The organism is Sorangiineae bacterium MSr11367 (assembly GCA_037157805.1).
Classification (GTDB): domain Bacteria; phylum Myxococcota_A; class Polyangia; order Polyangiales; family Polyangiaceae; genus Pendulispora; species Pendulispora rubella.
This window is the reverse complement of sequence record CP089983.1, coordinates 4,323,320-4,438,662: the sequence shown is the minus strand read 5'-3', so window position 1 is coordinate 4,438,662 and position 115,343 is coordinate 4,323,320. Positions and strand designations below refer to the sequence as shown.

The window sequence follows — 115,343 nt, the reverse complement described above, 5'->3', positions numbered from 1 at the left end:
CGACGTTGCTCGCCGCCGAGCACCCGGCCGCGCTGGGCGAAGCCTTCATCGTGGGCGATGGCGAATCCATCTCCTTCCGCGACTACTTCAACGCGGTGGCCGCGATCGCCGGACGCGGGCCCGTGCGGCGGTCCATTCCGCTTCCCGTGGCGCGCACGATGGCCTCGTCGTTCGAGGCGATGGCGCGCTTTCGTCGCACCGCGACGCGCCCGCTCCTCACGCACACGGCGATCGACATGGTGACCACGCAGAGCGAAATGTCGATCCGCAAGATCCGTGAGCAGCTCGGCTGGACGCCGCGCTACTCCTTTTCCAGCGCCATGGAGGAGCTGTCCGCGCTCACCCGAAGTCGAAGACCACTTTGATCGACGGCGAAGCCCCCTTCGATCGCGCGGTCAAGAACGCGTCCTTGTAGTCCGCCAACGGAAAGCGGTGCGTGACGACCATGTCCAGAGCGAGCTCGCCTCGCTCGAGAAGGCCGAAAAAATGCTCGAAGGCGTGGGCCCGCCGCCCTGCGAAGTCTTCGAGCCCGTAGCCGCTCGAACCCATGACCTGGAGCTCTTTGAAATAGAGCGGTGTCCATTCGAAACGCGCCGGGGTGGCGACGCCGACGAGCACCAGGCTTCCGAGCGGCTTCATCATGCGCACCGCCGTCTCGAGCGTGGCCGCCGAGCCCACCGTGTCGTAGACGCGATCCACGCCCTTGTGCAGCCATGGGAGCGCAAATTGCGGGCGGCGCACGCGGGCGTCCGTTGCCTGGGCCATGGCTTCGATGAGCTCCGCACCGCGGGCGGAGAACGTCGAGGCGGCACCGAGCTGCTCGGCCAGCGCACGCGCATGCGGGCGCGGATCGACGGCGAAGACGCGCGCCCGGGGAAAAAGCCGCGCGAGGATATGGATCACCAGTACGCCGAGCCCTCCGCATCCGTAGACGAGCACCGTCTCGCCGGGCTCCGGCGGCGACTTGAGCACGGCGTGGAGTGCCACGGCGAAAGGATCCGCGAGAACCGCGGTGGAAAAGGGGACACCGTCGGGGATCTTGAAGCACGCCGACTCGTGCACCGGCACGAGCGGGGCGAAGCCGCCGGAGATGTCGCGGCAGGTGCCTGCGTGCATTCCCGGTGCGAAGGTCCCCTCGGTGAAGCTTTCGCAGAGCGCGATGTGCCCGCGCTGGCAGGCGTCGCATTCGGGCAGGCCGCGCACCGCGCAACTGAACCAGGGAGAGCACGCCACGCGATCGCCGCGCTTCACGCGCGTGACGGCACGGCCAGCATCGACGACGGTGCCCACGTGCTCGTGCCCCATGACGTGGGGAAAGGAGATGACGGCGGTGAGCGGGTTGTCGACGGCCGCGTCCATGAAGACTTGCTTGACGTCGCTGCCGCAGATGCCACATGCCTTCGTCTCCACGACGACCCAATGATCACCGAGCACGCGTGCGTCGGGCACCTCGGCGAGGCGCACCGGACCGAGCCCATTCAGGTAACCTTGCGCGGCGATCGAGCCGAGCGCACGCGCCCACGCGAGCCGCGGCAGGTGCAAGTCGAAGGTGAGCGCCTTCACGGTTTGCAGACCGGCGCAGGCACGCAGGTGCGCCGCACCTCACGTCCGGCGAGCGAGATGCTCGAGATCTGACTCGGTGAAGAGTTCTGCGACGCGACCGACGGATTCATGGTGAACGTCTGGAAATCCGCCGCGTAGACGAACGGCTTGAACTGGGCCGCATGCGGAGGCACGTGCATGTCGCTGCGACCCGATGGCGGGGCCCCGAACTTGCCGCAGAGTCCCCCTTGGCAAATGATGCTGCCATCGCTGCGCATTCCGCGCCACGTGCCCCAGCGGAGGGTGCGCCCGTCCAAGGTGCCCTCTGCCGAGCTGCCGCATTTGTCTGGCGTGGTGCGGCTGATCGTGTCGGCGGTCACGCGGGCTTCCCACATGAGGGCGTGGCTCACGACGGTGAAGTTGTCCTTCATCTCGTAGCCGATCAACTTGACGTTCCCACCAGGCTGCCCGCCGCGGTTGTCGAAGCGAAGCACCACCTTGCCCGGGCCATTCGGGTACTTGCCATCGCCCGCGCCCATGGGGGTGTCGCTGATGATGACGGTCGCGTTCACCACGTATTCGATCTGCCACGCCTCACAGGCTGCGGCGTCAGGCTTGTCGTCGGCTACTGCCGGCGCCGGCGAAGATGCGATGCCCAAGACGCCGACGAAGAGGCCCGCAAGCGTCCCGATGACGCCACGGCGTATGTCCATTCCTGCAACCCTAGGCCCCTCGGCGCCCGACGACAAGCGTCAAAAAAGACCTCCCGAAGCCCCTCGTCGCCCTATAAGCAGAGTTTCAGTCCGACATCGAATGATCACTTCGCCGTTGACGCCCCGTCGCACTCCGCTTGCCCGCGTTACCTGGAAACCCCTGCTCGCGGGGCTGAAATCGCTTGCCTGTTTTTTCGTCCTTTTCGCAAACGCTGCGGAGGCTCATGCCGAGGAGGAGAAGAGCGGGAAGGCTGCGAAGGACTGGGAAGCCTCGAAGGAGGATCCCCGCCGCTGGGAGTTTCTCCCGGTGCCGAACATCGGAGGAAATAGCGACGTCGGCCTGGAGCTCGGTGTTGCCTTCGGGATCGTACGGTTTTACGACGACGCGAAGCCCTACAAATGGCTCCTCGGCGGCGTGTTCATCACGAGCTTCAAAGACGAGGACGGCCACTTCCGGACGGTCCAACAGTTCCACGCCCTTCGCCTCGACGTTCCCGGGCTCTTCGGCGGGCGCGTCCGCATCAACACCATCGTGAACTTCGGGCGCAACGTCATCGCCCGATGGAACGGACTCGGCAACGCCAGCACGCTGGAAGGCCTTCCTCCGGGGCCGGACCGCGCACGACAGGGCCAGTTCACCTCCGAGCAAGTTCGCCTGCGCTCGGTCGTCCGTGTGAAGACGGGTACGCCGTTCGACGCCGCCTTTTCAACGAACCTTCGGTACGAGTTTCCCTCGATCTACGAGGGCTCGAAGATTCAGTACGACGCGGCGCACGCCGGGATCCCAGGAACGGAGCCCGCGTTTCTGACCACCCTCGCCACCGGCTTCATCGTCGATACGCGCGACAACGAATTCGCGCCCCATCGAGGCGTTTATTACCAAGCCGGTATCGGCGGTACGGTGGGCAGCGCGGAGCGGGTGGCCTATGGCGAGACCTTCGCGTCGCTCTCGTCGTTCATCCCACTTGGGAACAAGCTGACGTTTTTCAACCGGGTGGTGGCAAGCTACCAATTCGGCCGGGTGCCCTTTTACGATCTGGCGCAAGGCAACGCGTTTCTTCCGCAGGCCATGGTCGGAGGCGATCGCGGCGTCCGTGGCGTTCCCGGTGCGCGGTATGCCGGCCACGTCAAAATGATGGCCAATTACGAGCTACGCAGCACGCTGATACCGCGCTTTCGCGTTCTACGATGGAAGCTCCAAGTCGGAAACACGGCCTTCCTCGACCTGGGCCGGGTCTGGAACGACATCAACTCGTCCGCATCCGATGGCAAAACGCCGGGCATCCACTACGGCGTGGGCGGGGGATTCTTCTTTCAATGGGATCGTACGAGCGTCTTTCGCGTCGAGATGGCGTACTCACCCAGCGACCATCCGCGTAACGGGTTTCCTCTCTCCTATTACATCGCCAACGGGCTCACGTTCTAATTGCTTTCCGAATGCCGGCCTTCCTTTCCTCGAGATATCCCCTTCTGAAATGGCTTGCCGGCCTCGCCGTGCTCGTGAGTCCAGGCGCCGCCGGTGCGGACACCCTCGCCCCGTCGGAGTCGCAGGACAAACTGGCCGCGCGCCGTTACGAGTTTCTCCCTGTGCCCGACATCGGCGGCAACAGCGATGTCGGCGTCGAATTCGGCGTGGTCTTCACACTGGCACGCTTTTACGATGACGCGCGTCCGTACAAATGGCTTTTTGGCGGAACGCTGGGCACGAGCTTCAAGAACGACGCGAACGGTTTTCGCCTCGTCCAGCACTACCACGCGTTTCGCTTGGATGTGCCCAATCTCTTTGGCGGGCGCGTTCGCCTCGACACGCGCGCCCACTTCCTGCGCAACATCATCGCGCGCTGGGAGGGGACCGGCAATGCGAGCACCGCGGAGGACGCACCCGGCGACGCGGATCCTCTCCGCAACGACGAGTACATCGCCCAGGAGGTTCGCCTCCGCTCCGTCGCGCGCGTGAAGACCGGCACGCCCTTCGACGCCGCGTTCACGACGAGCCTGCGCTACGTGTTTCCATCGGTCTACCAAAACTCCAAGCTCGCCCACGATATCGCGAACTCGAACCTGCCCGGCACGGAGAACGCGTTTCTCGGAAGCCTCGGTGCGGGCATCTTCCTCGATACGCGCGACGACGAGTTCGTGCCGCACGAGGGCGTGTTCTACCAGGTCGGTGTGCTCGGGACGGCAGGCACCGCGGAGCGCGTGGGCTTCGGCGAGGCCTCCGCCGTGCTGCAGTCGTACATCCCGCTCGGGCCCAAGATGACCTTCGGGTCGCGGCTCATGGCCAGCTTTCTCTTCGGCCGCGTCCCATTTTACGAGCTTCAGAGCGGTAGCGTGTTCAACCCGACGCACATGGTCGGTGGCGAACGCGGGCTCCGTGGGATCCCCGAGGCGCGGTACGCCGGTCACATCAAGGTGCTGGCGAATTACGAACTGCGCACGGACTTCATCCCCCGCTTTCGCGTTCTGTCGTGGCAACTCCAGATTGGGACGACGACCTTTTTCGATGTCGGCCGCGTCTGGAACGACTGGGATTCGTCGGTGTCCGATGGCTCCACGCCGGGCATCAAATACAGCGTGGGCGGGGGCTTTTACTTTCAGTGGGATCGCTCCAGTGTCTTCCGCGTGGAGGTTGCCCATTCGCCCACGGATCATGCTCCCGACGAATTTCCACTTGCCTATTACCTCGCCAACGGGCTCATTTTTTGACGTGCGCGGATGACTTCCCTCCCCCTTCGTTCCATTTTTTGCTGTCTCGCACTCGCCTTCGCGATTGCGCCGGCGACCGCGCATGCGGACACAGCGGAACCGGGTCGCGCCGCGCCACGTGGACGGCCTTGCTGCGCGCTCTCCCCGGATATGCCGATCCACCTGGGGGCCACGCACGTTCCGGTGGTCATTGCAGGGGTCATCTCGACCAGCGGCGTAGGACGTCATTCGTATGCGGTAGACGGGGAACTGACGGAAAATAATGGCTTCCTCTACACGCGCCGGGGTGGATTCGTCGATCTCGGGCACACGCGGGATTACGCGGACATCGCCGCCTACCTTGCAACGCGCCTGCGCCCGCTCCTCGCGCGCGGGGCGGGAACCATCGATCTCGGACCCAAGGGCGCCGAGCGAATCGTTCGCGTCCTGCGTGCCGTGCCGGCGGAGGACGTGGCCCGGACGAGCGATCTCATCGCCATCCGTGTCACGTTCCATCTCTCGGTTTGGGCCGAGCTCGTTCAATATTATGGGCTTACGAAGTTTCGGGCGGCGGAGGAGATCTATTCTTCGTTTACCCCAGACGATCTGTATTCGAATCTTCTCGGCGCCCACCTCGGTGTCGCCGCGCTCGAAAGCGCACTCCCTTACGACCATGCGATGGACCTCGCGCTCTCGACCACGTTCGAGCGCCTTGGCGCGGTTTCGCAAGCGGAAACGCGCAGGACACTCGACCAGCTGGCCGGCCGCTGGTGGAGCCCGAAGCATGCGTGGCCCTCGTATCAAATCGCCATTCGGCGCAGTTACGTCATGGGGCCCAAGGTACCGCCGACGTTGGCGCCCGCCGACGTGATCGCGACGGAAGGCGATCCCGTGGTGCTGACCGTGCCGCAAACGGACGATCAAGGGATCCCGCTCCCCGAGTATTACGCACTTGCGATCGAGCCCCACGCGCACGAATTGATCCGATTTCCACGCGAAGAGATGGGAAAGCCCCTCGGCGAGCCCGATCTTCCTCGCCTCACCGACGAGGTGCGGCGCGCGATCGAGGCAGGGATACCGAATCCTCCGCCGGAAAGGTTGGAGGCCGGCATCCACGGCTCGGTCGCGCATTACGTGACGGGGATACGCCTTCTCGAGCTGTCGGGTCTCGGGGGCGTGCAGGGATCCGGCGAGGGCAACGTGCGGGGCATGGGCGGCGGGGGGCTCGAGCTCGTTCGCGGCGATACGCGCGGGGGCGACTTCGGCGTTCTGAAGATCGATGTGATGCACGCGCCCGAGCGCGGGCTCATGGCGGGGTTTACGTTCTTTCAGTCCGACGCACTCTGGTTCTGTCACGATCCGGAAACGCGGGAGCTGCGCCCGCCGCTCGTCTCCCTCTTGGGTCCATGCGCGCCCGGCGAGTGGTTCGGGCTCGGTGGTGCGATTGGCGAAGCGATTCTCGACGGAGGAACCGGAAGAGCCGCGTTGCGGCCCATCCGCCTCGCGGGCGTGCTCAATCCTCTGGGCAACGGTCAATCGGCGAGCTACGACGCCGTGCGCTTGCTCCTTCATTTGGGGGGCGCGCTCGAGCACATCTGGAGCGAGGATCGCGAGGGGCGCACGATCCCACGCACGGGCGGGAGTCTCTCCTTCCTCGTGCGCTCGCCTTCACGGCAGGTGGAGCTGCGCGGCGCCACAGGCTACCGACTCGATCCGGCGAAACCACGCGACGGCGTGTTCGAGTCCGATGTTCGCCTGTCGTACAACTTCGTCGTGGGCCGCTCGCAGGTCGCCGGCCGCCCCGGCGAACTCGTTCCTTTCGGCCTCGGCTCCGTGGGCCTCCGCGGAAGCTACTCCTACTGGGCGCGCCCGCAAAACGCCTTCCCCGAGCTCGCCGCCCCCTTCGTCTCCGTCGACCAGCCGGGCACATGGCAACTTCTGCTCACGGCAACCTTGGGGCTGCAGAAGCTGACCTTTTAGAAAAGCCCCATTCGTCGGCCCCAACCTGGGAAGCGGGGAGGAAGTCCTCCAGTTTTTTTGGACCCGAGGACTTCCGCCTGCCCCTCAATCCGGTCGTTTCACTCCCAAGGCTCAGTTCGTGAACCTGCCCGCGCACCACTGGGTGCTGCGCATCCATCCGCCTAGGTTCTCCCAATTCGTTCGCTCGACGAACGCAGATCGGTTCGATTTGCGCACGGTTACGACATTGTTTCCATTGTTCCAGACGGTTGCGAGGTCCCAATCTCCGTCGCCATCGAAATCGCCGGTCGTCCAATCATGCTCGTCCGACCATCCTCCGCCGGAGGTGTCCCACGGCGTTCGCGCCGAGAAGCCCGTACCTGTCGAAAGGTGGACATCGACTTGCGCAGCCCCATTGCTGTTGAACGCTGCAGCAAGATCCGTGTCTCCGTCGCCGTTGAAATCGCCGGCCAGCCACTTCGTAGAATTCCGCCACGGGTCGGCCGTGGTGACCGATTGCTGGAGTTCGAACGAGAACCCCGTCGATCGCCGGACGGCAATCGCATTCTGTCCGCCGTTGTTCCAGACCGTCGCAAGATCCGCGTATCCATCATGATTGAAGTCACCGACGACCCATCGGTCGCTGTCGTCCCAGCCTCCCATGCGCGACGCCCAACCTTGGTAGCTTGAAAAGCTCGTCCCGGTCGAGAGGAATACCCCCACGGACGTCGACCCATGATCGTTCCATGCGATGGCCAGATCGTCGAAGCCATCGTGGTTGAAGTCACCCGGGAGCCATTGGGCTGCATCCAGGAATGAGGCCGGTCGATCACGCCATGACTTGAGGGTAAAGCCCGTTCCAGTGGATTGTCGAACCGCGATCGAGCTCCACCCAAAATCGTTCCAAGCCGTCGCGATATCTGTAAATCCATCTCCGTTGAAATCGCCCGCAGCGTATTTGGAACGACCGTCCCAGCCTCCCCCCGTGAGACCATCGTACCAACCGGTGAATGCACCTCCCGTCGACGGATAGACGCCGACGGACGTCTTATTTCCGTTCGGCCACGGAGCTGCAAGGTCGCTCTTGACCTTTCGCGATGTCGCGGTGGGCGCCGAACGACAAACACTCTTGATGGAAGCCGTGGGGGGGAGGCCATAAATGGACTGCACGGCCACGATATCTCCCGGGCTGAGAATGCCCTGCCCGTTCCCCGTATCGTTGCAGTAGTTCATGATCGAGTTGGCATCGTACGGCCCCACTTGGCGAACGTTCGTCGCGACCGCACCCGTTTGATTCGCGCAATGAACCGGCCTGCCGTTGACGTAGTTGTCAGGGCTGTCTTGTTCGTGTTTGAAGCCTAAAACGTGTCCGAACTCGTGCACGCCGAGGTATTCTACGCGGCCGCGATTGGCCGAATGATCGGGGGCGAGCCAAAAACCAACGGAGGCCCCTTCCCCCGGCGAACGCAGGATTCCCATACCGTAACCAACGGCTTGCCCGTCCCCTCCGCCGTTCGAATACGTTCCGTCGGGTTCCTTCGGTTTGTCCGCGATATCTATTTTGATGAATCGTGCGCTCCCGGTGGTCGGACAGTCCCCCCATCCCGTGAACTGCAGGTTCGCGACCGCGCCCCATGTTGCAACGACGGCGTTTCGAACCAAGGCTTTTTCGCCGTTGTAACCAGTCCGCATCCAGCAGACCGGCACGACGTTGGCATTGTTGGTCCAGAGCGTGGCCCCGAGATCGAGCAGCAACTTGTCCGACGTGGTCCCTGTCACCTCGGACGGTGCATCCGAGGATACCGCAGAACATGCCGCTGTGGTGATCAGGGCCAATGTTGCGGCAACATCACGAGACTTTCGAGCGAATCGGTGGCGAGGCATGAGTTTTTCTCTCCTGCACCTAGTTCGGCCGATGCGTCGTGCCCGTTTCCTCGTTTGTGAGGGTTAGACGAGAAACGGGGCGAGGGTGGCGAAGCCTTCGCGGAGTTTTTTCGTCCAGGTTCGGCCTTCGACGAGGAGGCGCGCGACGCCGCGCGGATCGGTGAGGGCCGAGCCGATGCCGCGGGCAAGGAGTGCGGTGCGTGCGCGGGCGTCGCTGCCGGCCATGGCCGCCGTGAAGGGAGAGAGGAACTCGGGCAATGGATGCTCGGGCGTATCGCTCACCAGGCGCACGACGGAGAGCGCGATACCGCGGGCGCTGGCCTCGGCCGCGAGGGCGGCGGACTCCATGTCGGCGACCAGGGGGCGCGCCGAAGGACGGGGCGCGCGGCGAAGGGGCGAATTTCGGCCCACGAGATGATCCACGGAGACGACGTCGCACGGCATGCAGGAGGCCACGGCGATGGGCTGCGCCATCGGCACGAGCGAGCCATTTTGCCATTCGGACAGCGTTTCCGCCGTGATCCACGCACCGAGCGAAACGCCCTCCCCCAGCGCCCCCGCGAAACCGCAGGACAGGATGCGGCTTGGGGCGGGGCCACGGGCAAGTCGCTCGCGCAGGCTGCGCGCGGCGTGCCGGGGACCGACGCCCACCTGCAACACCTCGAACGAGCCCGCAAGGTCCGCGTCGCGGATCCCGGCCAGGCAGGCATCGTACTCGGTCCCCGTGGCGGCGCAGACCAAGAGCACGTGGTTACGCACTCCCTTCACGCGAGGAAAGCTGCGCCAGCGCCCGCCGCGTCCGAAGTCCCACGGCCATCGCGCCCAAGGTGCCGGCCGTCACCACCGCGCTCGCTGCTGCCAATCGGTAATCGCCGATGATCAGCGTCATGGTCAGATTGAACAGAAAGATCCCCGCATAAACGCCATATGCGCCGAGCACGAACCGCCGAGGTACCGGCCGCAGCGATCCTCGCAGCACCAGGAGAAAAAACGCCTGCGTCACGAACCCGACGAAGAACCAACCGCCGAAATTCGCGGCCGTTACCCCGAAATAGAAACCCTGGTACGGATAATCGTAAATTCTCCCCAGAAACCACTTATCTCCCTGCAGCGCCACGGGGTCGATGACCACGTCGAGCAGCATCATCAACACGCCCCCGAGCCACGGAATGGCGCGCGACACCGGCCGGGAGACGTCGCCGACGAGCGCGGAGGCGAGCACGAAGCTGAAATACGAGAGAAAGACGAAGGACAGCGAATCGAAAAACGGGACGTTGGAAATCCAGAGTTCCCGGGTGCGCGTATCATCGAAATAGCGGTAGTACCCGAAGGGAAATCCGTTGCGCGTGGAGCTGTACTCACACGCGTAGGCGATGACCCACGTCGGGAGCATGAAGAGCAGCATCCGCCAAACGCCGAGGTGGCGCAGCGCGAATACCAGAAAGCACGCGAGAAAGGCGTAGACGTAGGGGCGGTGCACGACACTGCCCCAGAGCAAGCCCCACGGACTCACGGTCTCAAGAAGCGCGCAGCGCCCGCACGTAACGACCGAGCGCCATGAGCGGGAAATAGTGCCGGTACATGTGGTAGCGCAGATAGAAGTACTTTGGGAACCCCGTCCCGGTGAACTCCTTTTCGTTCCAGGTCCCCTCGTCGGTCTGGCGCGAAACCAGCCATGCGATGCCGCGCTGCACGGACGGATCCTCCGGCGGCAAGAACGCCAGGAGCCCCATCAGCCCCCATGCCGTTTGCGAAGCCGTCGACGTGCCCCGCCCCATGAGGTTGCGGTCCGCATACGAATTGACGTGCTCTCCCCATCCGCCGTCGGCATTCTGAACCGACTTGAGCCAACCCAGGGCGCGCCCGATCATCGGATCGGACGCCCGGAACCCGTGGTGCATCAGCCCGCAGAGAACATTGGACGTCCCGTACACGTAATTGACACCCCATCGCCCGAACCACGAGCCTTCGGGCTCCTGATTCTTGCGCAAGTAGGCAATTCCGCGTGCGCACGCCGCCTCGTAACGACGGTCGCCCAAGATACCGAGCGCCTCGAGAATGCGCCCGACGATATCCGGAGTGCTGGGATCGCAAAGCGAATCCATATCGGAGAACGGGATATCGTTGAGAAAGAGCTTGTCGTTCTTTCGATCGAATGCCGCCCAGCCCCCATCCTCGTTCTGCATGCTGACGATCCACTCGATGGCACGCCGCACGACGTCGCTCTTGGCCGACGATGGGTCCTGCTTCAGGAGAGCCATGACCACGGCGGCGGTATCGTCCACGTCCGGGTACCAGGTATTGGCATATTCGAACGACCAGCCACCGGGCCGGCCCTTCGTGTTGTAAACCTTCCAGTCGCCGTGATCGTCCAAGATCTGCAACTTGGTCATCCACTGGCGTGGCGCCGAAAGCCGCGCGTCTCCCGCCTCGCAATCGAGCAGACCGATCATGGTCAGGCAGGTGTCCCAGACCGGCGATTGGCACGCTTCCACGCGCACTCCGTCCGCGTCCGTCATGGTGAAGCGCTCGATGGCTTCGAGCCCGCGGCGCATGGGATCCGAATCGAGCGCGTACCCGTGCGCATGCAGCGCCAAGACGCCGTTGACCATCGGCGGGAAGATGCCCGCCCAATCGCCACTTGGCTCCTGATGCTCGAGCACCCAATCGACACACGCTTGCACGGCGCGCTTGCGCACGGGCGAAAAGAGGCCGCCCGTCAACGTTTCGTAGCCCAGCACGGCTTTGTAGCCGAGCGAGATGACCGACTTGGCCGACACCTTGTGCTCGCGCAAAATGCCGCCGAGCGGAGGCGCATAGGGCACGTGCTTGTCGTGCGGGTTTCGCCACAGATGGTCGAGCCAGTCGTTCTCGGCGTGCTTGCCATTCGGCAGCGCGTAGAGCGGCTTGTGGTGGAACAGGACGAGCAATGGAACGATGGTGCCGCGCGCCCAGCTTGCGAACGCGTAAATGTTCACCGGGCTCGAGGCGGGAAGCAGAATGAGCTCCGGGGGGAGCACCGGCACCGAGTCCCACGGAAAGAGCCCGAACAGTGCGAAGAAGATGCGCGTAAACACGCGCATTTTCTCCAGCCCGCCGTGGGTCAGGATGAACGAAGCGGCGCGTTCGAGGCCCGCGTCGGCCGTCGCGATTCCCAGGATGCGCAGCGCGAGGTAACACTCGGCCGTCGTCGACACGTCGCCGTCGACATCGTGGGCAATGCCCCAGCTCCCATCGTCGTTCTGGTGCTCGAAGAGGTACTGCACGAGCCCCTCACGCTTCGACGCGAGGTCCACCCCGAGCGCCTGACACATCAGCACGTATTCGCTGGTGATGGTGCAGTTCGACTCGAGCTCCGCGCACCAGTGCCCGTCGGCCCTCTGCTTTCCGTAGGAATAGTCCACCGCCCTCCGGACGGCTTTCGACGCCGCATGGACATCGGAGGACGAGGACGACGGCTGCGGGACGACGATCGTTGAGTTGGTCATACGTGGAATCTCACTGGAAGGCGGCGGAGATCGAGCGGAAGATGTTCTTCGGGCTCGCCATGCTGTCTTCCACGGCGGTCGGCTCGTACCCGCAGTGCACCATGCAATCGCGGCACTTTCGGTGTCCGCTCTTGGTGCCGAATTTGTCCCAATCCGTCGTCTCCATCAACTCTTTGAAGGTCTCCGCGTACCCGCCTTCGTTGAAGAGATAGCAGGGGCGCTGCCAGCCGAAGATCGTGTAATTGGGATTGCCCCACGGCGTGCACTCGTACTCCCGCTCACCCTTCAAGAAATCCAGATAGAACGGCGAATGGTTGAATGCCCATTTGCGCTGCGCGGCGGGCTCGAGCACCTTGCGAAAGAGTTCCTTCGTCTGGTTGCGCTTGAGGAATTTGTCCTGCACCGGCGCCCGCTCGTAACTGTAGCCCGGCGAGATCATCATCCCGTCGACGCCGAGCGCGGTCATGTCGTCGAAGAAGCGGTGCAGATCTTCGGCCGGGTGGTCCATGAAGATCGTCGTGTTGGTCGTCACGCGAAAGCCACGCTTCTTGGCCTCTTTGATGGCAGCCACCGCGGTTTCGTACACGCCTTCGCGCTGCACGCAGTGGTCATGGTGCTTCTGGACGCCGTCCAGGTGAATGCTCATGGTGAGGTAGTCGCTCGGCGTGAACATGTCGAGCTTGCGCCGCAGCAAGAGGGCATTCGTGCACAGGTAAATGAACTTCTTTCGATCGACGAGCCCCTCGATGATCTCGCGGATCTGCGGATGGATGAGCGGTTCGCCCCCCGCCACCGTCACGACGGGGGCGCCGCATTCCTCGACGGCGGCAAAGCATTTCTCCGGCGCCAGCGACTGTTTGAGGATCTCTTCGGGGTACTGGATCTTCCCGCAACCGATGCACTCCAAGTTGCAACGAAAGAGCGGTTCGAGCATGGTGACCAGCGGGTAACGCTTCCGCCTCTTGAGCTTCTGCGTCATGATGTATTTGCCGACCGCTGCCGCCTGCATCATCGGAATCGCCATGGGAATTCTCCAGAAGTTATCTTTTGGGGTTACGGGGCGGCAGAGCCCCCCGCAATGAAGTAGTGGTGATGTGAGAACCAGTCCAGTGCGTCGGCGAATGCGCGCTCGACGGGGGTCTGCGGAAGCCCCAACTCGGAGATGGCCTTTGCTGAGCTGAAAAACATATACCGCTTCGCCATCTTGACCGATTCCAGGGGAATCGCCGGCGTGCGGTGGGTGACGAGGTCCGAGAGCGTGGTGCTCAACCAGCCCGCGGCGTAGGCAACACCGTAGGGAATGCGCACCGTCGGCGCGCGTTTCCCCGTGAGACGGGCCAGGGTTTCGAGGATCCGAGCAAGGCTCATGTTCTCGTTCCCCAGAATGTAGCGTTCTCCGACCCGTCCCTTCTCGGCGGCCAGCACGTGCCCCTCGGCCACGTCGCGCACGTGGACGATGTTCAGGCCCGTGTCGACGAAGGCCGGCATTTTTCCAAGCATGAAGTCGACGAGGATCTGGCCGGTCGGTGTGGGCTTGCGATCCCAAGGCCCGACCGGCGCACTCGGATTCACGACGACAACGGGGAGGCCGCGCGCGGCATAATCGAGCACGACCTTTTCTGCATCGAACTTGGAGCGCTTGTAGTGCCCAGAGAGTTGGCCCTCCGCAAGCGGCGTGCGCTCGTCGCGGGCTCCCATTTCGTCGCCGCCGACCGGTGCGAGCCCGATGGTCCCCACCGTCGATGTATAAACGACGCGTCCCACGCCAGCGCGAAGGCAGGCATCCATGACATGGGTCGTGCCATCGACGTTGCTTCGGTGGATGGACGCGGGATCGTTCGACCAGAAGGTGTACTCGGCGGCCACGTGGTACACTTCGTCGCATCCACGGACCGCGCGCGTGACGGCCTCGGCGTCGCGAAGGTCGCCCTCGACGATTTCAGCGTCTAAACCCTGCAAATTGCGTCGATCCGAGGTTGCCCGCACCAAGACGCGAACGGCCCGTCCCCGCTCCGCGAGCACGCGCGCAACGTTTGCGCCAACGAAACCACTCGCCCCCGTCACCAAGGCCTTCGACACGATAGAGCACCCTACTCCCGTTCAACGCGGTTAGGGTTGTTTCGTTCGGGTGTTTAGGGTGTCACACGCTTGTGATGAAAAAAAGCGCGTCGGTTCTTGTTCCTTGTCGAGGCAGGTAATCTGCTAAGAGGGATTTCGCGCACTCCACGAAAAGCAGAAGGCGCCGAGGGATGGCGGCGCGGGAGTTCTGCACCTCGACGGCTGGGACGTTGACCCCATACCTCTTCAATATGCTTCGACTAACAACGGAATCGCGCCCCACACCTGCTGCCCCCGCCGTCGTACGCGACCTTCTCGTACGAACGAGCCGCACGTTTGCCCTGGCCATTCCGCTTCTGCCGGAGCCGACGCAGAACGCATTGGCGGTGGCTTACCTCCTTTTCAGGGTCGCGGACACGCTCGAAGACGCCGCACATTGGTCGCGCGACGAGCGGGTGGCCGCGCTGGACGAGCTCGTTCCCATCCTGCGCCGCGGAGACGCTGCACGGGCGCGGGCGGCCAGTCGCGACTGGGTCGTGCGCAATGCCACCGTCGACAAGGGGTGCCTGGATCTCCTCATCGCCTTTCCGGCGCTTCTCGACGAGCTCTCCACGTGGCCTTCGGCGCGGGCCCACATCGTGCTCGAGCACGCGGCGCGCACCACCGAGGGCATGGCCCAAACGCTGCGCGAGGCCGACGCGGCGGGGCACGTGCAGCTCGCGGATGTCGCCGCGTTGCGCGCCTATTGCTACGTGGTCGCCGGCATCGTCGGCGAATTGGTGACGGCGCTGTTCGTGCACGACGCCCCCCAGCTCGCCGACGTGAAGCCGGCACTCGTCCGCCACGAGCGAGCGTTCGGTGAAGGACTCCAACTGGTCAACATCCTGAAGGACGAGCACTCCGATGCCCGCGACGGGCGGGCGTACCTGCCCGTCGGCGTGCCCCGCGAAGAGATCCTCTCCCTCGCACGGGCCGATCTCGTGGAGGCGCGCGCCTACATCGCGGCCTTGGAAGAGAAGCGCTCGCCCGCCGGCTTCGTCGCCTTCACCACCCTCACCGTGGAACTCGCGGAGCGATCACTCACCGCACTCGAAGCGCGGGGCGCGGGCGCGAAGGTTTCCCGCAACGAGGTGCTCGGGCTGGTGGCCCGGCTCCAAGACAAGATACGCCACGCCAAATGGCGTTGAGTGCGCCAAGCTGTGGAGGAAAATGCTCAAGTTGTGGATAACCTGCGAGCATTTGTGACGAATCCGTTTCGAATCGGATTCACCTTGGTTTCTTCGTACTGTCCCCGTGCGCGTAGAAGCGATCCAAGGTCATGACGGACAACTCCTCGATGGCCTTCCGACGAAGGGAGAGCAGGATCGATCCGCTCTTGTGCTCTTCGTCGATGAGGCCCGCTTCGCGCAGAACGACGAGGTGATGCGAGATGGTCGGACGCGACACCTTGAGCAACGTTGCGAGCTCGGCGGAACTGCGCGGCGACTTGGCAATGATGGTCGCGATGGTGAACCGCGTGCTATCGCCTAGGGCTTTGAAGATGAAGGCGGGATCGGCGAGCCGTTCGTAGGGCGCGGCGGGAGAGACCGATGCGACGGGCGCGGAGGTGCTCGTCGCTTCGAGGGTGAGTGCCGGGTCGAAGTACGGCAGGTAGAGGAAGGAGCCGCCCTCCCCTTCGTCGTACACCGACCAAAAGCGATGCTCGTTGAAGGCCGACGGGAGCACGTGCACTTCGCGGATCTGCGCGTACGGTAGGCGGTAGCCTCCGCGCAGGGAGCGAAAGCCTTGGCGCTCTTCGACTTCGATCTTCAGCAAGGCCAGTCGCACGAATTCTTCCATGGAGCACGTTTGAAACAGGCGCTCCTTCTCGGCGACCGAGCGCCGGAACTGCGGAAGCAGGTCCTCCCACGTGCGGGCGAAGATGCGCTCCCAGAAGAGCGTGAGCACGGAGATGATGCGCTCGCGAAACTCGGCTGGTGAGGTGCACAGCAAGGTGAGCGAACGCACCCCGGAGCTCTCGAGGCTCGGAGGATAGAGCTCCACGTATTCGAGCCATTCGCGCTTCCACGCGGGAAGCTTCGAGGTGGCCTGCACGACGTCGATTTTCCCCGCGATGAGACGCTCCACGATCTTCGTGCCGTGCAAGCAGCCGATGAGCAGACGCCACTGGAAGTCCTTCAGCGGCATGTCGCGCATGCGGGCCATCATGTCCTCGAAACGTGAGGGCATGGCCTCGCCCCGGAACACATCGGGGATCATGGACCACAGCTGCGGCCACGCACCCAAGGCCGCGTACGACTCGTGAAAGGCCGGTGGCAGCTTGGCCAGGGCCTGGGCCCGCCAAGCGGGGTGAACACGGCTGGCGGGATCCGTGAGGATCTGCGCGGCGTGGCATAGCTCGAAGCGAAGGTGAACCTCGAAGGAGAAGCGGCTTCTCAGGGAGTCTTCGTCCGAACGGGGCTTGGCCATGGCAGATACAGCAAGTTCGGTACCAGTCTAACGAGTTCAGGTCAAATCGAACCGGTTCGATATTTATCGAATAGTTAGTCTTGTCACGAACGAGTTAGATGCCCATATAACAGGGCATGACACGCACAGTCCTCCCCTGGTTGCTGCTCGACGCCGTCTTGTTGGCGGTCATTCTGCTGGCGATCCGTTCGAATCACCCGGCGGCCAAGCCGGCGTTGCAGCCGGTCGCCTTCCAACCCGAGTCACGACATTACGTCCCCTGATTGCGGACGTGGGTCTTCGCCTTCTTCGGTGTTCGGCGCATCGAAACGCGCGCGTTGGGCGCGACGGCGGCATCGAGCATGAGCGCCCACTGCCGGAGGACCCTCTGGCTCCGCATCGGATGCGGGCGCAGCAGATTGGCCAACATGAGCCCGCGCACCAAGTCCAACGTGGCCTCGATCGATTCGTGCACGCCCGGTTGATTCTCGTCCACGCCCAGAAGCTCCGCGGTCAAGCGATGCACTTCGCGCCCTACCCTCGATTCCAATGGAATGAGTTGGGCGCGCAGACGCTCGTCCGATGCGCCCGCAACCCACAATTGCAGCGCGGCCATGAAGAGCGAATTTTCCGACGAGCGCACGAGCAGATCGAGCACCGCTTCGGAGCGTGACCTTCGTGGAATGGCGCCAATGGATGCTTCGCGACGGATCTCCTCGAGCCTCGCGCGGGTCCCATACTCGATGGCCGCGGTGACCAGCTCGTCGCGTGTGTGGAAATGGTGCTGCGATGCACCGCGCGAGACGCCCGCGCGATCGGCGATGATGCCCATGGTCGTACCGGCCCACCCCAACTCCGCGAGGCATTGAATCGCCGCACGCAGCAAGCGTTCGCGCGTGACGCGGCTGCGATGCTGCTTGGGGACGACGACCGAAATGGGCGTACTTGCCATTTGCCTCGCAAAGGTGACGGTTCCGCCCAAAAGATCAAGGGCCAGGAAAAAAGCAGGCGCGATTGTTTTTTTCGGACGCGGAGCTAGCCTTGCCGGAATGAACACGAGCACGGGGGTGCGAACGCTCTGCGAGGCCTTCCAGCTGACTGTCCAGCGCCAGCCGGATGCGGTCGCGCTGCGAACACCGGGCGACATGGATCGCATCACGTGGCGCGAGTATGCGCGACGCGTGCGGTGCATCGCGGCGGGGCTCTTCACCTTGGGCGTGCGACGCGGGGATACGGTCGCGATCATGCTGACCAATCGCCCCGAGTTTCACCTCGTGGATACCGCGGCCATTCACCTCGGGGCGACGCCATTTTCCGTTTACAACACATCGTCCGTGCCGCAGCTGCTGGAGATTCTCGGCAATGCCAACAGCCATGTCATGATCACCGAGCGGGCGTTCCTCGACCGCGCCAAAACGGCCTGCGCGAAGGTTGCGCTCGAACACATCGTGTGCCTCGACGACGATGCGCCGGACGGCGCCATGAGCCTCGATGATTTGGAAATTGCGGGGGACGAGGCGGACTTCGACTTCGATACGGCGTGGCATGCCGTGCAGCCGAACGACGTGCTCACGCTCATCTACACGTCGGGCACGACGGGTGCGCCCAAGGGCGTGGAATTGACGCATGCGAATCTGCTCGCGGAGCTGGCCGGCGTCTCCGCCGTGTATTCGATTCGCCACGACGAGAGCGTGGTGTCGTATTTGCCATCGGCGCACATCGCCGATCGGATGGTGAACCACTACGTATCCCTGGTGTTTGGGGCGCGCGTTACCAGCGTCGCGGACATGCGCGCGCTGAGTGCGGCGCTGGTGGAGGCGCGACCCTCGATTTGGGGAGCGGTGCCGCGCGTTTGGGAGAAGATGAAGGCCGGCCTGGAGGCGCGGCTCGCGACCACGGCCGAGGAATCGGTGAAACAGGCCACCGAGTGGGCCATCGGCGTGGGGTTCCGCAAGATGCGCGCCGAACAGGACGCGATCCATGGACGAGGCCCCGGGCCCGACGAAGCGCTGCTCGCCGAGTACGCGCGGGCGGACGAACAGGTGCTGCGGCCCGTGCGCGCCATGATGGGGCTCGATCGGGCGCGCTGGCACCTCTCGGGCGCGGCCCCCATTGCGGAGAACGTGCTCGAGTTCTTCGCGGCCATCGGGGTCCCCATCTGCGAAGTGTGGGGGCTTTCGGAATCGTCGTGCGTGGCGACGCTCAATCCGGCGGAGGCGATCCGCATCGGCACCGTGGGGCCGCCGATTCCGGGCGTGGAATTGCACCTGGCCGAGGATGGCGAGGTGCTCGTGCGCGGGCGCATCGTCATGAAGGGCTACCGCGGCCAAGCGAAGGAAACGCGGGAGGCCATCGACGGCGATGGCTGGCTCCGCACCGGCGACATCGGCACCATCGACGATGCGGGGTATTTGCGCATCATCGACCGGAAGAAGGAATTGATCATCAATTCGGCGGGCAAGAACATGTCGCCGGCGAACATCGAGGGCACGCTGAAGAGCGCGAGCCCGCTCATCGGCCAGGCGGTCTGCATCGGCGATCGCCGTCCGTACAACGTGGCCCTGCTCGTGCTCGAGGCGGAGGCCGTGGCCTCGTGGGCAAAGCAGCGCGGCCTCGCGGACCTGTCGCTCGCCGCACTCGCTGCGTGCAGGCCGCTCGGTGATGCCATTGCGGCGGCGGTGGGGCGCGCCAACGAGCGGCTCTCACGGGTGGAGCAGATCAAGCGCTACAAGCTTTTGCACGCACCGTGGGAACCGGGTGGCGACGAGCTCACGCCGACGATGAAGCTCAAACGCCGCCCGATTCACGCGAAATACGCCGCGGAGATCGACGCCCTTTATGCAGGCGACGATCCCGCGGATTCCTAAACGGGCATCACGGATGCGTCAGGGGGACGGACAGCACCGTGGACGGTGCGGAGAGATCGAGAACGACGAGCTGGGCGCCGCGCTCGGCATCGGTTGCATTCCAATCTCCCACGAGCACGGCGGTGTACCAGCGGGCGCCCAATTGCGTCCCCGAGCTCGCGCGGTTGGTGCCCGCGTTCCCGGTTCCCTGCGCGCCGTACCACGACTGCACGTCCCAGGTGACCGGGAATTTGACGCCCTCGAGCGCGCTCGCTCCACCGTAGGGGATGTTCGTGAGCGGCGACGTAAAGGTGCTGCCCTTGCCACCACCGGCGTTGACGGACCAGTAGCCCACGTCGACGGCCGATGCCGTGGGCGATGCCTGCACGAAGGCCACGACCGGGCCGCTGTAGGGATCACTGGGGGTTCCGAGAATGCCAAAGGCAGGCCGCGGTCGAAGCTTCCACGATTTGAACCGAAGCTGCTGCTCGCCCGTTCCATTGGCGAGCCCCATGAGGCTGGTGAAGTAGATGCCGCCCGGATCCAGCGCCCCCGTAGGCTGGGTGTCGAGAACCGTACGCGGCGCCCCGGCGTCCGAGGAAGACGCAGGCTGGATGAACTGCAACGTGGCACCGCCCGGACGCAAATCGGCATACGTCGGCGATGCTGCGTATTTGAGACCGATGGCGAGGCGTGCTCCACCCGAGTGGACTTCGAGCTCCGACGGCGTGCTCGGTGGCGAGGCGTGAAAGAAGAACATGAGCGGATCGCGCTTGATGAATCGGGCCGGCGTTTCGTCCCCCACGGGAATGACCAGCAAGCCATGGGTCCGCTCGTCGTCCGAGAATCGATAGGTCTCCCCCACACTCGCGACGAAATAGCTTCGTCCGGCGGCCAATACGCCGGAAGGAATCGAGAACGGAGCCTGTCCCGTGGGGCCGAAATACGCCGGGGTGCTCGCGGTGACGCTCATAGCCCCCGTGGCGAGTGGCGCGACGACGCCCGTTTCGGCCCCGGCCGCGAGCTTCGGCACGTCCGCCGCCGCTGTCGTGCTGGATCCGAGCATGAAGGAATCGGTGAGGGTCGCATCGTCCGCGTTCAAAAACCGCAGACCGACCTGTGAACAGGTCGGAGCCGACAGCTTCGATTCATCGAGGATCAGAAGCTTGGCGCGCGTCGCGGTCGGCCCCGTCACCCGAGGCTTGCCCACGGCAACGATGGTGATTCTCGCTCCAGGAGCAAAGGTTTGCACCGTCGCCGCGACCTTGAACCCCGCCCCGCCGTCCGGACCCGCGGCATTTTCCTGCGCGGCAAATGTGATATCGCCCGCGGGGATCTTGGCATACGGCGTGACCGACACGGGGCCCGTTCCGGCCGGGACGACGGGGAAATTCGACACCACCGTGCTGTTGGCATAACTGGCATTGAGACGGAGTGCGTAGCCTGGGGCTTGGTCCACGGCCGCGCCGCTGTTGACGGGCATCAAGAGGTTGACGAAGCGGACCTTGACGGCCGTATCGGGATCCGGCGCGACGCCGCACGTTCCCGGGCCAGTGTCCCGTCCCACGTCGGTGCCGGCGTCTTTGACGTCGGCACCGGTATCGTTCACGGAGCCGTCGGGTACGAATTGATCCGGCGGACCGCTGTCCCCGCCGCCGCCGGGGGACGCGGGGTCGTCGTCACTGCACGCGCTGGCCACGGCGGCCGAGACGCACAACGTACCTACGAGCGTAAGCCATCTTCCTGTCGAAGTTCTCATTGCCGTCACTCCGTTGGATATTTGAGGTCGCACGCATTGCGCGCGATGGCGACGGAGCCTTTGCTCAATTCGTCGCGCATGAAGAAGTAGACCATCGTTCCCGCGTTGAAGACCGCCTTGTCCTGCCATGCACGGACTTCTGGAGACAACGCATCGGCGGTTCGAAGCGCGTCGGTGAGCGGATTGTCCAAGGTGCAGACGTCACGCCACATCGGCACGCCGAACACCGCCGGATCGGCGCCGCGCAGCCCTTCCCAATTTTTGGCGGCAACGAAGCCATCGTAGGTCCGGAGGTAGCCGTCGGCGTCGGTGCGAACGCTTTCGCAGGTGACGCGCGCCACCTCGAGCATATTGGCTTTGGATTTCGTGAATGCCGTATCGGCCGTCTTCAAGGCAATGGGCAGCGGCACGCTGGTGAGCGCTCGGCGCGTGACGAAGGCATTGAAGAATGTCTTCTCCTCGTCGGGCGTTCGACCGAAACTGACGTTCGTACCTCCATTGCCCATCCATACGAGGTACTTGGCCGCGCCGTTCGCACCCAAACCACCATTGCAGCCGGTCGTTCCCGACCCATGGTCGAAGCAATCGACATTGGCCGCCGGGTTGTCGCGAGGGCCCACCATTCCGTCGAGAAAGTCGGCCACGCGCGCGCCCGACGTGCTCCGCAGCGCGCGTGCAGCACCCGTTTGCGCGTCGCCACGCACACCATGGCAGTTCGCACAAACCCCGGCATAGATATGCTCACCGGGATTGGTCACGTAGAGTTGCGCCCACGGCCGCACCGGCCCGCCGTCGCCCGACGGCTTGACCATCCAGTCCTCGACCCGCGCCGGCGGCGGTGCATTCGGCGGGAAGTTGCAGTTGTCGTACCGGGTATCGAAATAACCTTGGTAGTACGTCCTCTTCGCAAGTGCCTCGTGCTGGGCGGTGATGGCCCGATCGCGAATCCAGCCGTCCAACTTCGTCGGCCAGTCGATATTGCGCGGCAAGTACGGTTTGCGCTCCGTCGTGTCCTCGAGCACCCACTCGAGGCCCGACGGCGGCCGACAATCGAGTTTGGCACGCGCCTCGGCGGCATCTGCGGCGGCGAGACCGTCCGCGACGGCCTTGGGGTCGTCAGGAGCCTCGACGCCGGGATTGCCATAATCGCGCGGCACCGATGCCCACCAGCGGGCCATGAGAACGCTCAAGCGGCAGTCGACGCCCGGTACGTTGAGCGGCATATGAAAGTTGAAGAAGGCCGTCAATCCATTGGGATCTTTCGGCAGCCCAAAAGCGTCCGCGTCGAAGGCCCCCGTCGGAAGCACGGTCCGTGCGTACGTCTTGCTCCGAACCAGCGCCGACACGACGCTCGCGGGCGATGGGTCGCTCGGATCGAAGGTAAAATACGAGAGTCCGTCCGCGCCGATGGATTTGAAGTCGAAGCCGAACACCACTCCGCCCGGTGAGAGGTCGAATCGGCCCAGCGAAGGATTGCTCCGCACCGCGTAGCCATTCTCATTGTGGCAATGCGTGCAGTTGCCCACTGCGTAGCCTTGCATGCGCAGCTCGTCTTGGTTGCGCGGCCGGCGAGGCAACGCCGACTCTTCGAGTTTCGGCAGGTCGTTCGCGGCAATCCCCGACACCACGCCATACGCCATCAAACGGGCTGCCATATCGAGCTCGCTGGCTCCCACCTCCTCGGCCAGGTTCCCACCCTCGCCTTTCGGGCGCCGGTGGATCTGCGTCGGCGTGAACCCGAGGATGAAGTTCTGCCCTTCCGAACCGGTATGGCACGCAATGCACCGTTCGCTCCCCGGAACGGCATAACTGCGGTTCCCCTGGGTGATCTCGCTGGTCCGGTAAGGGCGCACGTAATCCGGGAAGGGCTTCCCACTGAGGTACGTCTCCCGTTGGTCCGGAGCGTCGGGGTTGAGCCCCGTACCGAGAAGCTTCGCGCTCGTCTCGTCGCTGTTCCACACGTAGGAGCCAAACACGGCATCCTCCGTCTTCTCGCGGGTCAGGATGATGCGGGTCTCCATCTTGCGATAGCGCTTCACACCGTCCAGCTCGACGACCGCCTTGAAGAACGTCTTGTAGAAACGCGTGTTCGGCGGAATCACGAAGTGCTTGGTCGCCGAATCGTAGGTGATCGACTTGCCCGCGGGTACGTGGACCAATCGGAGTTTTTGCGCGTCGTCCGACCAGAGTGGGTACTCCGGCGCGTAGGCAAACGTCCCCTTTCGGGCGAGCACCTCGGCATCGAGCGACGTGACGTCGGTCTCCGCGAGCTTCACTGGAAGATCGCCGAACGACTTCACGGCTGCAAAACGTGCATCGGCCGCCTCGTCCCGTCCGGCGATCTCGGCCTTCGGAATGCAGCTTCCGAGATCGGTCAGCGCCGCGCCGACCTGGGCCGACACCTGAAAGTCGCCCATATTGACCGAGCCGCTGCCACCGGGCAGCTTGTACGTCGTCGGCGAGCAGCCCTGATCGATCCAGGCCTGAAGCCGGCGGCCGAGCGGCTGTTGGCCGCCGATGCCTTTGGGCATCCGGCCCTCGATCATCATTTGCGCGGGCGTCTTTCCACTCTGTCCCTTCGCGGAGCAAAGTCCCTGACGCGTGCCGTCGTAAGAAAACCCGCCTTGTTGCGCGGGAGCCTTGTGGCAATTGCCACATTGAATTTCGATTTCACCCGACAAATTCGCAAAGGTATCGAGCGCCTCCTGTGCGGTCGCCGCCGTTCTTTGCGGAATACGCTCGTGGGATTCGGGCGGTGTGCACACCGATGGCCCGGCCTCCGGGCCCGCGTCGCCAGGCGTCGCGGGCGAATCACTTCCTCCACAGCTTGCAGCCGCCAATGCGGCCCCAATCATGATGACAAGCAGCGCCATAGCGCCCTTACGCGTCCATAGAGTGTACATCCGCGTTAAGCTCCTTTTTGGGCGCCGGGACCATAGAAGTGGGGTATTATTTAAACAACTCAATTAATTGAACTTCCGAAAACGTCACACATTCGCGATACCTTCGTTTCCACGACGTGGGCGCACCTACGGAATGGACAAAATGCCCCTGCGCGCTGCACCCCTTTGGGCGCAGCGCGGGGGTCATTGGATTTGCTTCAGCGCAGCTTCAGGGGCAGGCCGCAGTGCCGCAGTCGAGGGCCTTGTGACCCGAGGCTGCGGGATCCGTGCAGGCGATGAAGCCGGCGCCGGTCAGCTTCGTCTCGAAGCTGAGTTTCGTGGCGGCCGAGCCCTGGGGCGCGAAGCCGAATGCCCAGTTGTAGAACTTCGTCTCCTCGGCGTCGCGCGCGTTGGTCGTGCTCTCGTTGAGGTAGAGGAAGCGCGCGAACGCGTAGGCGCTCGCCGGGCTCGTGATGAGGTTGCGGATGTTCGCCGTGGTGGGCGTCTTGCCGGCAACGGAGAGGGCCTTGGCGGGCGCCTTCGCCGTGGCGCCGAGGCCGGCGTAGGCGAGGACACTGCTGTTGGCATTGGCGAGGCGGCCGATGCAGTCGGTCGCCGTATCGCTCGCCTGGCAGGGCGGCTGGATCGACGATGCGCCCGTGCCATCGGTGGAGAGCTTCGGGCCCTGCTCGGTGTCGACGACGACCTTGACGTCCGCGCAGAAGGCGGTGCACGCGAGGCCGGCGGCCGACAAGATCGACTTGAACGTGTCGGTCGTGCCCGACGCGTCGTCGCGGCGGTACTTCACGATGGTCGCCGACGGATTCGCCGCCGACGCGCCGTTGGAGAGGGTGCTCCACGTGGTCGCAGTGCAGGCGGCCGCGCTGCCGCTGCCGTCGGTGCCGCAGAACGCCTTGCGCACGTCCGCGAGGGAGAGATCCGAGATGGTCTGGCTGCTGGCGCTCCAGATGCCGATACCGTCGAGCGCGATGCGATTGCTCTTCTCGCCGGCCTGGCAGCCGTTGAGATTGCGCGACATCGGGGCGATCGACTGGTCACGCGTGCCGCTGCAGTACGTGGCACCGCTGTAAGTGACCGCTTGCCCGCGCAGACACTTCTCGCCGTTGCCGGAGCCGCTGCCGTAGTACACCAGGGTCGAGGGCGACGCCGCGAGGGCCGCATTCATGGCCTCCGCGAGCGTGTCCGACCCGAAAATCCCGTCGGCGCCGGGGCCGGTCAGGAACTCCTTCGTGCTGCCCACTTCTTCGTTTTCGCTGGCCCCGCCATTCGAACCACACGCGGCGACAGAGATGGCCGCAACGGCCGCCAGAATACCGACTTCAATCCTCTTCATGTTGGCCTCCAAAAAGATGTTCTCTTCGAGCGTTTGAAGCGCTTTCTCGATACGGAAAAGAATCGTCGACAAGGAAGTACGCCGTTACGCGTCAACGCGTCGTGACGGCGCGGACGCGACCGAGTCGCGCTCCGAATCGCTCGACGAACAAGAGATCGAGCGAGGCGCAGCCTCGGTACGGAAAGAAGGTGATTCCACTCGGGAGGGCCCCGGCATGCGGCAGGTCGAACTCCGTGAGAACGCCCGCGGGCGTGATGCGCGCGACTTTGTTGGCGTCCCCTTCGGTGAACCAAATGTTGGCATCGGGCCCGACCGTGATGCCTTGCGCCCCCGCACCGACGGCCAGGGGGTAGTCCGTGACGGCGCCTTGGCCATCGATGGCGGAAACGGATTTGGTCGTGGTAAACCAAATCTTCTTATCCGGCCCGGCGGTCAGTGCCATCGGCCTTCCGGCGGTGGTCGCGAGCGGATACTCCGTGACCGCACCCGACGTGGTGACCATGGCGATTTTGCGGGCGAAGAACTCCGCGACCCACAAATTGCCCGTGGAGTCGCGGGTGATGCCACGCGGTTGGGAGGCGGCAGTGGGTAGAGGAAATTCCGTCACGTCCCCGGAGGTCGTGATGCGAGCAACCTTGTTGGCCGTGGCTTCGGTGAACCATAGATTCCCGTCCGAGCCCGACGTAATCCCGAATGGGTTCGAATTGCCCGTGGGAATGGCGTATTCCGTCACCTCACCGCACGTGGAAATGGCGCCAATCTTGTTGCTTCCCGACTCGACGAACCAAAGGCGGCCATCGGGTCCGGCGGCAATACCGAGCGGTCCCGAACCCGCCGCCAAAGCATATTCCGTAACGTTGCCCCACGAATCGGCTGCGCGAATCCTGTCGTTCGAGCCGTCCGTGATCCACACCCGCTTGTCGGAGCCCACCGCGATGTAGGCGGAGTCCGAACCCGCGGAGAGCGGGAATTCATCGATGGTCCCAGCATCCTTTGCCTGACACTTGCCTGCGCTCGCCGGCGTCGCGATGACGCTTCCCACCGCCATCGCGAGCGAGGCTGCGATCGACATCGTCTTCATGTGTCGCCCCTTGGAGCATGGGGTTTGCCGGGGGTCCACGAACGATAAGGTCCCCACCCTCGGACCTCGCCGGCATCGCTCCTTCGTCAGGCGGCAACCTAGCGTCGCGGCGAACTTTCACCCGCGACGATTGCGTTACTTAATTACGACTGCACCGACATGGCCGAAACGGGGCATTGTTGGCCATTGTCACAATTGTGGATAACTTTTCAATTCATTGGACGAGGGCTGCCATGACGACGTCGTCCCAACGCTGCCATACGACATTGGCCTCGACGAATCCCGCCTGACGCAGCGCCGCAAGATGAAAGTCCAGGGTAATCGGCTCTTCGCCGTGCCGGTCGCCAAAGCGGCGGCGACGTTCTTGCCATAGTTCCGTAAACGCAGAATCGCCGGAGATCTCCTCCCACCAGGCTTCCCACGTGTCGCTGCCGCGTGCGTCGGCGTCGCGCTGAACGAGATCGCGCCGCGCTTTGGCGATACGGGCAAGCCGCGGTTCCTCCCATGCGGGGGCGACATGGTCGCCGTTCATCAAGACGCCGCCCGGTCGGAGCAGACCGGCGAGCTCGCGGTAGACCCGGGTCAGCTCGGCGCCACTGAGCCAATGAAGCGCGGTGGTGCTGACCACGGCATCGAAGCCGGGCGAAAGACGCGCTTCCTTCCACCACCCCGCGTGGCGAAGGTCGGTCTCGACCCACGCGCGCCTGGGATCCCCGGCGTGCGCCGTGCGCGCAAGGCCGAGGAGCACGGGATCGAAATCGACCCCCGTGACGTGCGCACGCGGAAATCGAGCGGCGAGCCGGCTGCCGAGGCTGCCGGGGCCGCAGCACAGGTCGAGAATCTTGGGCTCGGCGGGGCCGACCTCCTCCAGTACGTCACCGATGACGGTGAAGCGCTCTTCGCGGCGCTCGATGTAGCGCTCCTGTTGCGTGTCCCATCGCTGAATCCATTCGTGTGCGTTGCTCATGGTTCACACCATGGAGGAAGGGCGCGCAGGCGATAAGTCTCAAAAATGTGATAGATCATAACAATTGTGAAACCACCCACGCTCGAATGGAGCGATGTCCGCATCTTTCTCGCCGTGGCGTCGAGCGGCAGCTACGCCAAGGCCGCGCGCCAATGCGGGGTGAGCGTCATGACGGTGGGGCGCCGCGTCCAGGCGCTGGAGGCCGCACTCGGCGTGCCGCTCATGGAACGGATGCCCGTGGGCTACCGGCCCACGTCGGAGGGGCATGCGCTCCTTCCGGCCGCCACACAGATGGCCGCCGCGGCGGACGATTTGGTGCGTGCGGCCAACTTGCGCGATCCGCGCGTCGTGCGGCTGTCGGCCAATGAATGGGACACCATGTTCGTGGTGCGGCACGTCGGGGCGCTGCGGGCCATCGTTCCGCGGCTCGACGTGGAGGTGCAGATGGCCCACCAGCCGCCGAGCCTCGCGCGCAGGGAGGTCGACGTGGTGCTCACGGCGAAGCTCCCCACGGAGGGCGATCTCGTGTCGCGGAAACTCGGCGCGATGACCTTCGCGATTTACGGCGCGTCGACGTACGTCGCCCAGCACCGACTCGCAAAGGGCGAGAAACGCTACACGGCGTGCGATTGGGTCGGATTCGACGCCGAGCACGAATACATGCCGGTCTCGCGCTGGCTCACCGAGCGGCGCCGCGCCCCGGCCACGTTCCGCTTCACCAACGCGGTGGCCATCCTCGAGGGGGCGCGCGCCTCGGTGGGGTTGGCGCTCCTTCCCTGCTGGATCGCGGACTCGGATGCGGGGCTGGTGCGTGTTTCCGGGGTGTTGGACGATCTGACGCAAACGACGTATGCGCTGTTTTCCCACGATCGCCGCCGCGATCCGGTGCTGCGGGCCGTCGTGGACGGGCTCGCTCGCGTCTTCCGCACCCAGGCAACCGCGCTGCACGGCGGAGCCAAATAGGTATACTCCGACCCGCATGTTGCGCGAGCTCGCGTGGGCTTTCCTCAAGCTGGGTCTCACGGCATTCGGTGGCCCGGCCGCGCACATTGCCATGATGGAGAACGAATTCGTCCGGCGCAGGCAATGGCTCGCGCACGAGCGCTTTCTCGATCTGCTCGGCGCGGCGAACCTCATTCCCGGCCCCAGCTCGAGCGAGCTGGCGATTTACATCGGCTACGAACGCGCCGGCTGGCGCGGGCTGCTCGTCGCGGGTGCGGCCTTCGTGCTGCCTGCGGCGCTGATGGTGACGGCCATCGCATGGGCGTACGTCCATTTTGGCTCGCTGCCGCAGCTCGGGGGCGTCCTCTATGGCGTCAAACCGGTGGTCATCGCCGTCGTGGTGCAGGCGCTCTGGGGGCTCGCGCCCAAGGCGGTTCCAACCCGCGGCATGGGCGCGCTCGCGGCGCTCGCGGGTGTGGCCATCGCGTGCGGGCTCGAGGCACTCGCCGTGCTCGTCGGTGCAGGGGCGCTCTCCCTCGCGCTGCATCGCATGCGGCATCGCTCGGGGGACGAGTCCATCCTCGCCCTCTTCGCGCCGGCGCTGGCGCTGGGCGGTAGCTCGTTCAGCCTGGTGACGCTTTTTCTCACCTTCGTGAAGATGGGCGCAATCGTCTTTGGCAGCGGCTACGTGCTGCTCGCGTTCTTGCGCGCCGATTTCGTCGACCGGCTGCACTGGCTCACCGAGGCGCAGCTTCTCGACGCTGTGGCCGTTGGCCAGATCACACCCGGGCCGGTGTTCACGACGGCGACGTTCATCGGCTACGTCATCGCCGGTCCGGCCGGCGCCGCCGTCTCCACCGTCGGGATCTTCCTTCCGGGCTTCGTTTTGGTCGCCGCAACGCGGCCCATCCTCGGGCGCATGCGCCGCTCGCCCGGTGCGGGCGCCTTTCTCGATGGGGTCAACGCCGCGACGCTCGCCTTGATGGCCGTGGTCACCGTGCAGCTTGCGCGCTCGGCGTTGGTCGATGCGGTCACCGCGATCCTCGCCGTAGCGGGCGCCGTGTTGCTCGTCCGCTTCAAAGTGAACACCACGTGGCTCGTTCTCGGCGGCGCACTCGCCGGCGTGGCCGTGCGCGCACTCGGGTAACGAAAAGCCGATCACGGACCGAGCGCCTGCCCGTTGTCACTGGAATCCCGACGCTCGCACACGATGTGCCGCTCTTCACATCGACAGCAATCTTGCATTGAGTCTTTCCGGCAGCGTACTTGGCACCGGGAATCTGGCCGATGCGGTAACCACGCCCATTCGCGATTGGGACGCTCCGTCGAACGCGGAGATTCCCACGTGGACGGAGGCCAGTCAGGAGCTCATCGTGACCGCTCATTGAAGCAGCGACTTTCTGCGGCAAGCGACGCGTTCGGGGTGGTGCGTTGAGGTTCCAGACCTTGGGTCTTTCGCTTTTGTGCAGAGTATTCGTCGATCAACCCGACTTTGCTGCGCCCCCGTGTGTCGGCTCGCTATCGCAACAGCAGACATTCGCTCAATGCCCAGAGCCGCTCGGCCGCTTCAGGATCGATGGCATGTGGCATGACGCCGCCTCCGACCGATCCGCCTTTCCGAGGCGTGACGAGAGACGCAATGTCGTTGTTTTCGCAATATACCCCGCCCATTCCGTCAAGTATCGGGCTCGTCGCGCACCACACGCTCGTGGAAGCGCCCTGTTCGACGGTCTTCAACTGTTTCGAGGGGTCCAGTATCGTATTTCCATGCTCGTCGATGACGCCCAACGCGCGCAATTCGTCTCCGGATAGATACCTTCCCAGACCGGTGTTGGCGATGGCACCTGGGTGAACCGAAAAGCCACGAACGCCGTCCGACTTACCACGCCGGTCGAGGTGGACTGCGAACAGAACATTGGCGGTCTTCGATTGGCCGTACGCAAGCCATCGATCGTAATCGCGATGGTCGAAGTTGGGATCGTCCAACACGACTGGCGAACGACGATGCCCCCACGATGATACCGACACGACACGCGCACCGTTCGCCTTGCGGAGGGCAGGCCAAAGCCCCAACGTCAGCTGAAAGTGCCCGAGATGATTCGTCGCAAATTGCGATTCGAAGCCGCGAGCATCGCGTACGAGAGGGCAGGCCATGATGCCCGCGCTGTTCACGAGGATGTGCAGCGCTCGCCTCGAGGCGAGAAACGCTTTCACGAATCCGTCGATCGACGCAGGATCGAAAAGGTCCATGGGCTCGATGGCAACGCCATCGAGTCCTGCGAGCGCTGTTCGTGCCTTGTGCGGCGCGCGCGCGGGAACGATGACATCCGCGCCTGCCATCCGCAGAGCGCGAACCGTTTCGACTCCGATGCCGGAAGCACCGCCCGTAACGATGGCGACTTTGCCAGTGAGGTCGACATTTCCAACAACGTCGGCTGCGGTGGACGCAGCATCGAAGCCCGAGCCGATAGGTGACTGAGGGGTAGACATCCGAAAAACCTCCGTGGATGCGATGGAGATAGGCCTGGCTGCCCGGACTCTGAATGGTTAGGAGTCCCAACTACATGCGTGAGCGTTCGAATCCACCCTCCTCCATACGAGATGACCCCTTCTCCGATGTGCTGAAGCTCACCGCGGCTCAGTCCGTTGCGGCAGGCGGTTTCGTGATCGGCGGGGCCTGGGCATTGCGCTTTCCGGCGCCGACGAAGATCAAGTTTTTCGGTGTGGTGAAGGGCCAGTGCTGGCTACGCGTCGCGGGTGAAAAGAGTCCCGTGCAACTCAACGCTGGGGACGTGTTTCTCCTTTCGGCGCGCCGCTCCTTCGTTCTCGCAAGCGACTTGACGACGATCCCTGTCGACGCCTTGCCGCTGTTCGAAGGGCGCGAGGAAGCCATGATGAAGCTGGCCAAGCGCGAGGATTGCGTAGTCATTGGCGGCTACGTGCAGTTTGGCTCTCCGAGCGGCCAAATTCTGCTCGACGCGCTACCTTCACTCATCGTAGTGCCCGACTCGACGTCGCAAGCAACCATCTTGCATTTCATTCTCGAGCAGCTCGTGCGCGAACGCGTCGAGGACCTCCCAGGGGCGAGCGTGGTCTCGTCACAGTTCGGCCTTCTTTTGTTCATTCAGGTCCTGCGCGCCTATCTCGAATCATCGAGCCCCATCTCCGCGGGCTGGCTGCGTGCGGTCGGCGACAAACGGCTGGCCCCCGCACTGCAACGGATGCACTCGGATCCCGCGCGCGCATGGCAGCTTGGGGAGCTCGCGAAAGCTTGCGGCATGTCGCGTACGACGTTCGCGCTCTACTTCAAAGCCGTCGCGGGGGTTGCGCCCATTGCGTACCTCACGCGGTGGCGTATGCATCTTGCAGAACGCGCCCTGCGCGACGACGATACGTGCCTCGCCGAGCTCGCGCGCTCGCTTGGCTACGGGTCGGAGAGCGCATTCAGCAATGCCTTCAAGCGGATGACGGGCAGTGCACCAACGCATTTCCGAGATACGGCGCGCGGTAAAGATGAATAAGCTCAGCCCACATCATTTGGCCACGCGGCAAACGCCCGGCCGGCGGTAAAGTAGACGCAGCGGATCATTGACGGCGAGCTGACTGATTTTCACGGACCGAGTGCCTGCCCCACATCGGCGATCAGGTCATCCGTGTTTTCGATGCCGGCGGCGAAGCGGATCAACCCGGGTGTGATGCCTTGTTTCACGAGAACGTCGTCGTGGAGCCGGTTGCCGAACAACGCGGCCGGCTGCACCACCGTCGAGGAGACGCCGCCCAGGCTGGTGGCGTAGACCGCCAGCCGCAGCTTCTCGATGAATGCGAGCCCCGCCGAGTAGCCGCCCTTCAAATCGAACGTCACGAGACCGCCGAACCCGGACATCTGTCTGCGCGCGAGCTCGTGCTGAGGGTGCGACGGCAGACCCGGATAGAAGACCCTCTCCACCCGTGGATGCTCCTCGAGGAAGCGTGCGAGCGCGAGCCCGGTCTCGTTCTGCCGCAGGACGCGCAGCTCCAGCGTGCGAATGCCCCGAAGCGCGAGCCAGGCGTTGAACGGCGCGGCAGTGGCGCCGGTGGTCACGCTCAAATCCCAGATGCGCTCCACCAGCGCTCGCGACGCCGTCACGCTCCCGGCCAGGAGATCGTGATGGCCCCCGATGTACTTGGTGGCGCTGTGCAGGACGATGTCGACGCCGAAGTCCATCGGCCGCTGATTCACCGACGTCGCGAACGTGCTGTCGCAGCACGTGAGGATGCCGTGCGATTTCGCCAGATCGCAGACGGCCCGCAGATCGGTGAGGTGCAGCAGCGGATTGACCGGCGTCTCCAGCACGATGAGCTTCGTGTTCGGCTGGATGGCGCGCTCGAACGCTTCAACCCGCGTTTGGTCGACCCTCGTCGCCGTGACGCCGTACCGGGGTAGCACTTTGTCCAGCATCTCCGTGATGCCGATGTAATGACTCTGCTGCCCGACGATATGATCGCCGTTCTGAACGAACGCCATCAACGTGGTGGCGATGGCGCCCATCCCCGACGCGAAGATCATCCCAGTCTCTCCGCCTTCGAGATCGGCGATCACCTTGGCGAGCCGCGCGCTCGTCGGGTTGCCGCGGCGCGTGTAGTATTCGCTGGCCATCGGGGCGGTGATCTCCGCGAGGTGCTTTACGTCGCGCGCGATATAATTCACCGACTGATGCAGGGAGGGCGAGACGCTCGGCCCATCGTCGAGACCGTCGTCGGCGTGCAGCAAGTTCGTGGTGAGCATGGTTGCAAGGCAAAATGGTATCGGTACAATCGAGGAGCAATTGATTTATTGCTCTCGGAGCAATAATGCGCGCCACATGGATAGTTACCAGATCATCGCCAATTCGATCGCGGCCGACATCGCATCGGGCCGGCTGCGTCCGGGCGATCGTCTGCCCCCGCAGCGCGAGTTCGCGGATCGACGCGGCATTGCGACGTCGACGGCGAGCCGCGTTTACGCCGAGCTCGTGCGGCGCGGGCTGGTGGTCGGCGAGGTGGGGCGCGGCACGTACGTGCGCGCGGCACCGGAGCCGCCGAGCCCCACGTTGGTGGAGCCTCCGGATGCGTCGGTGAATCTCGAGCTCAACTTCTCCATCTTTCCCGAGCAGGTGCCCGAGATGGCGCCGGCGCTCGCGACCCTGGTTCACGAGGACGCGCTCGGCGATGCCCTGCGCCCGCTCGGTGCCGCAGCGACGCGTCGTGCGCGCGAGGTGGCCGCCGCGTTCTTGTCGCGCCATCGCTGGTCGCCGGAGCCCGACGGGGTGCTCTTCACCGGCAGTGGACGGCAGGCCATCGCCGTGTCGATGGCCGCGCTCACGCCGATAGGCGGCGCGGTCGGTGTGGAGGCGGTGACGTATCCCATCGTCAAAGGCATCGCCGCGCGCCTCGGCATCACCTTGGTTCCACTCGCGCTCGACGGCGAAGGGGTGCGGCCCGATGCGATGGTGCGAGCCCACCGGACGCGTCGATTATCTGCAATCTACATTCAACCGAGCCTGCACAATCCGCTCGGGATCAGCATGGGCCGCGCGCGCCGCCGCGATTTGGCGGCCGCGCTGAAGGAGACGGGCACCTTTGCCATCGAGGACGCCGTCTATTCGTTCCTGGCGGACGACGAGCCCGTCGCCGCGTTCGCATCACAGAGGACCATCTTGATCGACAGCCTCTCGAAGCGCGTCGCCCCCGGCTTGACGTTGGGCTTCATCGCCGCGCCGGAGCATCTCGCTGAAAAGCTTGCGGCGACGATTCGATCCGGCGGATGGCTCGCGCCGGCCTTTTCGGTCGCGGCCGGCCTGCGCTGGATGGCCGACGGCACCGCCGCACGCATCGCCACCGCCAAGCGTGCACACGCGGCTGCCCGTTACCAACTCGCCCGCGAGCTCCTTCGCGGGCTCACGATGCGCGGAGATCCGCGCGCCTTTCACGTTTGGCTCGAGCTGCCCGACGTGTGGCGCGCGGACACGTTTGCCGCGGCTGCAGCCCGCCGCGGTATTGCCATTACGCCCGCGAGCGCGTTCACCGTCGGGGCCGGACACGCCCCCAACGCCGTGCGTCTCGCGCTGGCCGCACCTTCACGCGATGCGCTCGCGGGCGCTTTGCAGAAATTGCGGCGCCTCGCGCTCGCGAGCCCGGACGAAACCCTCGCGGAGTGACGCCAGGGAATCGCGGTGGGTTAGGGCTGCGCCGTTTTAGGGCGAGAAGCTCTACGACGGTAACACCATTTGAAATGCGAAATTAGAAGCGGGCGCCGATGACGATGCCACTCGCGTGGGGCAAGATGAGCGGCGTGAGCGTCCAACGGACGGATTCGCGCGCATCTTGGGCGGAGCTCAGGTCACCGGCGAAATAGCGTTTGCGCGCGCGAATGGCGCCCACGGGCTGCGTCAGGATTTGCGTTTCGCCCATGCCGATGGCAATGCCGGCTGAAATGGAATTGTCGACCCAATCGTCGAGGACATATCCCATGATCACCCCGAGCGCCACGTTGATGCCGATCTCGAGGGCGTGGTTGTACCACGCGATGCCGCTCTCCTCTTGCGCGGCATCGCGCTCGAGAAGCACCTCCGCGCGGGCGACGGCGGCGCAGGTTCCCAGTGTGCTCTCCGGAACGCCATCGAGCTCGCGCGAATCCGCCATCACGCTGAGTGGAAACAACACCAGCAAGGCCGGTGGAATCAGGGCGGCGCCCGCCCAGATGAAGTCCCATGTACGCTTGACTCGGTCGGTCTCGAAAACGCCGAGAGTGAAGCTGGCCGCGCCTGCCGCGGTGTTTCCCAGGCCCCAACCCCAGCTCCAGAGCCGGGCGTTCGCGGCATCGCGATGCAAGCGGTCTCGAATGAAGCGCGTACGCTGGGCGGGGTCCATCTCGGCGAGGGACGCGTCCGCGCCCGCGGGCGCCTCGCACTTTTCGCTGACCGGATGCCCCGCATCGGCCGCGCGCGCCTCGTGGAAATGAACGCACGTCCAGGCCAAGGCGAAGGCCCCCACCGTTCGAAAATTCGTTCGCGCCATGGCCTTGGTACGCATCATCGCTGGACGTGCCGGGGAGTCACGTCACCCCGAGGGGTGACACCGCGTGTTTGCGCGCCTACCGGCGCATGTCCGATCCACGCGCGAAGGGCGACATCCGAATGTGGGCCGGTACGCGGCGCATTGCGCCCACCACCAACGCTCCTCGTGCAGGAGCGAGCACTTCGATTCGAAGCAGCGGTCAAGACTTGAACCCGACACCGACGGCCGAACCATTGCTGTTCGTCGGGCATCCAACGCGGAATGCGTGCACCGCGCCAACGACCCCGCATTGGTTCATGTTGATGCGACCGCAAAGACGATGCGCCAGCCATCGGGATCTTCGATGGTAACGGCGCCGGTCTTTTCCCAATATGGATTTTCCGGCTCGATAGGCTCGTATCCCCGGGCGGTGACACGCCGCACCATCGCTTCCACCGCCGCAGGGTCATTGAGGTAGAGCACGAGGAGATTGTCGCGTGTGGGGGCCGGGCACGGGCTTCCCTCAACGTGGCGCGTGAACTCCAGGTGATATTCCCACGATGGTAGTCCGACGAACACGCCATCGTACCCATCGTGCCCCTCGAAGCCGCCGAGACGCGGCAGGCCGAGGACGTCGACGTAGAATGCGACCACCTCGTCCAGGCGCGCGGTGGGACGCGCCACGCGAACCCGACGTACCGGCAGCGCGGAGGGCCACACGGGTCCCGCGGAAGGGGTAGCGCTCGATGTAAAGCTCACCGGAATCGCGTTGGGAACACTCTCGTCTTTGGTCATGGCAGCGGCGCATGTTCCCACGGATCCAGCGGCTCGTCCATGGCACGCGCCTTCCTCCTTCGTTGGCACCATTGGTCGGACGTAGCGGAAACCATCATTGAGATAGCCCTGTCGCGCCACCAACAATCCAATCACGCGTTCGGCACGGACTCTTTGACCGGCACATTCGCCCTAAACAAACGTCCCTTCTCATTGATCAAGAGCATCTCCCCATTAGACTGGGCGCAAAGTGCCCCGAGCATCTCGGGAGTAGGTACGCCGGCACAACAATCATCCGAGCTGTCAGTCTCATAACTTGAACGTATTCTCCAGGTGGCCTATCGAGGCATGTAGCCCTTGAAACGCCTACGCACACCAAAGTCTCTATTTCCGTTAAATTCGCCCAACAAGAACAAGAGCGCCATCTATACGAAGATTTCCCAAATCAAAATCAAGAAACCCTCGCATCGCGCGATGTACCACTGCACGAGCTATTGGGTGTTCCTCAACGATGGCCACGAGACCTCAAAATCTTGTAAACGCAACGCGTTGTGATCGATCATTTTGGCACCGTCCCCGACTCGACAGTCATTGAAGGAAGAAGATCGCCCTGGATAGGGTACTCCGGAAGACCTGCTCTGGTCTGGGTTGTGGGCCCTTGACGTACCCCCGTTACATCAAAGGCTTCGTCATTGAAGGAGAGTCTTACCGCGCGCGTCTCAAACCAACGATCGACGCCTCGGTGCCTGCGCCCGATGCTCCTGCGATGAAGTAACAGAACCATCCGCGGGCGCGTCGCCGCCACCAACCCACTCTCCGAAGGGCGGCCGCCTCTCGTCGCGGCCGCCCGTCGAGGTGGCCCCCTGCCCTTGCGAAAATCTTTTGATCCGCCAAGTTCGGAACACGATTTTCGATCCATGGACTTTGAGCCCGATCTGCGGCACCCCGTTCATGGTCGTTCGCTCCGTCTCCCTGGCCCCATGATCCTGCGAACTGGCAGGCGTCTAACGCGGAGTGCGTGCACCGCGCCAACGAAAGGCTAAGCCCGTCCCCGGGAACGCCGAAGCGTTGGCGCATCTGGGTAGAGTCGGTGCCGGACCTCGGTGCTCGTTCGCGTCCATGGTCCTTCTGGCAAGAAGGGAAAGGTCTGTTTGATCGATGTCAAAGAAGCTGGCACTACGATTGCACCGCGCTACAAAGGTGTTCCGATGCCGCGCTCGAATGCCGATCGCATCGTCATGGGTGCCAATCATCTCGCTCCCGCCTTGGGCAACCGGATGCTCGGTGCGCGGCTCTGTGAGAAGGCTGTCGTTCTTCGCGAGCTTCTCCCGCAAGACCTCAAATTCGACTTAGAAAATATTTGTCAGCAGGAAGCAATGAAGATCGCGCGCTACCTTGCCACCGTGGTCGCGCGAGCCCACGCACGACAGCTTGATGATGGCGAGCGTGCATCCTGGAAACGTGAGCTCGATCGCCATCGCACGAAATCTCTGGACGCAGCGTCATGGCTCTGGGCCAGCGTCGTCGATCTCATCGCCATTCACGAAGTCAGCTATCTAGCGCATTGCCGAAATACGCATTAGCGAGTGCGGTGCAGACGCGAGCGACGCCATCTCCGCCACCCTCCTGTCGCGATTGGCTGTCGCTTGGGTCCGCGCTCTCTCGGGCGATGGGACCCGAGCGCATTCCATCGCTGCCCATCGGCCACTCGCAGCATGAGGTAGACCATTGGCAGCGCCGCGGCGCCTCGGGGCCAGCGCATCGCTAGATTGGGACCATGATGCGAGAAAAGCACGCTTCGACGCGCGGGCGCGTGGCGATCGTTTTGGTTTCCTTTCTTCTGGGCGGATGCGCATCGCGCGCCACGACGCAGGCGGCTGCGGACGGCTCCGCGCTGCTGGCCAAGTCGGCGTCGACCCTGGCGCACGCGCAGGAGGGACAGGGTGAGTTCGATCGGGCCGAGCGCACGCTCCAATCGGCCATCGAGCAAGTGAAACGAGATGGCACGCCCGAAGCGCTCGCCGAGCTTCATGCGGCCCGCGCGTGGGTGGTCGTGCACCGCGCGTTTTACGGAAGCGTTGACGAGGCGGCGACCCGCAAAGCCATCGACGAAGCCAACGCGGTCGCCCGCGCAAGCACGAACCGCTCCGCCATAGCGAATGCTGCCGATGCGGCGGCGTTTCACGAATACCGCGACATCCTTTTCAACGGCGGAACCTATACAAAGGTCCGACGCGAATTCGAGCAGGTGGTGGCCGCGTACGAGGCGTTGGGCGATCTCGCGGGGCAGGCACGCGGCCTCTTTCACATCGGCCTCACGTACGAGCAAGAGGAAAAACGGGCCGAGGCACGGCCCTACTACGAGCGGTCCTTGGCGCTTGCCGAGCGCGCCGACGAGCCCGACGTACTTTCGTATCCGGTGCGCCATCTCGGTTACCTCTTTCTCGAGCAAGGCAACATCGAGGAAGCACTTCGTTACCAGCGCCGCTGTCTGTTCCTGCGCATCCGCGCCGGCCTGACGCGCAATATTCCATATACGTACATTGCCGTGGGGGAAGTCGAGATGAAAAAGGGGGAGCTCGCACGCGCTCGCCTCTATTTCAACGATGCTCTCGATCTCGGGCGCGAGCTGCACTCCGAGAGTGTGTCAGTCGGCGCGCACAACGCCTTGGGTCAAGTTGACGAGCGCGAGAACCAGCACGATGCAGCCGCACGCCACTATCAGGAAGCGTTGATCCTTGCCGAGAAGATGAAACGCAATGCGGACGTCAAAGAAGCTAGCGAGAATCTCGCCCGCGTCTACGACAAATTGGGCGATCGTGACCGGGCACAAAAGCATCGCCAGCGCGCGCACGAGGCCGAGGTAGCCATGAAATCGAAGACCTGACGCCGGCGGAATATCCAGCAAGCTGGCGCGAGGGTCGCCTATGATCGCCCCTTCGCACTATTGGACCGCAAAAGCGGCGTGCCGCTAGCGCAAAGCTCCCGCGGCCTCGGGCGAAGCTTCCGAAACGGTGGCGCCGAATTCGTTTTGCACTCCTCGCCGGAACTCGGCTGGTCGGGCTGGGAGCTTGGCGAAATCGTCCCATCTCTGCGAGTGAAGGCGTCGCTCCCCTCTATTTCAAGCAACTGACGGACGAGTACGGCTTGGACTTCTTCAAGAAGCTCATCGCGCAGAATCCGAAGTTCGTTCGCGGCACACAAGATGCGGGCGATCTGGTCCGCAATGGTTCGTATGCGGCCGCCTTCGGTGTGGGCGGGCCGCTCATGTTGCAGCCCGGCCATACCGCCGCCTTTTCGCTTCCCAGAAGCGGTCCATGGGTCACATGGGCACAGACGCCCGCCATCCTCAAGAACGCCCCGCACCTGGCTGCAGCCAAGCTTTACGTGAGTTGGGTGCTGTCGCATGCCAACCAGCAGAATTTTATCCGCACATGGACCTGGAGCGCCCGATCGGACGTCGCGCCGCCTGATGGTTACGAGTCCATTTGGAAGTATCGAAACGCCGACCCACGGGCGCTGCCGGCATTCATGAGCGACCGTGCGGCACTCCCCGCCCGGTGGCGGAGGACCTTCGAGCATCGCATGACATTGGAGCAAGCGGCGCCAGTGACTACTTACGTTCGGGGTGCAAATAACTCGGAGAATCGGGCGACCTATCGATCAGCACTCTCCAGGAGGTGCTGCCAATGCACTTGGGAATCCATGAGAAGGGTGTCATTGCCTGGTTTGCTATGGTCTAATCGGTATCTTGTCCACGCGTGCGCACATCCTGCTGGTCGACGACCATGAAGACAGCCGCATGCCATTTGCCTTTGCTTTGAAGCGCGCAGGATTTCGAGTGACGCAAGCGGGGGATGGCGAGGAAGCTCTGAACCGGGCCTTTGAAGAGGTTCCGGACGTGGTCGTAACAGACCTTCGTTTGCCGGTGATGGACGGTTGGCAGTTGATACGGGGCCTTCGCGGGGACCAGCGCACGGGGCACGTTCGGATCGCGGTCCTCACCGGTATGGGCGCCACGGCTGTCGACGGAGCTGACGTTGTACTCGTGAAGCCGTATTCGCCTCTCGATCTCGCCAGCCAAGTTCGGAATTTGCTAATTGGGTCCAGCACTCGAGGCCCATTCGCATTGCCATAGACATAGGGCTCGATCGAGCCGGTCTTGAACTTCTTGATAACAGACACGAGTTGCTGGTTTTCTTTACTCCCGGACCTCCCGAGGAAATCCCCTTCCCTCCTCGGGAGGTCCCTGCGCGAGTGGCCTTCCCTCGGAGCCATCGCATACGCTTCAGGCTGTCGCAAGATCGGCGGGGCTGGTCCGAGCCGGGCGCGTCGATGTTGGGAACCTTTCACCCCTGGCAGTACTCTCTCCGGTCAGAAAAGATGGACCATATGAACCGTCTGGAGCCGCCCAGCTTGGAACGTCGCGAGCTTGGCAGCGACGAGCAGGTCGTGGCGCGCATTCTTGGTGGAGAGGCGGACCTCTTCGAGGTCATCATGCGTCGCAACAACACTCGACTTTATCGGGCGGCCCGTTCGATTCTTCGCAGTGACGATGAAGCTGAGGACGTCATGCAGGACGCGTACGTTCGGGCGTACACGCACCTCGGCGACTTTCGCGGCGGAGCAGCTTTCTCGACGTGGCTGACGCGCATTGCGGTCCACGAGGCGCTCGCCCGCTTGCGGCGCCGGAAGAAGAACGTATCCATCGAGGATGAGTTCGGTACTGAGGACGAAATCATGGCTGTGGAACACCGGAGTCCTGAACAACGCACGCATGACAGGGAGCTTCGCGGGGCGCTCGAAGAAGCGATCGACGCGCTTCCCGTCGCATTCCGAACGGTCTTCGTTCTACGTTCGGTCGAGGAGATGAGCATCGCAGATACCGCGGCCACGTTGGGAATTCCCGAGGATACGGTCAAGACACGGCTTCACCGCGCGCGGCGGCTTCTTCAGGAGTCTCTGGTCGAACGCCTCGAAGCAGCAACTCGCGGTGCATTTGCGTTCGAGCGGCCCCGCTGCGACCGGATCATCGGCGGGGTGCTCGAACGAATTCGTACGCAGTAAACGACTTGACCGGGAACCCGAACGCTCTTCGCGACTCCGTTGTATATCCCGGCGACTCCGTTGGTCCGCGGGCAGAAAGGGAACACGTCCATGACGCCTCGAGGTCTCCTCTTATTCATTTGTTCTGCTGCAATCGTGTTCGGATGTGCAGGAGCGAAACAAGAAGGAGCGGAGTCTCCTGCGCCAACCGCAGCCGATGATGGGGAGGTGCAGGCGGCACGTGGCGCGAAGATCTACGACGCTCAGTGCGCCATCTGCCACGGAGCGAGCGGTCAGGGCACGCGTGAAGGTCCTGCCGTCGTGGGAAAGGACGCACTTCCGTTGGATCCACGGCCGAATCAGAAACTTCGAAAAAACCAATTCAAAACAGCCCTGGACGTCGCGCAGTTCGTCACGACGAACATGCCTCCGAAGAATCCGGGATCGCTCAAGGAAAGCGATTACTGGGACATCCTCTCTTTCGATTTGAAGGCCAACGGGGTGGCGGTCGCGGGCAAGCACATTGATGCGACGAGCGCCGCCGATATCAAACTGCACTAAATCCGTCCGGGGAACCTTCGGCTCGTTCGGCGCTCGATTTGCGGCAAACGAGGTTCGATACCGAGCTCTCTTCCTCCGATGTCGACGATGCGCAGCGGTGGGAAGTACGTTGGCTTCAACGTGCGACGGCGCGTGCGGGCGGCAGGGGCTCCCATTCCGCGACAATGTCTTCTGCGCACGTCGCGGTCACCGCATGTCGAAGCCATCGCTCGAGATGAGCAGATTCAGTGCATGCGAGAATTTTCGCTCGGACAGCATCGTTCACCGTGATGTTGCGCGCGCTCAAGATGAGAAGAACATCATCGGCGCGCGCTTTGGCGACTGCTTTCTCCACTTCTTCAGCGAGCTGACGCTTGAACATTTCGCTTCGGAATTTGTAGCCAGATAGGTCCACTCTTCTTTGATGCACCGTTGGTGCTGGAATCGCGACATGGTCGATGTTCAGCGCACACGCTGAATGCATGTCGGTGCTGTCATCTTCTTAACGTGCCCGTCAGATCCCATGCGACGAGCTGTCAAAATTTGCCAGATGCGCAAACAGCACATTTCGTTATTCCGAGAGTCGATCGACACACAAATAGGCAGACGCTCCGCGTCATTGCGAGTTCCCAGTAAGTACCCGCTGAGCGCGCGGTGCAGGTTCAAACTTCCACACCTCGTCCGGGGACAGGCCCACCGTGAGGCTCGAGTTGCCCACCTCCTTCCAGAATCTCGACTCGCTCTTCGGGGATGTCGAGCGTGCTCAGATCGCGCCGACCCTTCGGCTTGCGAGGCTCGCCAGGTGTCCCCCGCCGAACCAGGTGGTGACGTCTCGGTAGAAGCGTCGGGCCCAATGCTCGGCGTCAACTGCATTTTCCCATCGTGTTGCCTCACGAAGATATGCTACCGGCTCACTCACGCCCGTCGACGTGACACGGGGCTCCGGCAAAATGGCCTGGTGGAGGTGCGCCGCGGGCCATGTCTGGCGCGCCCGTATTGGCCATCGCACCAGCGCCGGTAGTGGTTACCCCACATGCGAGCTTCTCACCCGTCGCGGACGTCCGCCGATCTCCCGCCGCCGTGTCGCCCGAACTGTTCGGCTCCCGAAACATGGATTTTAGCAGCGTAGCCCCGTCCAACCCGTCCCCTCAGCGCGCCGAGCGATGCTTTCTACTGGATGACTGCGTCCCCGTCGACTCGAGGCGCATGTAAATGCCGTCGTTGTTCAAGTGGACGTCGGGGGCGTTCCTTCCTGGCGTATAGGGTTCGAAGGAAACAGCCAGATGGTCATCAAGGTCGAAGCGATGACCTGGAGCGACCATCGCGCCATTGACGAACCACTCCGCGAGTCGCCGAATCACCGGCTCCGTCGAAGTCATAGCCTGAAGGGCTACGGCGGTAACGAGATCCGGCCGCGCGAATTTTAGGAGCCCGCGCGTGTGCATCACGTGGCCCAAACCCGGTGTGGCGTCGGCTTCCGCGACGAAGTTCACCTCGTGGTCGAGATCGAACGCGCGATTAGGCTCCAAGCGGGCGACGGCGTCGCTCTCGTGCCAGCGTGAGGCATGCGCATCCAGGGTCACGGAGGATCCGCGTTCGGTGAGCCAAATCGCCGCCGCCCAAGCCGCCTGAAGGTGGCCAAGACTCGCAGGGTCATCCAGCTCGATCGAAACGGAATGAACGAATTCCGCCTCGCCGATTATCCCGTACTTCGCCGCTTCCTCGAGGAGTTCGCGCTGTGCCGCCTTTGCGCGCTCCGCCCACCCACTGTCCAAGCCTGCGTCGGCCACTTCCGGGCGCACCGCATCACGCCGCGCAAGGCTTTGTTCCTCGGCTTGCGGCTGCGTCCCGCCGCAGGCGAGCAAGAGCGGTGCAGCGAAGAACCAGGCGATACCTGTCACTGATCCGGCGAATGGCCGTTTTCTTCGGGCGACGAGAAGGCGCATGGCGAGCTCCTACCCGACAGCTCGACCAGACGAGCCCCGAGTTGCGTGAAAAGGACCAGTGCTCCTGCGACATCCGACGCGCCCTCAAAGAAATCATCAGGGAGCCCGGCGAGGAGGTCCTGCGGCTCGAGACGGAGACTCGCAAACTGGAGAGCGGCTTCGGTCGACACGGTAACGCCCACCGCGTGGCAGACCATGAGGTACCCGGTCTCATCCTGCTCGACGATCGAGCAACGCTTGCCGCCAGCTCGGCACGCTGTGCTCCGTCGATAGCCGCGGCGTGTTTGAGCTCCGCGAGCGACGCGGACCAAAGCGAATCCCAATTTGAAACTCCATGCTTCGTGTGTGGTCCATCGTGACGCGGCCAGGTTCGACGGCGCCACCCAACTACGGAGGAAGTCCGAATCACACCGCGCAAGGCAGATATCAACACCGAGCGGATTGCGCTGGGGTGCGTGCCTTTCCGACCAGGTGCGAGCGGCGTCCTTCAAGCGGTGTCGTGATCAAATAGAATAATACGAATCATCTCCATGGCATCGCGGCGTGGCACAACCGGTACGGTGAAAAATTCCTTCGGCTCGCCAAGTAGCGGACGCAGAAGCTGCGTAATAGTCATGGACGCTAAAACGAGTGTTCCTCCATTCGGGAGCGAATTCGCGCTGACGGCCGAGAAGCAAGCGTGTTTCCGGTTTCCGGATAGGGCTCTCGTGCGTTCCAACATCCAATCCACGTGCATGGAGAAGAGCCAAATGCAAAAAAAGAAGATCGGCTTGTGGCTGGCTAGTTGCGCATTCGTGCTTTTCGGTGTTTTGGCCGGATGCAGCGGAGCGGAAGAGCCCTCCGCCAGTACGGACTCGGCGCAGGACCTTCAGGATACGCCGGTGGGGACGACATGCGCGGCCATGCCGAACCAAACAGCGTTGCAGAGCAGAGACATTGAAGTATCGCTCAACCCCGGGGACGGAATCAGCGGGAAAATCTCAGCCGAACCCGCGGCCAAGTGTGTTTGCTGCGACCAACTCGTGGCCGCCGCTAGGCAATACTGCGCGAGTCGGGGCCGCCCGCTCGCCTATTCGATTTGCAAAGGTATCTGCGGGAAATGTGGGTGCGATAACGCGTATAATAACGCCGATTTTGCGTGCGGATGAAAGATTTCGCCTAAATCGAAACAAGGGTGACGAGTTCCGGCCCGAAGGCGACGGTTGCATTGCAGCATGCGCATTTCGGGTCGGAGCGTCACGAGCGAGTGGATTTGTTGGCCCGCATGATGTCGAGCCCAAGGTGCGCGAAGGGCACGTCTTCCTCATAAGCGCATTCTGCAAAAATGGGTTCTTCGGAGTCGCCGCCTGCTGTCCCAGCATTGCAGCAGAATGGCATCCGCGAAAGAACGGCTCGCTCACTCCCGCCGACGTGACACGGGGTTCCTGGCAAAGGCCATCGCACCAGCGCAGGCAGTGGCTGCCCAGCATGCGAGCTTCTCAGTCGTCGTGGCCGTCCACCCATCGCCCGCCGCCGGGTCGCGCGCCCCATTCGACTTTCGAATCATCGGAAGTAGAACAGCATCACCGTGTGCCGGCGCCCCGTCGGATCGAGCGCACGCATACTTCCACCGGCTATTTTTCCGGATTCGGAATATAACGCTTCGGCGCGTCTCCGGCCATGTTCAGGACGCCCTCCGTGAGCTCCTGGCAGTTTATGCAACATTCGCGGTCGCGGGAAACGCGGACCGATTTGGCCGCACACTATGCTCCCGAGGCCCTCGCGCAAGTTTGGGCTTGAGTGAATGGGGTTAGGGCCGCGCCGTTCTCGGGCAAGAAGCTCTACGACGGTAACACCATTTGAAATGCGAAATTAGAAGCGGGCGCCGATGACGATGCCACTCGCGTGGGGCCAGGTGAGCGGCGTGAGCGTCCAACGGACGGATTCGCGCGCATCTTGGGCGGAGCTCAGGTCACCGGCGAAATAGCGTTTGCGCGCGCGAATGGCGCCCACGGGCTGCGTCAGGATTTGCGTTTCGCCCATGCCGATGGCAATGCCGGCTGAAATGGAATTGTCGACCCAATCGTCGAGGACATATCCCATGATCACCCCGAGCGCCACGTTGATGCCGATCTCGAGGGCGTGGTTGTTCCACGCGATGCCGCTCTCCTCTTGCGCGGCATCGCGCTCGAGAAGCACCTCCGCGCGGGCGACGGCGGCGCAGGTTCCCAGTGTGCTCTCCGGAATGCCATCGAGCTCGCGCGAATCCGCCATCACGGCGAGTGGAAACAACACCAACAAGGCCGGGCGGCGCCCGCCCAGATGAAGTCCCATGTACGCTTGACTCGGTCGGTCTCGAAGACGCCGAGGGTGAAGCTGGCCGCGCCGGCCGCGGTGTTTCCCAGACCCCAACCCCAGCTCCAGATCCGGGCGTTCGCGGCATCGCGATGCAAGCGGTCTCGAATGAAGCGCGTCGCACCTCTCGCTGGCCGGATGTCCCGCATCGGCCGCGCACGCGTCGTGGGAATGAACGGACATCCAGGCCAAGGCGAAGGCCCCCACCGCTCGAAAGTTCGTTCGCGCCACGGCCCTTGTTACGCATCATCGCTGGATGTGCCGGGGAGTCACGTCACCCCGAGGGGTGACGCCGCGCGTTTGCGCCTACGGGCGCATGCCCCGATCCACGCCGAAAGGCGACATCCAAATGTGGGCCGTACCCGTCCAACGCGGCATGCGTGCACCGCGCCAACGAAAGGCTAAGCCCGTCCCCGGGCGCCCGATCTCGCCGACCGCGAGCAGCGCGCCTCGGGCATCGACCAGATGCTCCACGGAATCGGTCCACCCGGCAACGCACGCTCGGCTGAACAAAACGCACAAAACGAAAAAGGTGCCACTGGGCCTGTCACCAGTGACACCTTTAGGATTTCGCTACTTCCAACAAGCACATATCTGCGGGGCGGACGGGACTCGAAAACGACGAGAGCGTGAATTTGCGGGAGAATTCGCAAGATGCCGTCGTTGAAGACGAGAGCGAATCGCGCGTAAGTACGCGAAACCCCGTTCCGGCTCGGACGGTGGACCAACCCGGTGGACCGGTGGAGGACGATGTCTCGCGACTCACGCGCGCAATCGATCGAGCGAGCGCGGCGGGTCAGTGGCACATCGTTGAAGTCCTCGCGCGGCAGCTCGACCGGCTGTCCGGAGGAGGGCGATGAACGAGGCGCCCGCCGGGAGGTCGAGGCCGGACGGCGTGTGCGAGTTCGTCGAGAGAAAACGTCAACGCGAGATGAGCGAAATGAAGAGGTGACAGGATGAGCGGACGAATCCGAACGATCAAACCCGAGCTCCTCGAGGACGCGGTCACTGCACGCCTCTCGAGCGTCGCGTTCAGGACGTTCATTGCACTTATCGTCCTGGCAGACGACTACGGGAACTTCCGCGCCGAGCCGCGCTTTCTCGAAGGGCACATTTTTTGGTCGATGACACCAGAGAAGCCCCTTGAGGAAGTGCTCCTAGAGCTCGAGCGCGGACGCCTGGTGCTCTTTTATGTCGTTCGCGGTCAGCGGTACGGGAGCATCCGCACTTGGTCGAAGAATCAAAAGGTGCAGAAGGTTGGGCAGCCGCACGTCCCAGGACCGGACGAGGCCGACGGTTCGGAACGACCGATCAAGAATCGCGGGTCGGCTCAAACATCGAGTTCACTCGAACGAACACCATGTGCGATGGATTCCAGAGAGTCTCTGGAGAGTCTCCAACTGTCTCTTCCCTCCCCTCCAGGGAGTCTCCGGACTGACCTAGACCTTGACCTGGATCTCGACCAAGACCAAGACCAACGACCAAGGAACGATGCGACTTCCGTCGTCCCCGAGTCTCCCGACTCGGATCGCGCCCGAGCGACGTCGGAGGACGAGGTCAACGCATCGGAGGGCTCCAGGCAAGGTGGGCCTGTCCTCATATCTCGGGCAGGCACGTCACAAAGCATGCGCGAAGACGGCCCGCCATCGAAGGGTCTTGAACGCGAGGTCTTCGACCACTGGCTCTCCGGGTGGCGTCGCACCATCGGTGGAACTCGCGCACCAGCCTTGGACGCCAAACGGCGCAGGAAGATCCGTGCGCGGCTCGCGGACCAGTTCACTCCCGCCGACCTGAAAAGAGCCATCGACGGCCTATGGGCGAGCTCTTGGCACATCGAGAACGGCCGCACCGACATCGAGCTCGTGTGCCGCGACGCGAGCCACGTGGAGCGATTCATGGGACTCCTTGCGCCTACGAGCGCTCTCCCCCTTGTGAACGAAGCCTCGTCACCCGCACCGGCCCATGACGCATTCGTTCCCCCGCCGGCAAAGCTCTTCGAGGTCATGGAATCCGTGCGGCGCGCGTTCTCGCCGCCGGACGATAGTTCCGGAGCGCCGGTGCTCTGGAAGGCGCGCCCGAGACCGGGCGCCGAAGTGACGAACCGAGGCGCCCGTGTCGGGTGACGCGGGCCATCTGAGGCTGATTCCTGACGCCCGAGACAGCCGACACGGCCAGCCCGAACGCGAACCCGTCGGCATCCCGCCTCACGATCTCGACGCCGAGGCAGCCGTCCTCAGTGCGCTCATGATCGATGAATCGGGAGTCAAGCGCATCGACTCCTTCTTGCGCCCCGAGCACTTCTTTGCCGAGAGGCACCGGCGTATTTTCGAGGCCATCCTCGACATCGCGACAGAACAGTCACCAACTGGCGAGCAATATTGCATCGTGCGCATCGGCCACTGGCTCAAAGCCCGCGGCCGCATCGAGCAGATCGGTGGAATGCCTTATTTGACCGAAATTCTCAACTTCGCCCCCGCCATCGCAAACCTCGAACGCTACGCGACCATTGTGTACGAGACGTGGCGCGCAAGGCAGATGATCGCGCGTTGCCAGGAGTACGCCGCGCGCGGATACCTCGACTACGGCGATACGCAGGAATACGTCGACGAAGCAGCGCGCGCCCTGGAGGACATTGCACGCAAGAGGATCGGGGGGCCCGTCGAGTCGAATCTCGAGGCGTTGAAACGAATCGTGCTTCGAATCCGAGATGCGATGAGCGGCACCGCGGAGAGTAAACGTGCCGTGGGCATCCCCACCGGATTCGCGGGCTACGACCACGAGACCGGAGGGTTGCATGCGGGTGAGAAGACGACCGTCGCGGCGCTCCCAGGAGCGGGCAAGACAGCCTTTGCCTTGCAGGTCGCCGCCAATGTAGCCGCACAGGGCATCGGCGTGTTGATTTGCTCAAACGAGATGGATCGCGATTCCCTGCTTCTCCGCGTGCTCGCGCGGGAGGCTCGCGTCGACGGGCGCAGGTTGAAAGCCGGCCAGCTCACGCTCGAGGAATGGGACCGCGTGATTGAAAGGTCCACCAGCATCTGCAAGCTTCCGCTGCTCATCGACGACTCCGATGGAATGACCATCGGCCACGTCGTAACCCGCGCGCGCCAGGAAGCGGATCGGATGCGCCGAGCGCACGGCGTGCCGCTCGGCTTGATCGTCATCGATTGGGTCCAGAATTTTTGCCGCGATGCGGAAACGCAGGCCATGAAGGAGCACGAGGTGGTCAAGCACAGCACAACGCGGTTCAGGGCACTTCTTAAGGAGCTACGGATTCCAGGCATCGAAGTCGCGCAGCAAAAACCGTCCGAAGTTGACCGCGCAATAAAGGCCCGACCGAAGCCGACGAAAGGGTGCGTCGCCGATAGCTCGTGGATCGAGAAGACGGCGGACGTGGTCGCGTACCTGCACCGAAATCCGCTGATGAAGGACCACCGAGTCGTGGGCGAAGACCCTAACTCGGTCACGCTCGTTATGACGAAACAACGAGGCGGAGACGAAGGCGAGCTCAAATTCCGATTTGAGCGGGCGTTTCAGACCTTCGTGTCCGTGGATATGTCCTTCGCTTCCGTCCTCGCATAACGTCGACGCAACAACTGGTTCACTCTCCAGCTCGAACGAAGCCACCGCTCGAGTCGGAGGAGGAGGCCCCCCTGCGAAGAAGAGCAACCAAATGGCAGGTTGAACGAAGCCGCCGTTCTTCACGGCGGATCGGATCCGCGAGCGAGAGCGAAATCCCGAACGCCACCCTTGCTGGCTTCAACGTGACCGCCGTTCATCTCGGCGGGTCGGCCGACGAACTCATCTCTGAACACCTCGCCGCTGGCAAGATTCAAGCGTGACCGCCGTTCATCTCGGCGGATCGGCCACGAAGTTGGAGATTCGCTCGCCCTCGCGAAAGGTCGAGCTTCAACGTGGCCGCCGTTCATCTCGGCGGATCGGAAAGGCTCAACGAGCTGGACTCGTTGGGTGCTACCCAGCTTCGTGGCCGCCGTTCTTATCGGCGGATCGGCGTTCGATTGGACGACCAATATCGATTGCGTGGGCTGCGGCTTCAACGTGGCGGCCGTTCTTATCGGCGGATCGGTCGGCACACTCGGTCGCTACAACACGACCCCGCCGACGCTAGCCCTTCAACGTGGCCGCCGTCATCACGGCGGATCGGACTGCGGCGGCAATTCTTCGAGACCGACGCGAAGTTCCTGCAGCTTCAACGTGGCCGCCGTTCTTATCGGCGGATCGGCTACTCGTACGTCGACGGGACGACCACGGTCTTCTCGGGGCTTCAACGTGACCGCCGTTCTTATCGGCGGATCGGATGGGGAGCGCTGTCAAGGCGGTCATGAGTGTCATGCTTCAACGTGGCCGCCGTTCTTATCGGCGGATCGGGCGCACAACATGTCGCCGCCCAGGCGGGCCGTCATCAAGCTTCAACATGGCCGCCGTTCTTATCGGCGGATCGGACAGTTGAATCTCCAACTGCGCCGCCGGGGCGTTCCTGCTTCAACGTGGCCGCCGTTCATCTCGGCGGATCGGTACTTCCGAGCCTTCTACGATCGCATCGCCTCCGTGGCTTCAACGTGGCCGCCGTTCTTCACGGCGGATCGGTGGCCCGTCCGGGCTTGGGGATGACCCGCGCGGACGTCTTCCGCTTCAACGTGGCCGCCGTTCTTCACGGCGGATCGGAGCAAGAGCAGAAGATGTACGCGGACGTGGCGGCGGCGCTTCAACGTGGCCGCCGTTCTTCACGGCGGATCGGCGCCATGCAAACCCCGGCGATCAACGCGGGGTGGTGCTCGCTTCAACGTGGCCGCCGTTCTTCACGGCGGATCGGCTCCACCCTCGGCGATGATGCCTCCGGGACGTCGCTCAGCTTCAACGTGGCCGCCGTTCATCTCGGCGGACCGGCCGCGTAGTCTCCCCTGGCGTCGGACGTCACGTGGGCAGCTTCAACGTGGCCGCCGTTCTTCACGGCGGATCGGCCGACGCACTCGGTAATGATGAGCTCTGGGCCGACGACAGGCTTTAACGTGGCCGCCGTTCTTCACGGCGGATCGGAGGCAGGGCAGGTCGCCGATGCGCATGTTCGAGAAACCGAGCTTCAACGTGGCCGCCGTTCTTCACGGCGGATCGGCTAAACGGGGAACGTGCCCAGTTGCGCGGACACGTAGCTTCAACGTGGCCGCCGTTCTTCACGGCGGATCGGCCGGCTGGTCCGCGAACTTGCCCTCGACGTACGGCCAGCTTCAACGTGGCCGCCGTTCTTCACGGCGGATCGGCGATTCGCGCGACGAAGGCGGGGACGTCGGTGCCCAAGCTTCAACATGGCCGCCGTTCTTCACGGCGGATCGGTCGATTCGTTCAGTGGTGACCACCCGGACGGGTCCGGCTTCAACGTGGCCACCGTTCTTCACGGCGGATCGGAACGGCCGTTCCGACGTGAGCATTGGCCGCATCCTTGAGGCTTCAACGTGGCCGCCGTTCTTCACGGCGGATCGGGTAGGAACGCACGCGCATGTTCGTGTCTAGCTTACGCAGCTTCAACGTGGCCGCCGTTCTTCACGGCGGATCGGGTGAAGAATCTTGCGCTACACCAAGTTGGGGAGACGATGCTTCAACGTGGCCGCCGTTCTTCACGGCGGATCGGTTGCCATGGTACCAGGTGCCAGCCCCGTCATCAGAGAGGCGCTTCAACGTGGCCGCCGTTCATCACGGCGGATCGGTCGTCGGCATGTCTCTCTCTCCTCGCCGCATTGCTTCAACGTGGCCGCCGTTCATCACGGCGGATCGGCTGCAGCTTCCAGCATCCCTAGCGCTCTGTACCTAGCAGTATGCTTCAACGTGGCCGCCGTTCATCTCGGCGGGTCGGCTCAAGCGCTAGCACCATCAACACTGGCCTGTCTGTCAAGCTTCAACGTGGCCGCCGTTCATCACGGCGGATCGGTCCCGTTGCGACGCGCTGTGCCTGGAAGTCGAGGACGGCGCGCTTCAACGTGGCCGCCGTTCATCTCGGCGGGTCGGCTACTTTCTCCTTCGGCTTGCCGCGCCGTCGTGCCAGCCCGGCTTCAACGTGGCCGCCGTTCATCACGGCGGATCGGCGGGTGACGTGGCGCGCGTGCAACGGTAAGAAAGCCGAGCTTCAACGTGGCCGCCGTTCATCACGGCGGATCGGGCCTCTGGTCGCACCACACGCGATCACGCACTCCTTGCTGCTTCAACGTGGCCGCCGTTCATCACGGCGGATCGGCTCGTCGAGAACGCTCAGGACCTCGTGCCCCTCGAGTTGCTTCAACGTGGCCGCCGTTCATCACGGCGGATCGGCCGGGGTGAGCGCCAGCGCGATCGTGTCCTCGGCTGCGCGGCTTCAACGTGGCCGCCGTTCATCACGGCGGATCGGCCGGTCGAGGAGCTCCTGCGGCTGGAAGAGCTCGAGCTTCAACGTGGCCGCCATTCATCACGGCGATCGGGTGAGAGCCGAGCCGTGCCATTACTGCACCTGCCCGCTTCAACGTGGCCGCCGTTCATCACGGCGGATCGGGTGAAAGACGAGAGCCTCTCTCGTAGCCGCCCACTCGCTGCTTCAACGTGGCCGCCAGCACGTCGAGAACCGGATCATCCGGCGTGGGCCTTCAACGTGGCCGCCGTTCATCACGGCGGATTGGCTCGTTGAGGGCCGCTGCCGAATGAACGTCGACGCAATGCCTCCTTCAACGTGGCCGCTGTTCATCACCGCGGATTGGCAATGCCTGGCGGACCGATCGCCGCCAATGCGCTCCCTTCAACGTGGCCGCCGTTTATCACGGCGGATTGGGGGGGAAGAACACTGCTCGGAGCCCCTCGCGATAGAGCCTTCAACGTGGCCACCGTTCATCTCGGCGGGTTGGCGAACCCTTTGCCTGATTGGATTCGCGTCAGTGAATGGTCTTCAACGTGGCCGCCGTTCATCTCCGCGGATTGGCAGCCGGCCCGTTGTAGCAACGAACCGGCATGAGTGCTTCCTTCAACGTGGTCGCCGTTCATCTCGGCGGATTGGTCGCTCCGACGTGGGTTCGCGACGACGGCGGCCGAAAAGGGCCTTCAACGTGGCCGCCGTTCATCACGGCGGATTGACTCCGGCGGGGCAACGGCGCTCAACGACAGGTGATCAACGTCCCTTCAACGTGGCCGCCGTTCATCACGGCGGATTGGTCGTGGAGCCGAATCGGCAAGTCGGTCAATCGACGCACGCTTTCAACGTGGCCGCCGTTCATCACGGCGGATTGGTCGATGGCGACCCCGCACGTCGCGGGCGCGATCGCGGTCATCCTTCAACGTGGCCGCCGTTCATCACGGCGGATCGGTCACCCGTGAGCATCTGCTCCATGGAAACTGGCTCGCCCTTCAACGTGGCCGCCGTTCATCACGGCGGATCGGTCGAAGAGGTACGATGCAGTCGGCCCTTCAACGTGGCCGCCGTTCATCACGGCGGATTGGCTCGAGCTCGAGTGCCCCCGTCTTGCTGATCGTGTCCCTTCAACGTGGCCGCCGTTCATCGCGGCGGATTGGCGCCGGGCCGTGAGCCGCCCGAGAAGGAGACTTGCATCCTTCAACGTGGCCGCCGTTTCATCTCGGCGGCGGATTGTGTGCGGTTCGCCGAGGAGCTTGCGGTCGCGAAGGCAGTCCTTCAACGTGGCCGCCGTTCATCTCGGCGGATTGGGGCCAGCCGACGACAAGGATTCGCGCCGGGGCCCCCTTCAACGTGGCCGCCGTTCATCACGGCGGATTGGTCGGGCGACGGCTGCTCTGCCTTCTGGCCGTACAACCCCTTCAACATGGCCGCCGTTCATCACGGCCGCCGTTCTTCACGGCGGATCGGTGGCCGAGAGCGCGGCTGTTCTTTCGTGCTGGGATCGGCTTCAACGTGGCCGCCGTTCATCACGGCGGAGCGGGCCACCAAGATCATCTCCACACGGCTAAGGGAGCTTGCTTCAACGTGGCCGCCGTTCATCACGGCGGAGCGGTTGCCGGGCGTGAAGCTTCCCACGTCCCCCGGGTTGCTTCAACGTGGCCGCCGTTCATCACGGCGGAGCGGGCCAATTCGTTGCTACAACGGACCGGCCGCAGATGCCGAAGCTTCAACGTGGCCGCCGTTCATCACGGCGGAGCGGGATCTTCTTGCCGCCCGCGTCCACAAGGCATATCGGAAGGCTTCAACGTGGCCGCCGTGCATCTCGGCGGAGCGGACGCAGACCAACCTTGTGGCGAAGGGCGACGAGGTCTACGAGACTTCAACGTGGCCGCCGTTCATCACGGCGGAGCGGTCCGCATCGATGCGAACGGTCACCCCGTGCATCGGCATGCTTCAACGTGACCGCCGTTCATCACGGCGGAGCGGATCCGCGAGCGAGAGCGAAATCCCGAGCGGCCCCCTTACTGGCTTCAACGTGGCCGCCGTGCATCTCGGCGGAGCGGCGGAACTGCCTGCTGCTCACCATGACGACGACGGCAGGCATGCTTCAACGTGGCCGCCATTCATCACGACGGATCGGTCTGTACAGCAATGCGGCGTTCATTGCGTTGCCGTTTACTGGCTTCAACGTGGCCGCCGTTCATCACGGCGGAGCGGGGCTCATCGACCAGGATCTAGCGGACGCTTCAACGTGGCCGCCGTTCATCACGGCGGAGCGGCTGGAGCCTGGCTTCCTGTACGACCCGGAGCTGATCGCTTCAACGTGGCCGCCGTTCTTCATGGCGGAGCGGCCGTTCGATCTGGTCAGCGCCCTTTGGTTCGGCAGGCTTCAACGTGGCCGCCGTTCATCACGGCGGAGCGGGATATCGACGGCGATATCCAACCTCGATGCCCTGGGCCGCTTCAACGGGGCCCCCGTTCATCACGGCGGAGCGGTCGGGCTAGCTGCTGGGACCTGGCCAAAGTTGACCTCAACGGCTTCAACGTGGCCGCCGTTCATCACGACGGAGCGGCCATTTCCTAGCCATACTCTTGGAGGTACGGTGCGGCTTCAACGGGGCCCCCGTTCATCACGGCGGAGCGGATGGGAACTGGCTCGCCAAGCCGGCGAAAGGCCTGCTTTTGCTTCAACGTGGCCGCCGTTCATCACGGCGGATCGGCCGACAGCGGTTTATTGGCGGCCTCGTGCGCATGCTTGTCGCTTCAACGTGGCCGCCGTTCTTCACGGCGGATCGGTCGGTGGGCTTCACCACGACGCTGAAGCTCGGCAACAACCTGCTTCAACGTGGCCGCCGTTCATCACGGCGGATCGACGACGCATTCGTGAGCGATGGAACGACGTCCGTCACGCGGTGCTTCAACGTGGCCGCCGTTCATCACGGCGGAGCGGATTATGGCACCGGTCACCGTAGCCCCGGATGGCACCCTTCAACGTGGCCGCCGTTCTTCTCGGCGGAGCGGACGTCGCCCGCGCCTCGGCGAGCTCCGGATGCTGCGAGCTTCAACGTGGCCGCCGTCCATCACGGCGGATTGGGCGGTGAAGGTGAAGATCCCGTTCACTCCCAGCAAGCTTCAACTCGCCGCGGTCCATCACGGCGGGTCGGCGACCAAGTCCCGAGGAAGACCCCGCGGGACTGGGAGCTTCAACGTGGCCGCCGTGCATCTCGGCGGATCGGACCGGGAAGTGGAGGCGGGCGGCGAGAGCTCGACGGCGCCGCTTCAACGTGGCTGCCGCTCTTCACGGCGGTTCGGTTTCACTGCGAAGTCGAGCGGCACGAAGTCGGATGCGCTTCAACGTGGCCGACCGCTCTTCACGGCGGTTTGGCGAAAAGCGCGAGGGGAAGATTCTCGCTCGCCTTGCCGAGCTTCAACGTAGCCGCCGCTCTTCACGGCGATCGGCCGTGTCGCTGGGGCTCGGCACGGGCACGGTGCTTACCGGCTTCAACGTGGCCGCCACTCTTCAGGTCGGATCGGGCGCCCAAGCTGCGTCAAGGATGGCGAGTAGTGATGATGGGCTTCAACGTGGCCGCCGCTCTTCACGGCGGATCGGCCGTGCACCAACATGACGGTCGCTTCGAGCACGAAGATCCTTCAACGCGGCCACCGCTCATCATCGATCATCTCGTCTCGCGGCTCTCTCCCGATCCGCTCCAAGGTGGCCACCACTCTTCATGGCGGATCCGGAGAAGTGGAACGCCTCCAAGAATCCCGTCGCGGTGCCTCAACGTGGCCGTCGCTCTTTACGGCGGATCGGGTTGGCGGACGACGTGGACCCACGAGACCCGACCGGCTTCAACGTGGCCGCCGGGTCTTCACGGCGGCGGTCCGTCCGGCATGGCCGTTCACGCCGCCCGGCTCGCGGTGCTTCAACGTGGCCGCCGGTCTTCACGGCGGAACGGCCCACGACGGTTCGATCGTCTGATACTGCGAATTGCTTCAACGTGGCCGACATTCGTCACGGCGGACCGGGGCAGCCCAGGGTGTACGGATGTAGGATGAGCCCATACTTCAACGTGGCCGCCGGTCTTCACGGCGCAGCGGAAAACGGTATTTACCCTCACGCGATCAACCGCTGAAGGCTTCAACGTGGCCGCCGGTCTTCTCGGCGCAGCGGGTCCACGAGGAGCGGCGGCGCATCGTGCTCTGCGCCCGTGATGCTTCAACGTGGCCGCCGGTCTTCTCGGCGAAACGGTCCAAGAAATGGCCCCCATCACCAGCGGCGGGGATCCGCGCTTCAACGTGGCCGCCGTTCATCACGGCGGAGCGGACGGACTGGAGGAGGCACGACGAAAAGGGAAACGCCTCGGCTTCAACGTGGCCGCCGTTCATCACCGCGGATCAGCTTACCTATCGCGGCTTCATCGTTCGCTTTGGCGCTTACGCCGCTTCAACGTTGGCCGCCATGCATCACGGCGGAGCGGGCGTCGTCTTCGTCCACGAGCGTTTTGCACTGGACGATGCTTCAACATGGCCGCCGTCTTCTCGGCGGAGCGGATCGGCGAAGGCACCCAGCACCAACGGCACCTTCGCGCTCGGGAGCTTCGACGTGGCCGCCGGTCTTCTCGCCGGAGCGGATCGGCGAAGGCACCCGGCGCCTTCGCAACAGGCGTTATCCGCTTCAACGTGACCGCCGTTCTTCTCGGCAGAGCGACCGGGCACGACGTGGGCCCCATCGCGCGGGATGCTGCTTGTTCCGCTTCGACGTGGCCGCCGGTCTTCTCGGCGGAGCGGTCGAGCGTCACACCGCTAGTCTTCATCTCGGCGGGTCGGCCGATGATGCTCGCGGTGTAGAGCGAGCCGCCAATAGGGCTTCAACGTGGCCGCCGGTCTTCTCGGCGGAGCAGGTCACGACGACGGCGCTCGAGGGCCTTGGTGTCCGTGCTTCAACGTGGCCGCCGTTCATCCCGACGGAGCGGCAGTTGGATTTTCGTAGACATGGCTTCGGTCCTCGTGCTTCAACGTGGCCACCGGTCTTCTCGGCGGATTGGATGCCGCCACCGTCGACCGTGGTGTGACTGGCGGCGTCGCGCTTCAGCGTGGCCGCCGCTCGTCACGGCGGGTCGGGCAGGTAGTGGCCATGCCCGTTCACCGGTCGCCGGGGATCTTCAACGTGGCCGCCGCTCATCAATGGCGGATCGTCCCTTGCCTACGTCCTTTATGGCCTTTCCGATCGAATCGCTTCAACGTGGCCGCCGCTCATCTCGGCGGATCGGGCCGGCAAGGTCAATCGCCGCGCATCGAATCGGCCAGCTTCAACATGGCCGCCGCTCATTTCGGCGGATCGGCTGGCCCGTCCTGTCGGATAGCCATGTCGGAACGAACGCTTCAACGTGGCCGCCGCTCATCTCGGCGGATTGGATGCCGCCCGTCGACCGTGGTGTGTCTGCCGGCGTCGCCCTTCAGCGTGACCGCCGCTCATCACGACGGATCGGCTACTACGAGGGCGCCAAGGAAATCGCGAACGCGCTCGCGCTTCAACATGGCCGCCGTTCATCTCGGCGGGGCGGCTACGGCGGCGCGGAGGCAGTGCTCCGAACACGGGAGCCGTGGCTTCAACATGACCGCCGCTCTTCACGGCGGATCGGTCTGGTCTTCCTGTGATCGGTACGCGCTCCGTAAAGGTCCTTCAAACGTGGGCGCCGCGCTTCACGGCGGATCGGCCTCCGGCTCCAACGGCCGCTCAGGGTGAGCGAGGTATATCCTTCAACGAGGCCGCAACTCTTCACGGCGGATCGCGTCGAGGTTGTACCCCGGGGCCTCGTTGCCGTAGTTCCTTCAACGTGGCCGCCACTCTTCACGGCGGATCGGCGAAGATGCCGGTCACGCTCACGTGGAAGGGGCCGCCTTCAACGTGGCCGCCGCTCATCTCGGCGGATCGGATTACCAAGCATACGCAGCAAGTCCAGTCATACTAATGCCTTCAACGTGGCCGCCGCTCCCCCTGGCGGATCGAGCCGCAATGTCCGGTACTGCCCTCCTGGCTCTCCGCCTTCAACGTGGCCGCCGCCCTTCTCGGCGGATCGGTTGGCAAGCCCCACCTCAGAGCTGCCATATTGCGTCCTTCAACGTGGCCGCAGCTCATCACGGCGGATCGGTGCATGTGCGGCCATTGCTTCGCCGGCAATATGCGCAAGCGCTTCAATGTGGCCACCGCTCTTCACGGCGGATCGGATTTCGCTCAACGAATCTACGGCGTCGTCGGCGAGGCGCGCTTCAACGTGGGCGCCGCTCATCACGGCGGATCCGAGCGCCAAACTTCGCTCGGATCGAGCAGGGGCGCCAGCTTCAAAGTGGCCGCCGTTCATCACGGCGGAGCGGTCCAGTAGGTTGACCAATGGGATACGCCGCTTGCTGACCAAGCTTCAACTTGGCCGCCGCTCATCACCGCGGATCGGCACGGGACTTCCACCCATTTACGACCTCGCAACGCCTGCTTCAATGTGGCCGCCATTCGTCTCGGACGATTGTGGTGAGCGTTCGCTTTACCGATACCATCGTCTTCGACGGATCGGAGCTCGCCGTCCACCGGGTCGAGCGATACGCGTGGTTCGCTTCAATGTGGCCGCTGCTCTTTCTCGGCGGATCGGCAAACTCCGGAATCTGCCCTTTGCGAGCGATGGCGATGCTCCATTGATTCCTCGGTCGACGAAGGTCCGCAGATCCGCGGCCCCTAATCTGTAAGTACCCGTTTTCAAAGAACAGATGGCGCCGCGAGCGCCCCACGGACTCGCCCCATCCCGGCAGCGCTAGCATTCGCGCGTACGGTCCGTTTCCGGATTCACGCCATAATGGCCCTTCCATCCGATAACTCGCGCTTGGAGCTGCTCTCGCTCGGCTGAAAGCATCCCAGCCCAAAGTGTGAGCCATAACCAAGCGCAATAGGGCCTTCGACGAGCTGCGCAAAGGCCAATCGAACAGCCACACCAAGCCGCATCGGCGGCGCGCGATCGGCTGCCTGCCGTACTTTTCGGAATGTCCGAAACTGGATGCTGCTTTCGGGGAGGATTTCCACGCGAAGGGCACGAGGGAGCCCCCGACGTTCGAGTTCGGCTTGGACTTGTTCCTCCAGGGTATCCTTGCCTCGCTTTTTGACGAAGCGCGGGGGAACGAATGGCGTCGTGGTTTGAAAGGCGTTCGACGAACGCACGAGGGAGACGAGCTCCGCGAAGTCAGTCTTCTTTCCCAGGCCGGCGAGGGTGACAAAAATTCTTGGCAGTCCCTTTGCGTACGTGAAGGAAATTCGGGACAATGCGCTCACGGCGTCCTCGTCGAAACCCATGGGTGCATGAATCAAGACGTGGTCGATTCTACCTCGACTGCGACCGAGGTTAAGCGGTAGCAACGTTGCGTGTCGATGCATCGGAATGGGCTGGCCATGCTCCCTGCCACTGAAGACGGGAGACACCGTCTCTCCATCACGAGAGGAGAGTCTGACCAGAGTGTCGTGCATTGCCTCCATTCGCCAAAGGGCGTCGCTCATGGGGGGAAGCGCGTGGCCGTTCTTGGTGTCGGAAGCAAGAGCCAGCAAGGCCGTCGTTGGCCGTTGGCGACGCGTCATCGGTGAACTAGGGCGTGGCGACGCGCACAACGCGTCGACTGGGCGCCAATAAGCGAGCCACCGCGTTCCAGGAGGCTGGCTCCAGCCATCTGCCTGCAATCTCTTCGTGTCTATGAGTAAGACGTCGATGATGTCTTTCGGGAATAGTTCGTTGACGGTGGCCAGCTCCTTTTTCGTCAATGGGACCGGTTCCGGATCGCGGTCCTGCTTCGTCCGCAGCGAAAAACCGTTCTTTCTCGGTTTGGTCGTCGTCGCTAACTTGCTTTTTTCCTCGGAGTCCGCGATGCGGCCCTGCAGGAGTCGATTAACCTCACGTTCGAAAGCCGCTGCGCGCCAGTATGCGTACGCCGCCGGGGTCTCCGGTGCCAGCAGGAGTACCCGCTCGACATCGGGACCTGGACACGTTTCGCTGGTGATGCACGGCTCGAGCCCGCTCGGAAGAGATTCAATACGTGCGGCGTCCACCCATGATTCGGCTCGACCCAAGTACGGCATTGCCGCCAGCAGTGAGTCGAGCAGTGCCTGTTCCTCGTTGGTGAGTGCGATGTCCCATGTCATGACCAGTGCGCCATCGCCGACATACGTGAAGGCGTCGAATACCCTCGCCGTCTTACCCGAAAACGACGGCATGTAATGGCGCGTATGCGATGCACTCGAGGGAGGCAGGTGCATCGTTGGAGACGTTTCGGATAGTCGTTCCAGCAACGTGCGTGCCGCTGCGGGAACTTCGGTCCAGCCGTGCCGCGCGAAGCCGACGGCGATGAGTGCTCGGAGCAGACGCCACGGGCTCGGGGGCCACTCGACGAGGCCTTCGTTAACGTGGGCGCCCCATGGCGTCGCATGATAGCGACCACCGGGGAAATGAAAGCGAAGGATGAGCATGGTCAGGCCTTGTACGTCACGGTCGTTGCGCCTCGTTCGCCTGCGAAAGCCCGTGCACATTTGGCGATCAACCGCGGCATCTCTTTGCGTAGTCCTGCGAATGATGGGACCGCGAAGCCTGCGGGCCTTCGCACGCGCAACTCGCCGTCGACTTCGAAGTCGCATGCCGTACGAAGCCGTAAATTCCCTTCGATGAATGCGCGAATCTTGTACAGCGCCAGAGCAATGAGGAGTGCTTCGGCGTCCTTACCCAAACCGAATCCTCGGACCTCCACGAGATCGAGATTGAAGTAGGCCACGATGCGGTCGGCCGTGTATTCATCGCGCTGAAACGGAACGTTGCCGAAACCCTCTTTCGCGCCTTTTTCCGTCTTGTCGCCCCCTTTCGGATCGACGTGATCATTTTTGACACCACCAGATGCCGCCACCCGTGCTCCTTCGGCTTCGATGAATGCCGAAAGTGCGCGTTCGATGCGGAGCCTTCCCCCCACGAGCTCCTTCTTCGCGAGAAATATTCCGTGGAGCAATGAACCGACATCATACTTGAACAGAATAGCCGCCAGTTTTGCGCGATCGAGTCGACCTTTCTCGAGTACCTCCGTCTCTTTCCTGAACTGCTCGAAGAACCTCCGATCTTTGCTCTCGAGAATGTACGGCGAATTGAGCCGGTGTGCTTCGGTGATCGTGCTCGTCAAATAGTTGCCGTCCGAGTCGTTCACGAGCACGTGCGATAGCCCCTGCAGCTCGCTGACCAGCGACCGATTGGCATGATCCCAACATACTGCTTCGAGGCGATTCGCCATGCTTTGATGGCTCTCGACGATGAGACGTGTACCGTCTTTGGTATCGAAGACGGCGGCTCCCAGGTCGGGGAAGCCGGTCGGTTGAAAACGCTTCCCTTGTACGGGAATGAGCGACGCTTCGATCAGCAATCTTGCAGGCTTCGAGTCGTCGAGAAGAGCGGAAAGATCGAGGCTCATGAGTTCTCCGAGGGTTGTAGGTCGAGCGGTTTCGTGACCGCTTCGAAAACACGCAAAATGTCGCGAGGACCAATGGGAAAGGCGAGGCTGGCCGCGAGGCGCATCGCGAGGGGTGCGTCGCCCGCGGCCAAACGAAGTTTCGGTCGCAGCCCCATCGCGCCAAGGCGAGAAACCGCGGTTCGCGCCGCTTCGCGAAGACGACCGGCTACCAACAATCGAATCGTCTGCGAGTCACACCGGGGGCGAACTCCCCATTCATGGGAGGCTCGTCGTGTGCGCTCAGACGCGTCGAGATTCGCGACACGAAAAAGCGCATAGAGTGAAGGCGCCTTGCGGGGATGTCCGCTCGATTCATTGGACATCGACTCCGGGGTGACGGCCATGAGTCCTCGAGCCAGTCGTGCGAATCGGATGTCGTCGACCTGGCCGCAAACGAAAGCGTCAATGTCCAGGAGGTTTGCGACAGAGATTCCTTCGAGAGGGATGCCATCGAATCCGGCGTCGGCCCCCTCCGTAACACGGCGGAGCACGATCGCAGACAAATCGCGCGCGATCTCGCGCCCGGTCCAAAGGACTCGCCGGTCCTTGCGCAGGGAATCGGCCGACGCGGCGAATCGCTTGAATCCAGAGGCTGGGTCGAGTGGCATACAATGAGCGCGAATCGGTCCGAGCCCGTCGGGCTCGCGATACGGAGCCCGAGTCGAAGCGAGGGCGCGTGCCAAACGGTATTCGACGGTGCCGTCGTCGCAGGCGGCGAGCCAGCGCGACGACAGCGAAGGGAGCGGACGTAGCCTGCGTTCCGCCGTGAAGCGCGGAGCCCGAACGAGGATGTCTTCCACCATGCCGAGTTCCTCGACGAGAGCTCCCCATTGTCGGGCAGGCGCGACAGCGGTCGTGGTGAGGTCAAAGGCCAAGGCTTGGAGGCGCCGCAGGGCGCGTGCGAGAGACGTCGCGTGACCGTCGCGCGCGGTGCGGCGAAGAGCTTCGAGCCAAAGATCGAGCTCGTCGATCAGGCGTACGTCTTTGGCGGGTCGCTCGTGGACGGTGATACGGCCGAGCGGCACGGCAAGATTCGATTGGCCGTTGCGCTCCATGAAGCCGAATCGAATGAAAGAACGAATCCCCCTGGCCGTTCCGAGCTGCGCGATCGCGCGGGCCGCATCCAGCGCCCCCTCGGCCCGCGAGGAATCTTTCGAGACGCGGGCTTCCGCAAATACGGCCCGAAGCTCCGCCAATGTGACTGGGGCATCCCAAAGCGGGAGCCACTGTTCGCCGCGACCCCCATCATCATCCGGTGCCGCGCTGCCATATCCACCGGGTAGCCCCCGAAATGCGAACGGTGCACCGGCTTGCGCGAGCTCAATGCCATTCAGGCGTCGAAGCGCGGCCACCCGCAAGAAGACCGCCCCCTCCAGCATCAAAACGAAATCCCATGCGTTGACGAGACTCGCGGCGTCAAAGCCCGCGGTCCCATTGGCACCACCGGCGCCGCCCGGAAGAAATTGTCCGATGGCAGCGCCGTGCTCAAGCCCATGCTCGGGGGTACCGAAGAGCGCCAAGCAGGCGAGCGAGCGACTGAGCCCATCCGCCAATCCCGTCTCGACATCGATGAGTCTGACGAGCCGCTGCATGAAGTTGTTCGTGAATTCGAGCCGTCCATCGTTGCCCCCGGTTCCGAGCAAGGCCGGGTATCGCACCGTCCCCTCTCGCGACAGGCTGACCGCGGCCGAAAACCAGTCGAGCGCGCGCTCCGGCCATTGGCGCTGACATTCAGCCAGCAGCGCCGCCTTCTCGTCTGTCTCCGGCCGCTCATTTCGCCCGTTCACTTGCGCGCGGGCAAACGAGATCGCGTCCCTATATTGGCCAAACCGCTTCGCGGTGGACTTGGCAATGGCGTCGATTCCAGAATTGGCGTCCTTCGGATAGAAACCGCTGCCGCCGTTCCACGGGCTGACCAGCGGCGTAGGCTCGAAATCGTCGCAAATAAAGTTCAGCAATTGCTCATGATCCAGCACCGTCACCAGAAAGAACGTATCGTCCCTCCAAAAGGCGCGCACTTCGGGGTCCTTCTGTTCGGCAATCAGCCGAAATGCGCCTAGTGCTTTCAAGTAATGGGCCAGGGGCGTCGGCGCACACCCGCGGAGCGCATGAACATGAAGGGTCATGTGTCCTCCGCCGTGGCGAGCTGTGACGCGCGCCAATCGGCCGCACGAAGAATAGCCTCTAGATAAGCCAGAGAAAACGGCCCGAGTCGTGCAAGCAGCTTGGCGACGCGCTCACCCCACGACGCTCCGTAACGCGCATTGAGACCCATCGATGCACATGCGAGTGACAAGTGCACGTTCGGAATTTCGTATTTCGTCGCGCCATGCCCGGCAATGAAAAATGGCATCACGACATCGCCCTCGCGAACGCCGTGAATGTCTCCCTGCTCGTTCTTCTGATCCTTCGGCGTGCTCGACCAACTCGTGCGTACCTTGCCGTGGTGCGAGCAAACTAGATACGCAAGTAGATCGAACTCGTCGGCGGTGAGGCTCGCTATCTCGTCGGCCAAAGAATGGTTCACGATACGTTCCTCGTCGCTTGGTGCATCGGCATCGACCGAGAGGCCGAGGGCACGGAGCAAATCACCATGAGGTGCTACCAATGCCGGGTGCCCCGGATTCGTACGCCGGAGGACCTCGAACAGGAGCAATGTACTTACCAGCTCGTGCCGAAAGCCCGGCCGATTGGGGTACGGAGGCTTCTTCCACGCTTCTTTGGGTGCTTTTGCGAGGTCTCGTCGCGCTCCTACGGTTTCCGAAGCGCGAATTTCATCTCGTATGGCATTTTGAAACACAAGGTGTGCCTTGCCTGCGTCGTGCCATCGACCGGCCAGGGAGAGCACCCGAAGAAGCGAATCGGAAAATCCTAGTGAACGGCCCATCCCTACCACGAGCTCGCCCGTCTCTCGTCCGTGAGTCGCAATGGTCTTCCATTTCGACATCGAGAGCTCTTCGCCGTCGGAGGAGGCTGCCGTACTCGTCATTTGGCTTTCGTGAGCGAGCTCGTCGCGGGAAATAGCGGGCGATGGGACGACGGCGTCAGACTTCGGGTCCCAGCCGCTCCGAGCGGTATAGCCGCCGGCGGCCGAGGGAATAAGCACGGTCATTCCGGGCACGGCGACATCAATTCGCTTCCAGTCTCCGCTCAGGTAATCGCGGACGTAGCCGACGCTCTTCTTCAGGAACTCGCGCAGCTCGCCCACGGGAACCGGGCAAAGCTCATCGCGCGCCGGTGCCTCGATGTCCTGCAGGCTCCTTCGTCCGGGATTTCCGATTTCACGCCAGAAAACGGATACATCCCGATCCTCACCCGAGCGAATGTATCGACTTACATCGAGATCAGCGCCGGACAGATCGGGAGTCGTATCGAACAAATCATCGAAATCTCGCCGTCGCAGGACGTGAAGAGGGTCATAGGGATAGAGTGTCGCCAATGCGTCGGGGTCACGCTCGGTAAGGAGCTCCTCGAAGGTCTCCAACGACCGGAGCCCAAGGTCGCGCCCATCCAAGGAGAGCTCCCTCAGGGCCGCGTCCGACGCCGCAATCTCGTTAATCTTGTAGGGCAGGCTCTTCTCTGGATTCTCGCAGTCGACGGCGCCCACGATCACGATGCGCCCTTTCTCGTTGGGATAACGCGCACAGCGGCCGAAACGCTGGACCAGACTCGACCACGGTGCGAGATCACTTATCAAAGTCGACGCTGAAATATCGACGCCGGCTTCGATGACCTGCGTCGAAAGGATGATGCGTCCCTCGGGTGGAATCGTTGACTCTCTTGCAAGGAAGTCCCACTGCCGCCTCTCCGCGCCGCGAAAGCGCGAATGAACGAGATGCACGTCGGCCTTCATTCTTGATTTCGAAAGCGCGGCTTCCACCTTTTTCGCTCGCTCGACGGTGTTGACGATGACGAGTGTCAGCGAACCTGGTCGATGGCTCGAGGCCGCAAGCTCCGCGACTTCCTCTGGGGTGCCGACGTCGGTGCGGCGCTCGAGGCTTTTCGGGTTCTTCCACGCAGAACCAGTACGCTCTCGCGCAGGAATGCGTACCTGGGAAATCGGTTCCTTTTCGATACGGCGTGCGAAGTCGATGGTCTCGAGCCACGAGCTTTGCAATGTTGCGCTCATCCACCAGGTGAACGTTTTGCGCAAGGTGGGTTTCCCGTCGGCCTCATCGTCACCGCGAAAGGCGTGAAGCTGCGTCGTTGTCGCGAGCCCCACGTCCATGAGCTGCACCTCGTCCACGACCCACAGCGCATCACGGTGAAGCATTCCCATTTCCATGGGCCAAAGACCGCGCGCAGATCCGTGTCCGCGAGCCATGGCCCGTGTAAGGAGCATGTCCTGCGTGCCCACGAGCACCGTGGGCCGCTCGGGATACTGAAGCCATTCGACCTCGCGCCGACCGCCGAGAAGGGTTACCACGCGGACGTCGAGTTTCCCGCGCTCGAGCCATCGTCGAACCGCACGCTCCGTCTGCTCGACGAGAACGCGCATCGGTAAGCAGAATACGAGGCGCATCGGCCAGTGGACGACTTTCCGATATGCTCGATGATAGGCCCAAGCAAGCACCGTTCCCGCCGTCTTCCCGAGTCCAGTCGGGACTCGAAATAGTCGATTGTCACATTTGCTTTCGTTACCCAGTCTTTCCTGCCAACGATGCGGCGTACATTCCGCCACCTCGCGAAACCAATCTACGTAATCCATCGACACCGTTATTTCCTCCGTTCCTGTGGGTATTGACCTGGCGAATCTCGCCCTGGCGTGCACACCACTGAGGCGAGTAAACTGAGCCATCTGAAACTGCTGCGTGCCCTGAACGATAGCGCTTTATCTGATCGATTTTGCAATGACAGCCCGATGCTTTGCGACTCGCAAATACGCATCGACCTTTCCTCGCGGGCGGAGCAGTGCGCCGTGTCTGTCGAACAGCTGGCTGAAGTGGCCTTGAAATGTCGGGCGTCTCGAATCGTTCGAGCGGCTCTGACAGCACCTCGACGCAGACGCTGAAAGCGAGCGTGTCGAGAATCGAAAGGACAACACGCGACTGGAACCCCCATCGACGACGACCATCAGATAGGCGAATCCGTGCGCCATAGGGATGTTCGTGATGTCAGCGCACCAGAGATGATTCGAGAGGAAAATTTCGAGCCCGCGAAGCAATTGCGGGTGGCACCGAATGCTCCTCCGATGACGGCGAACGACAGGACGTGTTCACCATCTTGCGACAGTCCTTCACCGAATGCGCCGGAGCCCTCGTGCTAAAACATCGCGCTCGACGGTTAGCTCGCCGATCTTCTTGAGAAGCTCGGCCTCGCGCTGCCCGGGCACTTCGCTCGCGTCAAATGCGCGACCAGCATTCTCTAGGAACTGTTTCTTCCACTTGAAGACCTGCACTGCGTGAAGTTTGTACAGCTTCGCCAGCTCCTGAACGGTCACCTCCCGACGAACCGCCTCGAGCGCGACCTTCGCCTTGAACTCCGCCGTGTATCGTTTACGCGTATTTGCCATGGCTTCCAGGCTGCTCTCGAGGAGCGAGCCCCCCCATTAAACTTAGCTACTAGTCCAATTTTTGCGTCCACTTCTGGCACATCTATATTGCACCGAGCGTTCCACTGATGGATTCACAAATCTTGTGTTTCACCAATCAGCGTCGTGCAGTGACTGCTCGCATCGTCGGTTGCATAAACGCAAGGGCTGCCTTCTCCGCCCGACAAACAAGAATACGATGTGCAGGGATGGTTGCGCCAAGAGACCCAGAATATCGGCCGCAATCGTCCCGAACTTCAACGCCGATTTTATAGCAACATCGTCACCTCACCCGAAGGAATGCCGTGCGCAGCGGTGACCAAGTAATCTTGTGACCATTGCCCCTCCCGCCGTCAAGCTCCGGACGGCACGAAGCCATAGGATCACCAACGTGAATGTCCTCGTCCCCACGGGTCGCCGAATACCCCCTTATTAGCACTGCCGCGCTGGAATCGGCAACGATAGATTGCCATATTACCAAAGGTCGACATTCGTAGTTTCCAGACTCACTAAACTGGCGCCGCCAATGTTCATGACGCCGGCGACAATGCGGTATCTCTGGTTGATGATTGTAGTCGTCGGTGACGTAGTCCGCGGCGAGCGCTCTCTCAACGACGAGCGCACGCAAGGGTCTCCGAATGGCGCGGTATCTGCTGACGGGAAACGTCACGAATTCGGACGGCTAATGGTCTTGCGGTATTCGTAGGTCTCCAGAATGAAGCTAGCCGCCGCTCCGGCAACATTGACGGCGAAGGCCGCGTGTCGGGGTGCAGCATGCGCGCCCGTTCTCCCTTTGGCGTGCGCATCTCCTAACCTACTGCGTAGTGCGCCGAGACCCTCCACAATCGAATGGCAGCCGCCGAGGATGCGCTTGACGATATCCTCGGTGTGCTGCGAAGGCGCAAGCATCAGCTTCTTTGCCGCCAGACCGTAGAGCTTCGGCAGTTCGGCCTTCTCGTCGTACGTCTCACCTTCCTCATCGAGGACAAAGCGGCACACCTCCTCAAGCAGGGTGCGCGCAAGGGTGATAGCACCGTCTGGATCTTGTTCGCGTCGTGCAAGCGCCTTCTCCCACATCTCGTGGACGTATGCCGCCCCCGAATCGCGAAGTCGCTCGGTTATCGATTCGTCCGCGGGACGCGGTGGTCGCCCCTCTAGTACGTTGAAAATCGGCTCCATTTCGACACGTAACCAATCACGCCGCTCATGATACCGACCAAATTTCGGCTGGATCATCCCCCAGAAGTCGCTGAGGTTTCGGCACGAGCGAACCCAGCGTGGCGTGACGTGGGCGAGCTCTGGGTCGTCGAGAAGTGCTCGGCGCGCCAGAGCATACGTCCTGTCGTCACCGCCGCCGCCGGTCGCGCGCGATACGAGGGTGTTGCGGAAGGTCTCAATCAAAACGAGTAGTTCTTCGTTGCGTTGTATCACGCGCGATATCTTCGTCAGCCGTCATCGCGGCGTCGAGCCCCTGAAGGATCTACCCGCATCCGCTCGTACCAAGGCACGACGGCGCGCGCCTCGTCGGGCGTAAATAGGTAATCGCCAACTCGCTTGGGACGCCACCTTCGAACAGGGCTTTTCGCGAAACCAACGATTCGTCCAGCTGAACCTATGCGCGCGAGTTCAAGAAGCGAGAACGCCGTGAAGGCCTGCCGAATCCGTTGCGTGCTGAATTTCACGTCACCGCGACGGCACATCCCGTTCGATCTATCACGTCCCCGCCATGCGCGCACGCGGAGAGACAGCCGCGACCAACGTGAGCACTCCGATGATCGCGACGTCGAGAAAGTTGAACCGACATGGGACACTTCTGCACGCGCCAGCTCGAGACCGGGCGCTCCGCTGTCCGATATCACTCGTGGGCCCAGAGCGGCCCGGAGCTGTTCTCCGCGGCTAACCTTCCGTAGGCACCTTCGCCGACTTCTCCGCGCCTGTGCCTTCGAGCTTCGCGAGCGACTCCTTGAACCCTGGGATGTTCTCCGGCTCGCTGATGCGCACGGGCCCGTGCTTGGCCACGTGCTCTTTGAACGCAAGGAGCTGCACCATATACCGAGGGACGAGGAGCCGAACATAGAACGGGACCAGTGCCCTCACCTCGCAGGGCGTGAACAGGGGGGGCCGCGTCGTCGTCGTCCCCAGCACCTTCCGACTTGGTCTTTGGGCGACGCACGACCCTGGAGGCGGCGACCACCTTTGCGGAGGGGCGTGGCTCTTCCACAAAGATGTTACCCTCGCGGCGATAACATCGAATGCCGCAGGCCGCCGCGTGCTCGAGCACGGGCCCCGTGAAGCCGCTTTCGGAGAAGAGGCAGACGTGTTGGGGCGCGTCCACTCCTCGCGAGCTCGCGCGGACCTTCTCCACCTTCTCGTGGAGCTCGCGCACTTCCGCGGTTCCCGCGCGCGCCTTCGTGCGCTTGCACTCGACCCACGTCGTCGCCATCGTACGCGTGCCCGATACCTTCTGCACAACCAGGCATCCGACCAGGACGAAGAACGCGAGCAGAAGGGTCGGCACGCCAACGATGGTCAACGTGCCGCCCAGCAGCGCGCCGCCGATGGCGAGAAGCATCGTGAAGCGCGCCACCCTCGCCGCGATGAAGTGACCAGGGATGATTCCTGCGCCACAACGTCGATCTTGTACGGGTAGCCCTTGCTCGTGACGCCAACGGCCACCTGAGCGGCCACGCTGTGGTAGCGCCCCTGGCGGACAAGCCAGTCGGCCACTTCGAACTCGAACGCGCCCCAATCGGTACGGCTCGTAGTGGGCGACGGCTGAATCATGTGCTCCACGAATGGACTCTCCGATCCGTCGATGGACGCGCGTTCACATACGAGCCGAGAAAAGCCAAAGAGGCCGAAATAGAGGCCATAACCCTGGCCGAGGAACAGCGAGCGAAGAAAGAGCGCGCCCAGGAACTCGAACGACAACAACGAGCCAAGGAGGCTCGAGACACCGAGGAACGCAATCTTGGACCAGCCGATCGCACCGCGCGCATCTTGAGCGTGCTTCCCGACGTGTGCGAAGCAAACGTCTTCTGGCCAAGGCTCCTGACCCAGAGGCTCCCGCGTTACAGAAGGCCCGCGCCTCCATCGCCGCCGCCGAAGCGAAACAGCTCGCGGCGGAGCGAAAGGATTTCGCGGCAATGCGCTCAGTGGTGTGCGTGGATGGTTGGACCTCGACCTGCTTGTGCTCGCGCATGGGCAGCGGGTGTTGCTCCAACCATCGCGGTATCGCCGGGTGCGAGCCCTCAGCCAATTGACCATTTCCTCGAAAAATCTGGACGAGTCGCCGGTCCTGCAAACGAAACGAAAAGAAGCTATCCGGCGGAACACGTGGAGCGCGATGGCGGCACCGGAGAGGTCCGCTGGCGGGTATGGTCGAGGATTCTCGCAACGTCGCGACGCTCTCCAGAACGCAACATCGCAGGGCCGCGCGTCGGTCGAAACTTCGCGCTCCGTGTAAAGGACACCCTGGCAAGCCCTTATCGCGAGTGAAGCCCATCGAGACGCGATGGACATTCGACGTCGATTGGGCAAAGTGTCGAAGCCCAAACCATGGATATACGGAACGCTCTACCGAACCTATCTTCTTCAGACGAGCACGTGCTCATCGTCTTGAGCGACGAAACCCTTCGCACCGGGGAAGCGAGCATCCCCGCATACCAGATCGCGAAGATCTGCGGAGTTCCCGGCCAGGCCGCTTGGGAGCACCTACAGGACCTGGAGAAGGTGGGGCTCGTTACGACATATGACGGCGGACGGCTCGGACTTCTCCATCATGCTGCGGAACTGACACTCGATGGGGCAGTCTTGGGAAGCGACCTAAAGATCCCGCCGCGAAGGGGGCCTATCGCCGACATCGCCGAGTCGATAGATGATACAGGTCGCGTCGCTCTGGACGTTGTAATCGAACAGCAGCTTCGATGTGCTGGTGCCGGCGTCCGACGTAGCGAAATCAGCAGCCGTGTACGAAACGCTCGTCCCGCACTGAACGCGGAGTCCGTTTCGAGAACTTTGGAGAGCCTATCGGCTTCCTATCTTGCGGTCACGATGGATCGCGAACCCGTATTCAAAATTACACTCCGCGGGCTACTTGCTTCCAGTTGGGGTTCGAATGCATTCAGCCTGGTCCAACAGAGTCTCGACTCTTTACGTTCTTTCCAGGACAGGAATCCATCCATCGAGATGTATTCATGGCGCGCTCTGCGCGAGGCGTGCGTATTCCGACGCGACCCGGGGGTCGATTCCAACGGCGTCCGGGGGCTCGTTCCAACGTGACCCGGGGGCCGATTCCTGAGCACTCGGGGATCGATTCCAAGGTGACCCGGGGACGGATTCCTGGGCACTCGGGGGCCGATTCCTGGGCACCCGGGGGCGGATTCCAAAGGGGGCGGTCGCCCCCGGTAGCGGCGTGCATGGTCGCAGCTTCATCGCGTAGACGGGCGCGATGTCGGAGCGATTGTCCATGCGGAAGGTTCGAGAAGTTCTCAGGTTGAAGTTCGAATGCGGACGCACCCACGCCGAGATTGCGGCATCGACGGTGATCGGTGAGACGACCGTCGGCGATTACTTGAAGCGGGCACGCGCCTGCGGTTTGACGTGGGAGGAGGCGCGCCCGCTGAGCGACGCCGAAGTGGAGGCACGGTTGTTTCGCTACGGTGGCCGCAACGAGCCACCCTCGCGCGTGCCGATCGATTTCGCGTGGGTACATCGGGAGCTGTCGAAGCCGGCCGTCACGTTGCAGACGCTGTGGGTCGAGTATCGCGATGGGGCGATGGGGCAGGCACCGCTCAGAGCCTACGAATACAGCCGCTTCTGCGCGCTCTACGCCAGGTGGAAGAAGAAGCTGAGCGTTGTGATGCGCCAAGTGCATCGCGCCGGCGAGAAGGTGTTCATCGACTACTCCGGGCGCAAGCCCCACATCGTTGACCCGCAGACGGGAGAGATCCACGAAGTCGAGTTGTTCGTCGCGGTGCTCGGCGCAAGCAACTATACGTACGCGGAGGCGACGCGAACGCAAAAGCTCGCCGACTTCGTCGGCTCGACGATTCGAGCCTTCGAGTACTTCGGAGGCGTCCCTGAAGTCGTGGTGCCAGATCAACTTCGCAGCGCCGTCTCTGGGCCGGATCGCTACGAGCCGGACATCAATCCAACGTACCTCGAGATGGCGCAACACTACGGCGTGACGGTGATTCCCGCGCGCCCGAGAAAGCCGAGGGACAAAGCCAAAGTCGAAGGAGGTGTTTTGATTGCTCAGCGATGGATCCTCGCAGCGCTGCGTAATCGGACTTTCTTTTCGCTCGGCGAGCTCAATGCGGCCATCGGAGAGCTGCTCGAGCGGCTCAACACGCGCCCATTTCAGAAGCTCGAAGGGTGTCGGCGCTCCGCCTTCCAGACGCTCGACAAGCCCGCCTTGCGCCCTCTGCCTGCCCATCGATATCGGATTGCGAAGTGGAAAAAGGCGAGGGCCAATATCGATTATTGTGTCGATTACGATCATCGCCTGTACAGCGTGCCGTACGCGCTGATGGGAGAGGAGGTGGAGATCCGCGCGACGGCCACCACCATCGAGGTCCTTCATCGCAACGAACGCGTGGCGTCTCACGCGCGCAGCTACGGTCCAAAGGGTACGGCCATTATCTGTGACGAGCACCGGCCACGCCAGCACCGCGACTACGGAAAGTGGCCACCGGAGCGCGTGGTGGCATGGGCCGAAAGCATCGGCATCCAGGTCGGCGAATTCGCGCGTCGGGTGATGGAGCAGCGCACGCACCCAGAAACTGGATACCGCACGTGCCTCGGTGTGATTCGCCTCGCCGACAAGTACGGCAGGGCGCGTGTGAATGCGGCGTGCGCCCGCGCCCTGAGCATCGGTAGCCCCACGTGCAAGAGTGTGACGGCGATCCTAAAGAATGGTCTCGACCGCGCGCCGCAGGTCGAGCCTGCGACTCGAGCGCCCATCGCGCACGAGCACATTCGCGGCGCACGCTACTTCGATACGGAGGATGAAAGTGATCTTGGAAGAAACGATTCAGAAGTTGGTCGAGATGAAGCTGTCCGTGATGGGCGCAGACGCTGCGCGAGATGCTCTCGTCGCCACCGACGGAACCACTGTCCACTGACGAAGTGATCGGGATGCTGATCGACCGCGAGTGGAGCGCCCGCGAAAACAAGAGGCTCGATCGTTTGCTCAAAGACGCGCGCGTGCCGAACGGCGTGAGCCTCGAGGAGCTGTCGTGCGAAGCCGGCCGCGGTGTTGAGCGATCCTTTGCGCGCACGCTCGGGGCTTGCCAGTGGGTCCGAGCGAAACAGAACGTGATCGTGGTCGGAGCCACCGGCGCCGGAAAGAGCTTCCTCGGCGCAGCCCTCGCTCAAGCGGCGTGCAGGCAAGGCTTTCGAGCCTTGTGCATCCGCACGCCGCGGCTGTTGGAGCAGCTCGCCGTTGCTCGCGCGGCCGGCACGTACGCACAGGCGCTCGCGCGCATCGCGAAGATGTCGGTCCTCGTGCTCGACGACTTTCTGTTGTCGCCGATGACGGAGATCGAGGGGCGCGACTTGCTCGAGGTGCTCGAGGATCGTTACGACCATTCGTCGACGGTGATCACGTCGCAGCTTCCGACGAAAACTTGGCACCAGGCGATCGGTGAAGCGACAATGGCGGACGCGATCTGCGACCGCCTCGTGCACAACGCCCACGTGGTGACCCTTCGAGGAGGCTCGATGCGGAAGAAGAAAGCGATTGCCCCCGAGGTAACCGAAACGAAAAACTGACCACGCTCGTCGCTACGCTCCGATCCGCGTCATGTTGGATTGCTCCCCCGCGTCAGCCTGGAACGGCTCCCCGAGTCCTTCGGAATAGGCACGAGGCGACGGGACTACCGGCGAGAGCACTGGATTTCGCACATCTTACTATTACGGTGGCAGGTCTGGGCGAGGGGCTCAAACCAATCGGCCGAATGAAGACGCCAGGATGGCTGGTTCCACCTGATCTCAACCTCCTTCTCGACCTTTCTCGTACTGCAACCCACCACATTCGTCGATGTCTCGCAGATCCGCGCCCCGACACTGGTGAGTTGACGGCTCATCGAATGCCCGATTACAAACCGGACACGCCCTCGGCCGGTTCTCCCCGTCCGATGCCAAGGGCCTCCGGTTCGCATGGCGGGGACTCGTCGGCATCGTTGCTCGGAAAGAATTTTGAACGAAGGTATACGTTCTTTCTTAGTTCCACGTATTCGGACCTTCGCGAAGAGCGACAGGTCGCCACTTCGGAAATTCTCAGGGCCGGGCACTTTCCCGTTGGCATGGAAGCATTCCCGGCGACCGATGACCGCGGCTGGCAAATCATCCAGCAACGGGTGGACGATTCGGACTACTATATCCTAATCATCGGCGGCCGATACGGATCCATCGAAGATACGACAGGATTCAGCTGGACCGAGAGGGAGTACGATTATGCGAGGTCCAGAGGCATTCCGGTGCTGGCCTTCGTTCGAAAAAAGTCGTACATACCAGGCGACCACGTCGACACTGGGCTACGGTCAGACAAGCTTGCTGCGTTCCTCGAGAAGATCACCAGCTCGCATTTGTACAAGGAATGGACGACAGCGGACTCCCTTCGGGCCGAGATAGTGGCAGCGATCCATCATCGCGTTCGGCAGGACGAGAGTGCAAATCATACCAGGGGTTGGATCCGTTACACCGCAGCATTGGACGCTTTGGCTGAGCGAACATCACATCTTCAAGCGGCTCAGGAATTGAGCGACGACGATCGCATTGCGAAGCTGAAGCACTGCTAGGTAGCCACCTGGTTACTCGACTATCAGTCCAGTCGGCGTCGCTCCCCAGCGGTCGGAGCCAACTACAACGTCCGCTACGAGTGTAGCTGCCTCGGTGTCGGCGGCATCGGGATCCATCGAGGTCCCGTCGTGTAGCGCTTCTTCTCATCGTACGTCCCAAAGACGCCGGTTTCGCGGAGCGATGCCATTGCCGCGCGCTGCTTCGTCCGCACTTCAGTCTTTGGTGCGGACCAGGCAGGCTCCACGATGTCCGCTTCTACCCCGCCGTCGAAGGGCCGGACCAAAAGACCGCTCCCCTCGAAGGCTTGCGCGCCCCCCATCAGCTCGAGCAGGCGGAGCCCAAAGAAGGTTCGCCGACGGATGCCGTCCGGCCCTCGCTCCGGGTAGAACGGCTGCCAGCCTTTCTCGCCCGGAAGATCTCCGTCCTCGTGATCGAAGATGTCGACGAACCCATACTCGGCACGAACGGCCGGCGCGAGCCGAGTTCCGAGAGCGAAATACAGAGGCAGAGATTCCGGCTCCAGCTTCACGCTCGACTCCAGCCGAATCCACATCATCGATTGGTACGACGCGGGCATCGTCAGGTTGTAGCGCGGTGGCTCGAGGCGGCGGAGAACGAGGCTTTCGCCGTCTGCACCCGCTTCTTGGCATTGCCGCATGTACGCGAGGATGTGCGCTCGATCGTAGGGATCGCGCAGTGATGCCGACTCCCCCCAATGCGTAGGCGCGATCTCCGCGTTCTGCTCGATGGCATCGAACAGCCGCTGCGCTCCACGCGGCTCGAACAGCCGCAAGGACGTCGTCATCTGGATGTGGAGCTGTTCGTTCATCTGCGAATCCGCGTCGCGCGTGACGCCGGTCCCCTCTTACACACCCGTCACGACGACCATGCGGATCTGGCCTGCCTTGTCGAATTCAACGGCCAGGCCGTGGGTTCCTCGTTCCCATTTGGAGCTCCTGTCGGTTCGAAGCAAGATCGGACCGAGCAGTTGCTCGACAGCGTCCCGGTCCATCCCAAAGTTCAAGCCGTCGGGCAATGGTCCCTTGTATCCCGTGTACTTGCTGATTTTGTCGGCATACACGAAGATCGTATTGATGCGATGACTCCGCGGCTCGATGCGGAACGAGATCCCTCCCGCACGAAAGACACGGTACTCTTCGTCGTCATCTTCGACGAGGCCGAGGGGCTTGACGAAGGCCTGGACTTCCGGTGCGTCGAAGGGTTTTCCGATGAGGGTGCTCAGGTCCATGGTGTTCCTTCTACTCTAGAGGACTTAGGGGGGGTCATCCAACAGCTCCAAGGGAAGCTTGTCCTTGTACACGCCGATCCGCTCGTTTTCCGTGTGCAGTTTGTCGATCGCGGCATCAACGGCATCCGGATCGTGCCCCTTGGCGATGAGGTTCTCTCGCGCCGCCGCGGCGTCCCTGTCCGCCGCCGCGCGAAGATCGTTCGCGTCGTTCTCGTACAGCTTGTTGCCTTCATCGTCCTTTGCCCGGTTCTTGCCCAGGTAGGTCGGCCCTTCTTTATGAACGTCTTTCTCGACCTCCACTGTCATCAGATTGTTGTGCAGATTGTCCTTCTCGTCTTTGGTCATCGGGTAGCCGCGCTCTTCCATGAGCTGGCGGTTCATCTTCTCGGCCACCGCCCTGCTTGATGGCATGTGGTCGTGCTCCAGCTCGTCCCCGACGACCTCTCGCTTTTTGAGATCTCGGTAGGTGCCGACGTCGAGCGGTTTGACCGGCGTCTTCTCCGCGTCCGGTTTCCCCTCCGGCTTGTCGGGTGTTTTCTCGCCCGGCGGGCAATCGAGCCCTTGGACATCGACGTTGCGAAGAGGATTCCCTTCCCCGTAGGCATGAAGGTTGAGACCTCCAGCGACACCCAGCGGGTCCGATTCGATCCACCTTCCAAGTTCCGGCGAGTAATAGCGGTAACGGGCATACTGCAAGCCGGTCGCTGCGTCGAAGTAGTGCCCAGGCCATCGAAGAGGCTGGTGGAAGTCGTGCCCCACTTCGATGTGGGCAGTTCCGTAGGCCTCATACCAGGCTCGCCAGACCACTTGCCTTGCATCGTCTTGCACGAGCTCGGGCGCCCCAAGATGGTTGGCGAGGATGAAATAACGCTTTCCGCTTTTCGGGTCCGCGTCGACGTTCGCGTAGTCGACGAACATGAACGGCGCCATCGCGACGTCGTCCACGTAGACGTAGATGCGCAAGCGGCCGTCCGGCTGGATCTCCGCTGCGAGTCGGTCCGTGTCCCAGTAGAACGTCGTCGTGGCGCCGTTGTGGATGGTTTCGATGCGACGACCGAGCGCGTCGTAGCGCGCCGACCAGACGCCAACTCCACCGCCGTGGACGAGGACCATTTGATCGCGGGCGTCGCGTCGGTAATGCACACTTCCCTGCGGCGAGTGCCGCGCGCTCATGTGGTGTCGCTGGCTGTATTCGAACCGACTTCCGTTGGCGTTGACGAGTCGATTGTGCTCCACCGTCACGCCACCGAGACCTGGCGCCTCAGCGAGATTGCCGCCGAGCGTCTGCACGAACGTTCGCGCATGCCCATTGGGAAGCGTCTCGCCGATCAGACGATGGGCTGCGTCATAGGAAAACCGCCGGATTCCGCGTGCGCTATCGCGGATGCTTAGAACATCCCCTTCGCCCGATCGTTCGTAGAAGCGGTCCCAGCGTCGATCGTGCGCCTCGAAGGCGATCTTCGCGAGGCAGTATCCGTGCGGATGAAATTGGGCGACCTCGGTCACCCGGTTCGACGTCGTGCGCTGGACTACGCCGCCGTAGCAATGCTGGATTCTATGCTTGGCACCCGTAGGGTCGACGACGTCGAGACGGTCATTGCCGATCCATGCATAACGCGTGGTGAAACGCTCCAGAACGCGCATGGTCGCAAGGCGACCATCCCGGAAGTAACGCTGGACGCCGCGCCCATTGCGCTCGTCACGAATGCGATCGCCCGCCAGGTTGTAGTCGAACGCGTAGAGGTCTTGCTTTCCGTCGAGGGACTCGATGATGGCCGACTTGAGCCGACGCGCCGCCGTGTAGACGAGGTGGTGCGTTTCCCCGCTTGCCAGCGCAAGCCGGACTTTGCGGCCCTCGTCCTCCCGTTCGAAGCGGAGAAGCCATGCCCCTTCCCCGTCGAACTTTTCCTCGAGCTCGTCGTCAGCCCCGTAGCTGTACGTCTCGCGCACGACGCCATCGCGCGAAACACCGACGAGTCGGTTCTTCAGGTCCCATGAGTACTCGCTCGTGGAGGAGCCTGGGTCGACCACGCGCGACAGCTTTTCGCGTCGCGTGTGTTCCAGTTCCGTGACGTGGCCGAGAGGATTGATGATTTGCTGCGTGTGGTTCCAGGAAACGTGCGCCCACCGCCACGTCGATCCATCGAAGTCCGTGAGCCGAACACGGTTGGCGTTGGCATCGTACGAAAAAGAACTCCGTGATCCATCTGCCCGCTCCACCCAAAGAGGAAGGCCACCGAGATCGCGGACGGTCGTCTCGGCCCAGGTCTGCTGAAGATCCGCGAAGGTGCTGCCTTTGGAGGGTGCGAGAACGTCCAGAACCAAGCGTGGCACGCCCCGCATCTCGAGATCTCGACGCACGGGAAGGCCGTGTTCCGAAGGCAGAATCGCGCCGTATTCCCACCCGCGGTCGTTCGATGGAACATAGTGGGCGGGAGCCTTGGGTGGCTCCTGCCCCATTGGCCACACATGCCCCGCAGAATCGCGCCGGCCAAGCCCCTTCCCGTTCGCGTCACGGACGATCGAAAATGTGCGGCCCGCTGCGTCCGTCTCCTCGCGGAGCTGACCGGCCTCGTCGAGCTCGCGCCGGTGCTCGCCGCCGTATGGGTCGAGGATGCGCGAGAGGAAGCCCTCTGCGTGCTCGTAGACCCATTGCCCACGGTCGGCGAGCGTAACGAGGGTGGCGTCCTCGAGGTACTCGAGCTCGACCTCTTCGACACCGTCATCGCCGGCGGTGTGGATGCATCGGCCGCGCGCATCGTATTTGAAGTGAAACGAATAGCCGCGGCGGTCAACGAGGCGAATCAGGCGCGTGTTGGCGTCGTATTCGAACCCAAAGCTGTTGTTGTACCGATCCGTTCCGCCGAGCAGGCGGCCGAACGCGTCGTACCGATAGGCAATCAGCGTCTCAGCAGCGCCGCTTCGATCCGACGGCGAGGCCGCAACGAAGACCAGCGCCGCGATGTGCGGACGAGGCTCCGCGTGTCCCGACGGGGCAACGATTTGTACCCAATCGACACGTATGGTGCGGTTGAGCGAATCCGCGATGCTGGACAGCAGGCCCGTCTGAGCGTCGTAATAGAGACGGATCGTGCCAGACGGGTGGGATATCGCCGTGAGGCGTGCCGGCCAGTCGGGGCGTGAAAACTCGAACTCCAGCACCTCGTCGTCGTCGGGCAGGTGCAGGCGAAACAAGCTCACGCTAACGCGCTCGAGCACGTAGCCGGCCTTCGCAGAGCGCTCCCCGTCGTTCCAAAGAAGGGGAAATGCGACCTGCCGTCCATCGGGACCGGTGTAGCCGATCCCGTTGTCATACGAGGTGCTCAGATAATGATCGAACGAGTGTGTGTGCCCCCAACCGAGGCCACGATCCACCGCAGCAAGTTCGCTGCTGTAGTAGCGAACGAACCTGAAGGGAAACGGAGCATCGAGCTGCGCATCGACGGTGCGGTCGATGACGGCGCCGGTCACGACGTCGACCGGATCCCCTACGAATCGCAGCGGGTCCTCGGCGGAAAGTGGCTCGCGGCAGGTCATCCTGGCGGGCACCCGCAGCCGCCGCATTCACCGGGCTGCTTCTTGTCCTTGAGTTCTTTCTTCTTCGGCTTGCGAAGTTTTCCCAGTTTCTCGAGGAGCAGGTGGACCGGGTCGGGAATGTTGATCATGGGAAAACCACCCACGAGCACATTCGGCATACCGATCATCATCATGCCCATCGACGGTGGGACGGCCATGTCCTTCCCCATCGCCGCAGACATCGCCTGCGCGGCCACGTCGACCGCCAGCGCGGCAGCATCGATCGCCGCGGCCATTCCAGCCGCGGCCGCAGCCTCAGGTCCCCCCGTGCCTTCGGCGGCATCGACCACGTCCGCGGCAACGCCAGCAGCCCCCACGGCGGCGCCGGCGATCATCATCGCCTTGGCGAGCCCTCGGATGGGGCCCCCCACACTCGGCAGACACGCCTTGGCGATGTCTCCCATTCGCGCGGCCCGCATGCCTGCGAAAAACACATTGCTCGAGCCCGTGAAAATCTCGAACATCGGGAGAATTCCCACGCATGTTGCCGCGAGCCCGAGATCCCCTGCGCGCGCAGCCGGCAGGTTGTTGATCAGGACTTTCAAAGATGGCCCGAGAACGACCGGCCCCAAACTAGGGAGAGGGATCGGCGCAGGCGTCACCGGGGGTGTGAACGACGGCGGGTGCAGGTGCCCGTGCGGCGGTCCCAAATACAGACATCCCATCGTGGCCGCCGGCAGCGACGGAAAGATTGCGGCCAGCGGTCCCGTCAGAATGGCAAAGCCTGTGTTGATCAACTCCAAAGGGAGCCCCAAGAGCCCCATCACCGCCCCGCCAACCTCGGCGACTGTTCGGGCAGGATTTGGCGGAGGCTCGGGCGGCGTCTCGCCTGGCGATGGGGAAGGCCCTCGAGCCGCCTGCGATTGGAATCGAATGGGCGAAACGGCGTTGCTCACCGCCTCGGAGAATGCTGCGCCATACGCACCCGGGTCCACGGCGGTACTCGCAGCATTCGCCGCAGCGGCTGCGTGATCGGTGCTCACCGCATCATTCACGGCCAGCGACAGCGAGTCCATGAGGCCCATCACGCACCTCCCGGGAGGTGCCGAAGCTCGGTATCGACAGCGTCGCGACGATCCGTGAGTCCGAGCCGATTGTAGGCATCGCGCTGACGCTGCAGCAGCGTGCGGAGGTGCTCATCGGCCTGAATCGTGCGCGCGAGGCCGGTCCCCTTCTCCCAGGCTTGCGCCGCCTCCCGGTATTGCCCCAACTCGAAGTGGCAGGCGCCGATGTTCTCGATGCATTGGATCTCCACGTGCGCGTTCGCCATGCCGTGGGCGATGTCCCGCGCGCCCTCGTAGTAACGCCCTGCGTCCGCCCATCGGTTCTGAGAGAGGTACAGATTGCCGAGGTTCAGCGAGACGTTGAGCAGCACAGGGATCGCATCGATGCGTCCCGGCTCGTTCGCCTGCGACAGCCGGTTCGTTGCCGGCGTGAGCGCCGACTCGAAGTACTTGCGCGCCTGCTCTGGGTTTCCCGTCCTCGCGTGTACTTCGCCAATGCCATTGAGGGTGAGCGCGTACAGTGCGAGTTTGCCCGTCCCCGCATAGTATCGACCCGCCAGTGCATACTTCGCGAGCGCGTCCCCGAAGCGCCCATGCGCGTAGTCGAGCCCCGCCAAGGTCAGTAGTGCCTGAACACGCTCGTCGACCGAGAGGCTTTCGTCGCCCACTTGCTCCTCGACGGCTTTCTCGATGTCGTGCGGGCCGAGCCGAGGCGCAAACCAGTCGGCCCCGCGCAGAACCTGAACAGCGTCGCGCAGAGCCGGCCGTGCGACGTCATCCCGTATCACGACCCGCATGTGATGACACCACGGCGACGGGAATTCGTGCACCATCAGCTCGAGCACGAAGGCGCGGTAACCCACGGGATCGGTGATGGTTGCCGGAAAGAGATTCCAGACCAAGTGCTGCTCGTCCGGGTTCGAGGAAAGGGCGCGCGCGTACGTCATTAGGGCCCTCATCCGGAGGGCTGGGTGAATGGCCAGGTGGCCAGCCTCGGGCGGGAGTTCGGGCCACGGGGCCCCGTCGGATTTCGCCAGGGCCTTGCAGGCGAGCTCACGCCGAATGCGAACGCCGGACGCCACGGCGTTCACGAAGGCTACGGCATCCGTGAAGTCATCGACGAACGTCCAGAAGATATCCGACGCGTCCTGATCGATGACGTCGAGGCATTTGACCAACAGCCCGTTCGAAGCGTCGTTGCTTTCCACGACGAGGAGCACCCGCTGATTCTGCGCGACAAAGTCCTTCAGCCTGTCGACGACGGCGTCGATCAACTTTTGCATCGCGCCCTCAATTGATTTTGACCAACGCGCCGACGACCTTGGCGATCGCCTTGGCCACGACATCTGCCATGGGACCGCTCAAAGTAGCCTTCGCCGGTTCGACCTTCATGAAGCTGGTCCCCGACGCGGCCTGGATCTCCTTGGCACCCGTCAAACCGATGCTACCGTCGTTCTTGATCGAGATCGTCGACTTACCCGATCCAATGAGCACCTCGCTCTTTGCAACGATTTCGACCTTGCCGTTCGCGAGCGTGATGGATCCCGAAGGATTCGACAAAACGATTTCACTCGTCGTCGAGATGGACGCTTTGCCCGCTTCCATGAAGATCTTCGAGTCCCCTGGATGGTGAATGGTGATCGACGTGCCGCCCTTGAGCTCGTAGGTGGTGTCGATCGTCTCGACTTTGCTCTTGGCGTGGTGCGTGTCCTTCAACTTCACGTTCACGTCGCGGTTGCCTGCGGTTACTACGAGCTTGTCGTCGCCAGTCTCGATCGTATGGGTCCGCCCTTGCTTGATCGTGACGTCCTCGCCCTTCCCAACGGATTCGTGGCGGTGTGCGCCGATACTCGTCGACTCGTTGGCGCCGACGCTGAGCGTGCGGTTCGCGCCCACCGAGATCGTCTGATTCGCCCCCACGGTCGAAGTCTGGTTCGCTCCAACCGTTTCGCTGTGGTTGTGCAACACCACCGTCTTTCGATCCTTCTGCGCGTGCAGAAAGATCTCCTCCTGCCCCGCGCGATCCTGAAACGTGAGCTCGTTGAACCCCTTGCCGCCCGGGATGGTCAGCGTCTTGATGGTGCTCTTCGAGGCGTCCGCCGGGAGCGCATTGGGCTGCGGCTCCTGCGCGTTGTAGATGGCGCCCGCGACGAACGGGCGATCAATGTCGCCGTTGAAGTAATTGACGACGACCTCGTCCCCGACCCGCGGGGGAAACCAAATTCCGCGATCCGCAGCGGCAGCCGGTGTCATCACGCGAAGCCAGCAGGAACTCTTTTCGTCCCATTTGCCTTCGCGGTCCCAAAAGAACTGCACCTTGACGCGACCGAACTCGTCGACGAAAGGAGTTCCCTTTTCGGGCCCCACAACGCGCGCCGGCTCCGGCGGGGCGTATGGTGTTCTTGGTCGTGCAGGCTGGAGGCGCGCCTTGCTGGGGGCACACTCGAACGCCGCAGTAAATCCCGGACCAGAGCCCCCCTCGACTGTCTCAGCGAGGATCCCGGATCGTTGGCCGCGAAGTCGAAGCTCGGTGATGACCAGCTCCTGGTTCCAACTATCGTCGGGGTGTTGCTCCAGCTCGAACTTTCGACCGACCTGAAGACGAACGCACGAGCTATTGCCATGAAAGAGACGCGCATCGGCCCGCGATTCCTGTAATCGGCGGGCGGCCAGCGTCTTTCCCTCCTCGGCCGCGTCCGTGTAGTCCCCTGGAAAAAGGAATAGCTCGCGTTTCGGTGCCATTTCGTCGTTGTGCGGGCCCTCGACTTCGCCGCGAGCCGTGAGATCGGCTCGGGACCGTTTGAAGTCGTAGTCGCGCATCACGACCGCTCCCGGACGCAGACCACGCACGCACGAAATACTTCCAACGTGGTCGACCGTGACCGCTCCCCCGGTTTCCCGGTACGGAAGCCCGGGCTCCCCGTCGATCGGTGTGTAGCCCCCCGGATTGTTGACCAGCACCAACTTCGTCTTCTCTTGGTCGGCGAAGAAATGAAAATGAATGCCCGCGTCTGCGACGATGCGGCAAAAGAACTCGTAGTCCGTCTCGTCTCTCTGCACGCGGTAGGGGCGCGTCTGGGGTCTCCGATCGACACGCCATTCGAGCTCGATGTTGTGCGGCTTCACCAGCTCCGCGACGATGTCGTGGACAGGCAAATCCTGAAAAATGCGGTAATCCGACGTGTATTGCAGCTCGGCCAGCTTTGGGACGATGGTAAGGGTCACCAGGCGTTGGCGCTCGCCGCTGGCCCGTGGGGCCACTTCACCGACGATTCCACGGACGACGCGAATGACTTCGTTGTCCCGCAGAATCTGAAACTCGGCGTCGAGTCCCAACGTGTCGTCCAACGTAGGGGTGGCCTCGGGGTCGATGACCACGTCCACGTCCCACCGAAACAAGTGCGAGAGTGCCTCGTGGCCACTGAATCCTGCGACGACGAGCTTCGTCTCGTCGTGGGGCCCCGCCTTCATTTTGAACAACAGTTCGTCGACCTGGCCCCCGAACATCGATGTCAACGCGCTGACCATGTTTGCATTCCGGCTGGTGGTTGGGTAGCGAAGGTGGGAGACGGAATCTTGGCGTCACGGGCCATCAAGTGTGCATGCACCGCTGCGACATGTTGGTGCGCACGGGGGCGGTGGTGCCCCGTGAGCCCAGATCGTCGGGCATTGGTTCCGGCGATACTCGTCGGATAGCTTCGTAAGCTGCTTTGCCGCGACGACGTCGGAGGCCCTGCGGGCGCCGTCGATCGCGAGGTCCGGATGGCAGGCGCAGTCTTTCGATGACGCGCAGTGGCCAGCGGAAACACGTCGTTTCTCGTACGCATCGCGTAGCTCCGCGCACTTTCCGGATAGATTCGGGGAATTGCTCGGCCGTTCCTTACCCGCAGGGAGAGCCGGCTCCCCGCCCGCATCCGGCGTCGGTGCGGACTCCTCAGGCGCTCGAGCCAACTCGTGCCGGGGCTGCGTACCGCCGTCCGCACCGGTGACATCCGAGGATGCAGAGGGGCGGTCGGCGTCCGCTCGTACTCGGGAGCACGCACACAACAAGAGCAACACCAGCACAGCTCCCAGGGACGCCCGCATCATGCGGCCCCCGCAAACCGTTTGACTTCGCTGATCTCTTCGGCGGAATAGTTCTTCGCTCGTGTGACCGGAAACGAGAATGTTGCGGCACCAAGCTTGGCAATCAAGACGACCGCCAGATCGCATGCACGTAGCGCCTGGATCAGGTCCGGCCGGGCATCGACCCCAACACGAAGAACCGGCGTTGGGTCATCCAGGACGACGCCCAGAGGCGTGATCAACCAGGGCTGCTCGATGTACTCCGCCAGGTCTAGCCACGGCTTTCTCGCCATGCCGCCCGTCTCGCTGAGAGCCGCCGCGAAGGCTTCGCGCGAGGGGTCATCCCCCATGCGAGCAAGGGCAGCCAAAATGCCCTGATGAGCAACCGGGGACTGTTCCTCAGCGAGACGTTCGCGCAGGTCAGGAATTTTTCCCGGCCCGGCAAACCTGCCGATGGCCATCCCGAGCTCGCGGCGGACGAGAGGTTCGTCGCTGCGAGGCAACGCGGCCAGCAAAGCGGGGACAGAACGCGCCCCACCGAGCCGGTGCATCGCCCGCGCTGCGGCCATGGCAACCTGTGGATCCGAATCGACCGTGAGCTGCACGAGCGCATCGCCGGCGCGGGGATCGCCCGTTTCGGCCATGCAATGCACCGCCAGCTCGCGAACCTCCTCGTCGGCATCCGCGAGAAGGGGCGCCAAGGCATCGACGGCATCGGCCCCTCCTTGACGGGCAACGAGCTGCGCGCCGTAGTCCTTCTGACGAACGGCCTGTGCGAGCGCGGCGAGATCGATGCTGGCCATTAGTACGGCCCCGCTACGATCGCGTTGCGCGCGGTCGTGCACTCTCGGTCGGTCGCAATGGCAGGAATATCCTTGTGCGTGACCAATGCTCCGCGCCGGGCTGACCCTCCGATCGCGCCATAGCCGTTATCGTCCTTCCAGTTGCTCATGATGGGCTGCGTATTGAAGTTGTGCATGAGCATGCGCCGCGACCAGGTGTCTTCGCGCTCGGTGGGAGGCTGTTGGTTGTTAGGGTGCCACAGCTGGAAGAAATGACCTGCCTCATGAGCCAGGTCATTGCCGGCCCATGCCGTATCGTGCACGGCAGGCCCTGCCCGATCGGCCAGGATGATCCCCGGGTTTGGCAGCGCAAAGGTGACGCTCGACGGACGGCTAAAGCCATACCCAAGCGTGCCCCCCGCTCCGATCCGCTGCACGAAATATGCGTTGATGCTGTTTGGAACCCAATTCGTCGACAAGAGGGTCGCAACCTCGCCCGGGAATGGGGTGTCGGAGACCACCCCTGGAGACGCGAAGTTCAGCGTATCGTTGACGGTCGCGTTGATGGTGAAGTCGACACCACAGTGTCGCCAGATGGCCCGAACGTGGCTCATGATGGCCGCAACGTTCGCGGTGCTGGCGATGCCCCCCGCGCCGGTTGGTCCCGCGATCGTCACCAAATGCGGCGTCATCACGACACGACGGCGAGAAAAGCAGCGCACGATCAAGATGCTCACAATCGGGCCGGTGGCAGAGCCAAAGCGGACCTCGAGCTTCACTTCGTTCGGGTTGCCACCCGAAACACCGGAGAGGCGGATGTCGGCATGAGGGCCAGAAGGCACCTTGCCGTCCGCGGGTAAGACGACATCGACCTTGCCCTTGTCGCTACTCACGACGTGCAGCTCGGCGTTCGGATCGATGGCACGCCGTTCCAGACGGACCACCGCTTCCTCGCCGGCCTGGATGCCAACGACCGGAGCGAGTTCCGGTGCTCGGGTCGCGCGGTTGTCGACATCGGGGTAGTTCAGGTGAGGATCGCCATGCCGCGCGCGGCGCCAACGCAGCAGGACGACACGACGTTCACCGTAGACGGACAAGGGGATCCCCATCGGGCTATTCTCCGAAGACCGAACGAAGCTTGTTCTGGGTGTTCGCCCCCGCAGCCCCATCAGGGTCAAGAGCTTCGTCTCCCTGGAAGTCGAGCGTTGCCCGGTCGGAATTCTCGCCCCACTGGCCGTCGATCGTGCCCACATCGTATCCGAGCATCGAAAGCCGGCGTTGCTGCCCAGCGACCGTGCCGACCGCATCGAGGTAGTTGTCGATCTTCAGATCGTACGACGTTCCGAGAAGGACGAGCTCCGCCGGTTGCCCCGCAGGAACCAGCACCTCTACGGAACCATCGGCGGCGGTTTTCCCTTGGTCCACCGTGCGGCCATCGACCTTCAGAGTGTAGTCCACGCCCGAAACCCCTCGCTCCGCGTCGGTACCGTGCTTGCCTGGAAAGAGTTGAAAATAGATCTTCAATTTACGGAGCACGAGCGTGTTTCCGTGAGTGAGACCCTTCGCTGTCCGCGCAACACGCACCGCTAGAGTCCCTCGTTCTCGGAGCGGAGCTTCGAGCGCGTGCCAGCCTCGAGGTTCCCGCTCTCGGTAAGCCCCGCCCTCTTCTGGAACGCGCGCAGGGCTTCCTTCGTGCGCGCATCGATCGTCCCCGAGGTGCCGCCGCAGTCGAAGCCGAGGTGGAGCAGCCGCTCTTGGCACGCTCGATCGACGGATTCATGCTCCAGGGCGCCGAACTCGAGCGGAAACGAATAGCCGTCGATGCCGGCCGCCTTGTTCTTCCATAGGCGAAGGGTACCGGTCCGCTGGACGGCAGATATTTGGCACTCGATCTTGCCATCCGCCGCGGTGCTGCCGCTGAAGGTCACGGCGCCGACTTCGACTTCGTAGGCGAGACCGGCGATTCCCACGCCGGTGTGGTCCTTGATGAAGATGCGAAACATCGCCTCCACGACCGTGATCGTGATCGTGTGAACCTTGCCCGTCGCCGCGCTCGCGGACTTCGACGCGACGTCCGGGATGACCACAGCGTCACCTTCGGCGAGGATGTTCGGGTTGGGCCGAGCGCTCTTCAGCGACGTATTCCCCGGATCGTCATAGATCGCGCGGTAATCGGAAAAGCCGTTCTCCTGCGCGAGACTGGCCATGCAGTCACCGAGTTTTACCGTGTGGTTCTTTGGCATGGGCGAACTGGGTCCTCCTTATCCTATCGTCCACGTTCGCTTGTCGAGCTCGTGCAGCTCGATGGAACATTGCCCCGCGGAAAGCCCATCGAGGTGAACTTTGCCGTCGGCCCCAACTTCTCCCTCGATGACGGAGCCGCTGGGAAGTTTGAGGCGATATTTGACGCCGGGCATGGGGCGCCCTTCTTGATCGACAACGCGGATCCCTATCCACTCCTCCGTTACGGGGGCCGGCGGTGGTTTTACGGACGGCGGCTTGTCGCGGTTGAGCGCAATCCGCTTTGAGGGCAGCCGCTCCACGCGGAGGTCCCCGAATCGGACAGCGTCACGCAAGTCCTTCGTGATCCGTTGCAGGTCGCGATGCGCCGGGGCCCGAAGGATATCGTAGGCTCGGACCGCGGGGACCGTAGGCCGAACGGCGCGATGGATCTCGAGGAGCACGCTGACCGCGGATGCCTCGGCGGGACGAGCGGCCCCACCAAGACCCCAAAGGCAGATTGACTCCATCGAGCGCTCGCCGGTCCACGGATACGGTTCGGCGTCATGACGATGCCCGGTTCTGACCAGGGTGACGCGGTAGTCCTCCCCGCCGGGCAGGCCGTACACCTCCCATGCACCATCACGGCCTCCCCTGACTCGAACGAAGTGCATTCAGCCTACTGCACCATATCCACGCAACGCCCGCGTCGAGCGTCATTCTTCTGCGCCCGATGCAAATTTTCTCGTTCGACGAACGCGAGACACATTTCTTCACCCCTCTACGGTCTGACGTCGGGGCGATGTCGCCTTTACAACCCTGCGCATTCTCGATGCCGTCCTTCCGCCAGCCAATGTGCAATCGGTTTACTTCACTCCGAGTTTGCACATCCGATTTGCGAACTCGGCGGCGCTCGCGCGATCGTTGGGGAAGCTTTCCGTCGGTTCGAGCATCAACGACCCCGCGTGTATTGCCTGATCCCTCGCGAGTTTCGCACCAGCACTTGTACGCGCTCTTGTGGGCTGTCTCGCAGAACATCTTGCGCAACCCGCCGTCGACACAGTCGGACCAGGAGAAGAGCCGCGTCGGCCTCGGGGAGTTGGTGATCAGGCCCGGTTGCGTACCATCTTCGATCGCGAACGCGTGGCACACCACCGGTTCTTGCTTGCGGCAACCCGCGAGGTTCGTCGTGAAAATACTTGCACCTAGAATAAAGGATTCCCGTGCGCTCGCCGAACATCATGTAGCTCTATGTCGCGGGCCATATGGGGTCAACACCGTGTCATCCGAAAGGGTGACGCCCTCGTCGGAGGTGCGCCACGCCTCGGCGCGCGATCCTTCAAGTACGTTCAGGATGACGCGAGCAAATTGCTTCGTTGTCGCCGGCTTCGGGCACGGACAGCACTTGATTCACTCAGTATCCACACACCGGTCGTCGTTTCGGACGACCGGTGAATCAAGAACTGGTTCTTCTCAAGTGAACCATCGCTGTTTCATCTTTACGGGCACGCATCAATGCACGGCCGACAACAGGCGGCGTGCGGCAAGGCCAAGATCGGAAGGTGGAGCATTGCGATCCAGAATGACCTGTCGTGTAGGGTCCTCGTCAAAGCCTCTTGCAGGGCCGTCGCTGGTGTTACCCATTACGGCTATCTTGCCTCCCTCCTCCGTGACTTGAACGCTCTTTGCGCTTCGTGCAAAAGTAGTCCAAGAGGTAATTCCGGCGAGCTGAAAGAGAGGACCCATATGGGCTTTCGAATCGCGAGCTGGATGCGGGATACCGGCCCGCGAAGCGTCGAGGGCCGCTAGGATGGCGCTCCCCAGCGCGGCGTCGTCACAAGTCTCCGGGAAGGCAAAGCATGGGTCAGAGAAGATCCAGACTTCATCTGTCGATAGAGAGAGCGACTGCACGAAGAACTGAGTTTTACGCAGGTAAACGGTGGTCATCTTCATCGAAGGCCGAGCCCCTCTCGCTCAGAATGGGATGATCGTCACTTGAACGCCTACCGTCTTACCATACTCTACGGCTGCCTGAAGAGCTGCCTGTTGGGCTGGGGTAGGAGCTATCCCGGCTGGGATAGCAACCTCAAGCGCGCGCGCCTTGACTTGAGAATTCGTTATTACCTGACCGGCGAAACTCTTTCCGGAAAACGCCGCAACCTTGTTGATGTATCGATTTAACGTAGACGTGAGCGCTTTGGCGTTCTGATATGTCGCCGCTCTGAGATCGACGCTCTTTATGCTGGTCGCAACGCCTTTTATGAATTTATCGATGAACGGGTATCCCCTTGGAAGATTACCTCCCAGAGCCGTCTCGATTTGTAGACCGCGCTCGGCAAGCCCGAGATCCCAGACGGCTGAAGCTACCTTTCCTTCGCCCGGTCCCGTTAGCACGGCGACGATGCCAACCAAGGCAAAACTGGCAACGTACGTTAAGTTTCGCTGGGCCTCTGGCGTCGCATATTTGTGGACCACCTGATCGAGCCGTAGGCTGGCACGCTCGACACCATCCTTGCCGATGATGAACCGGGTCACAGAGAACCGCATCGCCATTTGCACGTTCTCTTTGAGCAGATCGACCATGCCGTCCTTCGAGCCGCGCTGCCACGAGTCGAGGTGCCGGAGGAACCAGCGAGCACTTCCCGTCCCCTGCGCTGGTCCCGAAATAGGGCGTACGTCCGGATGGCCGTTCTTGATCGGACCGCTCCCTCCTCCTCCTGGCGGACCGCCGCCCGCGTCCGGTCCCGGCCCCGGCGGTGACGTGATCGGAGGAGGGTCGGTCGGGCATGGTCCGCGATCCGGGCACAGTCCCGTGGGATCCGTCAGGTTAAGTACCGCGCCGTTCACGTACGCGTAGGGGTTCAGATCGTAGTCCCCGCCCCCATGAACGGTAAGTGGGTCGGCACTCATCCAGCGCCCGAGCGATGCAGCGTAGTATCGTGCGCCAAAGTAGGTCAACCCGACCTCGGCATCAGCTTCTTTGCCCGTAAACTGATAGGGCTCTCGGTGACTGCCCCAGCGCTCCGGCCTGTAGTCCGAGTCGACCGTGCCGAAGGGATGGTATTGGACGGCCTCGGCAAGTTCGGCCGTGTCGCGGTCGATGACGATGCTCGTGGATCCCAGCTTGTCCCCGAGCGAGAGGAAGACGTGTCGGCGTGCGCTCGACATCGCAGCTTCTTCCGTCGTCGGTAGATCGTCCTCCGTCACGACGACATGGGCTCCGCCCGCGTAGATGCTCTCGCTTGCAGCATCCACCTCATAGTCATCGATGAACCATTTGGTATTATCGAGACGTAACGAGTCGAAAATTTCGGCCGAGTGCTTCTCGATCCTGCCCCGCGGCTTGACCGATTTGAGTACTCGCTCACCTTGACTATACGAGTAACGGAGATCCACCTCGGGGGTACCAAATGGCAGCTCGGGATAACGGACTTCATCGGAAGGGATCTCCTCGTAGTCCCATCGACGCGCTCGAACGAGCTGTCCGACCTCATCCCAGTTGTAGATGAAGTGATGGGAGCACGCGTCCGTCGAGCACTCGCCCGTGCGCGGGGCGAGCATCTCGACGACGTTTCCGGTCGGATCGTAGGTTACTTGGACGCCGAGCGACGAGCCCGTAAGTCGATTGGGGTGCCCTTCGGCATCTCCGTTGACGACGGCGCCGAGCGCTGCCCGATCGAGCACAGTGGAATCGTTGTCGTTAATAGACGTGGTGTTTCCCTGAAAGTCGTACGCTGCTTGCACCGATGTGGAGCGCTTTGCGCGCACGAGGCGAGGCAGAATTCCCCGAGAAAATGGGGCCGACTCTTCGGCGTCAAACGGCGACACTTGGGGATCGACCTTGTTCGGGGCGTTGTATTCGGCCCGCTCTTCGGTGAGCCGATAAAGGTCATCGTAGGTGAGCTTCTGCGACTTTGGCCGAGCGCCCGCGGGCCATTCGTTGGGGTCCCGCGCATCTTTGACCTCGGTGGGATTGCCCACGCCGTCATAGGTGAATGACAGATCGGCCAGCACCTTTTGAAGCGATGACGGTACGTTCGCATCGGCGGGTGTGTAGTTGGCCGTCGACTTTTTCCAGAGCTCGGGCGCCTCGCGAGAAACAAGGTAGCGCGTCACGTCGTGTGGGCCGTACGTCATCTTTTGCACCGTGGCCGCGGCATCCGCGAGCTTGACCACGTCGGGCGTGCCGTCCGCGTTGTAGGTCATCGCCGCTACGAGCGCCCCGTAGCTGCTCGAGATACTCTTCCGGAAGCCTCTCGCGGTGTACGCGTAGTCCACCGTGCTCTTGCCGTTCACGAGGAACTCGGGGATGTCTGCCCCGGTGTCCTCGCTCACGAGGCGGTCGGCGAGATCGTAACGAAACGCCTTGCGGAACCAGTGCTCCGCGTATCGATCGTCCTCGCTTCCCGCACCGGCATCGCCGCCCCCGCCGATGTGAATGTCGACGCCGAACTCGATGTCCAGGCCTCCAAAATCGAGCTCACCATCGCTCGGCAAGCCATCGGACGCCGGACGTGTCAATCGGCGAGCTGTCTCTCTCACGCGGCCACGTGCGTCGTAGGCGAACTGGGTGACGGCCCCGCGATCGGCCACGGCGGTCAACTGACCAAGCGCGTTATATTGGTAAAGGACTTCTGCGCCGGTTCCCTCCGCCAACTTGAGCGGGGTGTAGCGCTCATGATGCGCGAGGCACGGCGAGTAGTCCTCGGCCAGCAATCGGCCAAGGCTGTCGTAGACGATATTTTTACCGCAACCCCGAGCGTCACTCGTCGCAACCGCCCGGCCCGCATCGTCGTACGCGTAGCGCCAGGCGCGCATGGTTGCTAACGCCGCGGGGCTCTGGGCATCGGCAACGAAGTTCTTCGTCGTGTTGGGTTCGGCGTTGAGCACGAGCCTGCCCAAGCTGTCGTACTGCATCCACCGCACGAACGTTTCGCCGCCTTGGCTGTGGCGCTTGGTGATTCGCAACACCTGGCCAGCTGCGTTGTAATCGAAGTCCGTGTTGATTTCGTCAACCCCCGTCGCCGTCTTGTTGCGCACCGTCGAACGGATCAACTTTCCGTGACCGTCGTACACCGCGGTCCTCGGGGTGTTGGCATGCACTCCTTCGACAATATCTTCCTCGTCGGAGACGTCGATCGAGAGCGCGTGGTAGGCAACTTGGACCCTCCGACCGCGGTCGGTTTGAAGGATGGGGCGCCCCAAGCTGTAGGCGACCACGGTATCCGCTGAAGGTGGGAACGCGAACTCCAGCTGCGCGGGATCCGCGGTCGAGCCGAAGGGACGATAGTGCGCGAATGGCGCAGCGCCGAGAAATTGCTTCACAGCGCCATCGACGATCCAAGGTGCACCCTGACCGTCGTCGCTGTCGGCTTGCGCGATCGTTGCTTTCGGATTGGCGAATGCGTCAGAGTATTGCCACACCGTGCGCGATTGCCCGGGACCGGTGGGAATCGTCATCTTGGTGGCTTGGGTCGCCTTGGCAGCGTTATCGAAATACTGGAAGCGCGCGGATTCGCTAGACGGGAGGCCGACACTCTCGGGATCGTTGTCCGTGCTCGAGTCGATTCGACCGAAAGCGTCGTAGGTAAACAGCTGTATCGAACCATCCGCGTCGGAGATGAACTTGGGCAGATCGAACCGCTCGTCGTAGTGCCTCGACGCTGCAAGCGTACCTTCCAAGGCGCAACCCTTGACGTGCCTGCGCGTAAGGATGGGTAAGAAATTGGCTTCCGGATCGTAGACGGTCGAGACGCAGGATGTCTCGTTGGGACCGTGCGATCGGACGATGTTCCCGTAAGCGTCGTACTCGACATGCGATATGTGAATCGCTCCGTCCACCGATGCGCCCGCGGGCGCCGGCGCGATCTTCGCGCCCACCTTCTCGTGCGCGCGAACGAGCGGTAGGGTGCCCGTCAACGTAGCCACAACATCGGTCACGTCACCCGGGTTCGCCGGATCGTTGTACTGGTATTCGAGCCTGCGATCTGGATCTGTGGGCAGACCCGGACGTGCGCCGAATCCGGAAACCGTTTGGTGGCGAACGCGGTACATGTACCGCTGCGGCGCGCCGACTGCCGTGTAGTCGTACGAAGTCGTGACCACGGCGTCGGCTTGTCCGTTGTCGCCGACGCGCCCGTAATCTCGTGTCTGAACGACATTGCCCAGAATGTCCCGATCTTGCTCTTCGCGAAGGTGCTCGCGATGGGATGACGGGAGCGTGATGGCGATCTCAGGACCGCCGCTACCACGCGTCAGTGGTACGAAGCCCAAGGTGGACGGTTCCGCCGTAAACGGCGCCGTGTCGTATAGGTACGTGTCGACCTTGTCCGTGTAGGCAAACGACACGTTCCGCGCGCCCCCGCGAACAGGGTCTCCTCCTTCCGCCGGACATTTAAGAATGGGCCCCTCCCCCGCCGACAGGCACTCTGGGTACGTACTGACGACGTGAGAGCGGTAGAGGGTGGAAGAGCGGACAGCGTTCGAGCCGCCGCCCGCGGCAATGTCCACCTCGTAGGGAACGGCCATCACGCTTCGGTAGTCGGAAACCTCGCTTCCTTTGGGGCAGAACCCGAGCGTGCACGGAAAGGCGTACTTGGTGGTGATGTGATAGGTGTTTATGCGATCGGTGTTTAGCTTGCCTCGATCGACGTGCTCTTCGTCGACTTGCTGAAAGCCCAAGAGCCGCGCCTCGAGCGGGTCGTAGTACGGGTCGCGGTACGTGTACGAGACGGAGGAATCGTTTTCCCCATCGGCGCTACCGGCCTGCTTCGTAAGCACGAAGGTGACGACTTGGGAGGGCTGGGGAGAATGCCGCGAACGGCCCCACAAATGCCCTTCTTCGGAAGCATCCTGATCGAGTTGAGCTACGGCACGATAGAGGAACTGGGTGCTTCCGCCGACGCCATTGTCGATCGACTCGAGTAGCCCGGGGTATTGGGCCTCGAAAGGATTGTGCGTGCTGCTGCTCGTGCGTTTGAAATACCCGATTTGATCGGGGCCTACTAGAACGATGTCGCTCACCCCATCGCCGTCGATGTCCGTAGTGGCGAGGTGCATGCCCGCGTAAAGTGGATCGACTACATCAGGCTCTCGATGGAAGTTAACTCCATCGTCATTGATCCAAATGTGCAGAGTCGTATTGTAGTTCGGGGGCGAACCATAGTCGGGACGGATGATGTCCGTTAAGCCATCTTGGTTGACGTCCGAGAGCACGAACTGGACACTCCCCTCGGGGTCCTGTTGTGGGTGCCGCGGAGCCGACGGACCGAGTGCGACACGCGGCGTCTTGCACCAGATCGACCCGCTTCCTTCGCAGAGAGAGGCCGGTGGCGGCGAGCATATCTCGTTGGAGTTTCTGCATGCGAAATCGCCGGCCCCGTTGCCTGGAAAGTAGATAAGTGGCTGATCGGATGAATAGGGCGAATCGGCCAACGTGACGAGGTCGGCGTAGTTGTCGCCGTTCATGTCAGCCAGAGCGTAGAAGGGAACGTTCTCGCGGTATGGGAAAAAGGGCCGGTTGAAGGAAGTGATCAGACTCATCCCCTTCAAGCCTGGGAACAGGCCCTCCCCCCAACGGAATCGTGAGTACAATTGCACGTTCGGACCGCCGGAGGTGTCCTTGTGCAAAATGTCCGGCGTCCCGTTGCCATCGATGTCACCGATCGCGATAAGGGCTCCTTCCCACGGGCTGAATGCCGCTTGGCCGTCGAGAGACATCTCCCAGCCAAAGGCGTGCGGACTAGCCTTATCCCGAATGACCGTCCCGTAAAGACTATTGTAGGGATCGTCCTTCGACTTGATGAAGACCATTGCCTCGCCGTCGATCGCGTCGCGCGGGTATACGAGCGCGAGCCCAGTGTCTCGATTGAAGAGACTGTCGTCGGCGTACTCGCCCATCCCGTCGTTGTTGACGGTGTGCTTCTCGAGCCGGACTTGAACTCGTCCCAGTGGCGGATCTTTGACGTGCGTCCGATACAACACGGTGGAGTCCATCACGATGTCGGAGATGCCATCCTTGTCGGCATCAACGAAGGCGATATTGTTGAGCCGCCCGAAGGGCATCTCAACACCGGGCGGCGTGGCTATCCGACGAAACTCGAACTTGTCGAGCGGGGGCGTGTACCTGAACGTCGTGGGCGCGAGGGTCGGGCAGTTTTCTTCGGCGCACGCCCCCTCTTCGGTGATCGAGTGAAGATACGAGCGATGCATGATCGTCTCGTAGGCAAGGTGATAGCGCCGCACTACTTGCGTCTTGTTCTGGACCTCCACCGTCTTCAAGCGGCGGACGGGCCGCGCCCCCCACGTGGGTGCTTGGCTGAGGTGCGCGAGATCGCGCGGGGCAGCGTCGTTGCCCTCGTACGTGAGGATCGTATGATGGGTGAAATCGCCGTCCCGATCGAGCGTGTCGTGCACGGCGATCGGAACGAGGAATTTGGCGCCGTAGTTTAGGACGCTCCAATCATACCGAACGACGTTGTTGGGCTGCGCGCCGCCATGCGCGTCGTAGCGGAGGACGACGCGCCAGCGAATCGGATGGTCCCGATCCGTGCTTTTGAAGGGCGGCTCCGTATCATATTCGATGGCTTCGCTCGCGCCCATGCCCGCCGTCAGCGGCTCTCCGAGTTCGAAAACCTCGCCGGTCGGCGACTCGACCTTCCATGTCCGTTGATTTGGCGACCAGAAGAACCTTAGCTGGGATGAATCCTCCTGTTGACGATAGTAGCGCCAACCCGCGGCCCAATCGGGCAGGCGCTCATCGGAACCGTCGAGTCGTTTGATGGTGAGCGACTGGCCCGAAGCGATGTACAGAAGCGGTGCGCCGTTGAACGTGACCCGCTGATTGCGGGCGTCATCGAACCGCTGCCATGGACGGCCGCCTTGAGCCGACGTGAGCTCGATGGTCGGGAGGTGGTCGAAGCCCCAGCCTACGCCGGCTTCTCGGACCGACGCGCCGGAGGAGTAATTCAGCGTTAGGTCGGGTTGGATCGCGCCACGAGCGCGTAGCAGTTGAAACGGATACGAAGCTTGCGCACCGCCCGTGCGCGTGTCCGCCCAGCCCTGAGCCGATGGTCCAAATACGCCTTTCGTGCTGCTATGTGAGGCGCCACCTCCATCCGCCTTCGCGACGACCGGAAGGATGAACAGCACCGACAGTGCGAGAAGCCATGAACGCGCGCGCGCTGTTCGCCGCCATGTGGAAGGCCTTTCCACGTGCTTCGCACTGTTTCTACTTCGAACGAAGAGTTTACGCTTCATCGGCACGACTCCTCCAGTTGCTTGCTCGCCCGCACGCACTTCGCGTCCATCGCGGCTACTGCTTCATTTCCGGCGTCCGCGTGGGCCCCCAGCGACGCACGCACTGCACTCATTCGCGCCGCGACTTCTCCGTCGCTCATCTGCGTTTTGGTCACGCACCGCCGGTACGATTCGACGTACGTGTCGCAGGATGCGATACCGGTCCTTTCATCCGCAGAACGCGAGCGACATCCAGCGACCACTACGAGCATCCCGAGAAGAACAGCGGCGCGTGCAGGGCTCCGAATCTCCCACTTCGACGGAGCTGCTTTTCGATTCATCGCCGCAACGCGCGCCAATGCTTCGGACGGATCGTCCAAATTCATGACCTACCCTTTCCCTCTCACACCTCGTCGTCGGGGCCGATGAAGCGACACAACGAGCGGTTGGCTCACGCGAGCGACGAGTGCACCATCAACGATGGTGCCTAGATCGCGAGTTCGCGGCAATATACTAAATCAAACAGCCGAACCTAAATTTGCAATTACAGGTACTTCCAAGTAACAAAACAGTTGCAGCACGCCTTGTCGCGACAAAGTGCGCTGACCTTCACGCGCGCGGACTAACGCGAATATCTACGGCTTTCCCACCACTTCCGATAGTCGCGGGCGACCATGGCAGCGGCTATCTCCTCGAGCGGATCGGGCGGATACGGCGTCGATCTCAATCGAATCCTCCCATTCGAGCCATTTCGAATCCTCCTTTCGGCCTGCCGAGAACCGATTTCTTTTCGCGGCAAATCCGACCTCGTACCTCGGGTGAAGTCATCGGCCATGTCACACGTGCCGTTCGCATTTCACCGCAACGCGAACGGACGCGCGACTGATGTTGGCGTGAAGATACCCTGCCCGAGAGCGGGAGCCACACGGAGACCGCGGCGGCGGCGGGCCGAAAGTTGGGCATCTCCGCTCCGCAAGAATCCGCGTAGTTCCCCCTTGCCCCTCGCCGAACTACGCAAGATTCTCACCACTCGCCCGGTCGAGCACGAATTCTTCTGGTGGCTCCGCCGAAGCTTCGAGCGTTGGGATCGGCTGGACGCCGCTTTCATCAGGACCGAGCGAACGGGCGAGGGAGTCCCATCTATTCGGTTTTATGGCTCCTGGTCCTTTCGGTGCCATGCCAAGAGCGTCGGCCGCTAGACGGATCTCGTTGCGCCATTTCGCAAACCTCACGACCTCTTCGAAGTCGCCGGCGATGTACGCGCGATTCTCGTGTTCCAATAGGCGAAACGCTGCATCCTCGAGGGAGAACACGAGCTGCTCGAGGCACTGGTCGGGAGTCGGCCGCAATGGGAGAAGGGTTTCCCTCGCATGTGGAGAGAGACAGATGTCGGCGATGACGTTCATTTAGCGACCCCGCAAATCAGAACATGGAACGGTTCCAGCCGCGTGTTGCCACCCCGGCATGTCTTTGAGTGCAAAAGAACCGAGCGGCCCCCCGTCGATGGAGTGGTGGAAGAGGGCATTGACCATGGGGGGACGCTCGGCCGGCCTATGGAGCAAGCTAGGTGCCAGGCACTGCTGTGCAGTGGGCGCGCGGGAAAGTAGCCCGTTTGGACGATAGAGCCCGCCCACGATCGGTCGAAACGTTGCCGCTGTTGCCTTGCGCGACAGTGTCGACCTCGGAGTGTGTCGAAAAGATCAACAGGGGTGCCGGTCTCGCCTATCTGGCTGTTGAGAACAGCCACACCGGCTTTTGGTCCGACGGTTCATCCTCTCGCCGGCACTATCGCTTTCGTCAACATCTCGGCAGTTGAAATCTTCGACAGGAAGGCCACTTTCGCTCGATCATCTCGCTGTGGAAAATACCCACATGTCGATCGAGCCTCGGCCCCGCGCCCGCCCGCCGAGAATGAGCGGGCTCCGCCTCGGGTTCTTCGTCGTCAGTCGCTCGTTGTTTTTCTCTACATGCCGGTGTTGAAAATGGCTACACGGAGCTGTTTCTCCGGCCTTTTTGGTGTGGAACGATTCCACACGCCGTTCCCCTCACGTCGATGGTTTCTTCTTGTAGAAGGTCGTTCGCTCAATCCCGAGGAGGGCCGCGGCACGCGTTTTGTTCCCCGCGCTTTTCAGAAGTGCCACCTCGCGGTTCTTGGCCTGCAGGTCTTCCTCCTTCATGGGCAGCTCGACCAGGACGGGAGCATCGGATTCCGACATGTTGGTGCGGTCTGTCGGCTGATACCGAACGGCCGCAGGGAAGTCAGTCACCTCGAGCAGCGGACCATCTCCGAGAACCAACGCATGCTCGATCACGTTCCGCAATTCTCGGACGTTGCCAGGCCACGGGTACCGACGAACGGCTTCCAAGGCGGAAGGGGCGAAGCCTTGAACCCTCCGTCCTCCACTCGACGCAAGGTCTGCGAGCAACTGGTTCGCGAGCATCACGATGTCGCTCCCTCGATCCCGGAGCGGGGGGACCGTGGCCCGGATGACCGAGATGCGAAAGAACAAGTCGCTCCGGAACGTGCCGCCCGCGACCATGGCTTCGAGGTCACGGTTCGTGGCGGCGATGACTCGCGCCTCCAAAGGCAGAGAACGATTGGAACCGAGTCGCTCGAACCGCTTCTCTTCGAGGACCCGCAACAATTTGGCCTGACTTGCCAGAGGCAGTTCGCCGATCTCGTCGAGCAAGACAGTGCCACGGCCAGCCACTTCGAGTGCACCGACCTGGGAAGCGACCGCCCCGGTGAAGGCTCCGCGCGCGTGCCCGAACAACTCGCTTTCGATGAGGTTCTCGGGAATGGCGGCGCAATTGATCACACGCAGCGGATGATCCTTACGGGCTCCCGATTCGTGAATAAGCCGCGCGACAAAGGTCTTCCCAACCCCTGTTTCGCCTGTCAGAAGGACCGTGGCGTCGGAAACCGCGAGCCGCGGAACGAGTCGGACGAGTTCTTGAGCGGCGGTCGAATCCCCAAGAAATGCGTGCGCGCTGCCAACTGCCTGCCGCCGCAGCGTTTCACGGTCTTCTTGCACCGAGAGGAACAACGACAAGTGAGCCAATCGCGATGCGCAAAGGGCGGATGCGAGAACAAGCATGCGGCGCATCGAGTCGGTTATCCGGTCGGAAGCGAGATCGGTCAGATAGGAGATGCATCCGGCCGGAGCGGCATGCGCTGGGACGAGGATCTTGGTGCCGCCCGTCGGCGTCGCGGTCTCGAAGACGTGCGATGTCGCACCGGACGTCGAGGGCGATGACTTCGGTTCGGCAGCCACTTCGGCTCCCACGCAGCTCACGTATTTGCGCGCCCACGTTGCCAGTGCGGTCTCTATGCTCGAAATGTCTTCGGCGGCTGACAATGCCTCATTGAGGGCGAACATCGCCGCGACGCCGTGAACATCGGCGGCGACTCCCGTGAGAAGCGAACTAACGGTCGTGGCCAGTCCGTCCGTTCTTGGCTGCGAAGCGGCCTCCTTTCCTTCGTTGGCTTGCACGATAAGCACCGTGCCACCGACGAGGATGGATTCGCCGATCTTGACCTCGCCCGACTCGATCTCGCGGTGGGCATGGATCACTGGGGCGGCTCCTTGGCAGACTCTTACCTGCACGCCCATCCGTGTAGCGTGCACGTGAAAGTGGTGCCGCGACACTCTGCGATCGCTCAGCACGAGATCCGCGTCCGTGGCGCGGCCCACGATCCGAACGCGATCGTCCGCCACGAGTTCTCTCCCCGCGTCGGGCCCCTCCGCCACGGTCAGGCGCTTGCTCAAGTCGATAGACACTCCGTCGTGGATACCACATCCCCCGGTGCGGCTCGATTCGCCCCACCCAATCCCCGTGGTCCCCGTGTGGGCGAACGCGAACGGACCGCAAATTTCACCTACAAAACCGTCCGAAAGAGCGGAGACGCGCATCGACAAATGCTCACTCCCCTGCATCCGAACGACCGCATGATCAACGGATGTCGTCACGTCGAGAATTTGCGACGCTTCGTCACGATCAGCGTGCCCAGATGGGCCATTCCTCAAGGCTTTCGCGCCTCGGGCACGGAGAGCGGACGAGGCCTTGCCACCCCCGATGGTTTATGGAATCGTCCGTGGTCGCCGCGCATTGGGCAATTGTGTCCGACCATTTGAATGCTGCGCGTGAGAGAGGGTAATCATGGACTCTACCAAGACCGACGAAGAAACACGGCAGACGAGCAACCCGTCCGACGATTCAAAGGCAGATGGGCTGCGCCTGAATCGTGAAACCATCCGGCACCTCACACTCAGAACCGGGCTGCGCGCCGGCGAACCCCCGGAAACGAGTGGAGGAGGATCGGGACACGGCGGTTGAACGAGTTCGACCACCGGTGGCTCGCGAGCGAGTCCTTCCCACTCGGTCCATGGAATCGTCTTTGCTTGCCGTCGCCTCGGGTGAGGCATGTCCGCGCAGTTGGATGTGCGTTTGAGACGAGAGGTAAAAACATGGCGACTAGGAAGACTAACCAAGAAGCGCAGCAGACGAGCAACCCGTCCGATGATTCAAAGGAAGACGGACTCCGACTGAATCGTGAAACCATCCGGCACCTCACGCTCAGAACCGGGCTGCGCGCCGGCGAGCCGCCGGAAACGAGCGGAGGAGGATCGGGACACACTCGCTGAAAGATACGGCCTAGCGAGAAGAGAGGGCAAAACATGGATTCCATCAAGATCGACGAAGAAACGCGGCCAACGAGTGACCCGTCCGACGATTCAAAGTCAAAGGAAGACGGACTCCGACTGAATCGTGAAACCATCCGGCACCTCACACTCAGAACCGGACTGCGCGCGGGCGAGGGCCCGGAGACGACGACTGGAGGCGGACCGGGACACTGAGGTCGAAAGAGTTCGACCGGCCGGTGGCTCACTGCCTGTCCCGAGAGCGATGTCGCCTTGTAGGTTCGTGAGCCCCACTTTCTACGATTCAGCGTAGGCTGCGCAGTTCCGCACCGGTCCGACGACGGCAGATTACAGGTGCTGTACCCAGCACAACCCGGGGCAAGGTTTTTTTCGAGCGCTGTTCGAACGAAAGGCTGGCTCGTACCCTTGCCTGGTTTCCCGAAGCGCGCTTCCTGGAGGATGGTTTCACCAACATGCGTCACCATGTCGTGTTTCTCTTTGCGTCGATGGCCACCGCGTGCGCACAGAACGCCGCCAACATGAGCGAGCCTCCTCCCAGGAAGCCGCCCGCCGTTTCGAGCGCCCCTGCTCCGGCACCGGAACAGCGCAATGAGCCACGGCGAGAGCCGTCCGAAGAGGAGCTCTTTGGTCTCCGGCTGAGCGACCCGTATCGCTGGATGGAGAAAAAGGAAAACGCGGGGGAACTGAAAAGCTGGCTGACTTCCGAGGGGCAGCGCACACGCCAGCACCTGGAACTCCTTGCGGGGCACGCAAAGCTTGAGGAGCGCGTGCGTGAGCTCGGGATGTCACAAGCCTTCGCCAGCGTTGTGAGGCCGGTCGGAGACCTTGTCTTCTATTTGAAGACCGACAAGGGGGGCGAGCTGCGCAAGCTCGTGGTCCGTTCGAGCGACGGGCGTGAGCGCGTTCTCGTCGATCCATCGACGATGCGAACGGCCACCGGTGGACACGTTTCGATCGACCATTATAGGCCTTCTCACGACGGAAAATGGGTTGCCTACGGTCTGGCCGAGGGCGGTGGTGAGATCACCAACGTCTACGTTGTCGAAACGGCAACAGGTCGCGTCCTGCCCGAGGTTCTTCCCCGGATTTGGGGAGAATTTTGGGTGTCGTGGCGCGCGGATAACAGCGGTTTCTACTACACCCAGATGGTCCCAGAGTCGGAGCTCCATGGCGGAGATCCCATGCAAGGGATGAGGGCGCGTTTTCATCGACTCGGCGATCCGGTACCTCAAGATCCTGTCGTACTCGGGCCCGGAGCGACCGCTGGACCGCCGTTCGAACCCCAGGAGTTTCCGAAAGTACGAACCTTCCCGGGTTCACGGTGGTCGCTCGGATTCGGCACGGGAGCGCGGTTCGAAGCGCGCATCTTCGCGACCCGCGCAAAGGAGTTGTCCGCGACGCCCGGAAAGGCCGCCTGGACGACGGTGACAGAATACACGGATCTCGTGCGGGACTGGGCTGTTCATGGCGATGATCTCTACTTGCTCACCTCGAAGGGAGCGCCCAATCGCCGCGTTCTCCGTGTCTCGCTCGAGAAGCCGAACCTCGCCGACGCCGAAGTCGTGGTGGCAGAAAGTGGAGATGTCATCGAGGAGATGGCCTTCGACGCGAAATCACTCTACCTGCATATGAACCACAACGGTCGCTCGCGGCTGCGGCGACTGCCCTTCGGCACACGCAAGGTCGAGGATATCTCGCTACCATTCGATGGCTGGATTGATGACATCGTCGCCGATCCGCTTCGCGAAGGAAGCATCGTGCATATGGAAGGGTGGACTCGAGAAGATCGTTATTTCGCGTTTAATGCGAAGTCGCGAGCATTCAAGGACCTTTCGCTCGTCGAGTCCTCTGGCATCGATGTCAGCGAATTCGTTGCAGACGAGGTCGAGGCCACGAGCAGTGACGGAACACTCGTGCCGCTGACGATCCTGCACCGAAAAGATTTGCCGAAGGATGGTCGGCGCAACGCCGTTTTGGAGGGATATGGTGCGTATGGGTTCTCGCTTTCCCCGCGATTCAAGCCCACGCATATCGCCTGGCTGGAGCGCGGAGGGGTGTACGCATACGCGCACGTGCGGGGCGGCGGCGAAAAGGGTGATGCCTGGCGACTAGCCGGAAAGGGCGAAAAGAAGCCAAACAGCGTCCGAGATTTCATTGCATGTGGCGAGTATCTGGTGCGCGAGAAGTACACTTCGCCCAGCTACTTGGCAGCGTACGGTCAGAGCGCGGGAGGAATCCTCATCGGGCGCGCCATTACCGAGCGTCCAGACCTTTTCGCCGCCGCTACGGTTTCAGCAGGCTTTCTAAATACGATGCGCTTCTTGCAGGGCTCGAATGGGGCAAACCAGAAGGCCGAGCTGGGATCCCCCGACACGGAGGCTGGCGCGCGCGCGCTTTTCGCGATGGATGCATTTCACAACATTCGCCAAGGCGTGAAGTATCCATCTGCCATGTTGGCCACCGGCTTGAACGATGCACGATCCTCGCCGTGGATTACGGCGAAATTCGGTGCACAACTACGCTGGGCCAACGCAGGACGGCCGGTGTGGCTACGCGTCGAAGGTGACGAGGGACATGGTGTTGGATCTACCCGCCGGCAGCGTTTCGCGTTGATCGCGGACATGTGGTCGTTCTTTCTGGAGGAAATGGGAGACCCAGAATTTCGGACGGCCGGCTCCACGCGTTAGCGTTCGAGCAATTCTCTTACCGCGCCGCCGTGGGACAAGCCAAGGCGGCGCGTCGCTGACGAGCTAGTTTCGCTGTCACACTGCGAGCCTCCCGCCCCCAGCGAGCAAGAACGCGATCATAAGCAGCGCATGCTCCCGGCACGTCTCCAACTCGCTCGAGAGCGGTCCCGAGGTGCGAATTTACCCAGGTATGCTCGAAAGGATAGTCGAGCGCCGTGCAGGATGCAGCTCCACGCCGGAGGTACGGAAGAGCACGTTGGATATCGTCCGTTAGCAGGTAGACGAAGCCAAGGCCATCATCGGAGTCGACGGCCCGAGTACGGTGGTCCGTGATCCCGTATCGCGGTAGAGCGCCAAGTGCTTCTTGAGCATCCTCGCGATCCGCCACGGCTAGGGCATACGAGAGTGTCCACCGGAGGCTGGGCAGGGCGCAATACTGCGGATGCGCAGCCTCGTCGCGTGCCAGCCAGGCCTCGCGACGTTTGCGATACGCCTCGCGACTCAGCCCTCCTGCAAGGTACTGGACACGGAGAGCCCAAACCTCGAAATCGAAGTATGGAGACGCCAGCCAGGCATCTCGCTTGGCGAGATACTCCCTTGCAAGGCGAGCAGCCTTGTCGCGATCCCCGAGCTCCATCGCGAGGTAGAATCGCATTTTCGCCAAGCGGCCGTGGTCTTCCTCGTAACGATCGTCCGCGATCGCTTTGTCCCACCGATCGAGATCGCGCTCAGCCGCCGCGAAGGAACCATTCAGCACGTCGAGGTGCGTCTCGTATTGGAACTGCAAGGCGTCGCGTTGAGCCTCGGGTGCGAGCTTCCGGGCGTGTTCGAGTGCTTGTCGAACGCTTTCGACGGCACCGCCACGAGCCTGGATCATATCGGCAAGTTCTAGGGCAAATAGCGGTATGGGGGACGAGACCGACATCAGCGTGCGCGCGTAACCCTCCCCCTCCGAGCAATGCCCTTCATTGGCCTCGAGCTCCCACATCATGTCGAGGCATTTCTCGCCGTAACGTGAAATCTGTAGACACTCGGCGAACGCGTCTCGCGTTCCGGGGATGTCATCTTGCAGAGACAGCGCGTGCCCCTTGTCGGCCCAAGCCATGGCAAGGGACGGATCCTGGCCGATCAAGTCGTCCAGCACTGCGATGGCGTCCGTGAAGTTGCTTCGTAGGATCTGCGTATAGGCAAGCGCTCGAAGCACCCGCCAATCCGATGGGAACGCACGGCGCACTTCCGCCAGACGCCTCTCGCTATCCTGGAGATCCGGAGGGACCGCCATCGCGGGTCCGTACGCTTCGAGCAGAGCCCGATCACGGGCTCCTAAACTACTGCGGTGCTCGGAGGCGGCGCGGTAGTGAGCACGTGCAAAGTCATTCGGCACGGGCGGTATCCAGATCGAGTAAAGGTGTGCTGGAGCCAACGTTGGATCGAGCTCAATCGCCCGCGCAAAGTGCTTGCCCGCCGTCCATTTCGAAGCATCCCGCATGCTCTGGAGTCCCGCCTTGAATTCGGCGATGGCGCGCGGGTCACTCGATGTCACCTCGTCCTCTGCCTTTTCCGCCGTGGGTGTCGGCGGTGCGTCCTGCTTCGTTGCACTTCGATTTGCAGCGGCGGCGAGAAAAACGCCCACACCAAGCGCCAATGCCGCGATGCCTGCCGCAGTCATGCTGCGAGTACCCCGACCGGGCCGTGTGGGCTTGGGCACGACTCCGGCTGCCATCACGGTGGGACCGCCATCGCCTCTGGGCGGCTGGGCATCCGGCGCCGCGGCTGTCGCTTTCGCTGTCGGGTTCGACGCTGCGGCATCTTTGGCGTCCGGTCGCCCGGAAGGTTCGAGCGCCTCTCGTTGCGTCTCGAGTGCGTGCGACACCAGCTCGGCACTGAGCTCCTTGCGGATCCGGGTCGCCAATGCATCGACAGGCTGCCCGAGTGACTCGGCGAACGCATCCGACATGGCAGCGCGCATCTCGGCAGCCGACCGCCATCGATCGGCGGGATCGAATGCGAGCGACTTATCCACGAATTGCACGATGGGGTCCGGCAAATTAGGCAAGAGCTCCCGCAACGAGCGCGCCTTCTTCGTCGCCGCGGCGGCAAGTTGCGCGGGCGCGCTATCGTACTGATGGACGAATTCACCGGCCAAGAGGGCGAACATCGTCGCCCCCACCGACCAACAATCGCTGTGCGGTCCGAGGGCATTCCGGTCGGCCAGCGCCTGCTCGGGCGCCATGAAGCCCGGCGTACCGATGATGCGTCCGGTAACCGTGCCGCCTCCGTCGATGTCGTTTCGACGCGCGATTCCGAAGTCGAGAACGCGCACGCTCCCGGTGGTGGTTACGAAGAGGTTGTCGGGCTTGATGTCCCGATGCACGATGCCCTTCGCGTGTGCGGCGGCAAGCACATCGAGTACGTCGGCCGTGATGACCGCCACCTCACCGACGGACAGACGGCGACCGGCTCGCTCCCAACGAGCACGGAGCGTCTCCCCTTCGAGAAGCGGCATGATTAAAAATGCGGCGCCTTCGTCATCGACATCGTCATCGAGGACGGGAACGGCTCCAGGATGATCGACATGATTCGCGACGTAAGCCTCGCGACGAAAGAGATTCAGGACGTCGTTGTCACCGGCGAAATGATCAAGCAGATACTTGATGGCGACGCGGTTGCCATTGCGATGCTTTGCCGCGTAGACCGCCGCCATCCCGCCGACGCCGACGAGACGCGTGATCACATATTTTTGCTGGACTACTTTCCCGACGCGCGCCAAGGCCCGCTCGGAAATCGACAGGCGCGACGGCTGCATCGGCATTCTTCCCCGGGCCGGATGATGCCGCCCTGGTGCCTGGAGCGTCAAGGCGAAGGCTACGGAAGAGTCCGTCAATTCGCTGTCCGATTTTCGCGACGACGTCAAAATCCGGGGGGGGGCTGGCGCCCGTGGCGAACGGTCGGCATGCCGAGGGCTGGGAGGCTCCCGGCCGAGAGACATCCGGCAACGCCGAGAGCATTCTTCAGCAGGCCTTGCCGGCCTGCGGTGTGCATGGCTATTCCGCTAGGCGTCTTGGACAAGTCCAATTCCGCCAGCCCTTCCCCCGCATACCGTCACGCTGTTCGGAGCATAATGAGATTGGGACTCTTTCGACCCCACTTCGGTCCTTCAATCGCGGCTTTCTTCATCGCCGCCACCACCGTCACCGCTGCGAATGCGCAGCAAGGTGCGGCCGTCCTAACGGGCAAAATTGTCGACGCGTCTTCGGGACGGGGATTGGCCGATACCGTCGTCGCCCTGACCTCGCTCGCCCTCCAGGGTGAGCAGGTCGTCTCGACGGACGACACGGGAACCTATCGGATCCCGTCATTGCCTCCGGGCACCTACACATTGCGCCTCGAGAAGCCTGGTTACCGGCTTTACGCGCGCGACCAGATTCAATTACGAGCCGATGCCACCATTCGCCTCGACGCCGATCTCTTGCCCGAATCGCTATCGGCGCAGGAAGTCAGCGTGACGGCTCATGCGCCCACGATTGATGTTGGCTCCACCACCGGCGGTACCAACGTCAATGCGGACTTCGTGTCACGCATTCCGCTCGTCACCCCGGGCGCAAGCGGCGGTGCACAACGGAGCTTCGAGTCCGTGGCGCAGGCGGCGCCAGGGGCGCACGCAGACCTGTACGGCACGTCAATCAACGGGACGACGTCACCGGAGAATTCGTACGTCATCGATGGGATGCGCACAAACAGCCCAAAGTACGGCACGAATGGTGCGCCCCTATCGATGGAATTCGTCAAAGAGCTCAATGTTCTATCAAGTGGCTACATGCCCGAATACGGTCGGTCGACAGGAGGCGTTTTGAACGTCGTCACCAAGTCCGGGTCGAACGAATATCACGGTTCCGCATGGGCGAACTGGACACCAGGCAACCTAGAAGGCGCACGTCAGTACCCGTACTTTACGGGCACTGCGGTTCAAACGCGCCGATCGCTGGCCAATGTCTACGACATCGGCTTCGACCAAAGTGGACCAATCATCAAAGATCGACTCTGGTATTACGTTGGCTTCGACGTTGCCCGAACGGTATACAACCTCGACAGGAGCGTCTACAAGTCCGCTTATGCCGCCGACGGGAGCCCGACGGGCACGTCGGAGCTGCCGGGTTTGAGCCAACGCTACAAGGCCACGGCAACATCGTACCAGTTGTTCGCAAAACTAGATTATCGACACGATGCAAACAACAAATTCGCGTTGACCTTTGCCGCAACCCCCATGACTGCGGGGGGCTCGGGCGAGTTCGCCCTCAATCCGAATACAGGCCTCGTCGAATATGCCCTGAATGAGCAGAATCTCGCCGGTTCATATTCTGGACTGGCGCGAACTCGGTACCTGGGAGCGTACGACACGATCTTGAATTGGGTTTCGTCGTTCGACAACAAGTCCAAGAACCTGGAAACGACGCTCGGATGGCACCATGAGCTCGACGGCTCACTGGGAGCGGACGGTTTTGCAATTGGAAGCGGATTGGGGTTCTCGGCAGTGCCCGGCATATCAAGCTATCGCCGAAGCATTCCCAGTTATCACGACCTGAGCGATTTCGAGAATGTACCCGGTTGTGGAACGTTCGCGGCGGTCAAGGCCGACGGAACGCGACTCTCGCTCCCGACGTGCCCGATGCAGACGTATCGCGCGGGCGGTCCCGGGTTTACGGACGAACAAGTGCTCGATACCTACGCAGCAAAGTCCGTTCTCACGATACTTGCAAAGGGCCTCGGGCACCACATCGTCAAGGTTGGTGCCGACCTCGAATTGTCGACCTCCTGGCACAACCGAGGCTACTCCGGCACCCGCCTATACTCGGAATCCAGCAATGGGACGCGCTTCGACGAATGGCGCGGCTACGGCTACCTGAAGGGCCCCGACGATCCGGTCTTCATTGACCGCCTCGTAACACGTTCGAATAGCATCAACGTTGGCGGCTTCGTTCAGGAAACCTGGGCCATCGCTGACAAAATCACGGTCAATGCAGGCATTCGGTACGACAGCCAATTTCTAATAGGCACGGATGGTAAGCTCTTCATGAGTTTTCCACACCAAGTGTCCCCACGTATCGGTGCCATCTTCGATCCCACGCAGCACGGACGATCGAAAATATTCGCCAGCTATGCACGGTATTATGAGAGCGTTCCTCTCAACATTGCTGACCGCGGAACCGGTGAATCTCACGTCCTTTCAACGGCCAGGGGCGCTGCCTGCGACCCCTTGAATCCCAGCATGGTTCGTGTGTGCCAGTCGGACGAAGCTCGCCAGCATTTCAACGCGAAAGGTGGCTGGGGCTCGCGTGGGCTTCCGGATCGCACCTATGGCCCCTATGTCAGCGGAAAGGTTGTCGTCGACCCAGATCTCAGCCCGCAGTCTACGAGCGAAGTCACCGCTGGTGGCGAGTACGAACTCGTAAAAAACGGCCGCATCGGCGCAACCTACGTCCGCCGATGGTTGAACAACGCCGTCGAAAGCATGAGCAACGATGAGACGGCAAGCTACTTCGTCGGGAACCCCGGCAAGGGCATCGCGCGAGAATTCCCGGAAGCAATACGGAACTATGATTCTGGCACTGCGTACTTCATGAAGACATTCGCGGATGGGTGGCTAGCGCAGATCAGCTACACTTTGTCGTGGTTGCGGGGAAACCTCGCTGGGCTGTACAAGCCAGAGACTGCCCAGCTCGATCCGAACTCCACGACGACGTTCGACTTGAAGTCCATGCTCGTCAATCAGGTTGGCGACCTTCCTGGCGATCGACGGCACAGCATCAAAGTCTACGCGGCCAAGGATTTCGCGCTGTCGCGCACGTCCCTCTTGACCCTTGGTGGCTCGATTCAAGCACGCTCCGGAGCGCCGACGAACTTTCTCGGCTCGCACCCGATTTATGGGCCGGATGAGGTCTACATTCTTCCGCGTGGAAGCGGAGAACGATTGCCATGGACCTCCAGCGCCAACACGCATGTCGGATACATGTGGCGCTTCGAAAGTGGCGTCTCTTTATCGGTCGCAGTCGATATTTTCAACCTATTGAACTTCGATGCCGTACTCGGGAGAGATGAGAGGTACACCCGCGCGGACGTGCTCCCCATCCCGAACGGTTCTCGCGCCGACCTTGCCAACGGTGTCAAGACAGCGACCGGGGGCGCATTGAGCGCTCAGCAAGTCAATCCCAACTTTGGAAGCGCAAACCAGTATCAAGAGCCGCGACAATTTCGTTTCGGGATCCGTGGTAGCTTTTGAATCCTACCGACCGTCAGACGCGCAACACGGAGGACTGGCCAAACTCGTGCTATGCCGTGGGTTCAGAGGGCCACGCCGTTCTCCCAGAGAACATCGTCGCGACATCCCGAGAATTCTCGAGAACGCGCCCTTGCCCGCGACATTCGCGGCGAACCCGTTCCAGTATCTGAAGGACCTCTCGCGCATCAGGAAATTCGAGCACCGAGACGATGAGCCGACACGAAAGCTTCCTCGAGGGGTACGACCACCACGGCGCATGCGTGATTCGCACACCACTTCTGCCATTCCGTATACTTTGCGAAGGTTTGGATCGGTCTGCACTAGGTCGTCTTTTTGCCGACCCGATGGTGCGGGAGGCATTGTTCCTCGCCTCGCCGAGCCTCGACTCGGCCATCGACGCATGGCTCGAGAACCCCGATGCACCCCGGGCACGTGACGTCGAGGCGATCGCCTCGCGATACATAGCGCGTATGGCAGCTCGTCCGACCCCCTTTGGGCTGTTCGCGGCTTGCACGGCGGCGGCCATTGGGGACACCTCATCATTCGTGCTCGGATCGACGGATGAATGCATTCGGCGCTCACGGCTCGACATGCACTATCTTGGCGCCCTGGGCGAGACACTCGAGACAGATCGCCACGTTCGTGACGTCCTGCGGTTCCGGCGAAATTCGTCAATCTCTTCGAACGGCGATGAGTTGCGCTACGTCGAAGGCCACACGGGCGCGCGCGAGCGCGCCCGTGATTTTCGCCTCGTTTCGGTCGATCCGACAGCACCATTGATGACGGCCATCACGGAGACGACAGACCCAATGACGATCCACGAGGTCCGCGATGCGATCGTCCACCATCACCCACGACTTTCGCCTACTGCGTCCGCTCGTTTCGTCCACGACCTCATCGACGCGCAGATCCTCGAATCGGACCTTCGGCCGGCAGTCACCTGTGACGATCCGATCTCCAGATTTACGCAGACCCTCGGCACGAGCGAGAACACGCGCTCCGTCGTCGCGTGCCTAACGGGAGTTCAACGCGGATTGCACGAGCTCGACTCGAAAGGACTCGGGATTGGACGAGAATCCTACCACGCCATCCTGAGCGCGCTCGAACGACTCCCGATCCCTGTCGATCCCGCGCGTGTCTTTCAGGTGGACCTTTTTCGACCGAGTCGACAGTTGCGGATTGGAGAAGGGATCATTCGGAGCATACGCGAGGCGGTCGCCCTGCTCCACCGCATCACGCCTGTCCGTGGTACGGCGGCGATGGCACGCTTTCGTGAGAAATTCGCGGAACGATACGGGGACCGAGAGATTCCCCTCGTCGAGGCACTCGACGAAGAGCGTGGGCTCGGGTTCGACGCCAGCAACGCTACCGCCGTCGACCCGTCCCCACTTCTCGCCGGTATCGAATTTCCGTCGGTGCCCGACGAGACGTCGGTCTCCGCACAAGACCGGTACAAGCTTCAACGCTTGCTTGCTCTTCGCGAGTCGGCGCAATCGGAATGGGCGCTCGACGAAAACGACCTCGAGGCGCTCACCGTTGCTGATCCTGCTCCGCTTCCGGACGCGATCGCCGCAATGGTGACGCTTGCCTCCCGCTCGAATGATGCTCTCGATCGGGGCGATTTCGATCTTCTCGTCCACAACGTCTCGGGACCTTCGGGGGTCGCTCTGCTTGCTCGATTTTGCCATGGCGATCCGGCAATCCGATCACTGGTCGATAGCAATTTGCGGGCGGAGGAGGCGTGCCTCCCAGACAGCATATTTGCCGAGATCGTTCACCTTCCTGCCGGCAGACTTGGAAACGTCATCTGCCGCCCCGTTCTGCGTGTGCACGAGATTCCTTATCTGGGTAGTTCGGGTGTACCATCGGACCGACAGATCGCCCTCGATGATCTGCGGGTGTCCATCCGAGGCCGTGAAGTCCGTCTACGCTCGGGGAAGCTGGATCGAGAAGTCATCCCTAGACTCTCCAACGCCCACGCGTACTGGAGGTCCACTCTTTCGATTTACCGGTTCTTGGGTGCTCTCCAACAGGAAGGTCGTGCGTGCCCGTTACGCTGGAGTTGGGGCAACCTTCTGCAAGACGCTCCCTTTTTGCCGAGGGTCAAGCACCGCAACATCGTGCTCTCGTTGGCTCAGTGGACGATTCCCGCAAAGGACGTAGGGCTCATCGGGCACGATCCAGCGGTTCGCTCTGGACGCGGTCTACCTCGATGGGTGTGTGTCGCCGAAGGCGACAATATCCTGCCGATCGATCTGGAGAGTTCCTCGGCCGGTATCCAGCTATCGGCTCTGGCTCGGCGACGAGAGCACCTCCGCTTACAGGAACTCTTTCCGGAACCGGACAGGATGTGCATGACCAGCGAGGCCGGCGCTCATACGCACGAACTCGTCGTGCCGTTCGCACGAGCTGCCGCCCCTCCGGCGCGATCTCGCCCTCTTCCATACCTGTCAGAGCGATCGCGTGCGTTCACCCCAGCGAGCGAATGGTTGTACGCCAAGATTTACACCGGACCTGCAACATCCGACCGAATCCTTCGCACTGCCATCGCTCCGCTGGTGAGAGAGCTCAAGGACGACAAGTGCATCGATCGATGGTTCTTCATTCGTTACACTGACCCCGAACCGCACCTTCGTATCCGCTTTCGCGGGGCACCGGACGGTCTCCTTCGAGACGTTTTACCTCGCCTACGCGAACGAATTGCGCCGTTTCTTGACTCTGGCCGCATCGCACGCTTCCAGCTTGATACCTATGAGCCCGAAGTCGAGCGTTACGGCGGTCCCAGGGCGATGTCCATCAGTGAGCAGGTGTTCGCAACCGATAGTGATGCTGCATTGGCCATCATCGAAAGAACCACTGGGGACGCGGGCGCCGAAACTCGTTGGCTAGCCGCGTTCTACGGAATGCATACTCTCGTCACGGACGCAGGCTTCGATGACGGCGCGCGAGTAGACTTCGTGACACGGTGCCGCGACGCGTTCGCATTGGAATACAGATTGGATGTGATGGCACGCCGCTCACTCGGAGCGCGCTACCGAGCGGTGCGGCCACGAATCGAGCAACTGCTGCGCGGCACCATCGACTCCGATGAAGCACTAGATCCGATGCTCTCCGTTTTTCGTGCGCGCTCAGTCGCCCTGGCCGGATCGTTCGCCGAACTGCGTGGGCTGCGCGACCGGGGCGAGCTCTTAACCTCCTGGGACGCGCTCGTCGGAAGCTTCGTGCACATGCACGTTAATCGCGTGATCCGCGAGTACCAGCGAAAGCACGAGTTGGTCCTCTACGAGTTTCTGGTTCGGGCGTATTCGTCGATAGCGGCTCGTACGGCGAGTACACCCGCGTCAGGCATCGCCCCAGGAGCGCGCCAGCGGAACGGAAATGGGCTATTCTAGCGGCCGAGCAGCGCCTATGCCCGACACATTTTCCCGCACGTCTCACTCGCTCGATGCCGATTCGGGGTGGCGCCTATCGTGGGCGGTTCTCGTAGCCTTCCTGCTGGTCGCTGGTTGGGCGACATGGTTCTCTTGCGCGGAGCTCACCGTTTACGAGACCAGCGCGTCCGCTCGCGTGGAGGTTATGCGTGCGACCCATCCCTTCGATGCGCCGATTCCGGGCCGGGTCGCAAAAGTCCATTTCGCACTCGACGACGAAGTCGACGAGGGTACGCTGCTCGTCGAACTCGACGCCGAACCACAGCGACTCGCGCTCGGCGAGGCGAAAGCGAAGGCAGCGAGCATGGGACCGCAACTCGCTGCGACCAAGGCGGAGTTGGAGGCAGAGAAGCGAGCTCAGGCCACCTTCCGAGACCAAGGAGAATCAATCCTTGGAGAGAGCGCGAGTCGCACCAAGGAAGCCGAGGTCGCAACGCTCCTCGCGCGTGAGGAACTCAAGCGAATCGATCGCCTCGCAGACGGCGGGGCGGTCCCAGAAATCGACGTTCTCCGTTCCAAGGCCGATGCCGAACGAAAAGCTGCGGCCGAAGCCGCGCTCCACGCCCAGCAGGAAAAGCTGGAACGTGAATGGATCACGGGAAAGTCCGATCGCCAAATTCGGGTTGTGGGGCTGCAGCGCGATATCGTT

At 62.7% G+C, this 115,343-nt stretch carries 71 protein-coding genes and 2 CRISPR repeat arrays (2 of these 73 running past the window's edge); of the genes, 23 read left to right on the top strand and 48 right to left on the bottom strand.

Annotated elements, in window-relative coordinates:
* Positions 1–365: the final stretch of an NAD-dependent epimerase/dehydratase family protein gene (locus LVJ94_17765; GenBank protein ID WXB09068.1), read on the top strand. It extends 628 nt beyond the left edge of the window; 365 of the gene's 993 nt are visible here — the last part of the coding sequence; its start codon lies off the left edge, out of view; the stop codon is at positions 363–365.
* On the opposite strand, the gene LVJ94_17760 is transcribed toward LVJ94_17765, so the two are convergent.
* Entirely contained in the window at positions 340–1,563 is a 1,224-nt protein-coding gene (locus tag LVJ94_17760) for an alcohol dehydrogenase catalytic domain-containing protein (GenBank protein ID WXB09067.1), read from the bottom strand. The genes LVJ94_17765 and LVJ94_17760 overlap by 26 nt on opposite strands.
* A complete protein-coding gene (locus LVJ94_17755) occupies positions 1,560–2,255 on the bottom strand; it encodes a hypothetical protein (GenBank protein WXB09066.1) in 696 nt (231 codons plus the stop codon). Before LVJ94_17755 ends, LVJ94_17760 begins: the two co-directional genes overlap by 4 nt.
* 100 nt (positions 2,256–2,355) lie before the next feature.
* Here LVJ94_17755 and LVJ94_17750 point away from each other — a divergent pair, with 100 nt between their 5' ends.
* The 3 genes from LVJ94_17750 to LVJ94_17740 all read left to right on the top strand — a co-directional run bounded on the left by LVJ94_17750 (position 2,356) and on the right by LVJ94_17740 (position 6,920).
* On the top strand, positions 2,356–3,681 hold the full coding sequence (locus LVJ94_17750; GenBank protein WXB09065.1) for a BamA/TamA family outer membrane protein: 1,326 nt from the start codon (positions 2,356–2,358) through the stop codon (positions 3,679–3,681).
* Positions 3,682–3,692: 11 nt separating this feature from the next.
* Entirely contained in the window at positions 3,693–4,961 is a 1,269-nt protein-coding gene (locus LVJ94_17745; GenBank protein WXB09064.1) for a BamA/TamA family outer membrane protein, read from the top strand.
* Positions 4,962–5,111: 150 nt separating this feature from the next.
* Positions 5,112–6,920 carry a DUF4056 domain-containing protein gene (locus tag LVJ94_17740; GenBank protein ID WXB09063.1) on the top strand — a complete coding sequence of 603 codons (1,809 nt, stop codon included), beginning with the start codon at positions 5,112–5,114 and terminating at the stop codon, positions 6,918–6,920.
* A 111-nt stretch (positions 6,921–7,031) separates the two neighbouring features.
* Here LVJ94_17740 and LVJ94_17735 read toward each other — a convergent pair whose 3' ends face one another.
* The 6 genes from LVJ94_17735 to LVJ94_17710 form a co-directional block, all read right to left on the bottom strand.
* Positions 7,032–8,783 (bottom strand): FG-GAP-like repeat-containing protein, encoded by a 1,752-nt coding sequence (locus LVJ94_17735; protein WXB09062.1) that lies wholly within the window; start codon positions 8,781–8,783, stop codon positions 7,032–7,034.
* 63 nt (positions 8,784–8,846) lie between these two features.
* Complete coding sequence (locus tag LVJ94_17730; GenBank protein ID WXB09061.1) at positions 8,847–9,551, bottom strand: hypothetical protein; 705 nt, start codon at positions 9,549–9,551, stop codon at positions 8,847–8,849.
* Positions 9,535–10,296 (bottom strand): carotenoid biosynthesis protein, encoded by a 762-nt coding sequence (locus tag LVJ94_17725; GenBank protein WXB09060.1) that lies wholly within the window; start codon positions 10,294–10,296, stop codon positions 9,535–9,537. Before LVJ94_17725 ends, LVJ94_17730 begins: the two co-directional genes overlap by 17 nt.
* A gap of 4 nt (positions 10,297–10,300) precedes the next feature.
* Positions 10,301–12,271, bottom strand: a complete 1,971-nt coding sequence (shc, locus tag LVJ94_17720; GenBank protein WXB09059.1) for a squalene--hopene cyclase — start codon at positions 12,269–12,271, stop codon at positions 10,301–10,303.
* 10 nt (positions 12,272–12,281) lie between these two features.
* The gene (gene hpnH, locus LVJ94_17715) at positions 12,282–13,295 is read right to left on the bottom strand and encodes an adenosyl-hopene transferase HpnH (GenBank protein WXB09058.1); all 1,014 of its coding nucleotides are present in this window, start codon (positions 13,293–13,295) and stop codon (positions 12,282–12,284) included.
* 29 nt (positions 13,296–13,324) lie between these two features.
* Positions 13,325–14,350 (bottom strand): NAD-dependent epimerase/dehydratase family protein, encoded by a 1,026-nt coding sequence (locus LVJ94_17710; protein WXB09057.1) that lies wholly within the window; start codon positions 14,348–14,350, stop codon positions 13,325–13,327.
* Between the two features lie 230 nt (positions 14,351–14,580).
* Here LVJ94_17710 and LVJ94_17705 point away from each other — a divergent pair, with 230 nt between their 5' ends.
* Positions 14,581–15,516 carry a squalene/phytoene synthase family protein gene (locus tag LVJ94_17705; GenBank protein ID WXB09056.1) on the top strand — a complete coding sequence of 312 codons (936 nt, stop codon included), beginning with the start codon at positions 14,581–14,583 and terminating at the stop codon, positions 15,514–15,516.
* Between the two features lie 79 nt (positions 15,517–15,595).
* On the opposite strand, the gene LVJ94_17700 is transcribed toward LVJ94_17705, so the two are convergent.
* Complete coding sequence (locus LVJ94_17700; protein ID WXB09055.1) at positions 15,596–16,798, bottom strand: metalloregulator ArsR/SmtB family transcription factor; 1,203 nt, start codon at positions 16,796–16,798, stop codon at positions 15,596–15,598.
* 116 nt (positions 16,799–16,914) lie between these two features.
* On the opposite strand from LVJ94_17700, the gene LVJ94_17695 reads away from it, so the two are divergent.
* Positions 16,915–17,061, top strand: coding sequence for a hypothetical protein (locus tag LVJ94_17695; protein WXB09054.1), 147 nt, complete (start codon positions 16,915–16,917; stop codon positions 17,059–17,061).
* Here the strand turns inward: LVJ94_17695 and LVJ94_17690 are convergent.
* Positions 17,049–17,729: a TetR/AcrR family transcriptional regulator gene (locus tag LVJ94_17690; GenBank protein ID WXB09053.1), complete on the bottom strand. Its 681-nt coding sequence runs from the start codon at positions 17,727–17,729 to the stop codon at positions 17,049–17,051. The two genes, LVJ94_17695 and LVJ94_17690, sit on opposite strands and share 13 nt — an antisense overlap.
* Positions 17,730–17,826: 97 nt before the next feature.
* On the opposite strand from LVJ94_17690, the gene LVJ94_17685 reads away from it, so the two are divergent.
* Positions 17,827–19,644, top strand: a complete 1,818-nt coding sequence (locus LVJ94_17685) for a long-chain fatty acid--CoA ligase (protein WXB09052.1) — start codon at positions 17,827–17,829, stop codon at positions 19,642–19,644.
* Between the two features lie 7 nt (positions 19,645–19,651).
* On the opposite strand, the gene LVJ94_17680 is transcribed toward LVJ94_17685, so the two are convergent.
* The 5 genes from LVJ94_17680 to LVJ94_17660 form a co-directional block, all read right to left on the bottom strand.
* Positions 19,652–21,382, bottom strand: a complete 1,731-nt coding sequence (locus tag LVJ94_17680; protein ID WXB09051.1) for a hypothetical protein — start codon at positions 21,380–21,382, stop codon at positions 19,652–19,654.
* A 5-nt stretch (positions 21,383–21,387) separates the two neighbouring features.
* Positions 21,388–24,255, bottom strand: a complete 2,868-nt coding sequence (locus LVJ94_17675; GenBank protein ID WXB09050.1) for a hypothetical protein — start codon at positions 24,253–24,255, stop codon at positions 21,388–21,390.
* 238 nt (positions 24,256–24,493) lie between these two features.
* Complete coding sequence (locus LVJ94_17670) at positions 24,494–25,618, bottom strand: substrate-binding domain-containing protein (GenBank protein ID WXB09049.1); 1,125 nt, start codon at positions 25,616–25,618, stop codon at positions 24,494–24,496.
* 91 nt (positions 25,619–25,709) lie between these two features.
* Positions 25,710–26,699, bottom strand: a complete 990-nt coding sequence (locus LVJ94_17665; GenBank protein ID WXB09048.1) for a Virginiamycin B lyase — start codon at positions 26,697–26,699, stop codon at positions 25,710–25,712.
* A 214-nt stretch (positions 26,700–26,913) separates the two neighbouring features.
* Entirely contained in the window at positions 26,914–27,666 is a 753-nt protein-coding gene (locus LVJ94_17660; protein WXB09047.1) for a methyltransferase domain-containing protein, read from the bottom strand.
* 66 nt (positions 27,667–27,732) lie between these two features.
* Between LVJ94_17660 and LVJ94_17655 the strand changes: the two genes are divergently transcribed.
* Complete coding sequence (locus tag LVJ94_17655; protein WXB09046.1) at positions 27,733–28,629, top strand: LysR family transcriptional regulator; 897 nt, start codon at positions 27,733–27,735, stop codon at positions 28,627–28,629.
* A gap of 16 nt (positions 28,630–28,645) precedes the next feature.
* Entirely contained in the window at positions 28,646–29,755 is a 1,110-nt protein-coding gene (chrA, locus tag LVJ94_17650; protein ID WXB09045.1) for a chromate efflux transporter, read from the top strand.
* Positions 29,756–30,126: 371 nt separating this feature from the next.
* Here chrA and LVJ94_17645 read toward each other — a convergent pair whose 3' ends face one another.
* Positions 30,127–31,098, bottom strand: coding sequence for an oxidoreductase (locus tag LVJ94_17645; protein WXB09044.1), 972 nt, complete (start codon positions 31,096–31,098; stop codon positions 30,127–30,129).
* Between the two features lie 128 nt (positions 31,099–31,226).
* Here LVJ94_17645 and LVJ94_17640 point away from each other — a divergent pair, with 128 nt between their 5' ends.
* On the top strand, positions 31,227–32,129 hold the full coding sequence (locus LVJ94_17640; protein ID WXB09043.1) for an AraC family transcriptional regulator: 903 nt from the start codon (positions 31,227–31,229) through the stop codon (positions 32,127–32,129).
* Between the two features lie 89 nt (positions 32,130–32,218).
* Here the strand turns inward: LVJ94_17640 and LVJ94_17635 are convergent, their stop codons facing one another.
* Entirely contained in the window at positions 32,219–33,373 is a 1,155-nt protein-coding gene (locus LVJ94_17635) for an aminotransferase class I/II-fold pyridoxal phosphate-dependent enzyme (GenBank protein WXB09042.1), read from the bottom strand.
* A 76-nt stretch (positions 33,374–33,449) separates the two neighbouring features.
* Here LVJ94_17635 and LVJ94_17630 point away from each other — a divergent pair, with 76 nt between their 5' ends.
* Entirely contained in the window at positions 33,450–34,784 is a 1,335-nt protein-coding gene (locus LVJ94_17630; protein WXB09041.1) for a PLP-dependent aminotransferase family protein, read from the top strand.
* An 82-nt stretch (positions 34,785–34,866) separates the two neighbouring features.
* On the opposite strand, the gene LVJ94_17625 is transcribed toward LVJ94_17630, so the two are convergent.
* Together LVJ94_17625 and LVJ94_17620 are read right to left on the bottom strand one after the other, a co-directional pair.
* Positions 34,867–35,661 carry a hypothetical protein gene (locus LVJ94_17625; GenBank protein ID WXB09040.1) on the bottom strand — a complete coding sequence of 265 codons (795 nt, stop codon included), beginning with the start codon at positions 35,659–35,661 and terminating at the stop codon, positions 34,867–34,869.
* A gap of 276 nt (positions 35,662–35,937) precedes the next feature.
* A complete protein-coding gene (locus tag LVJ94_17620; GenBank protein WXB09039.1) occupies positions 35,938–36,417 on the bottom strand; it encodes a VOC family protein in 480 nt (159 codons plus the stop codon).
* A gap of 1,130 nt (positions 36,418–37,547) precedes the next feature.
* Here LVJ94_17620 and LVJ94_17615 point away from each other — a divergent pair.
* Complete coding sequence (locus LVJ94_17615; GenBank protein ID WXB09038.1) at positions 37,548–37,979, top strand: DUF2252 domain-containing protein; 432 nt, start codon at positions 37,548–37,550, stop codon at positions 37,977–37,979.
* A 194-nt stretch (positions 37,980–38,173) separates the two neighbouring features.
* Positions 38,174–39,283 carry a tetratricopeptide repeat protein gene (locus LVJ94_17610; GenBank protein ID WXB09037.1) on the top strand — a complete coding sequence of 370 codons (1,110 nt, stop codon included), beginning with the start codon at positions 38,174–38,176 and terminating at the stop codon, positions 39,281–39,283.
* Between the two features lie 852 nt (positions 39,284–40,135).
* On the opposite strand, the gene LVJ94_17605 is transcribed toward LVJ94_17610, so the two are convergent.
* Positions 40,136–40,480, bottom strand: coding sequence for a hypothetical protein (locus LVJ94_17605; GenBank protein ID WXB09036.1), 345 nt, complete (start codon positions 40,478–40,480; stop codon positions 40,136–40,138).
* A gap of 308 nt (positions 40,481–40,788) precedes the next feature.
* On the opposite strand from LVJ94_17605, the gene LVJ94_17600 reads away from it, so the two are divergent.
* Positions 40,789–41,463, top strand: coding sequence for an RNA polymerase sigma factor (locus tag LVJ94_17600; protein WXB09035.1), 675 nt, complete (start codon positions 40,789–40,791; stop codon positions 41,461–41,463).
* Positions 41,464–41,670: 207 nt separating this feature from the next.
* Positions 41,671–42,003, top strand: coding sequence for a c-type cytochrome (locus LVJ94_17595; protein ID WXB09034.1), 333 nt, complete (start codon positions 41,671–41,673; stop codon positions 42,001–42,003).
* 115 nt (positions 42,004–42,118) lie between these two features.
* Here LVJ94_17595 and LVJ94_17590 read toward each other — a convergent pair whose 3' ends face one another.
* The 3 genes from LVJ94_17590 to LVJ94_17580 form a co-directional block, all read right to left on the bottom strand.
* Entirely contained in the window at positions 42,119–42,466 is a 348-nt protein-coding gene (locus tag LVJ94_17590) for a hypothetical protein (GenBank protein ID WXB09033.1), read from the bottom strand.
* A gap of 664 nt (positions 42,467–43,130) precedes the next feature.
* The gene (locus tag LVJ94_17585; GenBank protein WXB09032.1) at positions 43,131–43,928 is read right to left on the bottom strand and encodes a hypothetical protein; all 798 of its coding nucleotides are present in this window, start codon (positions 43,926–43,928) and stop codon (positions 43,131–43,133) included.
* 1,851 nt (positions 43,929–45,779) lie between these two features.
* The gene (locus LVJ94_17580; GenBank protein ID WXB09031.1) at positions 45,780–46,241 is read right to left on the bottom strand and encodes a hypothetical protein; all 462 of its coding nucleotides are present in this window, start codon (positions 46,239–46,241) and stop codon (positions 45,780–45,782) included.
* A 1,646-nt stretch (positions 46,242–47,887) separates the two neighbouring features.
* On the opposite strand from LVJ94_17580, the gene LVJ94_17575 reads away from it, so the two are divergent.
* Both LVJ94_17575 and LVJ94_17570 read left to right on the top strand, forming a co-directional pair.
* Complete coding sequence (locus LVJ94_17575) at positions 47,888–48,385, top strand: hypothetical protein (protein ID WXB09030.1); 498 nt, start codon at positions 47,888–47,890, stop codon at positions 48,383–48,385.
* A complete protein-coding gene (locus LVJ94_17570; GenBank protein ID WXB09029.1) occupies positions 48,375–49,844 on the top strand; it encodes an AAA family ATPase in 1,470 nt (489 codons plus the stop codon). Before LVJ94_17575 ends, LVJ94_17570 begins: the two co-directional genes overlap by 11 nt.
* A gap of 30 nt (positions 49,845–49,874) precedes the next feature.
* Positions 49,875–57,435: a CRISPR direct-repeat array (repeat unit 33 nt; unit sequence CCTTCAACGTGGCCGCCGTTCATCACGGCGGAT).
* Positions 57,436–57,526: 91 nt separating this feature from the next.
* A CRISPR array of direct repeats spans positions 57,527–59,105; the repeat unit is 16 nt; unit sequence CCTTCAACGTGGCCGC.
* 383 nt (positions 59,106–59,488) lie between these two features.
* On the opposite strand, the gene csb2 is transcribed toward LVJ94_17570, so the two are convergent.
* The 8 genes from csb2 to LVJ94_17530 form a co-directional block, all read right to left on the bottom strand.
* Positions 59,489–61,150 (bottom strand): type I-U CRISPR-associated protein Csb2, encoded by a 1,662-nt coding sequence (gene csb2, locus LVJ94_17565; protein WXB09028.1) that lies wholly within the window; start codon positions 61,148–61,150, stop codon positions 59,489–59,491.
* Positions 61,151–61,152: 2 nt separating this feature from the next.
* Entirely contained in the window at positions 61,153–62,130 is a 978-nt protein-coding gene (gene cas7u, locus LVJ94_17560) for a type I-U CRISPR-associated RAMP protein Csb1/Cas7u (protein WXB09027.1), read from the bottom strand.
* A complete protein-coding gene (gene csx17, locus LVJ94_17555) occupies positions 62,127–64,295 on the bottom strand; it encodes a type I-U CRISPR-associated protein Csx17 (protein WXB09026.1) in 2,169 nt (722 codons plus the stop codon). Before csx17 ends, cas7u begins: the two co-directional genes overlap by 4 nt.
* Complete coding sequence (locus tag LVJ94_17550; protein WXB09025.1) at positions 64,292–66,877, bottom strand: DEAD/DEAH box helicase; 2,586 nt, start codon at positions 66,875–66,877, stop codon at positions 64,292–64,294. The genes csx17 and LVJ94_17550 overlap by 4 nt, the downstream gene beginning before the upstream one ends.
* Positions 66,878–67,405: 528 nt before the next feature.
* Entirely contained in the window at positions 67,406–67,681 is a 276-nt protein-coding gene (locus LVJ94_17545) for a transposase (protein ID WXB09024.1), read from the bottom strand.
* A 684-nt stretch (positions 67,682–68,365) separates the two neighbouring features.
* Positions 68,366–69,130, bottom strand: a complete 765-nt coding sequence (locus tag LVJ94_17540; protein ID WXB09023.1) for an abortive infection family protein — start codon at positions 69,128–69,130, stop codon at positions 68,366–68,368.
* A gap of 465 nt (positions 69,131–69,595) precedes the next feature.
* The gene (locus LVJ94_17535; protein WXB09022.1) at positions 69,596–69,748 is read right to left on the bottom strand and encodes a hypothetical protein; all 153 of its coding nucleotides are present in this window, start codon (positions 69,746–69,748) and stop codon (positions 69,596–69,598) included.
* Between the two features lie 480 nt (positions 69,749–70,228).
* Entirely contained in the window at positions 70,229–70,633 is a 405-nt protein-coding gene (locus LVJ94_17530) for a hypothetical protein (GenBank protein WXB09021.1), read from the bottom strand.
* 1,534 nt (positions 70,634–72,167) lie between these two features.
* Between LVJ94_17530 and istA the strand changes: the two genes are divergently transcribed.
* From istA to LVJ94_17515, 3 genes are all read left to right on the top strand, one after another.
* Positions 72,168–73,832 carry an IS21 family transposase gene (gene istA, locus LVJ94_17525; GenBank protein WXB09020.1) on the top strand — a complete coding sequence of 555 codons (1,665 nt, stop codon included), beginning with the start codon at positions 72,168–72,170 and terminating at the stop codon, positions 73,830–73,832.
* Positions 73,787–74,473: an IS21-like element helper ATPase IstB gene (gene istB / locus LVJ94_17520; GenBank protein WXB09019.1), complete on the top strand. Its 687-nt coding sequence runs from the start codon at positions 73,787–73,789 to the stop codon at positions 74,471–74,473. Before istA ends, istB begins: the two co-directional genes overlap by 46 nt.
* Positions 74,474–74,619: 146 nt before the next feature.
* A complete protein-coding gene (locus LVJ94_17515; protein ID WXB09018.1) occupies positions 74,620–75,501 on the top strand; it encodes a DUF4062 domain-containing protein in 882 nt (293 codons plus the stop codon).
* A gap of 74 nt (positions 75,502–75,575) precedes the next feature.
* On the opposite strand, the gene LVJ94_17510 is transcribed toward LVJ94_17515, so the two are convergent.
* The 15 genes from LVJ94_17510 to LVJ94_17440 form a co-directional block, all read right to left on the bottom strand.
* Positions 75,576–76,331: a hypothetical protein gene (locus tag LVJ94_17510; GenBank protein WXB09017.1), complete on the bottom strand. Its 756-nt coding sequence runs from the start codon at positions 76,329–76,331 to the stop codon at positions 75,576–75,578.
* Between the two features lie 36 nt (positions 76,332–76,367).
* Positions 76,368–76,751, bottom strand: coding sequence for a hypothetical protein (locus LVJ94_17505; protein WXB09016.1), 384 nt, complete (start codon positions 76,749–76,751; stop codon positions 76,368–76,370).
* A gap of 24 nt (positions 76,752–76,775) precedes the next feature.
* Positions 76,776–80,315, bottom strand: a complete 3,540-nt coding sequence (locus LVJ94_17500; GenBank protein WXB09015.1) for a DUF6531 domain-containing protein — start codon at positions 80,313–80,315, stop codon at positions 76,776–76,778.
* Entirely contained in the window at positions 80,285–81,352 is a 1,068-nt protein-coding gene (locus tag LVJ94_17495) for a PAAR domain-containing protein (protein WXB09014.1), read from the bottom strand. Before LVJ94_17495 ends, LVJ94_17500 begins: the two co-directional genes overlap by 31 nt.
* Complete coding sequence (locus LVJ94_17490) at positions 81,352–82,614, bottom strand: tetratricopeptide repeat protein (protein ID WXB09013.1); 1,263 nt, start codon at positions 82,612–82,614, stop codon at positions 81,352–81,354. The genes LVJ94_17495 and LVJ94_17490 overlap by 1 nt, the downstream gene beginning before the upstream one ends.
* A 7-nt stretch (positions 82,615–82,621) precedes the next feature.
* On the bottom strand, positions 82,622–84,859 hold the full coding sequence (gene vgrG / locus LVJ94_17485; protein ID WXB09012.1) for a type VI secretion system tip protein VgrG: 2,238 nt from the start codon (positions 84,857–84,859) through the stop codon (positions 82,622–82,624).
* A 557-nt stretch (positions 84,860–85,416) separates the two neighbouring features.
* Positions 85,417–86,199, bottom strand: coding sequence for a HEAT repeat domain-containing protein (locus tag LVJ94_17480; GenBank protein ID WXB09011.1), 783 nt, complete (start codon positions 86,197–86,199; stop codon positions 85,417–85,419).
* On the bottom strand, positions 86,199–87,287 hold the full coding sequence (locus LVJ94_17475) for a hypothetical protein (GenBank protein ID WXB09010.1): 1,089 nt from the start codon (positions 87,285–87,287) through the stop codon (positions 86,199–86,201). Before LVJ94_17475 ends, LVJ94_17480 begins: the two co-directional genes overlap by 1 nt.
* Positions 87,288–87,291: 4 nt before the next feature.
* Entirely contained in the window at positions 87,292–87,714 is a 423-nt protein-coding gene (locus tag LVJ94_17470; protein ID WXB09009.1) for a peptidoglycan-binding protein, read from the bottom strand.
* A 50-nt stretch (positions 87,715–87,764) separates the two neighbouring features.
* Positions 87,765–88,421, bottom strand: a complete 657-nt coding sequence (locus LVJ94_17465) for a peptidoglycan-binding protein (GenBank protein ID WXB09008.1) — start codon at positions 88,419–88,421, stop codon at positions 87,765–87,767.
* An 18-nt stretch (positions 88,422–88,439) separates the two neighbouring features.
* Positions 88,440–89,072, bottom strand: coding sequence for a hypothetical protein (locus tag LVJ94_17460; GenBank protein WXB09007.1), 633 nt, complete (start codon positions 89,070–89,072; stop codon positions 88,440–88,442).
* Positions 89,073–89,910: 838 nt separating this feature from the next.
* Positions 89,911–90,351: a hypothetical protein gene (locus LVJ94_17455; protein WXB09006.1), complete on the bottom strand. Its 441-nt coding sequence runs from the start codon at positions 90,349–90,351 to the stop codon at positions 89,911–89,913.
* Between the two features lie 21 nt (positions 90,352–90,372).
* Complete coding sequence (locus LVJ94_17450) at positions 90,373–97,656, bottom strand: hypothetical protein (protein ID WXB09005.1); 7,284 nt, start codon at positions 97,654–97,656, stop codon at positions 90,373–90,375.
* A gap of 989 nt (positions 97,657–98,645) precedes the next feature.
* Complete coding sequence (locus LVJ94_17445) at positions 98,646–99,041, bottom strand: hypothetical protein (protein ID WXB09004.1); 396 nt, start codon at positions 99,039–99,041, stop codon at positions 98,646–98,648.
* 639 nt (positions 99,042–99,680) lie between these two features.
* Entirely contained in the window at positions 99,681–101,417 is a 1,737-nt protein-coding gene (locus tag LVJ94_17440; GenBank protein WXB09003.1) for a sigma 54-interacting transcriptional regulator, read from the bottom strand.
* Between the two features lie 1,400 nt (positions 101,418–102,817).
* Between LVJ94_17440 and LVJ94_17435 the strand changes: the two genes are divergently transcribed.
* Positions 102,818–104,986 carry a prolyl oligopeptidase family serine peptidase gene (locus LVJ94_17435; protein ID WXB10731.1) on the top strand — a complete coding sequence of 723 codons (2,169 nt, stop codon included), beginning with the start codon at positions 102,818–102,820 and terminating at the stop codon, positions 104,984–104,986.
* 16 nt (positions 104,987–105,002) lie between these two features.
* Here the strand turns inward: LVJ94_17435 and LVJ94_17430 are convergent, their stop codons facing one another.
* Positions 105,003–107,792 (bottom strand): protein kinase, encoded by a 2,790-nt coding sequence (locus LVJ94_17430; protein ID WXB09002.1) that lies wholly within the window; start codon positions 107,790–107,792, stop codon positions 105,003–105,005.
* A gap of 315 nt (positions 107,793–108,107) precedes the next feature.
* On the opposite strand from LVJ94_17430, the gene LVJ94_17425 reads away from it, so the two are divergent.
* Both LVJ94_17425 and LVJ94_17420 read left to right on the top strand, forming a co-directional pair.
* Positions 108,108–111,263 carry a TonB-dependent receptor gene (locus LVJ94_17425; protein ID WXB09001.1) on the top strand — a complete coding sequence of 1,052 codons (3,156 nt, stop codon included), beginning with the start codon at positions 108,108–108,110 and terminating at the stop codon, positions 111,261–111,263.
* Between the two features lie 344 nt (positions 111,264–111,607).
* Positions 111,608–114,655 (top strand): lantibiotic dehydratase, encoded by a 3,048-nt coding sequence (locus tag LVJ94_17420; GenBank protein ID WXB09000.1) that lies wholly within the window; start codon positions 111,608–111,610, stop codon positions 114,653–114,655.
* Positions 114,656–115,079: 424 nt separating this feature from the next.
* Here the strand turns inward: LVJ94_17420 and LVJ94_17415 are convergent, their stop codons facing one another.
* A protein-coding gene (locus LVJ94_17415) for a hypothetical protein (GenBank protein ID WXB08999.1) crosses the window boundary here: on the bottom strand, positions 115,080–115,343 show its 3' portion. The gene runs 474 nt beyond the window's last position; 264 of the gene's 738 nt are visible here — the last part of the coding sequence; its start codon lies off the right edge, out of view; it ends in the stop codon at positions 115,080–115,082.

Coding starts and splice junctions, on each gene's coding strand:
- LVJ94_17755 (WXB09066.1), bottom strand. CDS start 2,255: ATGGACATACGCCGTGGCGTCATCGGGACGCTTGCGGGCCTCTTCGTC.
- LVJ94_17750 (WXB09065.1), top strand. CDS start 2,356: ATGATCACTTCGCCGTTGACGCCCCGTCGCACTCCGCTTGCCCGCGTT.
- LVJ94_17745 (WXB09064.1), top strand. CDS start 3,693: ATGCCGGCCTTCCTTTCCTCGAGATATCCCCTTCTGAAATGGCTTGCC.
- LVJ94_17740 (WXB09063.1), top strand. CDS start 5,112: ATGCCGATCCACCTGGGGGCCACGCACGTTCCGGTGGTCATTGCAGGG.
- LVJ94_17735 (WXB09062.1), bottom strand. CDS start 8,783: ATGCCTCGCCACCGATTCGCTCGAAAGTCTCGTGATGTTGCCGCAACA.
- shc (WXB09059.1), bottom strand. CDS start 12,271: ATGACCAACTCAACGATCGTCGTCCCGCAGCCGTCGTCCTCGTCCTCC.
- hpnH (WXB09058.1), bottom strand. CDS start 13,295: ATGGCGATTCCGATGATGCAGGCGGCAGCGGTCGGCAAATACATCATG.
- LVJ94_17705 (WXB09056.1), top strand. CDS start 14,581: ATGCTTCGACTAACAACGGAATCGCGCCCCACACCTGCTGCCCCCGCC.
- LVJ94_17700 (WXB09055.1), bottom strand. CDS start 16,798: ATGGCCAAGCCCCGTTCGGACGAAGACTCCCTGAGAAGCCGCTTCTCC.
- LVJ94_17695 (WXB09054.1), top strand. CDS start 16,915: ATGACACGCACAGTCCTCCCCTGGTTGCTGCTCGACGCCGTCTTGTTG.
- LVJ94_17690 (WXB09053.1), bottom strand. CDS start 17,729: ATGGCAAGTACGCCCATTTCGGTCGTCGTCCCCAAGCAGCATCGCAGC.
- LVJ94_17685 (WXB09052.1), top strand. CDS start 17,827: ATGAACACGAGCACGGGGGTGCGAACGCTCTGCGAGGCCTTCCAGCTG.
- LVJ94_17680 (WXB09051.1), bottom strand. CDS start 21,382: ATGAGAACTTCGACAGGAAGATGGCTTACGCTCGTAGGTACGTTGTGC.
- LVJ94_17675 (WXB09050.1), bottom strand. CDS start 24,255: ATGGCGCTGCTTGTCATCATGATTGGGGCCGCATTGGCGGCTGCAAGC.
- LVJ94_17670 (WXB09049.1), bottom strand. CDS start 25,618: ATGAAGAGGATTGAAGTCGGTATTCTGGCGGCCGTTGCGGCCATCTCT.
- LVJ94_17665 (WXB09048.1), bottom strand. CDS start 26,699: ATGAAGACGATGTCGATCGCAGCCTCGCTCGCGATGGCGGTGGGAAGC.
- LVJ94_17660 (WXB09047.1), bottom strand. CDS start 27,666: ATGAGCAACGCACACGAATGGATTCAGCGATGGGACACGCAACAGGAG.
- chrA (WXB09045.1), top strand. CDS start 28,646: ATGTTGCGCGAGCTCGCGTGGGCTTTCCTCAAGCTGGGTCTCACGGCA.
- LVJ94_17645 (WXB09044.1), bottom strand. CDS start 31,098: ATGTCTACCCCTCAGTCACCTATCGGCTCGGGCTTCGATGCTGCGTCC.
- LVJ94_17635 (WXB09042.1), bottom strand. CDS start 33,373: ATGCTCACCACGAACTTGCTGCACGCCGACGACGGTCTCGACGATGGG.
- LVJ94_17630 (WXB09041.1), top strand. CDS start 33,450: ATGGATAGTTACCAGATCATCGCCAATTCGATCGCGGCCGACATCGCA.
- LVJ94_17625 (WXB09040.1), bottom strand. CDS start 35,661: ATGATGCGTACCAAGGCCATGGCGCGAACGAATTTTCGAACGGTGGGG.
- LVJ94_17620 (WXB09039.1), bottom strand. CDS start 36,417: ATGACCAAAGACGAGAGTGTTCCCAACGCGATTCCGGTGAGCTTTACA.
- LVJ94_17610 (WXB09037.1), top strand. CDS start 38,174: ATGATGCGAGAAAAGCACGCTTCGACGCGCGGGCGCGTGGCGATCGTT.
- LVJ94_17600 (WXB09035.1), top strand. CDS start 40,789: ATGAACCGTCTGGAGCCGCCCAGCTTGGAACGTCGCGAGCTTGGCAGC.
- LVJ94_17590 (WXB09033.1), bottom strand. CDS start 42,466: ATGCATTCAGCGTGTGCGCTGAACATCGACCATGTCGCGATTCCAGCA.
- LVJ94_17585 (WXB09032.1), bottom strand. CDS start 43,928: ATGCGCCTTCTCGTCGCCCGAAGAAAACGGCCATTCGCCGGATCAGTG.
- LVJ94_17580 (WXB09031.1), bottom strand. CDS start 46,241: ATGGGACTTCATCTGGGCGGGCGCCGCCCGGCCTTGTTGGTGTTGTTT.
- LVJ94_17575 (WXB09030.1), top strand. CDS start 47,888: ATGCGCGAAGACGGCCCGCCATCGAAGGGTCTTGAACGCGAGGTCTTC.
- csb2 (WXB09028.1), bottom strand. CDS start 61,150: ATGCTCATCCTTCGCTTTCATTTCCCCGGTGGTCGCTATCATGCGACG.
- cas7u (WXB09027.1), bottom strand. CDS start 62,130: ATGAGCCTCGATCTTTCCGCTCTTCTCGACGACTCGAAGCCTGCAAGA.
- csx17 (WXB09026.1), bottom strand. CDS start 64,295: ATGACCCTTCATGTTCATGCGCTCCGCGGGTGTGCGCCGACGCCCCTG.
- LVJ94_17550 (WXB09025.1), bottom strand. CDS start 66,877: ATGGATTACGTAGATTGGTTTCGCGAGGTGGCGGAATGTACGCCGCAT.
- LVJ94_17545 (WXB09024.1), bottom strand. CDS start 67,681: ATGGCAAATACGCGTAAACGATACACGGCGGAGTTCAAGGCGAAGGTC.
- LVJ94_17535 (WXB09022.1), bottom strand. CDS start 69,748: ATGGTGCAGCTCCTTGCGTTCAAAGAGCACGTGGCCAAGCACGGGCCC.
- istA (WXB09020.1), top strand. CDS start 72,168: ATGCGGAAGGTTCGAGAAGTTCTCAGGTTGAAGTTCGAATGCGGACGC.
- istB (WXB09019.1), top strand. CDS start 73,787: ATGCTCTCGTCGCCACCGACGGAACCACTGTCCACTGACGAAGTGATC.
- LVJ94_17510 (WXB09017.1), bottom strand. CDS start 76,331: ATGAACGAACAGCTCCACATCCAGATGACGACGTCCTTGCGGCTGTTC.
- LVJ94_17505 (WXB09016.1), bottom strand. CDS start 76,751: ATGGACCTGAGCACCCTCATCGGAAAACCCTTCGACGCACCGGAAGTC.
- LVJ94_17500 (WXB09015.1), bottom strand. CDS start 80,315: ATGCGGCGGCTGCGGGTGCCCGCCAGGATGACCTGCCGCGAGCCACTT.
- LVJ94_17495 (WXB09014.1), bottom strand. CDS start 81,352: ATGGGCCTCATGGACTCGCTGTCGCTGGCCGTGAATGATGCGGTGAGC.
- LVJ94_17490 (WXB09013.1), bottom strand. CDS start 82,614: ATGCAAAAGTTGATCGACGCCGTCGTCGACAGGCTGAAGGACTTTGTC.
- vgrG (WXB09012.1), bottom strand. CDS start 84,859: ATGGTCAGCGCGTTGACATCGATGTTCGGGGGCCAGGTCGACGAACTG.
- LVJ94_17480 (WXB09011.1), bottom strand. CDS start 86,199: ATGGCCAGCATCGATCTCGCCGCGCTCGCACAGGCCGTTCGTCAGAAG.
- LVJ94_17475 (WXB09010.1), bottom strand. CDS start 87,287: ATGGGGATCCCCTTGTCCGTCTACGGTGAACGTCGTGTCGTCCTGCTG.
- LVJ94_17465 (WXB09008.1), bottom strand. CDS start 88,421: ATGCCAAAGAACCACACGGTAAAACTCGGTGACTGCATGGCCAGTCTC.
- LVJ94_17460 (WXB09007.1), bottom strand. CDS start 89,072: ATGCACTTCGTTCGAGTCAGGGGAGGCCGTGATGGTGCATGGGAGGTG.
- LVJ94_17455 (WXB09006.1), bottom strand. CDS start 90,351: ATGAAGATGACCACCGTTTACCTGCGTAAAACTCAGTTCTTCGTGCAG.
- LVJ94_17450 (WXB09005.1), bottom strand. CDS start 97,656: ATGAAGCGTAAACTCTTCGTTCGAAGTAGAAACAGTGCGAAGCACGTG.
- LVJ94_17445 (WXB09004.1), bottom strand. CDS start 99,041: ATGAACGTCATCGCCGACATCTGTCTCTCTCCACATGCGAGGGAAACC.
- LVJ94_17435 (WXB10731.1), top strand. CDS start 102,818: ATGAGCGAGCCTCCTCCCAGGAAGCCGCCCGCCGTTTCGAGCGCCCCT.
- LVJ94_17430 (WXB09002.1), bottom strand. CDS start 107,792: ATGCAGCCGTCGCGCCTGTCGATTTCCGAGCGGGCCTTGGCGCGCGTC.
- LVJ94_17425 (WXB09001.1), top strand. CDS start 108,108: ATGAGATTGGGACTCTTTCGACCCCACTTCGGTCCTTCAATCGCGGCT.
- LVJ94_17420 (WXB09000.1), top strand. CDS start 111,608: ATGGTGCGGGAGGCATTGTTCCTCGCCTCGCCGAGCCTCGACTCGGCC.